This is a genomic window from Motiliproteus sediminis (assembly GCF_017912535.1).
Taxonomy (GTDB): Bacteria; Pseudomonadota; Gammaproteobacteria; order Pseudomonadales; family Balneatricaceae; genus Motiliproteus; species Motiliproteus sediminis.
This window is the reverse complement of sequence record NZ_JAERQK010000011.1, coordinates 1-115343: the sequence shown is the minus strand read 5'-3', so window position 1 is coordinate 115343 and position 115343 is coordinate 1. Positions and strand designations below refer to the sequence as shown.

The 115343-nt window shown below is 59.7% G+C and carries 106 protein-coding genes and 3 tRNA genes (1 of these 109 running past the window's edge); 64 read left to right on the top strand and 45 right to left on the bottom strand.

Annotated features, from left to right (window positions below):
* Positions 1 to 1247: the 3' portion of a DNA repair protein RadA gene (radA, locus tag JJQ76_RS16255; RefSeq protein WP_210398013.1), read on the top strand. The gene continues 121 nt to the left of window position 1, outside the view; the window shows 1247 of its 1368 coding nt (coding positions 122–1368); its start codon lies off the left edge, out of view; it ends in the stop codon at positions 1245 to 1247.
* Between the two features lie 4 nt (positions 1248 to 1251).
* Here the strand turns inward: radA and JJQ76_RS16250 are convergent, their stop codons facing one another.
* From JJQ76_RS16250 to JJQ76_RS16175, 16 genes are all read right to left on the bottom strand, one after another.
* Positions 1252 to 1632 carry a PilZ domain-containing protein gene (locus JJQ76_RS16250; RefSeq protein WP_210398012.1) on the bottom strand — a complete coding sequence of 127 codons (381 nt, stop codon included), beginning with the start codon at positions 1630 to 1632 and terminating at the stop codon, positions 1252 to 1254.
* Positions 1633 to 1745: 113 nt separating this feature from the next.
* A complete protein-coding gene (locus tag JJQ76_RS16245) occupies positions 1746 to 2195 on the bottom strand; it encodes a pilus assembly PilX family protein (RefSeq protein ID WP_210398011.1) in 450 nt (149 codons plus the stop codon).
* A complete protein-coding gene (locus JJQ76_RS16240) occupies positions 2185 to 3030 on the bottom strand; it encodes a prepilin-type N-terminal cleavage/methylation domain-containing protein (RefSeq protein WP_210398010.1) in 846 nt (281 codons plus the stop codon). The genes JJQ76_RS16245 and JJQ76_RS16240 overlap by 11 nt, the downstream gene beginning before the upstream one ends.
* Positions 3030 to 3569 (bottom strand): type IV pilus modification PilV family protein, encoded by a 540-nt coding sequence (locus tag JJQ76_RS16235; RefSeq protein ID WP_210398009.1) that lies wholly within the window; start codon positions 3567 to 3569, stop codon positions 3030 to 3032. The genes JJQ76_RS16240 and JJQ76_RS16235 overlap by 1 nt, the downstream gene beginning before the upstream one ends.
* Entirely contained in the window at positions 3559 to 4095 is a 537-nt protein-coding gene (locus JJQ76_RS16230; protein WP_210398008.1) for a type II secretion system protein, read from the bottom strand. Before JJQ76_RS16230 ends, JJQ76_RS16235 begins: the two co-directional genes overlap by 11 nt.
* Before the next feature lie 3 nt (positions 4096 to 4098).
* Positions 4099 to 4584, bottom strand: coding sequence for a type II secretion system protein (locus tag JJQ76_RS16225; RefSeq protein WP_210398007.1), 486 nt, complete (start codon positions 4582 to 4584; stop codon positions 4099 to 4101).
* Positions 4585 to 4678: 94 nt separating this feature from the next.
* Positions 4679 to 5224: a hypothetical protein gene (locus JJQ76_RS16220; protein WP_210398006.1), complete on the bottom strand. Its 546-nt coding sequence runs from the start codon at positions 5222 to 5224 to the stop codon at positions 4679 to 4681.
* Between the two features lie 2 nt (positions 5225 to 5226).
* Positions 5227 to 6459 (bottom strand): type II secretion system F family protein, encoded by a 1233-nt coding sequence (locus tag JJQ76_RS16215; protein ID WP_210398005.1) that lies wholly within the window; start codon positions 6457 to 6459, stop codon positions 5227 to 5229.
* Between the two features lie 6 nt (positions 6460 to 6465).
* Positions 6466 to 8346 carry a GspE/PulE family protein gene (locus JJQ76_RS16210; protein WP_210398004.1) on the bottom strand — a complete coding sequence of 627 codons (1881 nt, stop codon included), beginning with the start codon at positions 8344 to 8346 and terminating at the stop codon, positions 6466 to 6468.
* 12 nt (positions 8347 to 8358) lie between these two features.
* On the bottom strand, positions 8359 to 9732 hold the full coding sequence (locus JJQ76_RS16205) for a tetratricopeptide repeat protein (protein WP_210398003.1): 1374 nt from the start codon (positions 9730 to 9732) through the stop codon (positions 8359 to 8361).
* Positions 9729 to 10577, bottom strand: a complete 849-nt coding sequence (locus JJQ76_RS16200; RefSeq protein ID WP_210398002.1) for an ExeA family protein — start codon at positions 10575 to 10577, stop codon at positions 9729 to 9731. Before JJQ76_RS16200 ends, JJQ76_RS16205 begins: the two co-directional genes overlap by 4 nt.
* A gap of 3 nt (positions 10578 to 10580) precedes the next feature.
* Entirely contained in the window at positions 10581 to 12170 is a 1590-nt protein-coding gene (mshL, locus tag JJQ76_RS16195; RefSeq protein ID WP_210398001.1) for a pilus (MSHA type) biogenesis protein MshL, read from the bottom strand.
* A gap of 3 nt (positions 12171 to 12173) precedes the next feature.
* The gene (locus JJQ76_RS16190) at positions 12174 to 12515 is read right to left on the bottom strand and encodes a hypothetical protein (protein ID WP_210398000.1); all 342 of its coding nucleotides are present in this window, start codon (positions 12513 to 12515) and stop codon (positions 12174 to 12176) included.
* Entirely contained in the window at positions 12508 to 13185 is a 678-nt protein-coding gene (locus JJQ76_RS16185; RefSeq protein WP_210397999.1) for a hypothetical protein, read from the bottom strand. The genes JJQ76_RS16190 and JJQ76_RS16185 overlap by 8 nt, the downstream gene beginning before the upstream one ends.
* Positions 13182 to 13784, bottom strand: coding sequence for a PilN domain-containing protein (locus JJQ76_RS18285; protein WP_210397998.1), 603 nt, complete (start codon positions 13782 to 13784; stop codon positions 13182 to 13184). The genes JJQ76_RS16185 and JJQ76_RS18285 overlap by 4 nt, the downstream gene beginning before the upstream one ends.
* Positions 13781 to 14662, bottom strand: coding sequence for a hypothetical protein (locus JJQ76_RS16175; RefSeq protein WP_210397997.1), 882 nt, complete (start codon positions 14660 to 14662; stop codon positions 13781 to 13783). The genes JJQ76_RS18285 and JJQ76_RS16175 overlap by 4 nt, the downstream gene beginning before the upstream one ends.
* Positions 14663 to 14848: 186 nt before the next feature.
* On the opposite strand from JJQ76_RS16175, the gene JJQ76_RS16170 reads away from it, so the two are divergent.
* Positions 14849 to 14924, top strand: a tRNA-Phe gene (locus tag JJQ76_RS16170).
* 57 nt (positions 14925 to 14981) lie between these two features.
* On the opposite strand, the gene JJQ76_RS16165 is transcribed toward JJQ76_RS16170, so the two are convergent.
* On the bottom strand, positions 14982 to 15218 hold the full coding sequence (locus tag JJQ76_RS16165; RefSeq protein ID WP_210397996.1) for a hypothetical protein: 237 nt from the start codon (positions 15216 to 15218) through the stop codon (positions 14982 to 14984).
* Between the two features lie 264 nt (positions 15219 to 15482).
* Between JJQ76_RS16165 and JJQ76_RS16160 the strand changes: the two genes are divergently transcribed.
* The 5 genes from JJQ76_RS16160 to znuB all read left to right on the top strand — a co-directional run bounded on the left by JJQ76_RS16160 (position 15483) and on the right by znuB (position 17870).
* Positions 15483 to 15569, top strand: a tRNA-Leu gene (locus JJQ76_RS16160).
* A gap of 86 nt (positions 15570 to 15655) precedes the next feature.
* Positions 15656 to 15742: transfer RNA gene (locus JJQ76_RS16155), tRNA-Leu, on the top strand.
* Positions 15743 to 15818: 76 nt separating this feature from the next.
* Entirely contained in the window at positions 15819 to 16316 is a 498-nt protein-coding gene (locus JJQ76_RS16150) for a Fur family transcriptional regulator (RefSeq protein WP_210397995.1), read from the top strand.
* Positions 16313 to 17092: a zinc ABC transporter ATP-binding protein ZnuC gene (gene znuC / locus JJQ76_RS16145; RefSeq protein WP_210397994.1), complete on the top strand. Its 780-nt coding sequence runs from the start codon at positions 16313 to 16315 to the stop codon at positions 17090 to 17092. The genes JJQ76_RS16150 and znuC overlap by 4 nt, the downstream gene beginning before the upstream one ends.
* Positions 17085 to 17870 (top strand): zinc ABC transporter permease subunit ZnuB, encoded by a 786-nt coding sequence (gene znuB, locus JJQ76_RS16140; protein ID WP_210397987.1) that lies wholly within the window; start codon positions 17085 to 17087, stop codon positions 17868 to 17870. The genes znuC and znuB overlap by 8 nt, the downstream gene beginning before the upstream one ends.
* A gap of 24 nt (positions 17871 to 17894) precedes the next feature.
* On the opposite strand, the gene JJQ76_RS16135 is transcribed toward znuB, so the two are convergent.
* The 5 genes from JJQ76_RS16135 to prlC form a co-directional block, all read right to left on the bottom strand.
* A complete protein-coding gene (locus tag JJQ76_RS16135; protein WP_246481039.1) occupies positions 17895 to 18752 on the bottom strand; it encodes a DMT family transporter in 858 nt (285 codons plus the stop codon).
* 95 nt (positions 18753 to 18847) lie between these two features.
* Entirely contained in the window at positions 18848 to 19426 is a 579-nt protein-coding gene (locus JJQ76_RS16130) for a DNA-3-methyladenine glycosylase I (protein ID WP_210397986.1), read from the bottom strand.
* Positions 19423 to 20016: a TetR/AcrR family transcriptional regulator gene (locus JJQ76_RS16125; RefSeq protein ID WP_210397984.1), complete on the bottom strand. Its 594-nt coding sequence runs from the start codon at positions 20014 to 20016 to the stop codon at positions 19423 to 19425. Before JJQ76_RS16125 ends, JJQ76_RS16130 begins: the two co-directional genes overlap by 4 nt.
* 28 nt (positions 20017 to 20044) lie before the next feature.
* Positions 20045 to 20293, bottom strand: a complete 249-nt coding sequence (locus tag JJQ76_RS16120; protein ID WP_210397982.1) for a YheV family putative zinc ribbon protein — start codon at positions 20291 to 20293, stop codon at positions 20045 to 20047.
* Positions 20290 to 22341, bottom strand: a complete 2052-nt coding sequence (gene prlC, locus JJQ76_RS16115) for an oligopeptidase A (RefSeq protein ID WP_210397980.1) — start codon at positions 22339 to 22341, stop codon at positions 20290 to 20292. Before prlC ends, JJQ76_RS16120 begins: the two co-directional genes overlap by 4 nt.
* Positions 22342 to 22444: 103 nt before the next feature.
* Here prlC and JJQ76_RS16110 point away from each other — a divergent pair, with 103 nt between their 5' ends.
* On the top strand, positions 22445 to 22999 hold the full coding sequence (locus JJQ76_RS16110) for a gamma carbonic anhydrase family protein (protein WP_210397978.1): 555 nt from the start codon (positions 22445 to 22447) through the stop codon (positions 22997 to 22999).
* Positions 22996 to 23484 carry a xanthine phosphoribosyltransferase gene (gene gpt / locus JJQ76_RS16105; protein ID WP_210397976.1) on the top strand — a complete coding sequence of 163 codons (489 nt, stop codon included), beginning with the start codon at positions 22996 to 22998 and terminating at the stop codon, positions 23482 to 23484. Before JJQ76_RS16110 ends, gpt begins: the two co-directional genes overlap by 4 nt.
* A gap of 39 nt (positions 23485 to 23523) precedes the next feature.
* Here gpt and JJQ76_RS16100 read toward each other — a convergent pair whose 3' ends face one another.
* The 6 genes from JJQ76_RS16100 to JJQ76_RS16075 form a co-directional block, all read right to left on the bottom strand.
* The gene (locus tag JJQ76_RS16100; RefSeq protein ID WP_210397974.1) at positions 23524 to 25896 is read right to left on the bottom strand and encodes a Lon protease family protein; all 2373 of its coding nucleotides are present in this window, start codon (positions 25894 to 25896) and stop codon (positions 23524 to 23526) included.
* 125 nt (positions 25897 to 26021) lie between these two features.
* Positions 26022 to 26933: an oxygen-dependent coproporphyrinogen oxidase gene (hemF, locus tag JJQ76_RS16095; RefSeq protein WP_210397972.1), complete on the bottom strand. Its 912-nt coding sequence runs from the start codon at positions 26931 to 26933 to the stop codon at positions 26022 to 26024.
* A gap of 19 nt (positions 26934 to 26952) precedes the next feature.
* Positions 26953 to 27510 (bottom strand): L-threonylcarbamoyladenylate synthase type 1 TsaC, encoded by a 558-nt coding sequence (gene tsaC, locus JJQ76_RS16090; RefSeq protein ID WP_210397970.1) that lies wholly within the window; start codon positions 27508 to 27510, stop codon positions 26953 to 26955.
* 2 nt (positions 27511 to 27512) lie between these two features.
* Positions 27513 to 28019, bottom strand: coding sequence for a 5-(carboxyamino)imidazole ribonucleotide mutase (purE, locus tag JJQ76_RS16085; RefSeq protein ID WP_210397967.1), 507 nt, complete (start codon positions 28017 to 28019; stop codon positions 27513 to 27515).
* Between the two features lie 81 nt (positions 28020 to 28100).
* A complete protein-coding gene (dprA, locus tag JJQ76_RS16080; protein ID WP_210397965.1) occupies positions 28101 to 29231 on the bottom strand; it encodes a DNA-processing protein DprA in 1131 nt (376 codons plus the stop codon).
* A gap of 33 nt (positions 29232 to 29264) precedes the next feature.
* Positions 29265 to 30299 carry a LysM peptidoglycan-binding domain-containing protein gene (locus tag JJQ76_RS16075; RefSeq protein ID WP_210397963.1) on the bottom strand — a complete coding sequence of 345 codons (1035 nt, stop codon included), beginning with the start codon at positions 30297 to 30299 and terminating at the stop codon, positions 29265 to 29267.
* A gap of 148 nt (positions 30300 to 30447) precedes the next feature.
* Between JJQ76_RS16075 and def the strand changes: the two genes are divergently transcribed.
* The 12 genes from def to JJQ76_RS16015 all read left to right on the top strand — a co-directional run bounded on the left by def (position 30448) and on the right by JJQ76_RS16015 (position 42630).
* Positions 30448 to 30954 (top strand): peptide deformylase, encoded by a 507-nt coding sequence (gene def, locus JJQ76_RS16070; protein WP_210397961.1) that lies wholly within the window; start codon positions 30448 to 30450, stop codon positions 30952 to 30954.
* A gap of 73 nt (positions 30955 to 31027) precedes the next feature.
* Positions 31028 to 31990 carry a methionyl-tRNA formyltransferase gene (gene fmt / locus JJQ76_RS16065; protein ID WP_210397960.1) on the top strand — a complete coding sequence of 321 codons (963 nt, stop codon included), beginning with the start codon at positions 31028 to 31030 and terminating at the stop codon, positions 31988 to 31990.
* Complete coding sequence (rsmB, locus tag JJQ76_RS16060; RefSeq protein WP_210397958.1) at positions 31987 to 33279, top strand: 16S rRNA (cytosine(967)-C(5))-methyltransferase RsmB; 1293 nt, start codon at positions 31987 to 31989, stop codon at positions 33277 to 33279. The genes fmt and rsmB overlap by 4 nt, the downstream gene beginning before the upstream one ends.
* Positions 33280 to 33295: 16 nt before the next feature.
* Positions 33296 to 34672 carry a Trk system potassium transporter TrkA gene (gene trkA / locus JJQ76_RS16055; protein WP_210397957.1) on the top strand — a complete coding sequence of 459 codons (1377 nt, stop codon included), beginning with the start codon at positions 33296 to 33298 and terminating at the stop codon, positions 34670 to 34672.
* Between the two features lie 16 nt (positions 34673 to 34688).
* Positions 34689 to 36137, top strand: coding sequence for a TrkH family potassium uptake protein (locus JJQ76_RS16050; protein ID WP_210397956.1), 1449 nt, complete (start codon positions 34689 to 34691; stop codon positions 36135 to 36137).
* Between the two features lie 33 nt (positions 36138 to 36170).
* Positions 36171 to 36647 carry a Cys-tRNA(Pro) deacylase gene (ybaK, locus tag JJQ76_RS16045; protein WP_210397955.1) on the top strand — a complete coding sequence of 159 codons (477 nt, stop codon included), beginning with the start codon at positions 36171 to 36173 and terminating at the stop codon, positions 36645 to 36647.
* Positions 36647 to 37231, top strand: coding sequence for a class I SAM-dependent methyltransferase (locus JJQ76_RS16040; RefSeq protein ID WP_210397954.1), 585 nt, complete (start codon positions 36647 to 36649; stop codon positions 37229 to 37231). Before ybaK ends, JJQ76_RS16040 begins: the two co-directional genes overlap by 1 nt.
* Before the next feature lie 162 nt (positions 37232 to 37393).
* Complete coding sequence (gene glyQ / locus JJQ76_RS16035; protein WP_425515237.1) at positions 37394 to 38341, top strand: glycine--tRNA ligase subunit alpha; 948 nt, start codon at positions 37394 to 37396, stop codon at positions 38339 to 38341.
* The gene (glyS, locus tag JJQ76_RS16030) at positions 38341 to 40389 is read left to right on the top strand and encodes a glycine--tRNA ligase subunit beta (RefSeq protein WP_210397950.1); all 2049 of its coding nucleotides are present in this window, start codon (positions 38341 to 38343) and stop codon (positions 40387 to 40389) included. Before glyQ ends, glyS begins: the two co-directional genes overlap by 1 nt.
* 110 nt (positions 40390 to 40499) lie before the next feature.
* Positions 40500 to 41036 (top strand): D-glycero-beta-D-manno-heptose 1,7-bisphosphate 7-phosphatase, encoded by a 537-nt coding sequence (gmhB, locus tag JJQ76_RS16025; RefSeq protein WP_210397949.1) that lies wholly within the window; start codon positions 40500 to 40502, stop codon positions 41034 to 41036.
* A gap of 9 nt (positions 41037 to 41045) precedes the next feature.
* Positions 41046 to 41969, top strand: a complete 924-nt coding sequence (locus tag JJQ76_RS16020) for a histone deacetylase family protein (protein ID WP_343232548.1) — start codon at positions 41046 to 41048, stop codon at positions 41967 to 41969.
* A gap of 49 nt (positions 41970 to 42018) precedes the next feature.
* A complete protein-coding gene (locus JJQ76_RS16015; protein ID WP_210397947.1) occupies positions 42019 to 42630 on the top strand; it encodes a DNA-3-methyladenine glycosylase family protein in 612 nt (203 codons plus the stop codon).
* Positions 42631 to 42682: 52 nt separating this feature from the next.
* On the opposite strand, the gene JJQ76_RS16010 is transcribed toward JJQ76_RS16015, so the two are convergent.
* The 7 genes from JJQ76_RS16010 to dnaA all read right to left on the bottom strand — a co-directional run bounded on the left by JJQ76_RS16010 (position 42683) and on the right by dnaA (position 52798).
* On the bottom strand, positions 42683 to 43456 hold the full coding sequence (locus JJQ76_RS16010) for a fumarate reductase iron-sulfur subunit (RefSeq protein ID WP_210397945.1): 774 nt from the start codon (positions 43454 to 43456) through the stop codon (positions 42683 to 42685).
* Positions 43453 to 45423, bottom strand: a complete 1971-nt coding sequence (locus JJQ76_RS16005; protein WP_210397943.1) for a fumarate reductase flavoprotein subunit — start codon at positions 45421 to 45423, stop codon at positions 43453 to 43455. The genes JJQ76_RS16010 and JJQ76_RS16005 overlap by 4 nt, the downstream gene beginning before the upstream one ends.
* Positions 45420 to 46163, bottom strand: a complete 744-nt coding sequence (locus tag JJQ76_RS16000; protein WP_281412024.1) for a fumarate reductase cytochrome b subunit — start codon at positions 46161 to 46163, stop codon at positions 45420 to 45422. Before JJQ76_RS16000 ends, JJQ76_RS16005 begins: the two co-directional genes overlap by 4 nt.
* A 215-nt stretch (positions 46164 to 46378) precedes the next feature.
* Positions 46379 to 48802, bottom strand: a complete 2424-nt coding sequence (gene gyrB, locus JJQ76_RS15995; protein ID WP_210397939.1) for a DNA topoisomerase (ATP-hydrolyzing) subunit B — start codon at positions 48800 to 48802, stop codon at positions 46379 to 46381.
* A 2-nt stretch (positions 48803 to 48804) separates the two neighbouring features.
* Positions 48805 to 49905: a DNA replication/repair protein RecF gene (gene recF / locus JJQ76_RS15990; protein ID WP_210397937.1), complete on the bottom strand. Its 1101-nt coding sequence runs from the start codon at positions 49903 to 49905 to the stop codon at positions 48805 to 48807.
* Between the two features lie 272 nt (positions 49906 to 50177).
* Positions 50178 to 51281, bottom strand: a complete 1104-nt coding sequence (gene dnaN, locus JJQ76_RS15985; protein WP_210397935.1) for a DNA polymerase III subunit beta — start codon at positions 51279 to 51281, stop codon at positions 50178 to 50180.
* 26 nt (positions 51282 to 51307) lie between these two features.
* Positions 51308 to 52798 carry a chromosomal replication initiator protein DnaA gene (gene dnaA, locus JJQ76_RS15980; RefSeq protein WP_210397933.1) on the bottom strand — a complete coding sequence of 497 codons (1491 nt, stop codon included), beginning with the start codon at positions 52796 to 52798 and terminating at the stop codon, positions 51308 to 51310.
* Between the two features lie 439 nt (positions 52799 to 53237).
* Here dnaA and rpmH point away from each other — a divergent pair, with 439 nt between their 5' ends.
* The 28 genes from rpmH to JJQ76_RS15840 all read left to right on the top strand — a co-directional run bounded on the left by rpmH (position 53238) and on the right by JJQ76_RS15840 (position 83713).
* The gene (rpmH, locus tag JJQ76_RS15975) at positions 53238 to 53372 is read left to right on the top strand and encodes a 50S ribosomal protein L34 (protein WP_210397932.1); all 135 of its coding nucleotides are present in this window, start codon (positions 53238 to 53240) and stop codon (positions 53370 to 53372) included.
* Positions 53373 to 53402: 30 nt separating this feature from the next.
* Positions 53403 to 53780, top strand: coding sequence for a ribonuclease P protein component (gene rnpA, locus JJQ76_RS15970; protein ID WP_210397931.1), 378 nt, complete (start codon positions 53403 to 53405; stop codon positions 53778 to 53780).
* Positions 53781 to 53869: 89 nt separating this feature from the next.
* On the top strand, positions 53870 to 55567 hold the full coding sequence (gene yidC, locus JJQ76_RS15965) for a membrane protein insertase YidC (RefSeq protein ID WP_210397930.1): 1698 nt from the start codon (positions 53870 to 53872) through the stop codon (positions 55565 to 55567).
* Between the two features lie 71 nt (positions 55568 to 55638).
* The gene (gene mnmE, locus JJQ76_RS15960) at positions 55639 to 57003 is read left to right on the top strand and encodes a tRNA uridine-5-carboxymethylaminomethyl(34) synthesis GTPase MnmE (RefSeq protein WP_210397929.1); all 1365 of its coding nucleotides are present in this window, start codon (positions 55639 to 55641) and stop codon (positions 57001 to 57003) included.
* Positions 57004 to 57138: 135 nt separating this feature from the next.
* A complete protein-coding gene (locus JJQ76_RS15955) occupies positions 57139 to 57489 on the top strand; it encodes an antitoxin Xre-like helix-turn-helix domain-containing protein (protein ID WP_210397928.1) in 351 nt (116 codons plus the stop codon).
* The gene (locus tag JJQ76_RS15950) at positions 57476 to 58222 is read left to right on the top strand and encodes an RES family NAD+ phosphorylase (protein ID WP_210397927.1); all 747 of its coding nucleotides are present in this window, start codon (positions 57476 to 57478) and stop codon (positions 58220 to 58222) included. The genes JJQ76_RS15955 and JJQ76_RS15950 overlap by 14 nt, the downstream gene beginning before the upstream one ends.
* A 62-nt stretch (positions 58223 to 58284) precedes the next feature.
* A complete protein-coding gene (locus tag JJQ76_RS15945; protein WP_210397926.1) occupies positions 58285 to 58518 on the top strand; it encodes a hypothetical protein in 234 nt (77 codons plus the stop codon).
* A gap of 430 nt (positions 58519 to 58948) precedes the next feature.
* Positions 58949 to 60856, top strand: a complete 1908-nt coding sequence (mnmG, locus tag JJQ76_RS15940; protein WP_210397925.1) for a tRNA uridine-5-carboxymethylaminomethyl(34) synthesis enzyme MnmG — start codon at positions 58949 to 58951, stop codon at positions 60854 to 60856.
* Entirely contained in the window at positions 60853 to 61479 is a 627-nt protein-coding gene (gene rsmG, locus JJQ76_RS15935; RefSeq protein WP_210397924.1) for a 16S rRNA (guanine(527)-N(7))-methyltransferase RsmG, read from the top strand. Before mnmG ends, rsmG begins: the two co-directional genes overlap by 4 nt.
* A gap of 19 nt (positions 61480 to 61498) precedes the next feature.
* Positions 61499 to 62272 (top strand): ParA family protein, encoded by a 774-nt coding sequence (locus tag JJQ76_RS15930; protein WP_210397923.1) that lies wholly within the window; start codon positions 61499 to 61501, stop codon positions 62270 to 62272.
* 17 nt (positions 62273 to 62289) lie between these two features.
* On the top strand, positions 62290 to 63162 hold the full coding sequence (locus JJQ76_RS15925) for a ParB/RepB/Spo0J family partition protein (RefSeq protein ID WP_210397922.1): 873 nt from the start codon (positions 62290 to 62292) through the stop codon (positions 63160 to 63162).
* Between the two features lie 221 nt (positions 63163 to 63383).
* On the top strand, positions 63384 to 63737 hold the full coding sequence (locus tag JJQ76_RS15920; protein ID WP_210397921.1) for an ATP synthase subunit I: 354 nt from the start codon (positions 63384 to 63386) through the stop codon (positions 63735 to 63737).
* 14 nt (positions 63738 to 63751) lie between these two features.
* Entirely contained in the window at positions 63752 to 64612 is an 861-nt protein-coding gene (gene atpB / locus JJQ76_RS15915) for a F0F1 ATP synthase subunit A (protein ID WP_210397920.1), read from the top strand.
* Between the two features lie 52 nt (positions 64613 to 64664).
* Entirely contained in the window at positions 64665 to 64901 is a 237-nt protein-coding gene (atpE, locus tag JJQ76_RS15910; RefSeq protein ID WP_210397919.1) for a F0F1 ATP synthase subunit C, read from the top strand.
* Positions 64902 to 64952: 51 nt separating this feature from the next.
* Positions 64953 to 65423, top strand: a complete 471-nt coding sequence (locus JJQ76_RS15905) for a F0F1 ATP synthase subunit B (protein WP_210397918.1) — start codon at positions 64953 to 64955, stop codon at positions 65421 to 65423.
* A gap of 16 nt (positions 65424 to 65439) precedes the next feature.
* Positions 65440 to 65976: a F0F1 ATP synthase subunit delta gene (locus tag JJQ76_RS15900; RefSeq protein WP_210397917.1), complete on the top strand. Its 537-nt coding sequence runs from the start codon at positions 65440 to 65442 to the stop codon at positions 65974 to 65976.
* A gap of 16 nt (positions 65977 to 65992) precedes the next feature.
* The gene (gene atpA, locus JJQ76_RS15895; protein WP_210397916.1) at positions 65993 to 67537 is read left to right on the top strand and encodes a F0F1 ATP synthase subunit alpha; all 1545 of its coding nucleotides are present in this window, start codon (positions 65993 to 65995) and stop codon (positions 67535 to 67537) included.
* Positions 67538 to 67603: 66 nt separating this feature from the next.
* Positions 67604 to 68467 carry a F0F1 ATP synthase subunit gamma gene (atpG, locus tag JJQ76_RS15890; protein ID WP_210397915.1) on the top strand — a complete coding sequence of 288 codons (864 nt, stop codon included), beginning with the start codon at positions 67604 to 67606 and terminating at the stop codon, positions 68465 to 68467.
* A 37-nt stretch (positions 68468 to 68504) separates the two neighbouring features.
* Positions 68505 to 69884 carry a F0F1 ATP synthase subunit beta gene (gene atpD, locus JJQ76_RS15885; RefSeq protein WP_210397914.1) on the top strand — a complete coding sequence of 460 codons (1380 nt, stop codon included), beginning with the start codon at positions 68505 to 68507 and terminating at the stop codon, positions 69882 to 69884.
* Between the two features lie 34 nt (positions 69885 to 69918).
* Complete coding sequence (locus JJQ76_RS15880; protein ID WP_210397913.1) at positions 69919 to 70344, top strand: F0F1 ATP synthase subunit epsilon; 426 nt, start codon at positions 69919 to 69921, stop codon at positions 70342 to 70344.
* A 99-nt stretch (positions 70345 to 70443) separates the two neighbouring features.
* Positions 70444 to 71805 (top strand): bifunctional UDP-N-acetylglucosamine diphosphorylase/glucosamine-1-phosphate N-acetyltransferase GlmU, encoded by a 1362-nt coding sequence (glmU, locus tag JJQ76_RS15875; RefSeq protein WP_210397912.1) that lies wholly within the window; start codon positions 70444 to 70446, stop codon positions 71803 to 71805.
* A gap of 32 nt (positions 71806 to 71837) precedes the next feature.
* Positions 71838 to 73673, top strand: a complete 1836-nt coding sequence (glmS, locus tag JJQ76_RS15870; RefSeq protein WP_210397911.1) for a glutamine--fructose-6-phosphate transaminase (isomerizing) — start codon at positions 71838 to 71840, stop codon at positions 73671 to 73673.
* A gap of 95 nt (positions 73674 to 73768) precedes the next feature.
* Entirely contained in the window at positions 73769 to 75052 is a 1284-nt protein-coding gene (locus JJQ76_RS15865; RefSeq protein WP_246481037.1) for a Do family serine endopeptidase, read from the top strand.
* 72 nt (positions 75053 to 75124) lie between these two features.
* Positions 75125 to 75529: a hypothetical protein gene (locus tag JJQ76_RS15860; protein ID WP_210397910.1), complete on the top strand. Its 405-nt coding sequence runs from the start codon at positions 75125 to 75127 to the stop codon at positions 75527 to 75529.
* 172 nt (positions 75530 to 75701) lie between these two features.
* The gene (locus JJQ76_RS15855) at positions 75702 to 76301 is read left to right on the top strand and encodes a hypothetical protein (RefSeq protein ID WP_210397909.1); all 600 of its coding nucleotides are present in this window, start codon (positions 75702 to 75704) and stop codon (positions 76299 to 76301) included.
* Positions 76302 to 76580: 279 nt separating this feature from the next.
* On the top strand, positions 76581 to 78860 hold the full coding sequence (locus tag JJQ76_RS15850; protein ID WP_210397908.1) for a type I secretion system permease/ATPase: 2280 nt from the start codon (positions 76581 to 76583) through the stop codon (positions 78858 to 78860).
* On the top strand, positions 78857 to 80260 hold the full coding sequence (locus tag JJQ76_RS15845) for an HlyD family type I secretion periplasmic adaptor subunit (protein WP_210397907.1): 1404 nt from the start codon (positions 78857 to 78859) through the stop codon (positions 80258 to 80260). The genes JJQ76_RS15850 and JJQ76_RS15845 overlap by 4 nt, the downstream gene beginning before the upstream one ends.
* Before the next feature lie 378 nt (positions 80261 to 80638).
* Entirely contained in the window at positions 80639 to 83713 is a 3075-nt protein-coding gene (locus tag JJQ76_RS15840) for a calcium-binding protein (RefSeq protein ID WP_210397906.1), read from the top strand.
* A gap of 73 nt (positions 83714 to 83786) precedes the next feature.
* Here JJQ76_RS15840 and JJQ76_RS15835 read toward each other — a convergent pair whose 3' ends face one another.
* Genes JJQ76_RS15835 through JJQ76_RS15820 form a run of 4 tightly spaced genes read right to left on the bottom strand, consistent with a single transcriptional unit; the run spans position 83787 to position 89205 of the window.
* Entirely contained in the window at positions 83787 to 86561 is a 2775-nt protein-coding gene (locus tag JJQ76_RS15835) for a sensor histidine kinase (RefSeq protein ID WP_210397905.1), read from the bottom strand.
* Positions 86533 to 86769, bottom strand: a complete 237-nt coding sequence (locus tag JJQ76_RS15830; RefSeq protein WP_210397904.1) for a hypothetical protein — start codon at positions 86767 to 86769, stop codon at positions 86533 to 86535. The genes JJQ76_RS15835 and JJQ76_RS15830 overlap by 29 nt, the downstream gene beginning before the upstream one ends.
* Before the next feature lie 18 nt (positions 86770 to 86787).
* Entirely contained in the window at positions 86788 to 88824 is a 2037-nt protein-coding gene (locus JJQ76_RS15825; protein ID WP_210397903.1) for a 3'-5' exonuclease, read from the bottom strand.
* A 6-nt stretch (positions 88825 to 88830) separates the two neighbouring features.
* The gene (locus tag JJQ76_RS15820) at positions 88831 to 89205 is read right to left on the bottom strand and encodes a response regulator transcription factor (RefSeq protein ID WP_210397902.1); all 375 of its coding nucleotides are present in this window, start codon (positions 89203 to 89205) and stop codon (positions 88831 to 88833) included.
* A 173-nt stretch (positions 89206 to 89378) separates the two neighbouring features.
* On the opposite strand from JJQ76_RS15820, the gene JJQ76_RS15815 reads away from it, so the two are divergent.
* The 15 genes from JJQ76_RS15815 (at position 89379) to JJQ76_RS15745 (ending at position 109923) form a co-directional block, all read left to right on the top strand.
* Positions 89379 to 90959, top strand: coding sequence for an aminoglycoside phosphotransferase family protein (locus JJQ76_RS15815; protein WP_210397901.1), 1581 nt, complete (start codon positions 89379 to 89381; stop codon positions 90957 to 90959).
* A gap of 80 nt (positions 90960 to 91039) precedes the next feature.
* Complete coding sequence (locus JJQ76_RS15810; protein ID WP_210397900.1) at positions 91040 to 92299, top strand: MgtC/SapB family protein; 1260 nt, start codon at positions 91040 to 91042, stop codon at positions 92297 to 92299.
* 164 nt (positions 92300 to 92463) lie between these two features.
* Entirely contained in the window at positions 92464 to 93027 is a 564-nt protein-coding gene (locus JJQ76_RS15805; RefSeq protein ID WP_210397899.1) for a cytochrome b, read from the top strand.
* A 40-nt stretch (positions 93028 to 93067) separates the two neighbouring features.
* A complete protein-coding gene (locus JJQ76_RS15800) occupies positions 93068 to 94684 on the top strand; it encodes a methyl-accepting chemotaxis protein (protein WP_210397898.1) in 1617 nt (538 codons plus the stop codon).
* 34 nt (positions 94685 to 94718) lie between these two features.
* A complete protein-coding gene (locus tag JJQ76_RS15795) occupies positions 94719 to 95684 on the top strand; it encodes an ethylbenzene dehydrogenase-related protein (protein ID WP_210397897.1) in 966 nt (321 codons plus the stop codon).
* 141 nt (positions 95685 to 95825) lie between these two features.
* Positions 95826 to 96773, top strand: a complete 948-nt coding sequence (locus tag JJQ76_RS15790; RefSeq protein ID WP_210397896.1) for a DmsE family decaheme c-type cytochrome — start codon at positions 95826 to 95828, stop codon at positions 96771 to 96773.
* Positions 96774 to 96787: 14 nt separating this feature from the next.
* A complete protein-coding gene (locus JJQ76_RS15785; RefSeq protein WP_210397895.1) occupies positions 96788 to 98857 on the top strand; it encodes an MtrB/PioB family decaheme-associated outer membrane protein in 2070 nt (689 codons plus the stop codon).
* Positions 98858 to 99038: 181 nt separating this feature from the next.
* A complete protein-coding gene (locus JJQ76_RS15780) occupies positions 99039 to 99947 on the top strand; it encodes a DMT family transporter (protein ID WP_210397894.1) in 909 nt (302 codons plus the stop codon).
* A 422-nt stretch (positions 99948 to 100369) separates the two neighbouring features.
* On the top strand, positions 100370 to 101656 hold the full coding sequence (locus JJQ76_RS15775; RefSeq protein WP_210397893.1) for a glycosyltransferase family protein: 1287 nt from the start codon (positions 100370 to 100372) through the stop codon (positions 101654 to 101656).
* Complete coding sequence (locus JJQ76_RS15770) at positions 101640 to 102977, top strand: glycosyltransferase (protein ID WP_210397892.1); 1338 nt, start codon at positions 101640 to 101642, stop codon at positions 102975 to 102977. Before JJQ76_RS15775 ends, JJQ76_RS15770 begins: the two co-directional genes overlap by 17 nt.
* Positions 102952 to 104157 carry a glycosyltransferase family 4 protein gene (locus tag JJQ76_RS15765; protein WP_210397891.1) on the top strand — a complete coding sequence of 402 codons (1206 nt, stop codon included), beginning with the start codon at positions 102952 to 102954 and terminating at the stop codon, positions 104155 to 104157. Before JJQ76_RS15770 ends, JJQ76_RS15765 begins: the two co-directional genes overlap by 26 nt.
* Positions 104154 to 105920: an ABC transporter ATP-binding protein gene (locus JJQ76_RS15760; RefSeq protein WP_210397890.1), complete on the top strand. Its 1767-nt coding sequence runs from the start codon at positions 104154 to 104156 to the stop codon at positions 105918 to 105920. The genes JJQ76_RS15765 and JJQ76_RS15760 overlap by 4 nt, the downstream gene beginning before the upstream one ends.
* Positions 105917 to 107209 (top strand): phosphotransferase family protein, encoded by a 1293-nt coding sequence (locus tag JJQ76_RS15755; protein ID WP_210397889.1) that lies wholly within the window; start codon positions 105917 to 105919, stop codon positions 107207 to 107209. Before JJQ76_RS15760 ends, JJQ76_RS15755 begins: the two co-directional genes overlap by 4 nt.
* Positions 107199 to 108632, top strand: coding sequence for a phosphotransferase (locus JJQ76_RS15750; RefSeq protein ID WP_210397888.1), 1434 nt, complete (start codon positions 107199 to 107201; stop codon positions 108630 to 108632). The genes JJQ76_RS15755 and JJQ76_RS15750 overlap by 11 nt, the downstream gene beginning before the upstream one ends.
* On the top strand, positions 108625 to 109923 hold the full coding sequence (locus JJQ76_RS15745) for an alginate export family protein (protein ID WP_210397887.1): 1299 nt from the start codon (positions 108625 to 108627) through the stop codon (positions 109921 to 109923). The genes JJQ76_RS15750 and JJQ76_RS15745 overlap by 8 nt, the downstream gene beginning before the upstream one ends.
* 840 nt (positions 109924 to 110763) lie before the next feature.
* Here the strand turns inward: JJQ76_RS15745 and JJQ76_RS15740 are convergent.
* The 6 genes from JJQ76_RS15740 to JJQ76_RS15715 all read right to left on the bottom strand — a co-directional run bounded on the left by JJQ76_RS15740 (position 110764) and on the right by JJQ76_RS15715 (position 115184).
* Positions 110764 to 111729 carry a CsgG/HfaB family protein gene (locus JJQ76_RS15740; RefSeq protein WP_210397886.1) on the bottom strand — a complete coding sequence of 322 codons (966 nt, stop codon included), beginning with the start codon at positions 111727 to 111729 and terminating at the stop codon, positions 110764 to 110766.
* 141 nt (positions 111730 to 111870) lie between these two features.
* The gene (locus JJQ76_RS15735; protein WP_210397885.1) at positions 111871 to 112182 is read right to left on the bottom strand and encodes a hypothetical protein; all 312 of its coding nucleotides are present in this window, start codon (positions 112180 to 112182) and stop codon (positions 111871 to 111873) included.
* Complete coding sequence (locus JJQ76_RS15730) at positions 112179 to 112592, bottom strand: hypothetical protein (RefSeq protein ID WP_210397884.1); 414 nt, start codon at positions 112590 to 112592, stop codon at positions 112179 to 112181. Before JJQ76_RS15730 ends, JJQ76_RS15735 begins: the two co-directional genes overlap by 4 nt.
* A gap of 9 nt (positions 112593 to 112601) precedes the next feature.
* Complete coding sequence (locus JJQ76_RS15725; RefSeq protein WP_210397883.1) at positions 112602 to 113147, bottom strand: hypothetical protein; 546 nt, start codon at positions 113145 to 113147, stop codon at positions 112602 to 112604.
* A 615-nt stretch (positions 113148 to 113762) separates the two neighbouring features.
* Entirely contained in the window at positions 113763 to 114404 is a 642-nt protein-coding gene (locus JJQ76_RS15720) for a hypothetical protein (protein WP_210397882.1), read from the bottom strand.
* A 396-nt stretch (positions 114405 to 114800) separates the two neighbouring features.
* Entirely contained in the window at positions 114801 to 115184 is a 384-nt protein-coding gene (locus JJQ76_RS15715; protein ID WP_210397881.1) for a hypothetical protein, read from the bottom strand.
* Positions 115185 to 115343: the final 159 nt, after the last annotated feature.

Sequence of the window (115343 nt, the reverse complement as noted above, 5' to 3'; positions counted from 1 at the left end):
CTGCGCCGCACACGGCCAAGTTCTCCGGCTATGCCGGCGCTGCCTCCCAGCAGGCCGAGGTCAAGCGACTGGCCGAGGTGGACCTGGCTGACCTGCCCCGCTTCAGCAGCCACTGCGCCGAATTCGACCGGGTGCTGGGCGGCGGCCTGGTACCGGGTTCGGCGATCCTGATCGGCGGCTCCCCCGGTGCCGGTAAAAGCACCCTGTTGCTGCAGACCCTCTGTCAGTTGGCGGAACAGCATGAGGCGCTCTATGTGACCGGCGAGGAGTCGCTGCAGCAGGTGGCGATGCGCGCTCAACGGCTGGGGTTGCCTACCGACAAACTGAAGATGCTGTCGGAAACCAACGTCGAGACCCTGCTTCAGGTCGCCCAGCAGCTCCGCCCCAAGGTGATGGTGATCGACTCCATTCAGGTCATGCACATGGCCGATATCCAGTCGGCACCCGGCAGCGTGTCACAGGTGCGGGAATCCGCCGCCTACCTCACCCGGTTTGCCAAGCAGACCCACACCACCCTGTTTCTGGTCGGTCACGTGACCAAGGATGGCAGTCTGGCCGGACCCAAGGTGCTGGAGCATATGATCGATTGCTCGCTGCTGCTGGAGGGCGACAACGACAGCCGCTTCCGCACCCTGCGCGGGCACAAGAACCGCTTCGGTGCGGTCAACGAGCTGGGGGTGTTCGCGATGCTGGAAAATGGCCTCAAGGAGGTCAAGAATCCCAGCGCCATCTTTCTCAATCGCGCCGGCGATGCCAGCCCCGGTAGCCTGGTGATGGTGGTCTGGGAGGGCACCCGGCCGATGCTGGTGGAGATCCAGGCGCTGGTGGACGACAGCCATCTGAGCAATCCGCGCCGGATCGCCGTAGGGCTCGATCACAACCGGCTGGCGATGCTCTTGGCGGTACTGCACCGCCACGGCGGCCTGCACACCGGTGATCAGGATGTGTTCGTCAACGTAGTCGGCGGGGTACGGGTAGCAGAGACCGGTGCCGATCTGGCGCTACTGCTGGCGGTGGTCTCCAGCCTGCGCGATCGCGCCTTGCCACAGGACCTGGTGGTGTTTGGAGAGGTCGGACTATCCGGCGAAATCCGCCCTGTCCCCAGCGGCCAGGAGCGGATTCGGGAAGCGGCCAAGCATGGCTTTCGCCGCGCGATTGTGCCCAAAGGAAACTGCCCCCGGCAAGCACCCGAGGGGATGGAGGTTATCGGGGTGGAACGCCTGAGTCAGGCGTTGGAAGCGTTGTGATTCATCAGTCTGACGCCAGCATCTGCTCCAGCTCACGCTCCAGAAGTTCCTGATCGCCCAGATTGAGTTCTACCAGCCGACGCAGGTGAGTCACCGTATCCAGCTCCAGATGACCGCAGGTAAAGCCCAGATAGGGCGACTCGTCTCGCACCAGCACCGCCGGCAGGGTCAACACCACCTCGTCACCATCGAGGTGCACTTCAAGCACATAGGCCTTACCGGCGTCACCGGCAAAACCCTCCGGCTCCTGAATCAGAAATCCCTTGAGGGCAATATCGACCAGTTGCGCGGGATAGCGCTGTTCGCCGTCGATCAGAAAAGCGCGGGCATCAAAGGTAATACGGGTAAAACGGCGTCGATCATCACTCTGTTCTGCTTGGGTCACCCGGGTGCCTCCCACTGTTGTTGAAAATGGCGCAGCTGGCTGCAGCCATCAGGCTTGTCTCAACTATAACCACAAACGCACCAATCTGCCTACGCCTGGGTCCAGGTGCTTGCCTAACGGGATGTCTGCAACAGTAAGCTGACCTTACGCGTCACCCGATCCGCGCCGCTACCACACTGCCCCACGCTCTCGACTCTGTGCACCAGCACGCTCGCCGTGGCCACGGAGATCGTCTGGCAGGAGGTATTGGCAGAACAGCCCTGCAAGCCTCCACCGCTGAACGTATAGGGAGGAGGGGTGTGCGGGGTGTCACTCAGGCAACTGGCAGCCACCGCTGATACCTGAGGAAAATCGGCCGGCTGCATCAGGCGGTTGAGCTCCAGTTCGGCACCACTTTGCGCCGCCATAAAGGCACGACTCGATTGAATATCAACGCCATAAGACTGCTGTGCGGTGACACTGAGGTTGGTCATACCCACGGCGATCAGTGCCATCACGGTAATGGCGAAGAGCGCGGCAACCAGCCCAAGGCCGCGTTGCTGACGGGCAAATTTAGGGCACATTGCGCAGTTGTACCTCATGTGCGACCTGCAGATTACCACCCTGCGGGTTAAACAGACAAAGATCGATCAGCACGATGGCATTGCGCTGCAGAGTGGCCGGTGATACCCGGAAAATCGCGGTGTTGCCGGTGCCGCAGGCGCTGGGGTTAAACACCTCGTCCGCCACCAGCCAGCGCCCGGTTGCCGGTGACGAGGGCAGTACGGCCGGGTCGGGCTGCGGATTGGCGTAGGCATAATCCTGGTAGCGATAGAGCCGGCCATTCAGGGCGCAGAAACTGGCCGGCTGCCCGACCAGATACCAACGCCGCTGGGGGGAATCCTGACCAAAGCCAGGTGCCGAGGCAAAACTCAGCAGCGCGGCTGAAGCGTTGGTGGCCGGATTGGTGACCGAAATCGCCAGCTCCGCCATGCTGTTGGTGATCGCTGGCGGTCCTCCTGCGGCATAGGTTGATGCGGTGTTAATGGGATAGACCGAAACCCGCGCACCACTGCTTGGCAGCGCCGGTTCCTCAAACAGCGGAATCACCGGCATGCTGGTCTGCGCACCACGGGCCAGCTCCAGGTAGGTCCCGGCCGCCGCCACCGGTACCCACTCGATACAGCGACCGTCGCTGCTGGCCCGGACACTGTTGGGCAACGCCCCGCGCAGCTCACGGGAGACCTTGTCAATAATAATGCGCGCGCTGGAACCGAGGCGATCGCCCACTGCCACCTGCTGATAATTCTGGCTGCTGCTGGTGATAAAACTGACTGTGCCGAAGGCCAGAATGCCAAGCACCACAATCACCACCACCAGCTCCACCAAAGTAAAGCCTGCCTGGATCCGCCGGCGCATCAGTAATTCCCCCGGTAGGCGCTGAACCTCACCGCATTGTCCTGTCCGGGCGGAAAGATGTCGATCGTGATCCGTTTCAGGTCCTCGGTCGGGCGGCCGAAATCGCCGCCGGCATAACCCACCGCCACGCTGACGCCGTAACCGGCGTAGCGACGCAGTGACTCCAGATCATTGCCGAGCAGGTCCTCCAGAGTGTCACCGCCGTCCACCGTATTGAAGCCGTGGATGTCATCGCTGTCGTTGTAAACCGCGCGGGTTTCGGCACCGTCACGCCCCAGAGTGACACTGCAATCCGGCAGCGACGCACTGACAGCAAACGCCTTGCAGGGACTATCCAGTGCACTGTTTTCGTCATAGCGCTTGCTGTGGATCTCGTCCATCAGCGCGTTGGCCAGCTCGACCGCCTTGGCCTGCCACAGGGCGCTATTACCCTGTTCGCCACCCCGCTTGACCCCCATCACCACGAACAGCAGCGCGATGGAAACGATGGCGATCGCCAGCACCAGCTCCACCAGGGTAAAACCGCGTTCAGTTGGCAAGGCAGCTGCTCCTGTCATCCGCTGAATAGGCGTAGCCGGCGAGCGTCACGCAGACGTTGCGGCCGCTGGCGGTAAAATCCTGATTGGCTGCCAGCCCGACCAAGTTACCTAAGCTGTCGTAACGCAGGCTAACGGGGGTCGAACCCACCGGGCTGGAACCGTGCAGCAGGGTGCTGTTGGCGCGGGCTTGGGTCTGGCGTTTGAGGCGCGTGGTGGTTGCGCATTGCGTCGGCGGCAGGGTCGAGTCGTCGATGCCGCTCCAAACCTCGAACAGCCAGCTGTCGCCACTGAGGCTGACCTGCAGGCAGACCCGTTCACCATAGCGGCTGAGCGCGCTCTGCTGGGCAAAACGTGCCACCGAGATCAGCTGGTCTTTGAGCAGCAGGTCGCGGTAGGACTGGGGATTGACAAAGCGTGGCAGCACCACCGCCGCGAGAATGCCCACCAGACCAATAACGGTGACCAGCTCTACAACGGTAAAGCCCGCGGGAGTGCCGCGGGCTTTGGAATTGACCAATCCAAGCATGGATTAGTTGATGGTAACGCCTACATCACCGGTAGAGGGGTCATAGGTAATCTCGCGTGTTTTATCCGTGGCCACTTGATAGCTGAAGGTACAGGTTGCACCAGTCGCCGTACTGTAATCAGGATCGGCACCGGAAACGGTTGGAGCATTACCCTGCAAAACACCCGCCCAAACTTCCGCACAAATTACATTGCTGCCGGGGCTGCTGCCAGATGCAGCGATAGCAAAGCCCAAATCATTAATCATCATATCGGAACCGTCGAAGCTCACGGTCGCGCCGGACACCCCGATCACCCCATCGGCCACCGCCTGCGCTTTCAGCAGCGCAATACCGGTAGCAAATCCGGCGCCAGCGCCTTCAACCGAGGCATCGTGGGCTTCCGTGGTCACGTTGATAAAACGCGGCAGCGCCACCGCCGACAAAATACCTAGCAGGGCAATCACCACGATCAGTTCGATGATGGTAAAGCCGCTCTCTTTCCTGGTCATAATGACTCCTTGTTCCTTAAAGCCTCGGGCCGCAGTGCCCTAAGTTATAGCAAATGGGCAAACGGCGGAATAGCCGTCACCACCAAAACCTGATCTATCTCAACCCTTGCGAATCAGCCAACTGCCACTGATCCGGCCCTACCGCCTGCAGAACCAGTCCGGAGACCGCAGCTCTGCCTTGGTTAGCGGCCGGACGGTAATTAACCTTTAGCCGAAAACCCAAGCGCTCGTCGGCAGCGCGGGTAAACCCCTCGGCGGTCGACTGGTAGCGGAAGCGGTACACCAGCAGGCCACGATCACGATCAAAGTACCAGTTCCCCGGTCGCGCGCGCGCCGCAGCCTCGTCATCAAGCACTCCCAAGTAGTTGCTGGGCAGGCTCATCACCTCCGCGACCAGCGCCATGGGGTTGCTGCCCTCCAGCTGCTGCAGTTCACTGAGGTCGCCGTCACTGAGCGCCAGACTCATGCGCACGTTGACCCCGGCCTGCAACCACCCCATCACCCCACGAAACGCGGCGCGTTCGGCGTCTGCCACCAGCGCCATGTAGCGACTATAGAGCGCCGTCGCCACCACCACGATCACCAGAATGCAGATCACCAGCTCAAACTTAGTGAAGCCGCGATGTCGTCGGGTCCGCATCACTATCGATTGACCGTGGTATTGAGTTCCCACAACGGCAGGAATACGCCCAAAGCCAGGATCAGCACCATGATACCGATGGCAACGATCAGGATCGGCTCGATGGCACTGGCCAGCCCCTTGAGGTCATATTCCACCTCCTGCTCGTAGAAATCCGCCGCTTCCGCCAGCATCTCGTCGATATTACCGGTCTCCTCACCCACGCCGATCATCTGCATCACCAACGGACTGAACATCCCCGAGCCATGGGCCGACTGGGAGATCGCCTCACCACGCTCGATGTCGTGGCGCATCTCCGAGACCTTGCTGCCGATATAGGCGTTGCCCACCGCTCCGCTGACAATGGTCAGACTCTGCTCGATGGGGATGCCCGAACGCAGCACCAGCGCGAAGGTACGGCAGAAACGTCCCAGGGAGATACGGTAGAACAACCCGCCCACGACCGGGAATTTCAGCTTGTAGCGATCCCAGCGCAGCCGCCCGGGCTCGGTGGCGATATAGCGAAAAAAACTCACCAGCGCGACCACGATGACACCCACGATCAGGTACCAGTAGTTAACGGTGAAGTTGGACAACCCGACCAGCAGCTGCGTCTGCCACGGCAGCTCTGCCCCCAGCGTCGCGAATACCCCGGCAAACGCGGGGATCACAAAGACGTTGATGATCGCCACCGCGATACTGATGGCGATGATGACAAACATGGGGTAGCGGGTGGCGGACTTGATATTCTTGATGGTGGTCCGTTCCAGTTCCAGATACTTGGCGATCTGCTGGAACGCGGCATCGAGATTACCGGTGTTCTCACCCACGTGGATCAGGCTGACATAGAGGCGGGAAAACACCTTGGGGTGGCGATTAAGTGCTCCGGACAGGGTAAAGCCCTGCTCCAGATCGGTGGCCACCGCGTTCAGAGTCTCTGCCAGCAAGGGGTTGCGCACCGTCAGGCCCAGGCCGCGAATGGCGCGCGTGATCGGCACCCCGGCCTTGGTCAGGGAATACATCTGCCGGCTGAACATGATCAACTCGTCCAGCTTGACCTTTTCCAGCCAGCGGATCCGGCCCAATTTTATCTCGCCGCCAACACCCTCTTTCTTGGCGCTGGCCACCGTAATCGATACCGGCGTGATCTGGCGATCCGTCAGATAGGCGGCCACCTGCCCGGCACTGGCGGCCTCTTGCCGGCCGGAGACCAGCTCGCCCGAAGCATCCCGTCCCTTGAAGCTGAAAGTTGGCATCGGCGCTTAGTCCTCGCCATCCAGCGGTTCCAGGCTGAGGCCGGAAAAGCCATCATCCCGTTTGGATTCGGCCGACACCGCTGTCGCAGTTGATGCCGCATCAGCGGTCGCCTCCGGGCTAACCTCCGACGAGGAGGCACCGCTACCTGGCTCAATGCTGCTCTCAGCCGCATTGGCATCGGTCATCTCATCCATCTGCTCGGTCACCCGGAATACCTCCTCCAGCGTGGTCAGCCCCTGACGGGCGTAGCTGAGGGCACTTTCTGCCAGGGTAGTAAAGCCTTCCGATGCTTTGGCGGCACGGGTGAACGCCGCCGTATCGCCCAGTCGCAGGGCATCCCCCATCACCTCATCCAGCTCCAGCAGCTCGAAAATACCGATACGGCCGCTGTAGCCGGTGTTATTGCAGTAGGTGCAGCCCATTCCCTGCTTGAAGGTTGCCTGGGCCAACTGTTGCCCAATCCTGGCCGTCAGCCAGGCTTGCTCCGGCCGGCTGGGGGTATAGGGGTGAGCACAATGGACGCAGATCCGCCGCACCAGCCGCTGCGCCAGCACCCCACGCAGGGCGGAGGCGGCGACGAAGCCTTCGACGCCGATATCCACCAACCGCATGGCACTGCTGACCGCATCGTTGGTGTGCAGGGTCGACAGCACCAGGTGGCCGGTCATCGCCGCCCGCAGGGCGATGGTCGCGGTTTCGTGGTCGCGGATCTCACCCACCAGCAGAATATCCGGGTCCTGGCGCAAACAGGCGCGCAGGACAGTGGAGAACTCCAGCCCTATCTTGGGATTGACCCCCACCTGATTGATCCGCTCAAGCCGGTATTCCACCGGATCTTCAACGGTGATGATCTTCTTGCTCGACTGATTCAGCTCCATCAGGGCGCCATACAGGGTGGTGGTCTTACCACTACCGGTGGGGCCGGTCACCAGGATCAAACCATGGGGTTGATGGATCAGGCGACGAAAACGGCGCAACTGTTCTTCGGGCAGACCCGCCTTGTCGAGGCCGATGGCACCCGCGGACTGGTCCAGCAGACGCATCACCACCGATTCACCAAACTGGATCGGCATGGTGGAGATCCGCACATCAAGGCTGCGCCCGCTGACGGTGATGTTAAAGCGGCCGTCCTGGGGCAATCGTTTCTCGGAGATATTCAGTTCGGCCATCAGCTTCAAACGCAGCACCAGCGCCGAGGCGATCTGCTTCTCCTTGACCACCTGCTCCTGCAGCACCCCATCAACCCGCTGCCGAATTCGCAACACCCGCTCATCCGGCTCGATATGTATATCCGAGGCGCGTACCTGCACGGCATCCTCGAAGATCTTCTGCAACAGTTTGACCACCGGCACATCGCTGTCGTCCTGTGCGGTCAGCTCGGCCAGGTTGAAACCGTCGTCGGTGATCTCCTCTTTCAGCTGGCCCGCCAGCGAGGCGATCTCATCGGTGCGACGATAGAGCAGGTCCAGAGAGCTCAGCAGCTGGCCTTCAGCGACAATGGCCAGCTCCACCGGCTTGCCCAGCAGGCGCTGCAGTTCGTCAAAGGCGAACAGGTCCATGGGGTCGGACATGCCCACCAGAAAGTGATCCGGATGCTCCTTCAGCACCACCGCCCGGAAACGACGGGCGTGGGTTTCCGACAGCCGCAGCACCTCTTGCGGGTTGAACTCGTAGCGGCTGAGCTCCACCACCGGAATCTTCAGCTGTTGGGCCAGAAACTCGATAAAGCGACTTTCGGTGACCATCCCCAGCGCCACCAGCGTGCGCCCCAGCTTCTGCCCGGTCTGTTTCTGCTTGGACAGCGCCTCCATCAGCTGGGGCTCAGTGATAACCCCGTTCTGGACCAGCAGGTCACCAATACGAATCTTCTGCTTCGGAGCGGCCATCGTTATCCCCTGTTATCCGCCCAGTTGCTGCAAACGGGTACGCGCATAACCGCTGAGGCTGGCGGGTACCCGCGGAATCTGCAGCACATTGGCGTAGGCCTGGCGCGCCTGCGCTTTCTGCTGCAACGCTTCGAGCGAGATACCAAGCCCCACCCACCAGGCCGGATTGGTGGCGTCGTGCTGCAGCAGCCCGTGGTAGCTGCGGGAAGCCGCCTGATGCAGTCCCGCTGCCTGTTCCGCGGCCGCCTTGAGCTGGTGGTATTCGCTGTCTCGCGCTACCGCCGGTGCCGCATCACGCAGCAGCTCGGCTGCCTGCCCACTATCACCGGCGAGGATCAGCAGGCGCGCTTTCAATTTCCGCAACCCCGGGTCTTGCGGGGTCAGCGCCAGGCCGGTATCAATCACCTGCGCCGCTTCCACCGACTGTTGCTCCGCCAGCAGCAGCGTGGCGAGCAAGGTACGGCTTTGCAGTGCCGCGCTGTCGTCACTCACGAACGCCCGCAGATTGGCAATCGCCGCACGGGTGCGCCCCTTACGTACCAGCGCCAGCGCGTCAGAGCTGTGCTGCTGGTCACGCTGCTCAGCACTGACCCGCACACTCTTCTGCAGCGGGGCCACCGGCAGCGGAGCAGCGGGCTTGGCAGCTTCCACGGTTACTTGAGCGGTGCTGTCTGCCGCAGATTTCGCCGCAGGCGGTACAGCGCTTGGTCGAAGGCTGTTCGCCGCTGCAGTCGCGCTATGTTCCTGAATCGTTGTTGCTGATGCTGGCTGCGGTCGCGTTTCGACGCGCACCTGCAGTTGATAACCGCTGTCATTCTGCAGCGGATGAACCTGGAAATTAACCGGCTCGCGGCTGGTCAGATGCAGCTCCAACCCGCCATCACTGGATTCCAGGCTAAGCGACTGAATCAGGCGATCGGGCAGCGCCGGTAACGGCGCTGACAGCAGCACATCGGGCAAGCTCAATTGCAGTTCCCGACCGTCGATCTTGCGCAGGTTATAAGGCGTTTCGGCGCCAGCCACCAGCGTCAGCAACCAATCGTTGCCGGCACGCTGCCAGCGCACCGCCGACACCTCAACCGGCGCAACCACCGCCGGAAGCTGCACTGCGGGGAGTTGCAACGGTTGCGCGACGACCGGGGTCGACTCGCTGGATACAGGCGGGCGCTCTGGCGCCGCAGTCGCCGGAGACGAGGCGGGTTCGGGATTCAGTAACAGCCAGGTCACCACCGCGGCGGTGACCAGTGACGCTCCCCCTAGGCCGATCCAGCGTGTTTGGGTCGCGGGGCTGGCGCTGGCAGAAGCGGTCAGGGGTATCTCACGCCCGGGCGATGGTTTCTCCCGCCGCTGGTCAAGGTCGCGCAGCATGTCGTTAACCAGGCTCATGCGCGACCTCCCGCCAGACGCAGGTACCAGGGCAGCGCTACCCCTTCGGTGTCATCAACCGCGCGGCAAACGTGACCGGATGTGACCCGGTGCTCGCCCTTGCCATAGGCGCACAGCAACGCCTTATGACCGAGTATGTTGACCAGGCGAGGAGTACCCGCCGAGGCCCGAGTCAACAGCTTGACGGCACGCTGATCGAACAACGGCACGCCGTTGTAGCCGGCGCGGCTAAGGCGGTGATTGACGTACTGCCCGACCCCTTCCATATCAAGATGGCGCAACTGGTACGAGAAGGTGATCCGCTGCAACAATTGGCGCAGTGCGTGGCGGGCCAGTAGCTGGTCCAGTTCCGGCTGACCGAACAGAACCACTTGGAACAGCTTGGCAGATTCGGTTTCCAGATTGGTCAACAGGCGCAGTGCCTCGATGGTTTCCTCCGGCATCGCCTGCGCTTCATCCACCAGCAGCACCACCCGCTTACCCTGTCCGGCCAGCTCGATCAGACGCTGGTTCAGGCGCTCCAGCAGCGAGAAACCGTCGTCTATCGATTCCAGCTCGATCCCCAGTTCACGGGCAAAGCCGCGGCGAAAGTCATCCGGACTGAGGTAAGGATTGGGGATATAAGCACTGACATAATCACCGTCCAGTGCATTTAGCACTTTGCGGCACAGCAAGGTCTTGCCGGTGCCCACCTCGCCAACGATTTTGACGAAACCGTCACCATTTTCCAGCGCCACCAGAATCAGGTTCAGCGCCTCCTGGTGGGTCGGCAGGTTAAGAAAGAAGTGGGTGTTGGGCGTCAGCGAGAACGGCAGCTCGCTGAGACCGAAGTGCTGCTCATACATAGGTTATCGCGCCTGCCCATCGGAGCCCTCGTAGAGCTGTTCGAAATTGCCCAGGCTCTGCTCCAGCGTGCGCTGCCAGCTGGCAGCATCGGCGATGGTGGGGCGCAGCATGATCACCAGTTCGCTCTTGACGCTTTGACGGCGTTCCTGCCGGAACAGCCCGCCAACCACGCCTACATCCCCCAGACTCGGCACCTTGGCGGCACTATTGGCGCTGGTGGACTGCATCAACCCGCCGATCACGATCACCTGCCCGCTCGAGGCCCGCACCACGCTGTCGGATTCCCGAATGGTGCTGAGCGCCAACGGCAGCTGCAAGGTGTCGGTGCCGATGGTGATCATCTTCTGCTGGTCGGTAACCTCGCTGATGGAGGGATGAATATGCAGAATAATCTCGCCCCGGGCGCTGATCTGCGGCGTGACGTCCAACGCGATACCGGAGAAAAACGGCGTCAGTTCAATATCCGGGGTAGTGGTGGTAGCGGTACCCGTGGTGGTGGTGGTTTCAATATCGGTGACGAAGAACTCGTCGGTCCCCACCTTGATCACCGCCTTCTGGTTGTTCAGCGTTGCCACGCGCGGGCTCGACAGCACCTGTACGTCACCCTGGGTTTCCAGCAGCTCGATCAGCGCGGTGAAGTCCTTGAGATCGAACGCCGCGCTAAACACACCACCGGTGTTAAGCGGGTTGGCCAGCGCTTCCGAGCTTTGTCCCAGGGTGATCGACTTGTCGCCAGCGCTGTTGTTGATCACCCCCTGCCAGTTGATACCGGACTGATAGCCCTCGCTGAGGCGAACTTCGAGAATCTTGGCTTCCAGAATCACTTGCCGCTGCAAAGTCAGCTCCGCCTGCTGCAGATAATCGCGCACTGTGGCAATTTCCGAAGGCAGCGCCCTGACCACGATCACCCCGGCCTGGGGAGTAATCACCACGGTACGGCCGTTGTCAGCACCGATGATGGTTTGCAGGGTCGCTTGCAGCTGGCCCCAGAAGTCGGTGGAGCTGGTGGTATTGATCCGGGTACCAACCACCGAATTGCTGTCCTGGTCCGCCTGGGTCACGGTACCGGCGCTGACCTGAATATCGGAGCCGCCATCGCGCTTCACATTGAGGTAGTTGATCTGAAAAATGGCCGTCTCCATCTTCGCGGGCACAACCTGGTATAGGTTGCCGAAACGCTTGTATTCATAGCCATATACCTCGTGAACAGTCTGCATCACCTCGTCGACGGTCACATCCTTGAGGTCAAGGGAGATCGAGCCCCCAACCTGCTCACTTACCACCATGTTGTAGGGTGTATCACGCACCAGCCCCATAAAGAAGCTTCGTGCATCCATCTGCTCGACCGCCAGGTCGAAGCGGGGGTCCGTACCGGGCAACCCCTGAACCTGCAGCGGCGGCAGCAGAGCTGCCATGATCGCCGGGTTGCTCTCCGCGCCGGCAACGGTCGGCTGGTCGTTATTTTCCAAAGCCTCGCCCATCGCCTGCAGACCATCTTCTTGCGGCGTCGTACCCAAAGAAATCGGTTGGTACGGCTGACATCCTGCCAGTACCAGCAACGCCAAGCCTGCTATCCGCAACTTAAGCTCCATTGGTCATTTATCCTGCTTTTTCCACTGCTTGGTTAACGGAAGGCCGAGCTCCAGTCGCTCTGCTTTGCCATCTCGCGTCAACACCACCGCGCGCGATTCGATCCGGCTGATACGGGCGTTTCCCAGCCGCTCGCCGGTGCTGTAAAACTTGCCATCGATCAACGCCTGACGAGACTTGCCCTGCGTTCTGATTCCCTCCAGCTTTGGCCCCTGAACCGGCGCCGCCGTGGCGGGTGCAGACGCCGCCAGAGCCGCCGGCGGGCGGGTCGGATCAACCGCTGCCGAGAGCGCCAGCCCCGGCAGCGTCATCAGGGTGACGGCTAACGTCCAGGTCAACTTAAACACCTAGCCACCCCGCTGTGGTACTCAAGGTATGCACCTTCAACGTGACCCGCGCCCGCGGGTAGCTGTCCACCTGATAATCCAGTTCATCCCAGAAAAATCCCTGGGGAAGCTGTTCCAGCGCTTTCAGGTACGCCAGAGTGTCAAAGTAACCGCCCTCGACCACCAGCGTCAGGTCATGGCGGTAGATGCCGCTGCTCGTCGTACTTTCGGCGCCATCGGCACCTGCCGCCGCCTCCACCGGATTACGGAAGGGCACCGGCGCTCCCTTTTCCAGTGCGATCAGGTTCAGCTTGCGCTGAGCGTTGAGCACCTGTTCCAGCACCCCGAGCATATCCTGAGGCGATATCAACTGCGCCGCGCGCTGCTGCAGCTGTTGGTTCAAGCTGTCCAGTTGTGACTCCAGCGAAGCGATCTCTTGGGACAATGCCTTGCTGGGATCAGCCTTAAGCTTGGCCTTGAGCGTTGCCAGTTCGAGAATGCCACCCGCATTCTCCGCCTCCATCTTGGCCAGAGAGGTTTTCAGACGCACCTGCTGCTTCTGCGCCGGCTCGATCAGATACAGCAACGCCGGCAGCGCGATCGCTACCACCACCGTCACCAGAATCAACAACCGCTCCCGCAGTGACAGCGCCTCGAAGCGAGTGGCCGCTTGCTGCAGCTTGACCATCATGAGCGTCCCCCTGCCTTGAGCTCACCGGTGACTTCAAACCGCAGACGGCTCTGCTGCTGGCTGATCTGCACCCCGTCAAACTCGGCGGCACGGTAGCTCTCTTCATTACCAAGCCGGCGCAGGTAGCGCGGAATAAGCTCCGGCTGTTGCGTCTCACCCTGCAACTGCAGGGTTCGACCTCCAGCACGCGCGCTGATACGGGTCAGCCATAATCCGCTGACTGCCTGATCGGCCAACCCCTGCATCAATGCCGAAAAGGGGATCCGCTGTGCCGGTCGCAGTTGGTCGAGCATCCGCCCGAACTGATTCCGTGCACGCAACTCATGGGTGAGCTGCTGCTGACGCTGCTGCAGCACCGGATCAGCCCGGCGCTCGTTTAACTGCCGCTGCAACAGGGCAATCTCTACACTGCGCGCAGACTTGGCGGCCTTGGCCGCGGCGACATCATCGTTGATCTGCTGTAAAGCCCGCTGCTCCTTGATTGCCAGCCCACTCACCAACAACGTCGTGATCAGCACGATCAGCGCGCAGATGGTGGCGCCGAACGGCACGCGCACCTTTTCGTGGCGAACATAGAGGTTGATCTGCTGGCGAATCACGGCTGCACCTCCGGCAACGCACCGGCAATGGCCAGCATGCACTGCTGCTGCAGCATCGCTCCCAGCGGCGGATCACAGGCAAATAGCTCGCCCAGGTCAAGCTGTTGCACCTCCAGCGCAAGGTTGTAACGCAGCTGCCCCATCAGCGGGGTTTCGCCTTCCTGCAACGGGGCCACCAACAACTTGATGCAGGGCGGCTTGCCTAACTGGCTTTCGTAGTAATCGAGTGAACGCTGGATATCCAGAATCAAGGTGCCTGCGCGACTTTCGATGTCAGCCGCGTCACTGCCCAGCAACGACGCGGGGGTTTCCATCTGGCGAGTCAGGTAAAGATCGCCATCGGCCACCAGGTTGATCACGCTGACCGGCCCATGCAAGCCCAGCAAAGCGCAGCCGGCGCCTTCGATCCCGGCATGGCGATGGAGCCGCAACAAGGCGATCTCGGGAATTTCGATGGCGCGCAGGTCAAGGCCCGCCTCTTTGACCGCCCCGGCAAGGCGCTCACCCTGGGCGCCATCCATCACCGCCACATAGAGCATTCGGGTACGGCCATGAAACGCATCCTCGGCCAGGGGGAAGTAATCCAGTGCAGCGTCGGCCACGTCAAAGGAAACCATATCCTTCACTCGCCAGCGCAGCGCCTCGGCCATTTCGGCGGGTTCAACGTCAGGAGCTTCCACCAGCAGCAGCTGATAGTTTTTCGGCGCCAGCACCAGATGGGTCCAACAGCCGCTGGCGCCCCAGGATTCGAGCGTCGTACGAAGCGCCGCAGACTGGTCAAGAGTGGTATCGGCAAGAAACGCGCAGCGTAACGGTGGATCCGCATCTTCACGAAAATAGGCCACCGCCAACCCTTCTTCACACTGAAAAAGAGCCACCCGTCCCTGAGCGCCACCACGCTTTGTGAATCGACTGAACAGAGTCTTTCCCCTTCAAAAGGCTCGTGTCTTATAAATGCTGCATCATAAGTACCATAGGCATGATTTTTATGCCATATAAACCAATACTTATCCCACTCAGACATTGACTCAGGCCAAACCAGCGTGTTTAATACGCCCCCACTTGCCCGGATAGCTCAGTTGGTAGAGCAGAGGATTGAAAATCCTCGTGTCCGTGGTTCGATTCCGCGTCCGGGCACCACGATTCAAAAAGGCTTGCACTTGTTGCAGGCCTTTTTTGTTTTCGGCCGCGCTGCGCCTAATTTTCGCCAGCCATGGCATTGACCTGCGTTTGCTCGCTATTTAGCCGGTCAACGTGGATTCTCAACGATTCCAGATTCAACTGATCCTCAAGCGCCTGCAGCTGCAGTTTGCGGTTCTCGGCGGCCAGATCGGCATAAATCCTGTACTGGACGTAGTTCATGGCGAGCGCTGCAACAAACAGCAAAACAATCACCACCACCGCATCAAGATGGAGCTCAAACTTCTTTTTCACGGCCCAGGCCTCCCTGTCACGAACAAAACGGCCACGCGATTGCGCCGCGCGCCTGCCAAAGCCCGCAGATTACACGCAGAGTCGGTCGCACTGAAGGGGCGCAATCCACGGCTGAGGCCACTGCATCGCTGTCGCTGACCGTGTGGTGATGGCATCCCACACCGGCAGATTCCAAGGCGGTTATTTTTGACCGGCCGGCAGCACAAATCGCTTGCAATCGAAAAAAAGAGCAGGTTTAATACGCGCCACGTCAGAGATGGCGACGCAGATGTGGCGGAATTGGTAGACGCGCTAGCTTCAGGTGCTAGTGTCCGAAAGGACGTGGGAGTTCGAGTCTCCCCATCTGCACCACCGAAAGACCTCCCCGGAATCGATCCAACGCATTAACCAGCGGCGGCTTTCTCATCTCCTGACAACCTGACCGGCCTGGCCGGAACGCAGATGTGGCGGAATTGGTAGACGCGCTAGCTTCAGGTGCTAGTGTCCGAAAGGACGTGGGAGTTCGAGTCTCCCCATCTGCACCACTCCCTTGAATTTCTCCGTTGTTGGCCAAAACAATCCTGTTATAACATAACAGTTTTGCAGCTGCGGCCGTTTCCGATGCCTACACCTCAAGTCGCGTCCTGCGCATTCAGCGATGAACACAATCACCAACGCTGTATTCGCACAGCCCTCGCCACCGCAGAGCGTCTTTGCGCTGACCGGCGCTGCCGCCTCACCCCGGTGCGCAAGCGGGTGCTGGAACTGGTATGGCAAAGCCATACGCCGCTGGGTGCCTACCAGATTCTAGCGCAGCTGGGCGACGAAGGCTTCAACTCGGCCCCGCCGACGGTCTATCGCGCGCTGGAGTTCCTGCAGGAGCAGGGGCTGGTGCACCGGATCGCGTCGCTGAACGCCTTTACCGGCTGCTGCGCGCCGGATCGCCAACACCACGGCTATTTCCTGATCTGCCGTCAGTGTGGCCGGGCCCATGAGCTTGAAGGTCAGCCGTTGTCACAGGCGTTACGCGAGCAAGCAGCCCGACAGGGCTTTATGGTCGAAGCGGAAACGGTTGAACTCACCGGGCTTTGCCCCCACTGCCGGGAGCCGCTCGCATGAGCCATCAGCCTCTGATCCGGTTAAACGGCGTCAATCTCTCTCTGGGCGGGCGCTCAATTCTCCAGCAGGTGTCGCTCGCACTCGACGCGGGCCAGATCACCACCCTGATCGGTCCCAACGGTTCGGGAAAAACCACCCTGGTGCGCCTGCTGCTGGGGCTGCATCAACCCGATCAGGGCGAGGTTATTCGACAGCCGACCCTGCGATTGGGTTACATGCCCCAGAAACTGCATATCGAGGCCACCCTACCCCTTACGGTTAAGCGCTTCCTGCAACTCGGTACCCGCGCGGACGAGAACACCCTGCGCGACGCACTGGACCGGGTTAACGCCGACCACCTGCTGCAAAGCCCGTTGCAGCAGATTTCCGGCGGCGAAACCCAGCGGGTGCTGCTGGCCCGTGCGCTGCTGCGCAAACCGCAGCTACTGATCCTTGACGAACCGGTTCAGGGTGTGGATATCAACGGTCAGATCGAACTCTACCAACTGATCGCCCAGCTGCGTGATCAGCTCGGGTGCGGCGTGTTTATGGTCTCCCATGATCTGCATCTGGTGATGGCGAGCACTGATCATGTGATCTGCCTGAATCATCATGTCTGCTGCTCGGGCCACCCCGAGCAGGTCAGTAACGATCCTTCTTTCATCGAACTGTTTGGTCGCCGGGGGGCGGAAACGCTGGCGCTTTACAGCCACAACCACAACCATCAGCACGACGCCCACGGTAATGTGATTACCGACCAGCCACAACCGACCAGCGGAGGCTGCAGCCATGGCTGATTTTCTGCTGCGAGCCCTGCTGGGCGGCGTAGGTGTCGCGCTGGTCGCTGGTCCACTTGGGTCGTTCGTGGTCTGGCGGCGCATGGCCTACTTTGGCGACACCCTTGCCCACGCGGCATTGCTGGGGGTGGCGCTGGGAATTCTGGTAGATATCAACCTCAATCTGGCGGTGGTGGTGCTTTGCGTGCTGCTGTCACTGCTGCTGGTATCGTTGCAGCGCCGGCGCATCATCGCCACCGACACCCTGCTGGGCATTATGGCGCACAGCACGCTCTCGCTGGGACTGGTCGCACTGAGCTTCCTGCCCGAGGTGCGGGTTGACCTGATGGGTTATCTGTTTGGCGATCTGCTGGCGATCAGCCGCGCAGACCTGTGGTGGATCTACTGCGGTGGCGCGCTGGTGATTGCCCTGCTGGTGTGGCTCTGGCACCCGTTACTGGCGATCACCGTGGATGAGGAGCTGGCTCAGGTTGAAGGGATCAACGTCACCGCCGTGCGGCTGGCGCTGATGCTGCTGGTGGGAATCGTGATCGCGGTGGCAATGAAGATCATCGGCGTGCTGCTGATCACGTCGCTGATGATCATCCCTGCCGCCGCCGCCCGCCGCCATGCCGACACGCCGGAGCGGATGGCAGTCAGCGCCAGCCTGATTGGCTGTGTGGCCGTGTGCGCGGGGCTGGTGGCCTCGTACCAGTGGGACACCCCCGCCGGCCCCTCGGTGGTGGTGTCGGCCGCAGTGCTGTTCCTGCTGAGCCACGCGCTGCCGCAGCGGCGCTAGCCAACGCGCTATCACCACCGCCGGTTAACGCTTCCACAAGGCGTTGACCAGCGCTCCGGCCATGATCAGGGCACCGCCCAGCAGCGTCCACAGGGTCGGTACTTCAGCAAACCAAACCAGACCCAGCAGCGCCGAGAAGATCACCTGCACATAGGAGTACGCTGTCGCTTTGCCGGCCGCTTCGACCGCCATCGCCTTGGTCAGGCCCACCTGGCCCACCTGGGTAAAGATACCCACCAGCAACAGCAGCCCCAGCGCAACCGGATCGGGCATCACAAAGTCCTCGCCCAGCAACAGAACCGAGACCGGCAGCGCAATGAGCGGAAAATAGAAGATGATCACCGAGCTGTCTTCATGTGGCCCCAGCCGCCTTACCAGCACATAAGCCACCGCACTCCCGAATGCCCCCAATAGCGCAGCGATCACACTGATTGCCGGCAGCTGCGCCTGGCCCGGGAGGCTCAACCCCGGCGACACCATCAGCCCCAGACCCACCAGGCTGAGGGCGATACAGACCGCCGTTGCCAGCTGCACCCGTTCTTTAAGCCAGATCAGCGCCAGCAGCGCAGTAAACGCCGGATAGGTGAACTGCAACAGCGCGGCTTCGGCCAGCGGCAGGGTGCTGACGGCAAAGTAAACGCACATCAGCGCCAGCGCCCCGACCACGCCACGCGCAATCAGTAGCCGCTTGTGCTGCCCCCAGAGGTAGACGCCCCGTCGCTTAACATCGATGTAGCTGATCGCCAGCGACACCAGCGCCCGCGCGGCAACGATCTCCAGCACCGGTATACCACGCAGACTGACCGCTTTGACGCACGCCGCCATCAGCGCAAAGCCGAGGGCGGACAGCAGCATAAAGCGCGCCCCGGGGGAAATCTTCAAGAATATTGTCATGCCAAGGGTAACGTGGTGAAAGCGGCCCGCCATGCTAACGGATCCGGCCGGCCAATGGCAGTCCGCGGCGGGCCGATGCGGAGTCAGCCTGGGGCGAGGGCGGCTACCTCGGGGTGGCGGAAGCAGTCGTGTAGGTGATCGTTAACCATGCCGGTTGCCTGCATGAATGCATAGCAGATGGTTGGCCCGACAAAACGAAAACCGGCTTTCTTAAGCGCCTTGCTCATCGCCTGCGCGGTCGGGGTTTGCGCAGGCACATCGGCCAGCGAACGCCACCGATTCTGCTGCGGGGTACCGTCGACAAAGTCCCAGATATAGCGGTCGAAACTGCCGTAGCGCGCCTGCAGCTCCAGAAAGGCCCGCGCATTGGTCACCGATGCCTCGATCTTGAGACGGTGGCGCACAATCGCCGGATCCTGCAACAAACGTTCAATATCGGCGCGCTCGAACGCTGCCACCCGCTCGGGCTGGAACCCCTCGTAGAGACGGCGATAGCCCTCACGCTTATGCAGAATGGTGGACCAGCTCAACCCGGCCTGCGCCCCTTCAAGGGTCAGAAACTCAAACAGTTGGCGGTCGTCATGCAGGGGAACGCCCCATTCGCTGTCGTGGTAGGCACGATAGGCATCACTGCCCTCGCACCAGTCGCAGCGCCGAATCATGCCAGCAGGGCACGAACAGGCATCAGTGCCTGGTCGGCAAGGGACTCCAGAGTCGCCCGATCGGGGCGCGCACGACTCATCACCCGGATACCCCAAGTGGTCATCATGATGTACTTGGCCAACATCTCGGGATCCGCTTCAGGGCGCAGTTCACCCGCGGTCTTGGCCCGTTCCAGCGCGGCTCGTAACTCCTGCTCCAAGCGTTCGAACACACCCTGAACGTATTGGGTGATCACTTCGTCGTGGGCCGCCATCTCCAGCCAGATATTCAGCATCAGGCACCCCCTGGCATCGGGATCTCCCTGAGCCAGATCGATAAGCTGCGACACCATCTGCTCCAGTGCCGGCATCAAGCCGTCGCTGGACTGCAGGCAACGCTGAACCCGTTCGAAGCTCTGGCTGGAATAGTGGTCCAACGCTTCCAGCAGCAGCTTCTGCTTGCTGTCGAAGGAGTTATAGATGCTACCCGGCTTCAGCGACGTAGCCGCCACCACATCGGAAATCGACGTGCCCAGATATCCTTTCTTCCAGAACAGGTCGGTTACTTGATGAACCACCTGGTCACGATCAAATGCAGCAGGACGTCCCATACCACGATCCTTCTCAATACATCAGCGATCAATGTTTGCGTTTAGGGTTGGCCACGAACTGCAGAACCTGTTCATCGGCAGCCAAACCCGTTGAGGGTCGAGTGACCCGCGTTTCCACCTCTTGCGCTTCCGGCTCACCATCCAGACGCATGGCGTCCTCGTAGCCACAGCTAACGCACTCCCGGTACTCGCGTTGATCATCGCGGTAGGTGCGCAGTCGGTCCATGTCACCGCAACGGGGGCACACGGCACCGGCAATAAAACGTTTGACGCTCATACGCCGGCTCCCGCTGTGGTGGTTATGCCGCTATGCCGTAATAACGCTTCCGGTGTGGGTTTTCTTCCCCGAAAGGCGCAAAAAAGTTCCAACGCATCGCGGCTACCGCCGCGCGCCAAAATCTCGCGGCGAAATGACTGTCCGGTTTCCTGATTAAACACGCCCTCCTCCTCAAAACGGGAAAAGGCATCGGCCGACAACAGTTCAGCCCACTTGTAACTGTAATACCCCGCCGCATACCCGCCGGCAAAAATATGCGAAAAACTGCATTGAAACCGGTTGAACACTGGCACCTCAACCACCGCCACCTGCTGGCGCACATGATCGAGTATCCGCTGCACCGGTTGGGGGTTACTCGGGTCATAGTGCTGATGCAAGCGCATATCGAACAGGGCAAACTCCAGTTGGCGTACCATCATCATCCCGGACTGAAAATTCTTCGCCGCCAGCATCTGCTGGAGCAGGTCGTCCGGCAACGGCTCGCCACTGTCCACGTGACCGGAGATCCAGCCCAGCGCTTGTGATTCCCAACACCAGTTCTCCAGGAACTGGCTAGGCAGTTCAACCGCGTCCCAGGCCACCCCGGCAATACCGGATACGGGCGAGGTCTCCACTTCGGTTAGCAGGTGGTGCAAGCCGTGGCCGAACTCATGGAACAGGGTGGTGACTTCGTTGTGGGTCAACAGCGCCGGCTGATCGCCCACCGGCGGGTTAAAGTTACACACCAGATAAGCGACCGGCAGCTGCAGCTCGCCGCTTTGGCAGCGCCGGCGAGTGCGGCAGACATCCATCCACGCACCACCACGCTTGTGTGCACGGGCATAGAGATCAAGGTAGAAGTGACCGATGGTGTCACCATCCTGCTGGATTTCGAACAGCCGCGCGTCGGGGTGCCACAGACCGCTGGCCGGCTGCTCAACCACCTCAATGCCGAACAGTTGGCCAACGATACGAAACAGTCCATCCAGCACCCGACTGACCGGGAAGTACGCCCGCAGCACCTCTTGAGACAGCTGATAGCGGTGTTGCTTCAGCTGCTCTGCGTAGTAGGTAACATCCCAGGCCTGCAGCTGGTCAATGCCGTCACGCTCCTCGGCAAACGCGGCCAGCTCGGCAAACTCATGCCGCGCCATGGGCAAACTGCGTTCGGCCAGATCCTCGAGAAACGCAATCACCTCAGCCGGCGTCTCGGCCATTTTGGTCGCCAGCGAGTAATCAGCGTAGGAGCCAAAGCCCAGCAGGTTGGCCAGCTCGTGCCGTAACGCCAGGGTTTCATCGATCAGCGCCTGATTGTCCCACTGGCCGGCGTGTGGTCCCTGATCCGAGGCGCGGGTAGCAAAAGCGGTGTAGACCTCCTGACGCAGCGCACGGTCTTCGGCATGCGTCATTACTGCCACATAGGAGGGAAACTCGAGGGTAATTCGATAGCCTGATTCGCCCTGCTGCTCGGCCGACTGACGTGCCGCCGCGAGCGCGCTATGCGGCAGCCCCACTAACGCCTCCGCGCTATCAAGCGTTTTACTCCAGGCATTAGTGGCGTCGAGCACGTTCTCGGAAAAGCGGGTGCTGAGTTCTGACAAGCGCTGGCGAATTTCGCCATAGCGAGTTTTCGCCTCCCCTTCGAGGGCGACCCCGGAGAGACGGAAATCCCGCAACGCATTATCGACTACCTTGCGCCGGGTCGGGTCGAGCTGCTGATAGGCATCGCTGTCGGCCAGCGCCTGGTAGGCCTCAAACAGGCGTCGATTCTGGCCAAGCTCGGTATAATAGGCCGTCAGCTTGGGCAGTGCGGCGTTGTAGGCTTCGCGCAGCTCGTCACTGTTGACCACCGCATTCATATGGCCCACCGGCGACCACGCATTGCTGAGTCGTTCCTCCAGCCCCTCCAGCTGTGACACCAGCGTCCAGTCGACCGGGGGGCTTTGCAGCAAGCGGTTCAGGGCGTCGCGGTTTTCGGCCAGGATCGCGTCGATGGCCGCAACCACATGCTGGGGACGAATCTGATCAAAGGGCGGAAAGTCGTGCGGCTGGAGGAGCGGATTGGTCATAAAAGAGAACTGCCGATACACCGAGGTTATGGCTTTGCGATAAAATGCCAAAGTTTGCTTAAAGTCATCTTAAGAGTGCTCAGTTTAACCCGCTGGAGAAACAATGAACATCCGCGAATACCAAGGAAAACGCCCTCAATTGGGCCAACGTGCCTTTGTCGACCCGTCAGCGGTGGTACTCGGCGACGTCAATCTCGGCGACGACAGCTCCGTCTGGCCGCTGGTATCCATTCGGGGTGATATGCACCGCATCCGCATCGGGGCGCGCACCAGCGTTCAGGACAACTCTGTCCTGCATATTACCCATGCCGGCCCCTACAACCCGGACGGTTTCCCGCTGCTGATCGGTGATGATGTCACCATCGGCCACCTGGCAATGCTGCACGGCTGCACCATCGGTAACCGGGTGCTGATCGGCATGGGGTCCATGGTGATGGACGGAGCCGTAATCGAGGACGACGTAGTGCTGGGGGCGGGTTCACTGGTTCCGCCGGGTAAGACGCTGGAATCGGGCCACCTGTATGTGGGGCGCCCCGCCAAACAGGTGCGTAAACTGACCGACAAAGAGATGGCATTCTTCACCTACACCGCAGCCAATTACGTGCGCCTCAAGGATCAGCACCTGGCTCAACCCTTTGCACAGGACACCGCAGAATGAATACCCCGTACCGCAAAGACTTCCCGATCTCCTGGGAGGAGCTCCACCGTGACGCCCGCGCCCTCTCTTGGCGCCTGCTCGATCGGGGTCCCTGGAAGGGAATTATCGCCATCACCCGCGGCGGCTTGGTACCGGCCGCGATCATCGCCCGGGAACTGGATATACGCCTGATCGATACGGTCTGCGTGGTCAGCTATCAGGAGAGCGACAGCGGCGAGCAGGACAACCAGGGGCAGCTCAATTTCCTCAAGAAGGTGGACGGCGACGGCGAGGGCTTCTTACTGATAGACGACCTGGTCGATACCGGCAAAACCGCCCGTGCGGTGCGCGAAATGCTGCCGAAGGCGCACTTCGCCACTATCTATGCCAAGCCGGCGGGGCGGCCACTGGTGGACACCTTTATTACCGAAGTCAGTCAGGACACCTGGATCCGCTTTCCCTGGGATATGGAGTTCCAGTTCGCCAAGCCGCTGGTGTCGCGCTGACCGTGCCGGCCACCTGCGGGGTGGCCGTTAACGCCTGTTTCAGGCCTTGGCCTTGGCGATATCCCGCAAGCGCCGCACTACCTGGGCATTGAGGCTGCGCTGGGTAAAATTGCCGTCGTGCTTGCGGTCTCCAGCCTTCTTGCCGGTCAGCAATTCAAGGCATTCGTCCACGGTAGCGACACTATGGACATGGAATAACCCCTGCTCCACCGCATCCACCACCGAACGCTTGAGCATCAGGTTGCGCACGTTGGCCTTGGGAATAATCGCCCCCTGATCACCCGTCAGTCCCTTGGCCACACAGACATCGAAGAAGCCTTCGATCTTTTCATTGACCCCGCCGATCGCCTGCACCTCGCCGTACTGGTTGATGGAGCCGGTAATGGCAAAGTTCTGTTTGATCGGGGTGTGGGTCAGGGCGGAGATCAGGGTGCAGATTTCCGCCAGCGAGGCACTGTCGCCATCCACATAACCGTAGGACTGTTCCAGCGCGATGCTGGCAGAGATCGACAGCGGGAAGTCCTGGGCATACTTGTGCCCCAGATAACCGGACAGGATCATCACCCCCTTGGAGTGAATCGGCTGCCCCAGGGTGACCTCTTTTTCGATGTCGACGATACCGCGGTTACCGGGATGAACCGTGGCGGTGATCCGTGCCGGGGTGCCGAAGCTGACATCGCCGACCTGAAGCACGGTAAGCCCGTTGCACTTGCCCACCGCGGTACCCTGGGTATCGATCAGGATCACCTCGTTGATCACCTCTTCGCGCATGCGCGAGCTGATGCGATCGGTGCGGCGCTCTTTGGCCACCAGCGCCAGTTCGATATGTTCGGCCTGGATCAGATCTCCGCCATGCTTCTGGCGTTTGTAATCCGCTTCACAGATCAGATCCATCATCTCGCCGATATGGGCGGACAGACGTTGCTGATCTTCCGAAAGCCGCGAGCTGTGTTCCACCAGGCGCGCCACCGCCTTGCGGTCCAGATGGGCGCAGCCTTCCTGCAGCGACAGGGTTTTCATCAAGCGGGCATAGTTGCGCACCGCGGCGTCACTGCGCGGCACATCCTCGTCAAAGTCCACTACCACGCGGAACAGCTTGGAGAAATCAGGATCCATCTGCTGCAGCATGTAGTAGAGATCGCGGTCGCCGATTATTACCACCTTCAGGTCGAGAGGAATCGGCTCCGGAGTCAGGGTAATGGTGCTGACGCTGGCGTATTCGGCAAAGGGATTTTCGATCCGCAGTTCCTTCGATTTCAACGAACGCTTCAGCGCCGACCACACCATCGGATGTTCGAACAGGCGCTCGGCTTCCAACACCAGATAACCACCGTTGGCCTGATGCAGCGAGCCGCTCCGGATCAGTTGGTAATTGGTCACCAGGGCGCCCATTTCGCTGGTGTACTCCACCCGTCCAAACAGGTTTTCGTAGGTGGGATGGGACTCAAACACCACCGGTGAGCCCTTGGTCTTGTGATGGTTGACCATCAGGTTGGCGCCGTACTGCTCTTCCAGCTGCGCCAGACGTGCGGATTCGCTGCGACTTTCGCCCAGTTTGTCCTCGGCCACCAGCTCCGCCGCCCCCTTCACCAGCTCTTGCTCCAACTGGGTCAGATAGGTCACCACCCGCGGTTGCGAGGCATACTTCTCTTTCAACGGCAAAAAAAGCGGGTGCAACGCCGCACGAGCGGTTTCGTGTTCGAGTTTCTTCTGTTTCTCGTTGGACTCACGCCGCCATTGCGGCAAGCTGGTGAGCGAGTCGTTCAACAACTCTTCAAGATGGTTGATATCGCTGTTGATGCGGTTGCGCTCATCCTCGCTCAGCTGCGAGAACGCCGCTTCATCCATCGCCTGCCCCTCAGCCACCGGGGTAAAGCCGACACTGCCGGCATCTCTGTACAGCGCGATACTTTTGGCCCGGGCAGCGTTTTCCACCTCTTCCAGCGCCAGATCGTAGTAGCGGTTGAATTCGCGCTCCAGACGACTTTTCTGGCGCTGATAGGCGGGGTTTTCAAAGGCGGAGGGCAGTTCGGAGGAGACTGATTCCAGCAGATGACGGATGTCGTTCTTGAACACCAGCGCCTTACCGGGGGCAAAATAGAACGCCTGGGGGTAACGCTGATCGTTGTGGTTGTTGAGGTAGCACCAGTCGAGGGGTTTCTTTTCCCGCTTGGCCTCGCGCTTAAGGGTTTCCATCACGAAGGAGAAGCGCCCGCTCTGCGAATGCCCCATCACAAACATATTGTAATCCGGCCGCCGCATGCCGATGCCAAACTCCATCGCTTCCACGGCACGCTCCTGGCCGTAGATGCCGCTGAACTCTTCCAGCGTTTCGGTGGTTTTGAATGGCAGCAGTTCGGGGTCGCAGTGATGGTATAGCTCTGCCGCGGTGAGCTCGTTCCCTGATGCCATTCCTACCTCCGGTGAGTCAGCACTATCGTTACACCGAGTTATAACTGCCGGAATCTATTGGCGCAAGCAGCAACAGGAAAGGGGGCGAAAACGCCCCCTTTTTGATCAAAAAGCAATCGATTCGGTCAAGTCAGCCAGTCCCGCGCACCCAGAAACTGCTCGCTTAACGCGGCTTCCGCGCTGCCCGGCTTAGGCTGATAGTCATACAACCAGTGCGCCACTGGCGGCATCGACATCAGAATCGATTCGGTCCGCCCGCCGGACTGCAGGCCAAACAGGGTGCCGCGGTCCCAGACCAGATTGAACTCCACGTAGCGGCCGCGACGGTAGTTCTGAAACCGCTTCTCACGTTCGCCGTAGGGGGTATCCTGGCGCCGCTTGACGATCGGCAGGTAGGCCTCGAGGTAGCCGCGCCCGACGGCCTTGACGAACTCGAAGCAGGAGGCGAAATCCGGCTGGTTCAAATCGTCAAAGAACAGTCCGCCCACACCGCGGGTCTCGTCACGATGTTTGAGGTAGAAGTAGCGATCACACCAGGCTTTGTAATCGGCGTAGCGCTCGGGGCCAAAGCCATCGCAGATCGCCTTGGAGGCGCGGTGCCAATCAACACAGTCCTCGCGGAAACCGTAGCAAGGCGTCAGGTCAAAGCCGCCACCAAACCACCAGATCGGCGCTTCGCCCGCTTTTTCGGCGACAAAGAAACGCACATTGGCGTGGGACGTGGGCACGTAAGGGTTATCGGGGTGCATCACCAGCGAAACCCCCACTGCCTGATAACTGCGACCCGCCAGCTCCGGCCGGTGGGCTGTGGCCGAGCCCGGCATGTTGTCACCACGGACATGGGAAAAATTCACCCCACCCTTTTCGAACACCGCACCGTCCACCATCACTCGTGAGCGACCACCCCCGCCGGATGCTTTCTGCCAGCGGTCTTCAACAAAACTCGCCCGCCCATCCGCCAGCTCCAGTCCGGCACAGATTTCATCCTGCAACTGCTGCATGAAGGCAACAACGGCGCTGATATCGACGGTAGACATGGTAGTGCTCCTCAGCGGCTCAACTGCGCAACAGTGAACCGCTGCGCAGATCTCGAATGACGGTAGGTTTGTCCAGGCCGCCCAGCGGCCCCGGTAGCAGATAGTCCAGTTGACGCGGAAACATCTGCCGAACGTCGCCAGCGCTACGGGCCGGCTCCTGCCCTGCAGGATTTGCCGATGTCGACACCAACGGAGCGCCGAAAGCCCGGCAGAGAGAGCGCACCAGCGGGTGCGCGCTCACCCGCACAGCCACGCTGGCATGCTGGCCCTTGACCCATTCCGGAACCCAACCCTGCGGATCGGGCAGCAACCAAGTGTTGGGGCCCGGCCAGGTGGCAGCCAGTTGATCACGCTCAGCAGCGCTGAGACCGGCCAATAGCGGCGCCAGTTGCTCAATGTCGGAGGCAACCAGAATCAGGCCCTTGTGCTGCGGACGTGACTTGAGCAGCAGCAGACGTTCAACTGCCGCCCGCTGCCAGGGGTCGCAACCGAGCCCCCACACCGCTTCAGTCGGATAGGCAATCACACCGCCCGCGCCGAGGGCGCGAACGGCCTGTCTTAAACGCCAGCGATCCACCTTTAGGCGTTCGCCAGACGCTCCTGCAGCGCCGCGTCCTTGGCGATTACGGCTTCAGTCATCGCTTGGCGGTCGTCGATCAGGCGCTGCGCCAGCGCGGCATCTTTTGTTGCCAGAATCTGGCTGGCCAGGTAAGCGGCGTTCTTGGCACCGGCCTTGCCAATGGCAACCGTCGCCACCGGAATTCCGCCCGGCATCTGCACGGTGGACAGCAGCGCGTCGAGGCCGTCGAGGGAGGAGTTGATTGGAACCCCGATCACCGGCTTGGTGGTGTTGGCAGCAACGGCACCGGCGAGATGGGCAGCCATACCGGCGGCACAGATAAAGGCGACGCAGCCACGCTGATCAGCGTCCTTGACGTAGTCGTGAGTCGCCACGGGGGTACGGTGAGCAGAACTGACCTTCACTTCAAAGGGCACTTGCAGGCTCTTGAGGGTATCCATGCAGGCTTCCATGACCGGCAGGTCGGAATCTGAACCCATCAGGATCGCAACAAATGACTGAGACATGAGAAATACCTTTCTGTGCTAGAGAAAAGGCGGAAAACTACCCTAGTCGCGGAGCCCTTTCAAGGTAATTCGGCTCAAGTTCTATAGCCGCTGAAAGCCACCGGAAACCGCCATAACCCTCCCCTCCAGCTCCAGTGCCAGCAGCTCGCTCTGCACCACCGACGCCGGCAATCCGCAGCGCTCCACCAGCAGATCAAGGCTGGTGGGCTGATAATCTGTGGCGGCCAGAACCTTGGATCCATCGCCCTCCAGCGCACCAGCAGCCTGCTCAGGCCCGGTGTTCGCCGGCGGCTGTTGTACGACGGCGTTGGCAAAGCCGCTCAATAGCGGGGCAAGCTCCTGCAGAATGTGTTCCGGCCTGGTCACCAGCGCGGCACCCTGGCGGATCAACTGGTGAGTACCAGCGCTGCCCGGATTGTGAATCGACCCGGGCAAAGCGAACACTTCACGCCCTTGCTCGGCCGCCAACCGGGCGGTGATCAACGAGCCGCTGCGCAGCGCTGCTTCGACCACCAGTACACCCAGGCTCAGGCCACTGATGATGCGGTTACGACGGGGGAAATGGGCCGGTAATGGCGGAGTTCCAAGGCTGAATTCCGACAGGATCACGCCGCCACGACCGACTATCTGCTGCGCCAATGCCTGATGACAGCGGGGTGAAATCTGGTCAACCCCACTGCCCAGAACCGCCACCGTAAGCCCCCGCCCGGCTAGCGCGCCCTGGTGAGCACAGGCATCCACGCCCAGTGCAAGGCCGCTGGTGGGAACCAACCCAGCCTCCGACAGCGCCTGCGCCAACTGACGTGCATCAGCAGCGGCGCGCGGTGTCACGCGGCGACTGCCAACGATGGCCAGTTGGGGAAACAGCAGCAGTTCGGGGTCGCCGCGCAAGAACAGACAGACCGGCGGATCATCAATTTCATTCAAGATGGCGGGATATTCAGGATCATCCAGACAGAGCAGGTGGTGATCCCCGCTTTGCTGCAACCATTCGGCGGTGAGATCCAGCGCCCGTTTGGCGTCATCGGCGTGCTCGGCCCGCCGCAATCGCCGAATCAGCGCCGGGGATAGCTCCTGCACCGCCAGTTCAGCGTCAGACGCACAAAAAAGGCGCTCGGCAGAGCCGAACGCCTGATAGAGTTGCTTGACGATTCGAGGAGAAAACCCTCGGGTCCGGCTTAACACCAGACCCAATTGATGGCGCCGCTGCATTGATCATCCTTGATCCGGCGCTGCGAAGGCGAATCAGCGGGGGGAGCGAACCTCGTCCATCACCGCCAGCACGTTTTCCGCCTGCATGACCAGCGCATAACTGACTTTCTCGAACACTTTAAACACCATCACCAATCCACCGCGCTCGGACGGCAGGTTGATGAACTCCTGTGTGACCGGATCACGCACTCGCTCACCGGCTTTGTGGACCTGCAGCAGATTGCCCGGCTCCAGACCCTCGCGAGCACCGCGGTTGATGGTAACCACATCGAACTGACCGATCTGAGTCACCCCGTCCAGCACCGCCAGGATTCGCCCATCAATCTTTTGTGCCGGCGATGAGGGATAGAACACCGACTGCACTACCTCCTCCTGCGTCGGTAACACCCGATCCAAAACGCGAACCTCTTCACTGGTGCGTTTCAGCTGCAGTGTATGGATATCACCCTCACTGCCCAGCAGGTAACCACCGCCGACTGACTGGGTTTCAAACCCCAGAAACTCACCGCTGTCAGGGTCGGTATAAGTACGTGAGGGACGGTAGACCCCATAGAAGTTCTGGTTTTCTGCCAGCAGCGTACCACGGGCATAGATCTTGTCCCCGGCACCGGCGACGATTCGGTCGTTAACGCCACCGACAACATAGGGTGCCGATTCAAGGGTATTACGCTCCAACACCAGATTGTCAGACAGGAAGCTCTTGATGTCCTGCAAAGGTATCGACGGAATCGCCTGCTCCAGCGGCGTACGACGAACGGTTGGCGAGAGTTTGCGCGGACCGCGATCAATCCGTAGCTGGGGTTTGCCATCCACGTAAACCAGATAGATCACATCGCCCGGATAGATCAGGTGGGGGTTGTCGATTTGCGGGTTGACGTACCAGACATCCGGCCAGCGCCAAGGCGTGGCAAGGAAACGATTAGCGATATCCCACAGGGTGTCACCCTTGACCACCACGTAACGCTCCGGGTGATCGGCCGCCAGTTTAACCACATCAGCCTGAACCGCAGCCGACATAAAGGGCCCGGTGAGCAGGGCCAGGGTAACGCTCAGCAAAAGCTTTCTCATTCGGTAAATCCCTTTGCAACGCCGGACAGAGCCGTCCTCGGGCCTATTCTTGCTATGGAATGTATAGATGTAAACAGTATAATAGGCATAACGTCCAAATAAGCAACGCTTCGCCCGCCAAATAACCCTCTTAACCTACTGTTTTGTTATGGCTTTATTAGATATTTTAGAGTTTCCTGATCCCCGCCTGCGCACCAAGGCAGAAACGGTCGAAGCGGTTGACGACAACCTGCGTCAGATCATCGACGACATGTTCGAAACCATGTACGACGCTCCCGGTATCGGTCTTGCCGCGACACAGGTAAACGTGCACAAGCGTTTGGTAGTGATCGATGTCAGCGAAGACAAAAGCGAACCGCTGGTGCTGATCAACCCGGAATACGAGGTTCTGGATCAAGAACTTGAGAGCTGCCAGGAAGGCTGTTTGTCGGTTCCCGGTTTTTACGAAGAGGTGGTGCGCCCCCGTCACATCCGCCTCAAGGCGCTGGATCGCGACGGCAAGCCCTACGAGCTCGAAGCCGAGGATCTGCTGGCCGTCTGTATCCAGCATGAGATTGATCACCTGAACGGCAAACTGTTCGTCGATTACCTCTCGCCACTGAAGCGAAACCGCATTCGCAAGAAACTCGAGAAGCAACACCGGGCGTCGGCTTGAGCTCGGACCCGCTCCAGATCACCGCGGCAGGCTTGTTTACAAGCCTGTTTTTTTTCCAGCAGGAACCGCAGCCATGAGCCATTCGCCCCTTCGCATCATTTTCGCCGGTACGCCGGAATTTGCGGCCGTCAGTCTCGACGCCCTGATTCAATCGGACCACCAGATCGTCGCGGTGTATACCCAGCCTGACCGCCCTGCCGGTCGCGGACGCAAGCTCACTCCCTCACCGGTCAAGGTTGCGGCGCTGGAGGCCGGAATCACCGTGTGCCAACCACTGAATTTCAAGGATGAAGAGGATCGTCGCCTGCTGGCCAGCTTTGACGCCGACTTGATGATCGTGGCGGCTTACGGCCTGCTATTGCCCAAGGCGGTGCTGCAAACCCCTCGCCTCGGCTGCATTAACATCCATGCATCACTGCTGCCCCGCTGGCGTGGTGCTGCGCCTATTCATCGTGCCCTGCTAGCCGATGACAGCGAAACCGGAATCACCATCATGCAGATGGATGAAGGGCTGGATACCGGCGCCATGCGACTGAAACTCCGCTGCCCGATCGCCGCTGACGATACCAGCGGCACCCTTCACGACCGCTTGGCCGAACTGGGCGCCGAGGCTCTGCTCGATGCGCTGGAACAGCTGCAACGCGGCACGCTTCCCAGCGAAGTGCAGGACAGCAGCCAGGCCACCTATGCCCACAAGCTGACCAAGGAGGAGGGGCTGATCGACTGGCAGCGCCCTGCCAGCGAACTGGCCCGCCAGGTGCGCGGCCTCAACCCCTGGCCGGTGGCCTATAGCTCGCTCCAAGGCGAGCGTGTTCGAGTATGGGAGGCCCAAGCGCTGGAGCATGGCAGCGATCAGCAACCCGGTACGTTAATCAACGCCGACCGCGATGGCCTGCAGGTGGCAACTGGCCAAGGTATTCTCAGCATCACCCGGCTGCAGCTGCCCAATGCCCGCCAACTTGCTGTCGCCGACCTGTTGAACGCCCGACAGGACCTGTTCCGGGCCGGCAACCGTTTCGATATCGAACCGGCATGAGCGTTCGCGTACAGGCCGCACGCTGCCTGATGGCGGTCCTCAAGCAGGAGGGGTCGCTGGCACAAGCCCTGCCGCCAGCCCTTGCACGAACTCCGGAGCGCGACCGGCCGCTGCTGCAGGAGCTGTGCTACGGTAGTTGCCGCCAGCTGCCGGCACTGCAGCTACTGCTCAGCGAGCGACTGGCAAAACCACTCAAGCCCAAGGACCGCGATATCGAAGCGCTGATCCTGGTAGGCCTCTACCAACTCCTGCATACCCGCATCCCCGCCCACGCCGCCATCGGCGAAACCGTGGCCGCCTGCCAGAAGTTAAAGAAAGGCTGGGCCAAGGGGCTGATTAACGGTGTGCTTCGCGGTGTTCAGCGAGATCCGCAGTTAAGCCCCCGGGGCCAGGCCAGCAATGAAGCCCGTCACGCCCACCCCGACTGGCTGGTACAACAGCTAAAGCAGGCCTGGCCGGAGCACGCTGAATCGATCCTCGCGCAGAACAATCTTCCTGCGCCGTTAACCCTGCGGGTCAACCTGACACGCACCAACCGCGAAGGTTACTTGGCCCAGCTGTTCGAGGCGGGCATCAGCGCCCGGCCGGGGCGCTTTTCGCCCGCGGCCATCACCCTCGATCGACCGGCTGATGTCCCCACCCTGCCCGGTTACGCTGAGGGTTTATTCAGCGTTCAGGACGAAGCCGCCCAACTGGCTGCAGGACTGCTGCAGCTCAAGGCGGGTCAACGCGTCCTCGACGCCTGTGCAGCACCCGGTGGGAAAACCGGCCATATTCTTGAAACCGAGGCCGCGCTTGATCACTGCCTGGCGCTGGAACTCAGCGAACAACGCCTGCCGCGAATCGAAGAGAACCTGGCCCGACTCGGGCTCCGCTGCGAGATACGCGCAGCCGACGCAGCCCGCAGCGACTGGTGGGACGGGCTGCCCTTCGATTGTATCCTTGCCGATGTACCCTGCTCGGCTACCGGCGTCATTCGCCGCAATCCCGACATCAAAGTCCTGCGTCAAGCCGCCGATATTCAACAGCTAAGCAAGTTGCAGCGAGCGATTCTCGACAACCTATGGTCAATGCTCCGTCCGGGGGGGCGATTGCTGTACGCCACCTGCTCAGTGTTACCGGCAGAGAACGAACGGGTTGTCGGCGACTTTTTAAGCAGGCATCCTGAGGCACAGGAACTGCCGCTGAAGGTGGACTGGGGTATTGCCCGCCCCTACGGGCGGCAGCTTTTCCCTCAGGAAAACGGCCACGACGGCTTTTACTATGCCGTGTTGGATAAATCTCAATGAGTAGCGTGCTAGCCGCATGAAGATCATTATTCTTGGCGCCGGACAGGTCGGTGCGACGCTGGCCGAGAACCTCGCCAACGAAGCCAACGACATCACCATCGTCGATACCGATATGGCCCGCCTGCGCGAACTGCAGGATCGGCTCGATATCCGCACCGTCGAAGGACAGGGTTCTACCCCACGGGTGCTGGAACAGGCCGGTGCCGAAGACGCCGACATGCTGATCGCGGTCACCAACAGTGACGCCGTCAATATGGTTGCCTGCCAGGTGGCGTTCAGTCTGTTCCACACCCCCACCCGCATCGGCCGGGTGCGCGGCCACGAATACCTGGCGGAGAAAGACAAACTGTTCACCGACAAGGCGATCCCGATCAACGTATTGATCAGCCCAGAGCAGCTGGTGACCCGCCACGTCAAGCGCCTGATCGAGCATCCGGGTGCGCTGCAAGTGCTCGATTTTGCCGAGGGCAAGGCGCAGCTGGTAGCCGTAAAAGCATTTTACGGCGGTCCGCTGGTGGGTCACGAAATCGCTTATCTGCGTGCCCATATGCCGGCAGTGGATACACGGGTAGCGGCAATTTTTCGTCGTGGCAGCCCGATCATTCCGCAAGGCGACACCGTCATTGAAGCGGACGATGAAGTGTTCTTCATCGCCGCGCGCAAGGATATCCGCTCGGTCATGAGCGAGCTGCGCCGGCTCGACCGTCCCTACAAGCGCATCATGATCGCCGGCGGCGGCAACATCGGCGCCAACCTGGCTCGCCAGCTTGAAGAGGAGTTTCAGGTCAAGATCATTGAGCGCAACATCGGCCGCTGTAACCTGCTGGCCAATCAGCTTAATCGCTCAATAGTGCTGCAGGGCAGCGCCTCCGACCAGGATCTGCTGCTGGAGGAGAATATCGAAAGTACCGACGTGTTCTGCGCCCTCACCAACGACGACGAAGCCAACATCATGGCCTCGATGCTGGCCAAACGTCTGGGAGCACGAACGGTGATGACGCTGATCAACAACCCCGCCTACGTCGATCTGGTTCAAGGTGGCGTGATCGACATCGCCATCTCGCCTCAACAAGCGACAATAGGCAGCCTGCTGACTCATGTGAGGCGCGGGGACGTAGTGAACGTTCACTCACTACGCCGGGGTGCGGCCGAAGCAATGGAGGCGATCGCTCACGGCGACCGCCGCAGCTCTAAGGTAGTGGGACGCGCCATCGAAGACATCGACCTGCCCCCGGGAACCACTATCGGTGCTATTGTTCGCAACGACGAAGTTCTGATCGCTCACGATGATGTGGTAGTGGAAAACGGCGACCACGTGATTCTGTTCCTGATCGACAAGCGCTATATCCCCGACGTGGAACATCTGTTCCAGGTTGGCCTGACCTTCTTCTGACAGGGAATTCGGCAGCATGCACTTCAGAGTCATCCTGCGCATACTCGGCATCCTGTTGATGCTGTTCAGCTTCACCATGCTGCCTCCGGTGGGGATTTCGCTGCTCTATGATGACGGCGCCTCGCTACCCTTTTTGATTGCGTTCGCCATCACCCTGATCACCGGTTGTCTGATCTGGGCACCGGTCTATCGGGTACGTCAGGACCTTCGTACCCGCGACGGCTTCCTGATCACCGTGCTGTTCTGGGCGGTACTGGGCATCTTCGGTGCTATCCCGCTGATGCTGTCCCACACTCCGCATCTCTCAGTGGTTGATGCGCTGTTCGAATCGCTCTCGGGCCTGACCACCACCGGCGCCACCGTGATTACCGGCATTGACCTGCTACCGGAATCTATTCTGTGGTACCGGCAACAGTTGCAGTGGTTTGGCGGTATGGGGATCATCGTATTGGCAGTGGCGATCTTACCGATGCTCGGTATCGGGGGGATGCAGCTCTACCGCGCCGAAACTCCGGGCCCGGTAAAAGACTCCAAGCTCACGCCGCGGATCACCGAAACCGCCAAAGCGCTGTGGTACATCTACCTCTCCCTTACCATCCTCTGCGCCATCGGTTACTGGCTGGCGGGTATGAGTCTGTTCGACGCGGTTACCCATAGTTTCTCCACCGTTGCCATCGGCGGATTCTCCACCCATGATGCCAGTATTGGCTACTTTCAGAGCCCGGCGATCGAGTCGGTAGCGATCTTCTTTATGGTGGTTTCCGGTATTAACTTCGCCCTGCACTTTACCGCCTGGCGCCAAAAAACCCTACGCCATTACTGGCAGGATCCGGAGGTGCGGTTCTATTTCGTGATTCTGATCGGCATCATTCTGTTCACTACCGTCGTCCTTGAACTGTTCGGTACCTATCAGGGACTGGAAGCCCTGCGTTACGCCAGCTTCGAGGTGGTTTCCATCGCCACTACCACCGGTTTTGCCACCGCGGACTTCTCCATCTGGCCCACCATGCTGCCGTTTTTACTGTTCATCGCCGCCTTTGCCGGCGGGTGTGCCGGCTCCACCGCCGGGGGCATGAAGGTAATTCGCATCCTGATCATTCTCAAACAGGGTGCGCGCGAGGTAAAACGGTTGCTTCACCCCAATGCGGTCATCCCGATCAAAGTGGGTAAACGACCGATTTCAGACCGGGTCGCCGAAGCGGTATGGGGCTTCTTTTCTGTCTATCTGATCGTGTTTGTCATTATGCTGATCGCCTTGCTGGGCACCGGCCTCGATCAGGTCACCGCCTGGACCGCCGTTGGTGCCACCCTCAACAATCTCGGCCCGGGGTTGGGTGATGTAGCCGCCCACTATGGCGACCTCAACAACACCGCCAAGTGGATACTCTGCTTCTCCATGCTACTGGGTCGCCTGGAGGTATTTACCCTGCTGGTGCTGTTCACTCCCACGTTCTGGCGCCGCTAAACGCCCGCCAATCTGGAAGGAAGCCGTCCGTCCATGACTCCCGCCGTCAACGCAGCCAAGAAGGCCAAAATTCCGTTTAACGTCAAGGAGTACACCCACGACCCCAGCAATGCCAACTATGGCGAAGAGGCGGCTACGGCGTTGGGGATCAGCCCCGATCAGGTGTTCAAGACCCTCCTGGTCAGCATCGACGGCGACCCGAAAAAACTCGCCGTCGGCGTGGTCCCGGTAAGCGGCACGCTCAATCTGAAAGCGATTGCCAGCGCGCTCAAATGCAAAAAGGTAACCATGGCCGATCCGCAGCAAGCCCAGCGCGCTACCGGCTACATTGTTGGCGGGATTAGCCCGTTGGGCCAGAAAAAACGCCTGCCGATGGTAATCGACGACAGCGCCGAACGGCTTGCGACCATCTGCGTTAGCGGTGGACGCCGCGGGCTGGAGATCGAACTGGCCGCAGCGGACCTGGCCCTGCTCACCGGGGCACAGTTCGCGCCGATCGGGCGCAGCTGATGAGCGACGCCGATCGCCAGCGCTGGAATGCGCGCTACAGCAACGCAGCAGCGACCGAACCTAGCCCCTGTCAAACCTTGGTGGACTATGCCCACCTGCTGCCGGCCGGTGGCCACGCACTCGACCTGGCCTGCGGTCGTGGTGGCAACGCGCTGTTTGTAGCCCGCCGCGGCCTCTGCGTTGAAGCTTGGGATATTGCTGCAAACGCCCTCGCTCACTTGCAGCACCAGGCCGACAACGAAGCCTTGTCATTGAGTACCGTCGTCGCCGATCTCGATCAAACCCCTCTGCCCGAAGCCGGGTTCGATCTGATCACCGTTTCGGGATTCCTCAACCGCGCACTGTGTCCGGCTATCTCAGCCGCCCTCCGTCCTGGCGGCGTACTGCTCTACCAGACCTTTACCCAACAACGCCCGGATGCCGGTAGCGGTCCCAGCAACCCCGCATATACTCTCGAGCCCGGTGAACTGCTGCACCTGTTTGCAGAGCTTGAGCTGCTCCTATACCGGGAGGAGCGTGATGCTGGTGAGCTGACCCGGGGACTCCGCAACCAGGCCGCTCTGATCGCTCGACGCACCCGCTGACACTACCAGCGTAAGCCCTGATTTATCCACAGCCTGCCGCTTCTTTTGCACAAGGTTATCCACGCCCGCGAAAACCGCCGCCAAGGCCCATAGGTTGCGAGATTTATGTATAATGTGCGGTCTTTGAATTCGTCGATGTCAACAATCTCTAAGGTGACCTACGTGAGTGACACCACAACTGCAGATGTCAGCACCTTTCAGGGTCTGATTCTGGCCCTGCAACAGTTCTGGGCCGAACAGGGCTGTGTACTGGTTCAGCCACTGGATATGGAAGTTGGTGCCGGTACCTTCCACCCCGCCACTACCCTGCGCGCGGTCGGACCGGAAAGCTGGAATGCGGCCTATGTGCAGCCCTGCCGCCGCCCGACTGACGGCCGTTACGGTGAAAACCCCAACCGCCTGCAACACTACTACCAGTTTCAGGTGGTGATGAAGCCGTCACCAGACAACATCCAGCAGCTCTATCTGGACTCCCTTAAACGCCTCGGCATCGACCCGCTGGTTCATGACATCCGCTTTGTTGAAGACAACTGGGAATCCCCGACCCTCGGGGCCTGGGGCCTCGGCTGGGAAGTGTGGCTCAACGGCATGGAAGTGACCCAGTTCACCTACTTCCAACAGGTCGGTGGGCTGGAGTGCTACCCGGTTACCGGCGAGATCACCTACGGTCTCGAGCGCATCGCCATGTACCTGCAGGGCGTCGACAGCATCTACGACCTGGTGTGGACCGATGGCCCGCAGGGCAAGGTCACCTACGGCGACGTGTTCCACCAGAACGAAGTGGAGATGTCGACCTACAACTTTGAAGAGGCGGACGTCGACTTCCTGTTCCAGTGCTTCGATAACTACGAAAAAGAGAGCCAGCGCCTGATCGAAAAGAACCTGCCGCTGCCCGCTTATGAAATGGTGATGAAGGCCTCGCACACCTTCAATCTGCTGGACGCCCGACACGCTATTTCGGTCACTGAACGGCAGCGCTACATCCTGCGCGTTCGCACCCTGGCACGCGCCGTTTGCGAAACCTACTACGACGCACGCAAGGCCAAGGGCTTCCCGCTGGCTGCCGAAGAATTGCGCGCCGAACTGCTGACCGCCACGGAGGAAAACTGATGTCCCAGCATGATTTTCTGGTGGAGATCGGCACTGAGGAGTTGCCACCCAAAGCACTGAAGAAGCTGTCGGAAGCCTTTGGTGCCGGCATTGAGCAGGGACTGCGTGATGCGGACCTGAACTTCGGCAAGGTGCGCCTGTACGCCGCCCCTCGTCGTCTGGCAGTTTTGGTGGAGTCACTGGACGAGCGTCAGCCGGATCGCGAAATCGAAAAGCGCGGCCCCTCGGTAAAGGCGCCGGAGAAAGCGGTGGCCGGATTTGCCCGCGGTTGCGGCGTCGATGCCGACGCGCTGGAAGTGATAGACACCGACAAAGGACAGTACTACCAGTATCGCTCCATCCAGCAAGGACAGCCGACCGCCGGCCTGCTGGCAGAGATCGTCAACCGTTCACTGGCGGCATTGCCGATTCCCAAGCGGATGCGCTGGGGAGCGAGCAAAGTTGAGTTCGTACGTCCGGCCCACTGGTGCCTGATGCTGTTGGGTGACGAAGTGATCGACGCCGAAGTCCTCGGCCACAAGGCGGGACGCAAGACCTACGGCCATCGCTTCCACTACAACCGCGCCATCGAAATCATGGCACCTGCCGACTATGACCGGGTGCTGCGCGACAACGCCTATGTAATGGCCGACTTCGCCAGCCGTCGCGACAATATCCACGAGCAGGTGACTCTGGCGGCCCAGAACCTAGGCGCCACGGCGGTGATCGACGACGACCTGTTGGATGAGGTTACCGCACTGGTCGAGTGGCCAGTAGCACTGGCTGGACGCTTCGAGGAGCGTTTCCTCAGCGTACCGGCTGAAGCGCTGATCTCCTCCATGAAAGAACACCAGAAATACTTCCACGTGGTCGATAATGCCGGTCAGATCCAGCCCTACTTCATTACCGTTTCCAACATCGAAAGCAGTGATCCGCAGCAGGTGATTGCCGGCAACGAAAAGGTGATCCGCCCACGCCTGTCAGACGCCGCGTTCTTCTTTGAGACCGACAAGAAGCAGACACTGGAATCGCGCATTGATCGCCTCAAGCCGATCGTCTTCCAGCAACAGTTAGGCACCCTGTTTGACAAGACCGAACGGATCGCCAAACTCGCCGGGGAGATCGCCAGCCGCATTGGCGGTGATCGCGCCCTGGCAGAACGTGCAGGGATGCTGTGCAAGACCGATCTGGTCACCGAAATGGTGCTGGAGTTCGACGACCTTCAGGGCCTGATGGGTAGCTACTACGCCAAGCATGATAGCGAGCACGACGAAGTTGCCGCGGCCATGCTGGAGCAATACCTGCCCAAGTTTGCCGGTGACCAACTGCCGCAAACCCTTACCGGTTGCGCCGTCGCCATGGCTGACCGCCTCGACACCCTGACCGGTCTGTTTGGTATCAATCAGCCCCCAACCGGCAGCAAGGACCCCTTTGCACTGCGTCGGGCGACGCTCGGTGTGTTGCGCATTCTGGTTGAGAAAGAACTCGATCTGGATCTGCGTGAGCTGTTGGATTTCAGCGCTGACCTGCACGCTAATCTGCCCGCTCGTGACGGCCTCGCGGATAAAGTGCTCGACTTTATGCTGGAGCGTTTCCGTGCCTGGTTTGAAGACGACGGCGTACCGGCGGAAGTATTTCAGGCGGTGGTTGCCACACGCCCTACCCGGCCGCTCGATTTTGCCAAGCGGGTCACCGCGGTTAATCGCTTCCGCGCGATGAACGAAGCCACCGCGCTGGCTGCTGCCAACAAGCGGGTTTCCAATATCCTCGCCAAGCAGGAACAGGCGAGCGCCCCCGCGAGCGTCCGTCGGGAACTGCTGAGCGAGGACGCTGAAGTGGCGTTGTTCGATGCACTGGAGACGATCCGCAACGAAGTTGAATCAAAATTCAACGTCTGTGACTACGCGGCGGCGTATGAACGTCTGGCCACCTTGCGCGAGCCGGTGGATCAGTTCTTTGATCAGGTGATGGTAATGGCCGACGACGAACAGGTGCGTAACAACCGTCTGGCGTTGCTAACTTCACTACGCGGCCTTTTCCTGCGCGGCGCCGATATCTCGCTGCTGTAGCCATAGCGAGCAGGCTAAAAAGCCGGTGCTATAATAGCGCCGGCTTTTTTGTTTCTAAACGCCGCCCGAGGAGGTGGCTTAGGCGCGACTTCCCCCTTCCGAGGCTTTTCATGACCCAGCTGGTAATTCTCGATCGTGACGGCGTCATCAATCAGGACTCCGACCACTACGTCAAAAGTGTCGACGAGTGGATCCCGATACCCGGCAGCACCGAAGCGATCGCACGTCTGTCCCAAGCCGGCTACAAGGTCGCCATTGCCACCAACCAGTCAGGCCTGGCGCGCGGCTATTTTGACCAGCAACAACTCGACGCCATGCACGCCAAAATGACCGCTCTGGTCGAGGCTGCCGGCGGCCGGATTGATGGTATCTTTTTCTGCCCTCACGGACCTGACGACCGGTGCGACTGTCGCAAGCCCCTGCCCGGGATGATCCATCAGATTGAGCAGGCGTTCGATCTGTCAGCAGAACGGGCCTACATTGTTGGCGATAGTCTTCGCGATCTTCAGGCGGGGCAAGCCTGTGGCTGCATCCCCATTCTGGTTCGCACCGGCAAGGGCGAGCGCACACTCGCCAAGGGCGAAGGGCTTGACGGTGTCATCATTTGCAATGACCTGGCCGATGCTGTGGATCAGATCCTTGGTTAGGCGTTCCACGTGAAACACTCGTGCACACTGCCGCTGATCTACAGCCCTCACTACAGCATTCCGTGGGACAAGAAGCACCGCTTCCCGATGGCCAAGTATCGCTTGCTACACGAGCTGCTGCACGAACGAGGCCTCGCTCACCAGCGCAATACCCTGATCCCGTCGCCCTGCACACAGGACCAGCTATACCGCGCCCACGACCCCGGTTATGTGGACCGTTTCATGGCGGGAGAGCTATCCCCCACAGAGCTACGCGATATCGGCTTCGCCTGGTCACCGGCGCTGGTGCTACGCTCAACGACCGCGGTCGGCGGCAGCATCGCCACCGCTCGGGTCGCACTTAAACGGAAACTCGCCTGCCATCTGGCGGGCGGCACCCACCACGCCTTTCACGACGGTGGTCGAGGCTTTTGCGTGTTTAACGATCTGGCAGTCACTGCACTGGCACTGTTGGAGGAGGATAAGCTCAACCAGGTTCTGATTCTTGACCTCGATGTGCATCAGGGCGACGGCACCGCTTCCATTCTCCAACACGAACCTCGCGCTTTCACTTGTTCCCTCCACGGTGCAGATAACTACCCGTTCGAGAAGCAGCAAAGCGACCTGGACGTGGCACTGCCCAACCAAATGCAGGATGATGATTACCTCAGCGAACTCCAGCGGGTATTGCAACTGCTGGAGCGCAAACTGAAACCGGACATCCTGCTATACGACGGTGGCTCCGATGTCCATGCCGATGATCGCCTCGGACGACTGTCCCTGAGCGATGTGGGCATTCGCCGCCGCGACCGTATGGTATTCCACTGGGCGAGGCGCCTTAATATACCGGTCGCGGCCTACATCGGCGGCGGTTACGATCACGACCACCAACGCCTGGCCAAGCGCCATGCGTTACTGATTGAGACTGCGGCGCAGACGATCCAAGCAGACTGAATCACGACCATGAGCGCCGGCACAGAACGGCGCTGCCAGGAGACGAGGAATGAACCAGCAGCAGATACAGACTCGTCTCGATCAGCTGGCGATTCAGGACCCGGACGTGCAGAGCGCTCTGTCGCAGGTCGGTTATCCACCCCCTCGCATTCGACCCGCTGGCTTTGACACCCTGGTGTCCACCATCGTCAGTCAGCAGATCGGCGCCAATGTTGCGCGGGTCATTATGGACCGAGTGCGTGAGGCCCTGCCACAGCTCACCCCAGACGCCATCCGCGCGTTACCCCCGGAGCGTCTGCGCGCACTGGGGCTATCGCAACGCAAGTGTGAGTACGTCATCGGGCTGGCAAACGCCATTATCGAGGGGCATTTCCCGATGGATGAGCTGGCGGCAATGGACGATCAGGATGCCATCGACGCGATCGTCCGGCTGCGGGGGTTTGGGCGCTGGAGCGCCGAGATCTATCTGATGTTTTCGCTCGGCCGTAGTGACATATTCCCTGCCGACGACCTGGCGCTTCAGGTTGCCCTGCAGCGGCTGAAACGGCTGGAACAACGACCAACGCCAAAACAGTGCCGCGAACTCACAGCCGCATGGGCGCCTCACCGTTCCGCCGGCGCACTATTTCTGTGGCATTACTACCACGGTGCACCGGCGTAAGCGGACCGTCAGACAGCGCAACGTTTCACGTGAAACATGAACCGGGGGCGAGCTAAATGGCGCCGGCCATTTTCCGCCTCAGGAAGGCGATCTGGGTTTGGTGCGGCAGATCCTTAGGGCACAAGTCTTCACAACCGAGCAAACTCATACAGCCAAATACACCCTGGTCGTTGCCGATAATCTGATACCACTCCTCATCTGAGCGTTGATCACGGGGGTCGAGGCGAAAGCGTGCGACCTGAATGAACGCCACCGCACCGACAAAATCTTCTCGCATCAGTCGGGTACCACAGGCAGCGATACAACAGCTACACTGGATGCAGCGGTCAAGTTCGTAGATCTGCTCGGCCAGCTCGGGCTCCATCGGCGCTTCGAGCTGATCGATGGTTTCAGCCGCCGGGGCAGCCTCGATCCAGCTGCCAATCCGCTCACTCAACTCCCGCATGAATCTGCCGGTATTAACCGAGAGATCCCCGATCAACTCAAAACCCGGTAGCGGCAGCAAGGTGATAACAGGTTCGCTGAATCCCGCGGTTAAGGTACGGCAAGCCAACCCCGGACGACCGTTGATCACCATGGAGCAGGAACCACAGATACCCGCACGGCAGACAAAATCGAACTTGAGTGACGGATCCTGCTGTTCCCGGATCTCGTTCAGGGCAATAAAAAGCGTCATCCCGGGCGCTTCGCGCAACTGATAACTCACCATGCGGGGCGAGTCCCCTTTCACCTGAGGGTCATAGCGCATGATATTCAAGGTTAACAAACGTCCCTGAGCACAATCATCGGCGCTGATCGACCGGGTGGGGATGGCGTTTTCGTTCATTGATAGTCAACTCCGATGCGTTGATTCTTGCCCCGGTACTTCTCCGGCAACTCAAAGGGCATAACCGCTTGTTGCAGCTCAAACCGGTCTGCCTCCGGTGACGCGTGGCGAATCTGCTCGATCTCGGCCCGCCGTCGTTCCGTATCCGCATGCGCGATGGCATTGTCTTCGCCGTAACCACGATAGCCCGGTGGTAACTCCATCGTCATCACATCAATCGCTTCATAGCTCAGTTCGGGCAGCAGTGAATCCTGATCGGGCCAGCGACTGAGAGTCCGCTTCAGCCATTGTGCGTCGTTGCGCTCCGGAAAGTCTTCACGGGCATGGGCACCACGACTTTCGGTGCGGGCGAAAGCGCCACAGGCAACCGTCAAGGCCATCTTCAACATCAGCGGCAACCGAATCGCCGCCTCAAGCTCAGGGTTGGCAGAAGACACCGGATGACTGACTCGCAGATTGCGGCTACGGCGAAGCAGTTGCTGCAGCTCCTCAATCGCCCGCTCCAGATCAGGACCGTTTCTGAAGATGCCGACCGCGTCCATCATCACCTGCTGCATGCGCTGCCTGAGTTCATACACCTTTTCACCCTCCCCGCCCTGTAGCAGCTGATCAATCCGTCGCTGCTCCCGGGTGACAAAGGCATTCACGGTGGCGGTATCGATATTGATGTCGGCGCGGTAACAGTGGTCGGCCACATACTCGCCAACGATCATTCCGGACACCACCGTCTCGGCCACCGAGTTCCCCCCCAGCCGGTTGAAGCCGTGCAGATCCCAACAAGCCGCTTCGCCCACTGCGAACAACCCTTTGAGCGTCGGCGTTTCACCGTTGTGCCCGGTCCTCACCCCTCCCATGGAGTAATGCTGCGTCGGCCGGATCGGTATCCACTCTTTAACCGGGTCAATGCCAAGAAAATACTGGCAGATCTCTTTCACCTCACGGAGGTTCTTATCGATATGCGCCTTGCCCAACAAGGTAATATCCAGCCACAAGTGATCGCCATAACGCGAGGCGGCTCCCTTACCCTTGCGCATATGCTCCGTCATGCGGCGGGAAACCACATCGCGGCTGGCCAGCTCCGCTTTATCGGGCTCGTAGTCCGGCATGAATCGATGACCATCACAGTCGCGCAGCAGTCCACCGTCACCCCGGCACCCTTCGGTAGTCAGAATTCCTGAGGGCACAATAGCGGTGGGATGAAACTGCACGGCCTCCATATTGCCCAAGGTTACTTTTCCGGTTGCCAGGGCAATGCCAGTACCGATCCCTTCACTGATCACCGCGTTGGTGGTGGCAGCATACAAACGACCATAGCCGCCGGTCGCGATGGTGGTCGCCTTGGCAAGGTAGGCGATCAATTCGCCGGTAATCAGATCCCTGACCACCGCACCATAACAGCGATCACCCTCGTGGATTAGGGCAATTGCTTCTTTGCGCTCATGCACCGCGATACCCAGATGAATCGCCTTGTTATCGACCGCATACAGCATCGCATGGCCGGTACCGTCGGAGGTGTAACAAGTCCGCCATTTGTTGGTTCCGCCAAACGCACGGGCAGTGATCAAACCGTGGGCGTCATCGGCCTCGTTCAGCGTGACCGACTGACCGTTGATCACCGCCTGACGATCCCCACGTTTGACCCGGTTCCAGGGAACACCCCATTGGGCGAGTTCTCGCACGGCTTTGGGAGCGACGTGGGTGAACATTCGCACCACTCGCTGATCCGCACCCCAGTCCGAGCCACGCACCGTATCGGCAAAGTGCACATCTTCATTGTCACCCGCTCCCTTCAACGCGCTGGCCAGACTGGCTTGCATCCCTCCTTGCGCCGCCGCGGAGTGGGATCGCTTCGCTGGAATCAGGGACAGTACAATCGCCTCCAGCCCTCTTTGTCGTGCGGCGATGGCGACCCGTAAACCCGCCAGACCGCCGCCGATAACCAGCGCGTCGGTATAGATTATTTTCATCCGTGTTTTCCCTCTGGGGAGTGCACTCCCGGAGCAAGACTCTGATCCAATCCTGGCTGATAGCGTTGACCCGCCTGGGGCGCATGCTCCAACCCGATTTTGACGTAAGCGGCAAAGGTCGCCAGGCCCAGTGCCAGAAAGAATAGCGTCAAAGCGATCTTGAGCCGCTTCAGTCGTGTCCGGGTACGTCGGGGATCATCACCGTCAAACAGTCCCCACTTAACCGCTAGCCGGTACATCCCGGTGACACCGTGAATCTCGACACTCAACAACAGTATCAGGTACATCGGCCATAAACCCTCGCTGATAAAACGGTCCGCCGACAGGTGAGGACCGATCTTATCCGCGTCCATCGCCATGATAATGAGGTGGGCTGAGCCGAGAAAAAACATGATAAAACCGGTGACTGCCTGCCAACGCCACAAGGTCGTGTCACCGTGCTGCATCCGTCGGATGTGACTGTCGAGCGCCTGCCACTGGCGCCAGTTGGCGGGGAACTTACGCATCGCCAACAAACCGTGAACCATAAAGACCACCAGAATAAGCAGCGCAAACAGTGCCACCAGCCAGGGATAACCATGACCATCTGCGGATAGAAAACGCGCCTCCATCACCCCTGCTACCCAATACATGGCATCCTTGCTGATCAGAATGCTGGCCACCAGCAGCAAGTGGACCCACATAAACAGGGCCAATATTAATCCCGAAACACTCTGGATCATGTCCAGTCGGGCCGGCATAGCGCGGGCAAAGTGAGACCTCGATTGCAGTGGATCCATAGGAGCAGTCCAAAGGGTTAAAGGGTCAGGCAGCGCTTTTCACGCCCGGTTCATGCTTAAAGACTAGCGTAAATTGACATCGATGCAGGTTGCATTGAGCAATAATTTCAGGCAAAAAAAAGCCCCTTTTTACAGGGGCTTGTCTATACCTAACCGCTACATCTGCTGGGCCGGGACTAGATATCGAGGTTGGTCACCGCCAGTGCGTTGGATTCGATAAAGGCGCGCCGTGGTTCCACCTCATCACCCATCAGCGTGGTGAACATCTGGTCGGCAGCAATAGCATCTTCAATGGTCACTTGCAGCATACGCCGGGTTTCCGGATCCATGGTGGTTTCCCACAACTGCTCGGGGTTCATTTCACCCAGTCCTTTGTAGCGCTGGATGTTGTAACCGCGCTTGGCCTGCTGCATCAGCCAGTCCAGCCCTTCCTCAAATTTGCGGATCGGCTTGTTACGCTCGCCCCGACGGACATAAGCGCCCTCTTCAATCAGGCCGGTAAGGGTTTCACCCAGTTTCACCAGCGCGCGATACTCAGCTGACTGGAAAAAGTCGAGCCCGAAGGTATAGGTCTGCGGCACGCCGTGGGCGATCACCGTTACCTGCGGCAGGAACAAGCCGCGCTCGTTATCTTCACACACTCCGGACTCAAACGAGGTCGAACGGCTGCGCTCAACATCAATGGTGGAAACCAGATCGCGCACCCAAGCGGTTACCGCAGAGCGATCTTTCAACACCTCTTCCTCCAGGCGCGGAGCGTAGATGATGCGCTGCAGCGCATCTTCCGGATAGATACGCGAGATGCGATCGATCAATGCCATAGCGCTGCGGTACTCACTGATCAGGCTTTCCAGTGCGGTACCACTGATGGCCGGGGCGGTGGGATTTACGTACAGGTGCGCATCCTCCAGCGCAGCCTGAATCATAAAGCTGTCCATCGCCTCATCATCCTTGAGATACTGTTCCTGTTTGCCCTTCTTGATCTTGTATAGCGGCGGCTGGGCGATAAAAACATGGCCACGCTCGATCAGCTCCAGCATCTGCCGGAAGAAGAACGTCAGCAGCAGGGTGCGGATGTGCGAACCATCCACATCAGCATCAGTCATGATGATGATGCTGTGATAACGCAGCTTGTCCGGGTTGAACTCTTCACGACCGATGCCACAGCCCAAGGCGGTAATCAGGGTGCCGACCTCCGCCGAACTCAGCATCTTGTCAAAGCGCGCCTTCTCCACATTAAGAATCTTGCCCTTAAGCGGCAGAATGGCCTGGGTCTTGCGGTTACGCCCCTGCTTGGCCGATCCCCCCGCAGAGTCACCCTCCACCAGATAAAGTTCAGACAGTGCCGGGTCTTTTTCCTGGCAGTCGGCCAGCTTGCCCGGCAGGCCGGCGATATCCAGCGCGCCTTTGCGGCGGGTCATCTCACGTGCTTTGCGCGCAGCCTCGCGGGCACGGGCGGCATCAATCATTTTGCCGACAATATTCTTGGCTTCGGCAGGATGCTCAAGCAGGTAGTCGCTCAGGTGTTTGTACATCGCCTGCTCTACCGCGGTTTTTACCTCGGAAGAAACCAGCTTGTCCTTGGTCTGAGAAGAGAACTTGGGGTCCGGCACCTTGACCGAGATGATCGCCGTCAGACCTTCACGAGCGTCATCGCCAGAGGTGGCTACCTTATTCTTTTTGGCGGCACTCTCCTGCTCGATGTACATGTTCAACGAGCGCGTCAGCGCAGCACGGAAACCCGACAGGTGAGTACCGCCATCACGCTGGGGAATGTTATTGGTGAAGCAGTGGATGCTTTCCTGATAACCATCGTTCCACTGCAGCGACACCTCAACGCCGATCCCCTCTTCGTTGACTTCGGTAAAGTGGAACACCTCGTTGATGGTGCTCTTGTTCTGGTTCAGGTACTTAACAAAGGCACTGACGCCCCCTTCATACATGAAGGTTTCGCTCTTGCCACTGCGCTCGTCGGTGAGCTTGATGCAAACACCTGAGTTCAGGAATGACAGTTCACGCAGGCGCTTGGCCAGAATGTCGTACTGAAAATGGATGTTGGAGAAGGTCGCCGGAGAGGGCTTGAAATGGCAGCGGGTGCCGGTGGTGGTGGTATCACCGACGATAGCCAGCGGCGCGGTCGGTACCCCGTCCACATATGTTTGTTCATGGACCTTGCCGCTGCGTCGGATAGTAAGCTTGAGTTCACTCGACAGCGCGTTGACCACCGACACACCCACACCGTGCAGACCGCCCGAGACCTTGTAGGTGTTGTCGTCGAACTTACCGCCGGCATGCAGGACGGTCATGATCACCTCTGCGGCGGAAACGCCCTCCTCCGGGTGAATATCGGTGGGAATACCGCGACCGTTGTCGGCGACGCTGACAGTTTCGTCAGGGTGGATGATAACGTCGATTTGCGAGCAGTAACCCGCCAGCGCTTCGTCGATGGAGTTATCGACTACCTCGAAGACCATGTGGTGCAAACCCGTACCATCATCGGTGTCACCGATGTACATACCAGGCCGCTTGCGTACCGCATCGAGGCCCTTGAGGACCTTGATACTGGATGAATCGTAAGCGTTGCTATTTCCGTCACTCATTCTCAACTCCCGTTGACATGGTTCTTGGCCAGAGCTCCCTGACGTATCTCAAAGCTCCGGACTTCGGTATCGGTGTGCCAACACCCCTCAAAAGCGTCGGCATCGGTGCTGGTAATCAACACCTGAGTATTCATCTGTTCCAACAGCCGGCATAGTCGCTGCCGGTGATTCCGGTCCAGTTCCGCCGGCAGGTCATCAATCAGATACACGCACCGCCGGCCTTTTTGTTCCTGCAGCAAAAAGCCCTGCGCCAGTTTTAGCGCGCTGACCACCAGCTTCTGCTGACCCCGGGACAACCGCTCTGATGCGACAGCGCCATCGATCTTGAAACGCAGATCGGCGCGCTGCGGGCCGGCATGAGTAAAACCTTGCTGACAATCCCGCTCCAGCCCTGCCGCCAACACCTCGTCCAATGGGCTCTTGCGATCCCAGCCGCGGTAATACTGCAGCTCCAGCGAATCGAGCGGAAGCAGCTCGGCCAGCAGGTTTTCGAAGCGGGGAATCAGGGCCTGCAGATAGGCGGCGCGGTAGCTATCCAGTGCTTCTGCCTGGCGCACCAGCTCCTGGTCCCAGGCGGCGCGCACAGAGGGGTCCATTCTACCATGTTTCAGTAGGCTGTTGCGCTGTTTCAGGCAGCGTCTGACCGCCTTCCAGGTCGCTAAAAAACGCGGTTCGGCGTGAAAACCACCCCAGTCGATATACTGCCGACGAATGGCCGGGCTGCCTTCAAGCAACAGAAAGGTATCCGCGTTAATCAACTGTATCGGCAGTTGCTCCGCCAATGACGTTACGGTATCCACCCGCTCGCCGTCGACACGGATGCTCAGCTCACCATCGCTGCAGCGCTGGAATCCCAGCGGCACCCGAGTGCCATCAACATCGATCTGCGCAAACAGTGTGGATTGCGGTTGCTGGTTGGTAATGTAATGCCGGTGTTGAGTGGTGCGGAACGAGCGCGCCAGACTGAGCAGATGAACGGCCTCTAGCACACTGGTTTTACCGCTGCCATTGGGGCCGTGAAACAGGTTGGTCTGGGCTGACAAGTCGAGCCGCAGCGAGGCGATATTACGCAGATGATGAATATCTAACCGTGTGACGCTCACCACTGCCACCCCATGCGGTTGGCCGCAGCGCGCGCTCTGCGTTGAGAGCCGCGCTGACGATCAGGGATGGAGTTATCTCCCGCAGAGAAACTGAATAACACGAACCGCTCTCGTAGCCATCAAAACAGGGACACCGCGCCGCCTGAAGCGGCTGCGCACAGGCTATCATGCTGTCTGAGCAAAGTCGTCAGTGACGTTGGCAAAACGCTCCGTACTTAGGCTGCGCGCATAAAAAAGCCCCGTCAGGCGGGGCTTTGGTATCGGTGTTGCTATCACATCCGCATCGGCATGATCACATAGAGTGAATCGCCACTATCGACCGCCTCTACCAGCGCACTGGAGTTTGGATCCAGCATCGACAGCCGGACCATCTCTTCATTGAGGATCGACAGTGCATCCAACAGGTAGTTAACGTTGAAGCCGATCTCCATCGCCGGGCCCTGATAATCCACTTGCAGAGTTTCCTCGGCCTCTTCCTGCTCCGGATTGTTGGCCGTAACCTGAAGATAACCCTCGGTGAGTGACAAACGCACACCACGGTACTTCTCATTGGAGAGGATAGCGATACGGGTCAGCACCTGCCGCAGTTCCTGCCGATCAGCGATCACCAGCTTGTCGCCGCCACGGGGTATCACGCGCTCATAATCCGGGAACTTGCCATCGACCAGCTTGGAGGTGAAAACGAAGGTCCCGGTATTGACGCGGATATGGTTACTGCCTACCACCAATCGCGCTGCAGCGTCGCTGTCTTCCAGCAAACGGCCCAGCTCGATAATCCCCTTGCGCGGCACAATCACCTGCAGGCGATCGCTGATATCGGCCTCGACCTCACACACCGAGGTGGCCAAGCGGTGCCCATCGGTCGCCACGGTGCGCAGTTCGTTGTCTTTCAGTTCCAGCAGCATACCGTTGAGGTAGTAGCGCACATCCTGCTGCGCCATGGCAAAGCTGGTGCGCTCGATCAGGTGGCGGAGGCGCTGCTGCGGAATCAAGATCTCGAGAGTTTCAGGGCTGTCCTCCACATTGGGGAAGTCAGAAGCCGGCAGGCTGGACAAGGTGAAGCGGCTGCGTCCGCCCTTGATCGTCACCTTTTGCCCGGTGACCGCCAGATCGATATCCACGTTGTCGGGCAGAGACTTGCAGATATCCATCAATTTCTTCGCAGGCACCGTAATCGAGCCCGGCTCGCAGGGACCGTCGAGCTGCACCCGGCCAATCATTTCCACTTCCAGATCGGTGCCGGTCATCGACAGTTGGTCACCGTCCACCACCAGCAGGATATTGGAGAGTACCGGTAACGTCTGACGACGCTCCACCACTCCTCCTACCAGCTGCAGGGGCTTCAACAGTGCTTCACGTGAGATCGTAAATTTCATCATCCTACCCTTAAAATAGGTTCCCTTTAGGAGGACAGCAGCCTCAACAGGTTTTTATAGTCTTCGCGAATATCCGTATCGGTTTCACGCAATTCTGCCACCTTACGACAAGCATGCAACACCGTTGTGTGATCCCGTCCGCCAAAGGCGTTACCGATCTCCGGCAAGCTGTGGTTGGTCAACTCTTTAGAAAGCGCCATCGCCACCTGACGCGGTCGCGCCACGGAGCGGCTGCGACGTTTGGAGAGCAGGTCCGCCACCTTGATCTTGTAGTATTCAGCCACCACGCGCTGGATGTTATCGATGCTGACCAGTTTATCCTGCAGCGCCAACAGATCTTTCAGCGACTCGCGGATAAAGTCGGTGGTAATCCGACTACCGGTGAAGTGAGCATTCGCTATCACGCGTTTCAGTGCCCCTTCGAGCTCGCGTACGTTGGAGCGGATCTTCTGCGCAATGAAAAAAGCCGCGTCGTGGGGCAGACGGATACGTGCCTCCTCCGCTTTCTTCATCAGAATCGCCACCCGGGTTTCCAGCTCCGGCGGTTCTACCGCCACGGTCAAGCCCCATCCAAAGCGCGATTTCAGGCGATCCTCCAGACCGTTGATCTCTTTCGGGTAGCGGTCACAGGTCAGAATCATCTGCTGCCCACCTTCAAGCAACGCGTTAAAGGTATGGAAAAACTCCTCCTGGGAGCGATCCTTATTGGCAAAAAACTGGATATCATCGATCAACAAGGCGTCGACGTTGCGGTAGTAGCGCTTGAAGTCGTTGATCGCGTTAAGCTGCAACGCCTTGACCATGTCGGCCACAAAACGCTCGGAATGCAGGTAAACGATCTTGGCGTTGGGATTGCGCTTAAGCATCGCGGCGCCCACGGCATGCATCAGGTGGGTTTTACCCAAGCCCACCCCGCCGTATATAAAGAGCGGGTTATACGCACCACCAGGGTTTTCGGCCACCTGCTGTGCTGCAGCCAGTGCCAACTGATTGGATTTGCCCTGAACGAAGGTTTCGAAAGTAAACAGGTTGTTCAGGTGGGTCTGGTGGCGGATGCCGCCTTCAACCTCAATCTGTCGCTCTTTCTTTTTCCCGTCCTTCTTTTTTATGGCCGGTGTCGTGCGTGACTCTCGCCGCAGCAGATCCGGCTGTACCGGGGGCTCGGGTTCAACTACCGCCGGAATCGCCGGTACCCGGGTAGTCAGCGGTGTGGAAGACCCCATTCGGCTGCTGTTGAGGGTGTGAACCGCGCGGGAAGACTGACGCAAGGTTTTGCCGCCCACCTCCAGCACGACTTCGCTCACCACGCCGTCGCCATGCTCTGACAACAGCTCTTTGATTCGATTGAGATACTTGTCCGACACCCAGTCCATCACGAAGCGATTAGGCGCAAGCAGGCGCAGCCGATCACCCTCGGAGGCTTCAGCCTTGAGGGGGCGGATCCAGGTATTGAACTGCTGGGAAGAAAACTCTTCCTGAAGATACCCGAGGCACTGCTGCCAAAGTTCGACGGCCATCGTCTGGGGGGAACTCCTGTAACAAATTCAGAGCATTCTAGCGATTAGGCGTGCGGTTATCCACAGGTATAACGACCGCATTCCCAATTTTTTCTCTGTCAACGCCCTTGAGATTTGCCCAAATAACGCGTTATTGCTGCGCGCAGACCGCTCTGGCAGGCGTAGCTTATCACCAACCTGAACACAGCCTTTTATACAACTTTAATCACAGACTTAGTTATTGATATTTAGCTATAAAAATCACTTATCCACGAATTTAATCGCCCCTAATAATTACTAACGCGCACTCTTCAGGCTGAAAAAGCACCATCGCGGACAGCTAACCCGAGTTGGCGAAAGTCTCACAATTGTTTGCAGTCAGGGAATGAAATCTCTACAATTCCGCTCTTGTTTTAACGAGGTGGGGAGTCTGCCTCCCTAAATAACGTAGGACTGAGTGATGAAAAGAACTTTCCAACCCAGCGTTCTCAAGCGCAAGCGCACTCATGGTTTCCGTGCTCGCATGGCTACCAAGAACGGCCGTCAGGTACTGGCTGCTCGTCGCGCGAAAGGCCGTAAGTCACTGGCCGCCTGATTGGCGCAGTGATTTGGCAACTTGTCATAGATGACCGATTTCGCGTTTCCCCGGTGTTCACGACTACTGAACGCCGGGGATTACCGAACGGTCTTCAATGGCGCCAAAGTTAAAGTATCGGATAAGCACCTGCTTATCCTTGCATGCCCAAACCAGCTTTCCCGTCCCCGAGTCGGCCTGGTCATCGCCAAAAAGCATGTTCGGCTCGCAACTCAGCGAAATAGGGTCAAACGCCTGATTCGCGAATCCTTTCGCCTGCTGCAACATGAACTGCCTGACCTGGATATTGTGGTACTGGCCCGCCCCGGCCTGGGTAAACTGGATAATCCGGCCTTAGACCAGCTGCTGCAACAGAGTTGGAAGCGGTTGCGCAAGTACCACGCAAGGTATCGGACGAACGCCTCTTAACCGGCATCTAGTTTTGCCGTTTGCCGGCAAAGAAGGCAGACTACGCATGCTTTAACACCAACCCATTAATGGCATCGGCAGATTGACGCATGGATATCCAACGTATTGTCCTGATCGGCGCGCTGGCAGTGATCTCTTACTTGCTGGTTCTCCAATGGAATCAGGATTACGGTAACACCAACGCTCCGGTAGCAACGACCCCCGTCTCCTCATACTCGGCCGCCCCCGATATCAGCGCTAACGATCAGGCGGCACCGGCAGCAGAGGATATCCCCAGTGCAGCACCTGTAGCTGCGCCTGGCGACAGCGCCCTGCCGGTAGCCGGATCAACCGCTGGCCACAGCAACAACGGTCTGATCGCGGTTACCACCGACACTCTGGAATTGCTGATCGACCCTTACGGCGGCGACATCATCCAGGCTGCGCTGCCGCAGCATCTGGCTCTGCTCAGCACCGGCCAGAGCTTCGTCCTGCTGGAGCAGAACGACAGCCGCGTCTACACTGCTCAAAGCGGACTCACCGGAGCCAACGGTCCGGACAACAGTGCTACCCGCCCGCGCTACCAGAGTGCTGCAGCCAGCTATAGCCTGGCTGAGGGTCAGGATAACCTGACGGTTGACCTCACGCTGCAGCAAGACAGCGGCGTGGTGATCACCAAACGGTTCGAATTCAGTCGTGGCGATTATCTGGTCAAGGTGTCCTACCTGATTGATAACCAGAGCGATCAGCCATGGCAGGGCAACCTGTTTGGTCAACTCAAGCGGGACCGCACCGCAGATCCGTCGACGCAAACCAGCATGGGCATGCAGTCCTATCTAGGTCCGGCATTCTCCACCGAAAGCGAAAAGTACCTCAAGTACAGCTTTGACGACGTTGACGATGCCAAGTTCGGCGCCAAATCCGCCGGCGGTTGGGTGGCAATGCTGCAGCATTACTTTGTCAGCGCCTGGGTGCCCAATCCCGAGCAGAGCCATAACTACTTTGCCCGCGAGCGTGGCGGCAACTACCTGGCCGGTTTTGTTTCTCCCACCCTTAACGTCGCCCCAGGGCAGCAAGGTGTGACCAGCGCCAACCTTTATGTAGGTCCCAAGGTGCAGGAGCGTCTGGAACAGGTGGGCCCCAATCTGGAACTCACCGTCGACTTCGGCTGGCTATGGTGGATCGCTCAGCCCCTGTTCTGGTTGCTGAAGCTGTTCCACGATTTCGTCAACAACTGGGGCGTGGCCATCATTCTGGTTACCCTGGTGGTCAAGGCGATCTTCTTCCCACTGTCTGCCAAAGCCTACAACTCCATGGCCAAGATGCGCGCCGTTGCACCCGAACTGCAGCGCATGAAGGAGATGTATGGCGACGATCGCCAGAAGATGTCCCAGGCGATGATGAAGCTGTACCAGAAAGAGAAGATCAACCCGCTCGGCGGCTGCCTGCCGATCCTGATCCAGATGCCGGTGTTTATTGCGCTCTACTGGGTACTGCTGGAAAGTGTCGAACTGCGTCACGCACCGTTCATGCTGTGGATTCAGGACCTGTCGGTGATGGACCCCTACTTTGTACTGCCGATCCTGATGGGTGCCACCATGTTTGTGCAGCAGATGCTGAACCCGACGCCTCCGGACCCCATGCAGGCCAAGATCATGAAGATGCTACCGTTTGTGTTCACCTTCTTCTTCCTCTGGTTCCCGGCCGGTCTGGTGCTCTACTGGGTGGTCAACAACGTGCTTTCCATCGCCCAACAGTGGGTGATCACCCGCCGTATCGAAGCCGAGGCCAGCGCCAAGCGGAGCTAGGCGGAAGCACTACACTGAAAAGGCTCCTGCGGGGGCCTTTTTTAATCCGAACGGGGCAGGATTAAGCCGCCATGCAACAACACAACGACACCATCGCTGCACTGGCGACCGCGCCCGGTCGAGGCGGGGTCGGCATTATTCGAGTATCCGGCCCCAAGGCCACCGCCATCGCCCTAGCCCTGCTGGGTCTGGTACCCCGCCCACGCTATGCCCACTACGGGCCCTTCCTGGGTGATCAGGGGGACCAACTCGATCAGGGCATTGCGCTCTATTTCCCCGGCCCTCACTCGTTTACCGGCGAAGATGTGCTGGAGCTTCAAGGCCACGGGGGGCCGGTGCTGCAGGACCTCTTGCTCAGACGAGTTGTCGCTCTGGGGGCGCGTATGGCCCGCCCCGGGGAGTTCTCCGAGCGCGCCTTCCTTAACGATAAGCTCGACCTGGCGCAGGCAGAAGCGATCGCCGACCTGATCGACAGCGTCTCCGAGCAGGCCGCACGCTCCGCCTTACGTTCGCTGCAAGGTGAGTTCTCCCGTCGAATCCATGCTCTGGTCGAACGACTGATCCAGTTGCGTATCTACGTCGAGGCAGCGATCGATTTTCCGGAAGAGGAGATCGACTTTCTTGCCGACGGCAAAGTTGCCGCCGACCTCGGTGCCATTCTGGCTGATCTGGATCAGGTGCTGGCCGAAGCGTGCCAGGGCGCACTGCTGCGAGAAGGGATGAACGTGGTCATCGCCGGCCGTCCCAACGCCGGTAAGTCGAGTCTGCTCAATGCGCTGGCGGGCAAAGAGTCGGCGATCGTCACCGATATCGCCGGCACCACCCGCGACGTGCTGCGCGAGCATATCCATATTGACGGTATGCCACTGCATATCATCGATACCGCCGGCCTGCGCGAGGGGGCCGACGAAGTGGAGCGGATCGGTATTGAGCGCGCCTGGGAGGAGATCCGCCAGGCGGATCGGGTATTGCTGGTGGTCGATGCCACTACCAACGCTGAAACCCGTCCGCAACAGTTGTGGCCCGATTTCATGAGCCACCTGCCCGGTAACGACAAGGTCACGGTGATTCGCAACAAAGTGGATCAATCCGGCGAAGCGGTCGGCGTCGACAGTCAGGACGACTGCCACCTGATCCGCCTCAGCGCCCGCGAACAGCAGGGGATCGACCTGCTGCGCGAACACCTGAAACAATGCATGGGCTACCGCAACACCGGTGAAGGCGGCTTTATGGCCCGCCGACGCCATATCGACGCCATCGAGCGCAGCCGCGAGTTCCTCCGTCAGGGCGAACATCAGCTCCAGCATCTGGGCGCCGGTGAACTACTGGCTGAAGATCTCCGCCACGCCCAGCAGGCACTGGACGAGATCACCGGCGCCTTCACCACCGACGACCTGCTGGGGCGTATCTTCAGCTCTTTCTGTATCGGCAAGTAAAGCCCGAATATTCCAGTGGTGGATCGACCCGTCCGCGAGGTCGATCCACCTCAGATCAACGGTGTAAAACGCAACATTTAAATATAAAATGATGCACACGCATCACCAAAACCACCACCAGGGGATAGAAACCGCATGGCATTACCTCCACGTGACGACAGCGCACAGGTGCTCGCCAAAACGGTCAGCCGTGCGGCCAAATCGTTAGGTCTCACCCAGGAAGAGCTCGGTAAGGTGATAGGACGTGATCGCACCAGCCTTCATCGCGGCATTGACCCGGCGAGCAAAGCGGCTGAACTCAGCCTGCTGCTGATTCGCGCTTATCAGGCGCTGTACCAACTCTGCCATGGTGATCCAGCGCAGATCCGCCACTGGTTCACCAGCCCCAATCAAGACACCGGCGGCACACCGGCACAACAGATAGCCGACCCGCTGATGCTCGGGCGCCTGGTCGATTATCTGGAAGGTAACTGTGGCCAGCAGTGAAAGCTGGCAATCACTGCTGGCCGATATCCGCCCGGTCACCCTCAGTGGCGTGGCCTGGCGTGTAGCCTGCGCCGGTGCCGAGCGTGCTCGTGCCGAATTGACCACCAACCTGACCGAGCTGCAAACGTTGGAACGGCTGTTATCGGGCTCAACCACATCGCCAGACCGCCGCCTCGACCCCTTACTGCGTAGCCCCTGGCAGCAAGTCAGCTGGCCGCATCCGCGACGTTTTCACCCGCCCCGCCAAGGCGCTGCGCTCTATGCATCGCTGGAACTGGAAACCGCGCTGGCAGAAGTTGCCGCAGCCCGCTCCCGATTCTGGCAGGCGCTGCCAGCTAACTCCCGACCAGCGGCCTTGCGTAGTCTTCATACTGCATTCAGTTTGAGCTATCACTGTCCATCCGGAGCACAGCTGCAGAACCCGCCATTCCGGCGACTACGTGATCTGTTGACCGGCAGCGACCCGCAACCGACAAGGCAACTGGCCGTAGTCCTCCGTGACCACGGCATCAGCGGGTGGGAATACCCCTCCGGCTGCTGCCCTCATTTCGGACTAAACCTGCTACTGCTTGATCCCGAACAGATCGGTGCCTCGCGTCCGGGCGAGCAGCAGTTATGGCTGTGCGAAGTCAGCAAGCAGGGCGTGTGGATGGCACACCAGGGACGTCTGTTGCAGTTTGACCACTGGTCCAATCCTAGCAGCGCAGATCCTCCGGCACTGTCATCATTCTGACAACTACAGGCTCTACTCTGCCCGAGACGCTCAAATTTCGAGCAGCACACAGGAGCAATGATATGTTGGAAATTAATCCTCAAACCCGTCTGGTACGCCATCACAGTGGTGCCAGCGCGCGCTGGCAACTGCAGCACCGTAGCAGCAGTTCGACCTACACCCGTCGTGAAATCTGGTGTCCCGCAGAACGCCTGATGAGCGATGAACAAACCCTCGCCTGGCTGAGTCGCCAGCCTGATTCCACCACCCTGCTCGAACGATTTCGCCAGGCCACCAACCCCACCTGCACCAACTGAGCACCAGTTATCCCCAATACAGACCCACAAGTTCTGTCACTCGAAAAAAACATATCCACAGCACCATGTGCATAGACTGTATAACTCCAGCGGGATAACTGCAGGAGTGGGTTGTGGATGATTATCACCTGTGTATAAGGTGGCTAGTTGAGCCCAGCTTATCTACAGCCTTCACGCCCCCTGCATACACCCCTCAGCCACAGTTTTAAATCACACAAAATACTGTTAAAAAAAGGTTTTTGGTTGTTATACACAGAAAATGGTCGGGCTAAACATAATCACCATAACCATCTTTCTTTCTTCATACCCTTTCATCTTTCTTAAACATTAAGGTTCAACAGAACGAGTGAATTTCTAAAGATTCGACAAACCGATATACTGGCGCCTGTTTGAATTGAGCGGCCACAATCGGTCGATAGAGGTTAGCAAGGTGGATTTTCCCGAACGTTTTGATGTCATCGTGATCGGCGGAGGACATGCCGGTACCGAAGCTGCTCTGGCGGCTGCGCGGATGGGAAGCCGCACCTTGTTGTTGACCCAGAATATCGAGACTCTGGGGCAGATGTCCTGTAACCCCGCCATCGGCGGCATCGGTAAGAGTCACCTGGTCAAAGAGATTGATGCGCTGGATGGTGCCATGGCGCGGATCACCGACCGTGCCGGGATTCAGTTCCGGGTGCTGAACTCACGTAAGGGACCCGCAGTAAGGGCCACGCGAGCGCAGGCCGATCGACAGCTCTACAAAGCGGTTGCCCGTGAGATACTGGAGAACCAGCCCAACCTGCAGATCTTTCAGCAGATGGCGGATGATTTGATTCTCGAGGGTGATCAAGTACGCGGTGTGGTCACCCAGATGGGGTTGCGGTTCATGGCCCCGACCGTGGTGCTGACCGCAGGAACCTTTTTGGGCGGTCTGATTCATATCGGTTTGCAGAACCATACCGGTGGTCGTGCTGGCGATCCGGCTTCAAGCACGCTGGCACAACGGTTACGGGAGACGGAACTGCGGATTGATCGCCTGAAAACCGGAACCCCACCACGCATCGACGCCCGCAGTGTCGATTTTTCGGTAATGCAGGAGCAACCGGGTGATACCCCGTTGCCGGTGATGTCTTACCTTGGCTCGGTTGCAGATCACCCGCGCCAGATCAGTTGTTACATCACCCATACCAACGAACGCACCCACGAGATCATTCGCGGCGGTATGGACCGCTCCCCCATGTACACCGGGGTGATCGAAGGCGTAGGCCCTCGCTACTGTCCTTCGATCGAAGATAAAATCGTGCGTTTCGCGGACAAGAATTCGCACCAGATCTTTGTCGAACCGGAAGGATTGAGCACCCACGAGCTTTACCCCAACGGTATTTCGACCAGCCTGCCTTTTGATGTTCAGCTGCAGCTTGTGCGTTCGATGAAGGGGTTCGAGAACGCCCATATCACCCGCCCCGGCTACGCTATCGAATACGATTATTTCAACCCGCAGGATCTGCGCCATTCGCTGGAAAGCCGCCTGATTCAGGGGCTCTATTTTGCCGGCCAGATTAACGGTACCACCGGCTACGAAGAAGCCGGTGCGCAGGGGCTTCTTGCCGGGGCTAACGCGGCGTTGCGAGCTCAGGGCAAAGATCCCTGGTATCCGCGTCGCGATGAGGCCTACATCGGCGTGATGGTGGATGACCTGATCACCCTCGGTACCTCAGAGCCTTATCGCATGTTTACCAGCCGGGCCGAGTACCGCCTGATCCTGCGTGAAGATAATGCCGATCTGCGTCTCACCGAAAAGGGGCGGGAGATCGGCCTGGTAGGCGAAGCGCGCTGGCGAGCCTTCTGTGAAAAGCGTGAAGGGATTGCCCGTGAAACCGAGCGTTTGCGCAGCAGCTGGGTACAACCCACATCTGCAGCTGCCGAGGTGCTGGCCCCCAAACTCAACAGTCCGTTGGCACGGGAGTACAACCTGCTGGACCTGCTCAAGCGTCCCGAGCTGGAGTATGCCGACCTGGGGCATTTGGCAGGCCCTGTCGAGATCGATGAGCGGGTCGCCGAGCAGGTGGAGATCGAGGTCAAGTACGCCGGCTACATCAGTCGCCAACAGGATGAGATCGAACGGCTCAAGCGTCAGGAGCACACCCGCTTACCGGTTGAACTCGATTACGCCGCTATCGACGGGCTGTCTAACGAGCTGCGCAGTAAGCTGGCCCAGGCTCGTCCCGAAACTCTTGGTGCTGCTGCCCGCCTGCAGGGGATGACTCCGGCGGCGGTGTCGTTGTTGCTGGTGCATCTGAAAAAACTGGAGCGCAAGCAACAGGCGCTGCGCGCAGCCGGGGATTCAGGCGCATGACCGAGTTACGAACCACCTTGGAGCGGGGCCTGAACGCAATGGGGCTGGCGTTGGATAACGCCAGGATCGAGCAACTGCTTGGCTACTTGGCGCTCTTGCATAAATGGAATCGCGCCTATAATCTGACCGCAATTCGGGATCCTCGGCAGATGGTCAGTCGCCATCTGCTCGATAGCCTCAGTATCGCCGGTTACCTGCAGGGAGCACGTGTTATCGACGTCGGTTCGGGCCCCGGATTGCCGGGCATTCCGCTGGCAATCATCCAACCGCAACGCTCCTTCACCCTGCTGGACAGCAACGGCAAAAAGACCCGCTTTCAGCAGCAGGCCAAACTTGAGCTGGGACTGACCAACCTCGATATTGTCGGCGGACGGGCCGAAAGCTGCGTCGCGGAGCCTTTCGACGAGGTGGTGTCGCGTGCCTTTGCCTCGCTTGAGGATATGCTGCGCTGGACCGACCACCTGTGTGCTGAACAGGGGCGTTTTCTGGCGATGAAAGGGCAGTATCCCGAAGAGGAACTGAATGCATTGCCGCCAGGGGTTCGGTTGCAGGCGGCGCATCGCTTGCTTGTACCGGATACCGACGGTGAACGGCATCTGTTAATTCTGGAACGAGCGGCTTGATCGACAAGGAGATCCGGGCGTGACCAAGATTCTGGCGGTAGCCAATCAGAAAGGCGGTGTCGGCAAGACGACGTCCTGCGTCAACCTGGCCGCGTCGTTGGCAGCGACCAAGCGCAAGGTCCTGATGGTAGATCTCGACCCGCAGGGCAACGCCACCATGGGGGCCGGGGTCGATAAATCGGCGCTGGAGTTGTCGGTTTATGACGTGCTGACCGGTCGTATCCCGATTCAGGAGGCGATCACCGCGGAAACCAGTGGTGGCTTTGATCTGCTCCCGGCCAACGGTGACCTGACCGCGGCTGAAGTGGAGCTGATCGCCGCCAAGCGCAAGGAGTTCCGGCTCAAATCGTCGCTTAGTGCGGTCGCCGAGCAGTACGATTACATTCTGATCGATTGCCCGCCATCGCTGAACATGCTGACGGTCAACGCCCTGGTGGCGGCAACCGGCGTGGTGATTCCGATGCAGTGCGAATATTACGCGCTGGAGGGAATATCGGCGCTGATGAGTACGATCGAAAAGATCCGCCACTCGCTCAATCCGGAACTGCGTATCGAAGGGATTCTGCGTACCATGTTTGACCCCCGTAACGGGCTGACCCGCGAGGTTTCCGGTCAGCTGGTCGAATACTTTGGCGAACGTGTTTATCGCACCGTGATTCCACGCAATGTACGGCTTGCAGAAGCACCCAGCCATGGCCAGGCGGCCATGCATTATGATCGGTACTCCCGCGGCGCGGTGGCTTATCTGGCCCTTGCCGGAGAGATGAATCGCCGTGCAGATCTGCCGGCCTGAAGAACAGGAACACGCACATGGCTAAGAAACGGGGTCTGGGACGGGGATTGGATGCGCTGCTGGGTGGTGCGTCGCTGGACGAGCGTCCGGTTGTAGTGACTCCCGCCGCCGAGTCTGACAGCTTGATGGAGCTGGCGATCGACAAGATCCAGCGCGGGGTTTACCAACCCCGGCGTGATATGGATCCCGAAGCGCTCGAAGATCTGGCCAACTCTATCCGGGTACAGGGGGTGATTCAGCCCATTGTGGTGCGTCCGGTGGATATGGGCCGGTATGAGATCATCGCCGGTGAGCGCCGCTGGCGGGCGTCGCAGATGGCGGGGCTGAAGAAGATTCCGGTGGTGATTCGCGAAGTCGCCGACGAAGCCGCCATCGCCATGGCCCTGATCGAAAACATACAGCGTGAAGACCTCAATCCGATCGAAGAAGCAACGGCGCTGCAGCGGTTGATGGACGAGTTCGAACTGACCCAGGCCAAGGTTGCTGAAGCGGTGGGTAAGTCGCGCACCACGGTCACCAACCTGCTGCGGTTAATGAAGCTGATACCTGAAGTGAAGCGCATGCTGGAGTATGGTGATCTGGAGATGGGGCATGCGCGTGCGTTGCTAAGTCTCGACAACGAGCGCCAGCTGCAGGCTGCCAAAGAGGTGGTAGCGCGCGGCTTGTCGGTACGCCAGACCGAGGAGCTGGTGAAACGATTCCAGCAGCCGGCCAAGAGCGAGCCCAAGCCGGAGCCGGACACCGGGGTCAAGACGCTGGAGGAGCGCTGGGCTTCTACCCTGGGCCTCAAGGTACGAATAAATCATGGCGAGCGCGGTGACGGCAAGCTCACCATCAGCTACGGATCACTCAATGATCTGGAGTCAATCCTGTCGCGGATCGAGGGCTGAATTGCCCGGAAAACGGTCGTTTCAGCCCCCCTACTACCTTAGTGCTAATCCCCTAAATTCAGTTGATGTACCTAGGCAATCTCCCTATAATCCCGGTTCGGTTGAAGGGGGGTGAGGTAGCTTGCCCGGGGAATTGGACCCAGATCGCAGTGTCAGCAGGTGTGCCAGAAATGACTAACAGGGGCACAACCAGCCGTCGCCAGCGGAGCATTATCCAGCGGATGTTAGCCGCTCAGATACTGCTTACGGTCGTCGTCAGTCTGCTCGCGGGCGGGTTGAAAGGGATGGCCTGGGGCTACTCGGCACTACTCGGAGGCCTGGTGTATCTACTGCCCGCCCTTTACCAGGCAAAACAGGTTCTGTCGCATAACCATTCCAATAACATACGCGCGATCCTGCGGGAGCTCTATAAAAGCGAAATATGGAAAATGGCTCTGACCATGGTGCTGTTTGGCCTGGTCTTCACCTTGGTGAAACCGATTGAGCCCTTTCCCCTATTTGGCGTTTTTATTGTGTTGCAGCTGTCCGCGTGGCTGGCGCCGATCGTACAGAATCAAAAACTTTATCGAAATTAGACTGAGAGGAAATCATGGCTGCAGAAGGTGCACTCACGACCTCCGGGTATATCATCCACCACCTGACCAACTTGACGTTTGGCAAGCTGCCGGAAGGCTTTGTGCGCTATGACGGTTCAGTGGTCGGTGAGGGCGGTACCTGGACCATCGCTCACGGTAACGAAGCCGCTACCATGGGCTTCTGGGCGATCAACCTGGACTCTATGCTGTTCTCTGTGGGCCTGGGCCTGTTCTTTATCTGGCTGTTCCGCAAGGCGGCTACCAAGGCTACCGCGGGCGTTCCCGGTGGACTGCAGAACTTTGTCGAGTCGATCGTCGAGTTCGTTGATGACAACGTCAAATCCAGTTTCCATGCCCGCAACCAGTTCGTTGCCCCGCTGGCGCTGACCATCTTCGTCTGGGTTTTCCTGATGAACCTGATGGACCTGATTCCGGTCGACTGGATTCCCTACCTGGCCACACAGCTGGGTGTACCCTACCTCAAGATCGTGCCTTCTACCGACGTTAACGTCACCATGGGCATGTCTCTGAGCGTATTCGCACTGATCCTTTACTACAGCCTGACTGTAAAAGGGGTGGGCGAATTTATCGGTGAACTGACCCTGCAACCGCTGGGCAAGTACATGATTCCCGCCAACCTGTTCCTGGAAGGGGTTAACCTGCTGGCCAAGCCGGTTTCTCTCGGCCTGCGACTGTTCGGCAACATGTACGCCGGTGAAATGATCTTCATTCTGATTGCGCTGCTGCCGTTCTGGGCCCAGTGGATCTTGTCCGTACCTTGGGCGATCTTCCACATCCTGGTAATTACGCTGCAGGCATTCATCTTTATGGTGCTGACCGTCGTGTACCTGAGCATGGCGCACGAGTCACACTAAGGTTTTACTTTAACTTCAAACTTGCAACTTAAACTCTTAATAGGAGAAAACAATGGAAGCTGCTCTGTTATACCTGGCTGGTGCTCTGGTTATGGGTCTGGGCGCAACTGGTGCTGCGATCGGTATCGGTATCCTCGGTGGTAAATTCCTGGAAGGCGGTGCTCGTCAGCCGGAACTGATCCCGATGCTGCGTACTCAGTTCTTCATCGTAATGGGTCTGGTCGACGCGATCCCGATGATCGGCGTTGGTATCGGTATGTACATCATGTTCGTGGTTGCTGCAGCGTAAGCCATCACCCTTTCAACTCATACCTGAACAAGAGTAACGAGAGGTGTTGGCGTGAATATCAATGCAACAATCATTGGTCAAGCCATAGCGTTTTTCTTCTTCGCCTGGTTCTGCATGAAGTTCGTGTGGCCTCCGGTCACTGCGGCTCTGCGTGAGCGTCAGAAGAAGATTGCCGATGGCTTGGACGCTGCTGAGCGTGCCTCACGTGACCTAGAGCTGGCAAAAGAAAAAGCCACTCAGGCGCTGCGTGAAGGCAAAGAGCAAGCGGCAACCATTATCGAGCAGGCTAACAAGCGTGCCAGCCAGATTGTCGACGAAGCGAAAGATGCTGCACTGGCCGAAGGCGATCGCCTGAAAGCTGCGGCTAAAGCTGAGATCGAGCAGGAAGTAAACCGCGCCCGTGAAGCGCTGCGTGCCCAAGTGGCTGCGCTGGCGGTTGCCGGAGCGGAGAAGATTCTGCAGAAATCCGTTGATAAAGAGGCCCAGGCTGAACTTGTTGAGAAGCTGGCAGCGGAGCTTTAACGAAGCGAGGTGAACGATGGCTGAACTAAGTACAGTCGCTCGACCCTATACCAAAGCTGCGTTTCAAGCTGCCGTTGAGCAGCAGGCTTTAGACAAGTGGTCTGACATGCTGGCTCTGGCTGCCCAGGCAGTGCAGGACGAGCAGGTCTCTAAACTGCTGAACAACCCGGCGCTCGGCTCCGACGCAAAAGCGGAGCTGGTGCTGGAGATCTGTTCAGACAAGCTGGACGAACAAGCGCAAAACTTCATCCGCATTCTGGCGGAGAACAAGCGCCTGCCCGTACTACCGGAAATTTCTGCGTTGTTCGACGTGATGAAGGCCCAGATGCAGCAAAGCATCGACGTGGCAGTGACCACCGCCTTCGAATTGAACGAAGAGCAACAGACCAAGCTAGCTCAGGCGCTCGGCAAAAAGCTGGCCTGTGAAGTGAGCGTAACCAGCGATGTAGACGAAAGCCTCATCGGTGGTGCGGTAATCCGCGCCGGTGACCTGGTCATCGACGGCTCTATTCGCGGCAAGCTGGCCAAGCTGTCAGAAACACTGAGATCCTGAGCGAGAGGGATAAAGCATGCAGCAACTGAATCCATCTGAGATCAGCGAAATTATCAAGAAGCGTATCGAGAAACTCGATATCTCTTCTCAGGCCCAGAACGAAGGTACCGTTGTCAGCGTTTCTGACGGTATCGTACGTATCCACGGCCTCGCTGAAGTAATGTACGGGGAGATGATCGAATTCCCCGGCGGCGTCTACGGTATGGCTCTGAACCTGGAGCGAGATTCTGTAGGTGCGGTTGTTCTGGGTGATTACCTGGGACTGAAAGAAGGTATGACTGCCCGTTGTACCGGTCGCATCCTGGAAGTACCCGTTGGCCCCGAACTGCTGGGCCGCGTCGTTGACGCACTGGGTAACCCGATCGACGGTAAGGGCCCGATCGACGCGAAAGAAACTGACGCGATCGAAAAGGTTGCACCGGGCGTAATCTGGCGTAAGTCCGTTGACCAGCCGGTACAGACTGGTTACAAGGCGATCGACGCCATGGTTCCGGTTGGTCGTGGCCAGCGAGAGCTGATCATCGGTGACCGTCAGACGGGTAAGACCGCAGTAGCGATCGATGCCATTATCAACCAGAAAGGCACCGGCGTTAAGTGTGTCTACGTAGCGATCGGTCAGAAGCAGTCCACCATCGCCAACGTAGTACGCAAGCTGGAAGAGCACGGCGCGATGGATCACACCATCATCGTTAACGCCGGCGCCGCCGATCCGGCTTCCATGCAGTACATGTCTGCTTACGCAGGCTGCACCATGGGCGAATACTTCCGCGACCGCGGTGAAGACGCACTGATCATCTACGATGACCTGACCAAGCAGGCTTGGGCTTATCGTCAGACTTCTCTGTTGCTGCGTCGTCCGCCGGGTCGTGAAGCTTACCCCGGTGACGTTTTCTACCTCCACTCCCGTCTGCTCGAGCGTGCCGCCCGTGTATCCGAAGAGTACGTAGAGAAGTTCACCAACGGTGAAGTGAAAGGCAAGACCGGTTCTCTGACCGCGCTGCCGATCATCGAAACCCAGGGTGGCGACGTATCCGCGTTCGTACCGACCAACGTAATCTCCATCACCGATGGTCAGATCTTCCTTGAGTCCGACCTGTTCAACGCCGGTATCCGTCCTGCGATGAACGCTGGTATCTCTGTATCCCGTGTAGGTGGTGCAGCGCAGACCAAGATCATCAAGAAGCTCGGTGGTGGTATCCGTCTGGCTCTGGCTCAGTACCGTGAACTGGCGGCATTTGCCCAGTTTGCTTCTGACCTGGACGAAGCGACCCGTAACCAGCTCGAGCACGGCCAGGCCGTAACCGAGCTGATGAAGCAGAAGCAGTACTCGCCCATGAGCATCGCTGAGATGGGTCTGGTGCTGTTCTGTGCCAACGAGGGTTACCTGAAAGGTATTGAACTGAACAAGATCGGCTCTTTCGAAGCTGCTCTGCTGGCGTACTTCAACGCCGAGCACGCAGATCTGATGGGCAAGATCAACGAAAGCGGCGACTACAACGATGACATCGCTGCGCAGTTCAAGGCAGGCGTAGAGAAGTTCAAGTCTACCCAGACTTGGTAATTTCGACGGCCGGGAGCAACGCTTTCGGCCCACGCCTCTAGGTAGAACTCTACAAGGCAGAAAGATATGGCAGCCGGAAAAGAGATCAAAACCCAGATAGCGAGTATCGGCAGTACGCGTAAAATCACCAGTGCCATGGAAATGGTTGCTGCGTCGAAGATGCGTAAAGCCCAAGACCGCATGCAAGCGAGCCGCCCTTACGCGGATCGCATGCGCGGTGTGATCGCTCATCTGGCTAAATCGAATCCTGAATACAAGCACCTGTATCTGCAGGAGCGGGATGTAAAGCGGGTTGGCTATATCGTTGTATCAACTGATCGTGGTCTGTGTGGCGGCTTGAACGTCAACTGCTTCAAGACCATGGTGCGCTCCATGAGCGAACTCAACCAGCAGCATGTCGATATCGACATCTGCGCACTGGGTTCCAAAGCGGGTGCATTCTTCCGTAACTACGGCGGTAACGTGGTTGCGGCGGCTTCTGGCATGGGCGACCAGCCGGAAGTCGGCGATCTGATCGGTAGCGTCAAGGTCATGCTGGACGCGTACGCCGAGCACAAGATCGATCAGTTGTTCATCGTTTATAACCAGTTCGTGAACACGATGACGCAAGAACCCGTTGTCGAGCAGCTCCTGCCCCTGAAAGCAGAGGATGACGACAATACTCTCAGCCACCACTGGGATTACATCTATGAGCCCGATGCAAAAGAGCTCCTGGATGGACTTCTCACCCGCTACATCGAATCGTTGGTGTATCAGGCAGTGGTAGAGAACAACGCCTGTGAACAAGCTGCGCGTATGCTCGCGATGAAGAACGCTACCGACAATGCCGGTAATCTCATCGACGAACTGCAGATGGTTTACAACAAGGCGCGTCAGGCCGCGATCACGCAGGAAATCTCCGAGATCGTGAGTGGTGCCGCGGCCGTTTAACGGCTTACAGGTGAACAAGGTTTAAGAGGAAACAAACATGAGTAGCGGACGTATCGTACAAATCATCGGTGCCGTTATCGACGTTGAGTTTCCGCGCGACGTAGTACCGAATGTCTATGACGCGCTGAAGGTAAACTCCAACGATCTGACTCTCGAAGTCCAGCAACAGCTGGGTGACGGCGTCGTTCGCGCTATCGCCATGGGCCAGACCGAAGGTCTGAACCGTGGTCTGGAAGTCACTAATACCGGCGCGCCGGTCATGGTACCGGTGGGTATCAAGACTCTGGGCCGGATCATGGACGTACTGGGTACGCCCATCGATGAAGCTGGCCCGATCGGTGAAGAAGAGCGTATGCCCATTCACCGTAAGGCCCCCACCTACGAAGAGCAGGCAGCCTCTAACGAGCTGCTGGAAACCGGCATCAAGGTTATCGACCTGGTATGCCCGTTCGCCAAGGGTGGTAAGGTTGGTCTGTTCGGTGGTGCCGGTGTAGGCAAGACCGTAAACATGATGGAGCTGATCCGTAACATCGCCATCGAGCACAGCGGTTTCTCCGTGTTCGCGGGTGTTGGTGAGCGGACTCGTGAAGGTAACGACTTCTACCACGAGATGAAAGAGTCCAACGTACTGGACAAAGTAGCTCTGGTTTACGGTCAGATGAACGAGCCCCCCGGAAACCGTCTGCGTGTGGCCCTGACCGGCCTGACCATGGCAGAGAAGTTCCGTGACGAAGGTCGTGACGTACTGTTGTTCGTCGACAACATCTACCGTTACACCCTGGCGGGTACCGAAGTATCAGCACTGCTGGGTCGTATGCCTTCTGCGGTAGGTTACCAGCCGACGCTGGCGGAAGAGATGGGCGTTCTGCAGGAGCGTATCACTTCGACCAAGACCGGTTCTATCACTTCTATCCAGGCGGTATACGTACCGGCGGATGACTTGACCGACCCGTCTCCGGCCACCACCTTCTCGCACCTGGATGCGACCGTGGTACTGTCTCGTGACATCGCATCTCTGGGTATCTACCCGGCTGTAGACCCGCTGGATTCCACCTCTCGTCAGCTGGATCCACTGGTTATCGGTCAGGAGCACTACGATGTGGCCCGTAACGTTCAGGGTACCCTGCAGCGTTATAAGGAACTGAAGGATATCATTGCGATTCTGGGTATGGACGAGCTGTCTGAAGAAGACAAGCTGGTGGTATCCCGCGCGCGTAAGATCCAGCGCTTCCTGTCTCAGCCGTTCTTCGTAGCAGAAGTCTTTACCGGTTCTCCCGGTAAGTACGTCCCGCTGAAGGACACCATCTCCAGCTTCAAGGGCATCCTTGAAGGTGAGTATGATGACATGCCTGAGCAGGCGTTCTACATGGTCGGTGGTATCGAAGAAGCAGTGGAGAAAGCTAAGGGCATGAAGTAATGCTCTTAGCCCCTACTAACTAAGGGGTACTAAGATGGCTATGACTGTTCATTGCGACATCGTAAGTGCGGAGGAGCAGATCTTCTCCGGCCTGATCGAGTTCGTCTCACTGACAGGTAGCCTGGGTGACCTGGGGATTACCCCGGGTCATGCTCCGCTGCTGACGGAGATCAAACCGGGTCCTGTAGAACTCAAGAAGCAGGGCGGTGAAGAAGAAATCTTCTACGTTTCCGGTGGTTTCCTTGAGGTGCAAGCCAGCAAGGTCACCATTATGGCGGATACCGCGCTACGTGCGGCGGATATGAACGAAGCAGCTGCTGAAGAAGCCCAACGTCATGCGCAACAAGCGCTTAACGATCAAAACGCGGAGTTTGAATTCTCCCGTGCGGCTTCCCAGCTGGCAGAGGCGGCAGCTCAGCTGCGGACTCTTCGTCAGATCCGTAAAAAACTGGGTAAATAGTTCGGGATTCGTTCCGAGTTTATTTACAATAAAAGGCGACCTGCAGGTCGCCTTTTTTTTGCCTGAAAGATTTTAACGAGCCCATCAGAGGAGCGCTAAATGTCGATGGAAGTTATCGTACTGGCCGCCGGCCAGGGGACACGGATGAAGTCTCGTCTACCCAAGGTGCTGCACCCGATCGCGGGTAAGCCGATGGTAGGCCACGTACTGGATACCGCCTCACGACTAAAACCGAGCGCTCTGCACGTCGTAGTGGGTCATGGCGGTGATCAGCTGCGTGACTACCTGGCGGGGCGTGAGCTGTCAGTGGTGGAACAGGCAGAACAGTTGGGTACCGGCCACGCGGTTGATCAGGCGATGCCTGCGGTTGATGCCGATAGCACGGTGCTGATCCTCTATGGGGATGTGCCGCTGATCGCCGAGCCGACTTTGCGCCAGCTGTTGAAGAGCGCCAGTCAGGGCAAGCTGGCACTGCTGACTGTCGAGTTGGCGGATCCCACGGGCTATGGCCGCATCGTGCGTGACCACGACCACCGCGTAACCGCCATTGTCGAGCACAAAGACGCCTCCGAAGCCGAGCTGAGTATCCGTGAAATCAATACCGGCATTCTTGCCTTGCCGGCGCGCTGGCTGAAGCAGTGGCTGCCGCAGCTGTCCTCTGACAATGCACAGGGCGAATACTATCTCACCGACATTATTGCCATGGCCGCCAAATCCGGTGAAACCATCGACGCTATCCAACCCTCCTGCGAGCAGGAGGTTCAGGGCGTTAATAATCGTCTGCAGCTGGCTGAGCTGGAGCGCTGGTACCAGCGCCGACAGGCGGAACACTGGATGACCGAGGGGGTCACACTGGCAGATCCGGAGCGGGTGGACTTTCGTGGCGATATCGAGATCGGCCGCGACGTCAGCATCGACATCAACGTCATTCTGGAAGGCCGGGTACGGATCGCCGACAACGTGGTGATCGGTGCCAACTGCGTGATCAAGGATAGCGAGGTGGGCGCGGGTACGGTGATCAAGCCCCACTCGATGCTAGATGAAAGTCAGGTGGCTGAAGGCTGTGATATCGGCCCCTTTGCGCGTCTGCGTCCCGGCACGCGGCTGGCCAACAACGCCAAGATTGGCAACTTTGTCGAAACCAAGAAAGCGTTGGTGGGCGAAGGCTCCAAGATCAATCACCTCAGCTATGTCGGCGACGCTACCCTGGGCAAGGGGGTCAACGTCGGTGCGGGTACCATCACCTGCAACTACGATGGGGTCAACAAGTTCCAGACCGAGATCGGCGATGGTGCCTTTATCGGTTCCAACACCTCGCTGGTGGCGCCGGTACGGGTTGGAGCGGGAGCCACTACCGGTGCCGGTTCGACGATTACCAAAGCTATCGAAGACGGAGAGCTGGGGGTGGCTCGAGGCCGACAAGCTAACCTCAAGAACTGGAAGCGACCGAGCAAGCAGTAACCGCAAGCAGGAACAGAAACGGAGAACGACCTATGTGTGGAATCGTCGGCGCTATCGCGCAACGGAATGTCACCGGCATCCTGCTGGAAGGGCTTAAACGGCTGGAATATCGCGGCTATGACTCCGCCGGTATCGCGGTACTTGATCGTGCCAGTGGCGCAATCGCCTGTACCCGCCGCTCCGGTAAAGTTGCTGAGCTGGAGAATGCGCTGGCTGCGGAGCCTCTCGATGGTACCATCGGCATCGCCCACACTCGCTGGGCAACCCACGGCAAGCCGGAGGAGCGCAACGCTCACCCCCATGTAGCCTCTTCCCGGATCGCCGTCGTGCATAACGGCATAATTGAAAACTTTGAGCAGCTGAAGGCCGATTTGCAGGCCAAAGGGCATCAGTTCGCCTCCGATACCGACACCGAAGTAATCGCTCACCTCGTCTATGACCAGCTGCAACAGGGGGTGGCCTTTCCCGCAGCGGTCAAAGCTACCATCGCCCAGCTGCACGGCGCCTACGCGCTGGCGATCATGGATCGCGAGCAGCCGGGCCTATTGATGGCCGCCCGCATGGGCAGTCCGCTGGTGTTGGGGGTGGGCATCGGCGAGCACTTTATCGCTTCTGATCCGCTGGCTTTGCTACAGGTCACCGACCAGTTTATCTACCTCGATGAAGGTGATCTGGCCGAGGTCACCCTTGATGGCGTCGTCGTTCGCGACCGCGCTGGTGAAACCGCCAGTCACCCGGTACAACGGTTTGAACACGGTCAGGATGCCGCCGACAAAGGCGAGTACCGCCACTACATGCTCAAAGAGATCTACGAGCAACCGGCCGTCGTCGAGGCGGTACTGGAAGGACGTCTGGGTAGTGACAAGGTCTATGAAGAGGCGTTCGGTGCCGAAGCGCGGGCGGTGTTTGACCGGGTCAAGGCGGTACAGATTATCGCCTGCGGTACCAGCTATCATGCCGGTCTCATCGCCAAGTACTGGATCGAAGAGCTGGTGGGCATCCCCTGTCAGGTGGAGGTGGCCAGTGAGTACCGCTACCGCAAGACCGTTGCCCTGCCCGACAGTCTGTTCGTCACCATCTCCCAGTCCGGTGAAACCGCCGACACCCTGGCAGCGCTGCGCGAAGCCAAGGAATCGGGGTTTCTTGCTTGTCTGACCATCTGCAACGTGCCCGGCAGTTCGCTGGTGCGTGAGTCCGACCTGGCGTTGATGACCAACGCCGGCCCCGAGATCGGTGTCGCCTCTACCAAGGCCTTTACCAGCCAGCTGGTGGCCCTGTTGTTGACCACGCTGGTATTGGGGCGCCGCCATGGTCTCGATCCGGCGGTGGAATCGGAGCTGGTTGGTTGTCTCCGGGGGTTACCGGCGTTGTTCACCCAAGTGCTGGCGCTGGATGAGCCGATCAAAGCGCTATCGGAGCAGTTTGCCGACAAGAACCACAGCCTGTTTCTTGGCCGCGGTGCCATGTACCCCGTGGCTATGGAGGGCGCGCTGAAGCTGAAGGAGATCTCCTACATTCACGCCGAAGCCTATCCCGCGGGCGAGCTCAAGCACGGCCCACTGGCGCTGGTGGACAAAGAGATGCCGGTGATCGTGGTGGCGCCCAACAACAGCCTGCTGGAAAAGCTCAAAGCCAACATGCAGGAGGTCAGTGCCCGCGGTGGAGAGCTGTTCGTGTTCGCCGACAAGGATGCGGGCATGGTCGCTGAAGAGGGACTGCAACTACTGCCGGTGCCTGAATCACATACCCTGCTTGATCCGCTGGTCTATACCCTGCCGCTGCAGCTGCTGAGCTATCATGTGGCGGTGTTGAAAGGCACCGATGTGGACCAGCCACGCAACCTCGCTAAATCGGTTACGGTCGAGTAACCCTGAACAGGCCTGCCACATCTGTGTGGCGGGCCGAAATTGCTGCACTGACTGCTTTGCTGTCGTGCCATGATCTTCATCTACGGATAGCCGCCATGACTCGTCTCTTCTCCTGCCTGTTTTGCCTGTTACTGGGGATGACATCTGCCTCGGCGGCGCTGCCGGAGACTGACTCTGCCGGCCATCCCTTGCCGAGCCTAGCGCCGCTAGTGGAGCGGGTCTCTACTGCGGTCGTGAATATCGTCACCTTTGGTGGCTCAAAGTCGCCGGCTACCAGCAATCGTCCAAGCTCCACCGGTTCCGGCGTGATTATTGACGCCGCGGAGGGGCTGATCCTGAGCAACCACCATGTGGTGGGTGATGCGGAGCGGATCCGCATCACGCTGGTGGACGAGCGCCAGTTCGACGCCGAACTGGTTGGCAGCGATCCGGCGGTGGATCTGGCGTTGCTGCGGATTGACGCCGATAAACTGCAGGCGCTGCCGCTCGCTGATTCGGACCGGTTGCGGGTGGGGGACTTTGTGATTGCGGTGGGCAATCCGTTCGGGCTGGGGCAGACGGTGACCAGCGGTATCGTCAGCGCGCTGGGACGCACCGGGCTTGGGATCGAGAACTATGAAGACTTCATCCAGACCGACGCGTCCATCAATCCCGGTAATTCCGGTGGCGCATTGATTAACCTGCAAGGCCAGTTGGTGGGGATCAACACCGCGATTCTGGCCCCCAACGGCGGTAACAGCGGTATCGGTTTTGCCATTCCGGCCAACATGGCCAAGGCGATCAGCGATCATCTGGCGGCCAAGGGTGATGCCAGCCGCGGCACGCTCGGGGTCTCGGTCCAGGATATGACGCCGTCGCTGGCGCGTGCATTCGGGTTACCGGCAGAGGCAAACGGGGTACTGGTGAGTCAGGTCAAACCGGGGTCGGCAGCAGCCCGAGCGGGTGTGCAGGTGGCTGATATTATCGTTGCCATCAACGGCCAAAGTATTCGCAACGCCGCCGATTTGAAGGCGCAACTGGGTGTGTTGACCCTGGAAGAGACCCTGCAGCTAACCCTGTTGCGACAGCAACAGCGGCTGACGGTGAGCGCGACGCTTGACCAGCCCAAACGGCTGACCGTCGAAGGCGTTCAGCTGAATCCCTTGTTTGCCGGTGTGGTTTTTAACGGCGATCAGGAGTTGCCGGGTATCCCGGTGCTGTCAGTGCGAGGCGATTCCAATGCGGCCGCCAAGGGGCTTAGTCCGGGTGATCTGATCGTGTCGGTCAATCAGCAGCGGGTGCGCAGTGTTGATGAGCTGGCGACAGCGGTCAAGGAGCAGCGCGGACTGCTGTTGGTAGTCAATCGTCGTGGTGGCCCCTATTTTGTCGCGCTGGACTAGATCTGCGGGGAATTAATCGCGCCTTTACCGGTCAATCGATGCTGAGCCCTCTAGTAGCAGGATGACCGGCTTATGTTGAAACGTATCTCTCTTACCCTGATGGCGCTGGTCGTCATCGTCGCCGGTGGCCTGTTCGCCACGCAGAAATTCCTTACGCCCATGAGCAGTGATCTGTCAGTGGTTGGCCAGGGGACGCCCACCTTGGTACTGGCCTATGAAAACTATTCGCCTGACAGTGGCGCGGCGCTGAATCAACTTAATAGCCTGCGCCATGATTACGCCGATCAGCTGCGGTTTGTGGTTGCCGATCTGGGTACCCCCGACGGCCAGGCCTTTGCGCGTCGGCATCGTTTGGCGAATGGTCTGGCGCTGCTGCTGGATGGCGATGGCAAGCCACTCAAGGTCGCGCGCCTGAGTAGCGACGAGGCATCACTCCGGACACAGCTGGAAGACAAACTGGCATTGCTGAACCTATAGAACAGCAGTGCGCAAAGCTTAAGCCTTGGTGCTTTGACCGTAGTAGCCATTCCGCTGCATTAATGTACGTGGAGCGCTTTATCGCGTGTTTCCAATAGGGCCTATGGCCCCTTTAAATCGTTTGAAATTGATACCTTAACCCGTATGGAAATTGGTAGGAGCATCAACATCCGTGAACGTTGATAGGGAAAGTTACAGCCATGAGCTGGTGGAGTTGGGTAACCAGGCATGGATTCTCAACTGCGCGCTGGCGGAACTGTATCGGTTTCAGAAGCTGATGGATGACGATGAAGCGATGTCGCCGGCGCTAGCTGAAGGGCGGCGACAACTGCTGGATCCCGCCTACACTCGTCTCTACACGCGGTTACAGGCGTTGATGGCCAAGTGGACGCGGCGGATAGCCGAGCAGGCTGGTGAGACCATGGGTGTCGAGGAGCGTCCTTGGGGAATTGAGGTGCAGCTGCCAGACGCGGTGCGCCAGCGGTTGAAGGCTCAGCTGATGGAGCCGTTGACGCGGGATGAGATGATCGCGCGCGCTGACGCCTCACCGGACCGGTTGTTTCTTTGTTACCCGGTGGTAGATGCTGACCAACGTTATAGCGTATGGCGTTTTGACGGGGCGGATATCAGCTACAGCAAAATGTGGTGGAGCTGGTGGTTGGCTAGCGACCGGCCATTATGCCGGCGGCAGGCCCTGAGCGATAACTTGTGGCTGATCGATGGTTGCGGCACGGACTGGCGGGATCAGCTCGCTGGCCCTATCTCCGTCTGAGCGGCTGGCAGTCGAATATAAAACCGGCTGCCCTGCCCCGGCGCGTTTTCCAGCCAGATCTTGCCGCCCCCTGCAGCGTTATCTATACGTCGCCGCATGTGGCAACCCCTAAAAAGGCTCCTAAATAAGAATTACTTATATCAAAATATGCTGATTTTATTGAATTATTAATCAGCAGTGGATTGACCATTCCTGTCAAAATCTTGGCTTGAATCAAAGATCAAAATTGATTATTTTGCAGGGTCTCTCGACGCGTACTAACAAGGACTGTGACTCGCGATGGATCCGCACGACCGTCAAAAGGCCGAAGGCCACGCTGTATTTGACTCCGGCCTCCACTGTCTGGTTGCCATCGCCCGTTTTCACCGTTTACCTGCTGAAGCAGCCCAGCTCAAGCACCAGTTTGGTCGCGACGAAGCGACGCTGAATTCCCAGGATCTGCTTCGTGCCGCCAAAGCTCTGGGCTTTCGCGGCCAGTCGAGCACGATCTCTGCGGATCGTCTGAATAACCGCACCCTGCCGGCCATCGGTCGCAGCCAGGATGGCCACTACTTTATTATCGCCAAAGTGTCTGAACCTGGAGAATCGACCGGGCCCGGTGACGAGCGCCGCGTTCTGGTGCAGCGGATGGATCGCCAGGCACCGGAAACCCTGACCGCAGAGGAATTCAGCGATCTCTGGTCCGGTGAACTGATCCGCCTCACCCTGCGTGGCGGTCAGGGACAGGGCCATCAGCTATTCAATCTAAGCTGGTTTATTCCGGCGCTGGTGAAATACCGCAAGCACTTTGCCGAGGTGATCACCGCTTCCTTTTTCCTCCAGATGTTTGCCCTGGCCACGCCGCTGTTCTTTCAGGTGGTGATGGACAAGGTACTGGTCCACCAGGGTTTTACCACCCTGGACGTACTGGCGTTCGGCTTCTTTGTTCTGGCGTTCTTTGAGGCCACCATCGGCGGCTTGCGGCATTATCTCTTCGCCCACACCGCCAACCGCGTCGATGTCGCCCTCGGGGCCAAACTGTTCAACCACCTCACCGCGCTACCGCTGGCCTACTTCGAGGCCCGCCAGGTGGGACAGAGTGTCGCCCGGGTGCGCGAGCTGGAGACCATCCGCAACTTCATTACCGGCACCGCCCTGACCTTGGTGATCGACCTCTCCTTCACCTTGGTGTTCTTCGCGGTGATGTGGTACTACAGTCCCACCCTGACCCTGATCGTACTGGCAACCCTGCCCTGCTACGTGATTCTGTCGCTGTTCATCACCCCGATTTTGCGTCACCGCCTTGATCAGAAGTTCAAGCACGGTGCCGAAAACCAGGCCTTTCTGGTGGAATCCGTCACCGGCATCGAAACCCTCAAGGCGATGGCAGTGGAACCACAGATGCAGCGCCGTTGGGAAGACCAACTCAGTAAGTACGTCACCGCCTCATTCCGTAGCCAGAACCTCAACAATATCGCCAATCAGGTGGCCGGTTTTATCAGCAAGCTGACGACGCTGGGCATTATTTGGTGGGGCGCGCACCTGGTGATCGGCGGCGATCTGTCGGTAGGCCAGTTGATCGCCTTCAACATGATCGCCGGGCGGGTGACCGGACCGATCCTCAAGCTGGTGCAGCTGTGGCAGGATTTTCAGCAGGCGGGCATCTCGCTGCAGCGCTTGGGCGACATTCTCAACACCCCGCGTGAACCAGGCTACAACCCTAATCGCAGCACCCTGCCCAGCCTCAAAGGAGCGGTTAGCTTTGAACACGTGGGCTTCCGCTACCGCCCCGATGGCCCGCAGATCCTCAACAACGTCGATCTGCAGGTCAAACCGGGTGAGGTGGTCGGCATCGTTGGTCGCTCCGGGTCTGGCAAGAGCACCCTGACCAAACTGGTACAGCGCCTCTACGTACCGGAGTCCGGGCGGGTGCTGGTGGATGGCGTCGATCTGGCCATGGTCGATACCGCTTGGCTGCGGCGCAATATCGGCGTGGTGTTGCAGGAAAATTTCCTTTTCAACCGCTCCATCCGTGAAAACATCGCCCTGGCCAATCCCGGCTTGCCGATGGAAGCGGTGGTTCGTGCCGCCCAACTGGCCGGCGCCCACGAATTTATCCTCGAACTGCCCGAAGGTTACGACAACCCGGTGGGCGAGCATGGCTGTAACCTCTCCGGCGGCCAGCGCCAGCGCATCGCCATCGCCCGCGCCCTGATATCCGATCCCAAGATCCTGATCTTTGATGAAGCCACCAGTGCCCTCGATTATGAATCGGAGCGCATCATCCAGAACAACATGGCCGCCATCAGCCGCGGGCGCACCCTGTTTATCATCGCCCACCGCCTCAGCACCGTGCGCCAGTGCGACCGCATTATTGTTATGGACAAGGGGCGGATCGTCGAAGCAGGCAGCCACGATCAGCTGATAGCACGTGGTGGTGAGTATGCTCGCCTGCACAGCTTCCAGAGTGACCTGCCCGATGCTGCCGCGCGCAGGGAGCAGATCAAACAGCAGCTCAAGCAGCAAGATATCCGGCGCGCTCCGCCTTCCGCCCAACCGCAGGGAGGGCAGCCGCGATGAGTCTGTTGAGCAATCTGTTGGACGTTTGGCGCAATCGCGCAAGCATCGGCGACGGTAACCTCGCCCGTGAGGAACTGGAATTTCTTCCCGCTGCGCTGGAGATCCAGGCTCGCCCTCCTTCCCCTTTGGGTCGACTGCTGATGTGGACCCTGATGGCCCTGTTTATCATCGCGGTACTCTGGGCCTGCGTCGGCAAGGTGGATATCGTCGCCGTGGCCGAGGGCAAGATCGTTCCCAGCGGCAAGGTCAAGCCGATACAGCCGCTGGAAAAGGGCGTGGTCAGCCGCATACTGGTGAGCGACGGTCAACGGGTCAGCGCCGGCGATCCACTGGTGGAGCTGGATGCCACCCAGACCCAGGCCGACCAGCAACGGCTGCAGCATGAACTGCTCACCACCCGGCTTAATCTGGCCCGCCAGCAGGCGCTGGCCACCCGGTTGATCGATTCAGACCGGGCGCTGAGCCCGGCGGAACAGCCCATCAGCTGGCCCACACAGGCCACGCCGGCCCAGCAACTGCTGCAGCAGAGCCTGTTTGACCAGCAGTGGGCCCAGTATCAGGCCCAGCTTAAGGCGCTGGACAAGGCCCGTTCGTCACGCGAGGCGGAGCAGGACGCCAGCCGCGCCCGCATCGCCCGCCTCGGTGCCACCCTGCCGCTGATCGCCGAACGCGCCGACGCCCTCAAGCAGCTCAGCGAACGTAAGATGGCGGCACGGCTGCAGTTCCTCGAGCTGGAGGAGGAGCGGGTCGAAAACGCACAGGAACTGGTGGAGGAGCGCGCCCGCCTGCGTCAGCTGGACGCCGCCTTAGCCGAGATCACCGCCCAGCGCGAGGTGCTCAACGCCGAATCCCGCAGCCGCGCCTTTGAAGCGCTGGCGGAAAGCCAGCGTCAGGCCAGCGCGCTGGAAGAGGAGCTGGCCAAGGCCGAGGACCGTAACCAGCGCCAGATCCTTTACGCCCCCGTGGACGGTATCGTCAAGGAACTGGTGCTGGCCGCCGAGGGAGAGGTGGTCACCCCCGCCCAGCCGCTGCTGCAGATCGTCCCCCGCGAAGAGACGTTGGTAGTGGAGGCCTATCTCGCCAACAAGGATATCGGCTTTGTCCGAGCCGAGATGCCGGCGGCGGTCAAGGTCCACACGTTCCCCTTCACCAAGTATGGCCTGATCGAGGCCGAGGTGATTCAGGTCAGCGCCGACGCCCTCGCCGACGAAGAGCGCGGGCTGATCTACAAGGTGAAACTGCTGCTGAACCGAGACTGGCTCGATGTGGAAGGCAATCGGGTCGGACTGATTCCGGGCATGGCGGTCACCGCCGAGGTGAAAACCGGCACCCGGCAGCTAATTGAATATTTTCTGGCGCCCCTGCTGCGGTATCGGCAGGAGAGTGTGAGGGAGAGGTAATCATTGGTTTTAGTAAACCGCTTATTTTGCAGTTATGAGAATTCAAACTGCTATCTAATTATAAAATAGGTAATTTACATAGTTTTAATACAACTGTTTTGATTGTCTTGATGTTGTAGTAAATCTCAATTAATGTGAAAAATTATCAATGGATGATTTTAAAGCGACGCAAGGATGTGTTGTGTTTCTGCTCTTCTGATTGCGCTGAAACTAGCCACGCCTTAATGAAACTGTTCAACGCGCTCTCCGGCAAGTGTCGTTTGCGTGCGTTGCTTCATCTCTCTATCCATTTTTGAATCATGCCTCTGCGCAACCTGTGCGCGGGAGGAGACCTATGTCGATCAAACGCCACTGGCCTAATAACGAAGGGAGTTCGTAATGAGCAAGATTACTGGAACGGAGAGTTCGGAAAACCTGCAAGGAACCGCAGCAGCAGATGAAATAACGGGACTTGGTGGTAATGACTCCCTTTACGGTAACGATGGCGCTGATCTTTTAGACGGTGGTGAGGGCAACGACTACCTGCAGGGCGGTAACGGTGATGACGTGCTGCTCGGTGGTGCCGGTGACGACAGCCTCTACGGCCAGAACGGTGACGACGTCATCGACGGCGGTGCCGGTAACGACTACCTGCGCGGTGACGGCGGTAACGACAGCTATCGCTTCGGTCGTGGCGCGGGCCAGGACCGCATCTACGACTACGACTGGACCGCGGGTAACAGCGACCGCATCGTCCTCGACGCCGATGTAGCTCCGGGCGATGTCAGCCTGTTGCGTGAGAACAGTGACCTGATCCTGAGCATCAACGGCACCACCGACACCCTGCGGATGCAGAACTGGTTCAGTGGCACCAGCTACCGGATCGAGGAAGTGGTTTTTGCTGATGGCACCGTCTGGGATGCAACGCTGCTGAACGATACCGCGTCAGTCCCGGTAGGTACTGAAGGGAACGACAACCTGTACGGTGACAGCGGCGACAACACGATGCAGGGCCTGGGTGGCAACGACAGCCTGTATGGATTTGATGGCAACGACACCCTGGAAGGTGGCGCTGGCAATGACAACCTGCGCGGTGACGAGGGTAACGACAGCCTCGACGGTGGTGAGGGCAACGACTACCTGCAGGGCGGTAACGGTGATGACGTGCTGCTCGGTGGTGCCGGTGACGACAGCCTCTACGGCCAGAACGGTGACGACGTCATCGACGGCGGTGCCGGTAACGACTACCTGCGCGGTGACGGCGGTAACGACAGCTATCGCTTCGGTCGTGGCGCGGGCCAGGACCGCATCTACGACTACGACTGGACCGCGGGTAACAGCGACCGCATCGTCCTCGACGCCGATGTAGCTCCGGGCGATGTCAGCCTGTTGCGTGAGAACAGTGACCTGATCCTGAGCATCAACGGCACCACCGACACCCTGCGGATGCAGAACTGGTTCAGTGGCACCAACTACCGGATCGAGGAACTGAGCTTCGGCGATGGATTAACGATCAAGCTTTCCGATATTCACCTGGGTACCGCCGGCGATGACCAGCTGACAGGGTCTGACGCTGACAGCGTGTTATTTGGTAATGCCGGCAACGACCTAATCACAGGCAATGCCGGCAACGACTTCATTAGCGGTGGTGAAGGCAGCGATGAAATGGTCGGTGGCAGCGGCGATGACACCTATGTGGTAGACAATGCCTCTGACCAGGTAATTGAGTTACCGAATGAAGGTAACGATACGGTTTACAGCAGTATCAGTTACACCCTGACCGACAATGTTGAAAACCTGGTACTGACAGGGGCGAACGTGCTCGACGGTACCGGCAATCAACTAAGTAACAAGCTCACCGGTAACAGTGCGGCCAACGTGCTGCGCGGCGCTGCTGGGGACGATGTTATTGACGGTGGCGCCGGCGATGACACCCTGGAGGGCGGCCTGGGTAACGATACGTACCTGTTTGGTCCGGGCTCGGGTCAAGACACAGTGATCGAGTCCGATGTTTCGGCGGGCAATATCGATATTGTTCGAGTTGCCGAAGGGCTCGAGGCGTCTGATCTGCTGATTTATCGAGTCGGTGACGACCTGACCCTGAATATCAAGGGCACCGATGACACCATGACCATCTCCGGCTGGTTTACGGACAGCGCCCATCAGATTGAGCGGATCGAATTCGCTAACGGTGACTTTATCGATGCGGCCGAAATGGCCACTGCTAAAGCCGCCATCATCGGTACCGCTAACGGTGATGTTCTTTACGGCACCAGCGGTGACGACATTATCCGCGGTCTTTCAGGGAATGATTCCATCTATGGCCAGAATGGCGCGGATCTTTTAGACGGTGGCGACGGCAACGATAACCTGCAGGGTGGCAACGGCGACGACGTGCTGCTCGGCGGTGCCGGTGACGACAGCCTCTACGGTCAGAACGGTGCCGACATCATCGACGGCGGGGCCGGCAACGACTACCTGCGCGGTGATGGCGGAAACGACATCTACCACTTCGGGCGTGGTGCCGGTCAGGACCGCATCTACGATAACGACTGGGCTGCCGGCAACACCGACCGGATCGTGCTCGACGCCGATGTGGCCCCGGCCGATGTCAGCCTGCTGCGCGATAACAACGACCTGATCCTCAGCATCAACGGCACCACCGACACCCTGCGGATGCAGAACTGGTTCAGTGGCACCAACTACCGGATCGAGGAAGTGAGCTTTGCCGACGGTACGGTCTGGGATGCGGCACTGCTGAACGATACCGCCTCGGTACCGGTGGGCACCGAGAACGGTGACAACCTCTATGGGGACAGCGGCGACAACACCATCCAGGGTCTGGGCGGTAACGACAACCTGTACGGTTTTGCCGGCAACGACACCCTGGAAGGCGGTGCGGGCAACGACTACCTGCGCGGTGATGACGGTAACGACAGCCTCGACGGTGGCGACGGCAACGATAACCTGCAGGGTGGCAACGGCGACGACGTGCTGCTCGGCGGTGCCGGTGACGACAGCCTCTACGGTCAGAACGGTGCCGACATCATCGACGGCGGGGCCGGCAACGACTACCTGCGCGGTGATGGCGGTAACGACATCTACCACTTCGGGCGTGGTGCCGGTCAGGACCGCATCTACGATAACGACTGGGCCGCTGGCAATTCGGATCAAGCCGTGTTCGGAGCGGATATCTCGACCGAACAGCTTTGGTTTAGCCGCGAAGGCAATGATCTTGAGGTCAGTGTGATCGGGTCAGGTGACTCGCTGAGAATCCAGAATTGGTACTCAGGCTCGTCGTACCGCGTTGAGCAGTTCGAAACAGCCGATGGATACACGCTGGTTGAATCGCAAGTAGAGAACCTGGTCTCGGCAATGGCAGCCTTTGAACCGCCAGTCTTGGGCGAAATGAGCCTGAGTCAGGAGCAGTCAGAGGCTCTAACTCCGGTCATCGCGGCAAGCTGGCAAGCGTAACAGCAAGAGTTTTGAATTAACGACGTTCACCTCAACGCCTCCATACCTCAACCGGGTATGGAGGCGTTCTTGTTTATCTACCGCGTGGATTGGTTGGAAGACGAATATAAAACCGACTGCCCTGACCCGGCGCGCTTTCCAGCCAGATCTTGCCGCCGTGGTGTTCGATGATCCCTTTGCAGATCGCCAGCCCCAGACCTGATCCTTTGGGTTTACCCTGCTGCTCGTCCTCGACCTGCTGAAACTTGTCGAACAGGCTCCGGTGGAAGGCCGGTGCAATGCCGGGTCCGTTATCCTCAACGCAGAGAACCAGACCGCCCTGCTCTGGGTTCAGCCTGACCTGAACCTGACCTTCATGCTCGGCGCAGAACTTGGCCGCGTTCGAAAGCAGATTGATGATCACCTGCTGAATCCGGTCACGGTCGAACGCGGCGCTTACCGGCGCTTCCGGCAGTGACAGGCTGAGGCCGATATCGCGTTCCTGGTAGAGCTGGTAGACCGCCTTGGTGGCATCGTTGATCACCTGCTTGAGGTCGTTGTCCTCGATCTTCCATTGAATCTTGCCTGCGTCGATCTTCGCCAGATCAAGCACATTGTTAATTAGCCGGGTGAGCCGCTGCGCTTCATCGACGATGATCTGGAGAAACTCCGCCCGCTGCTCAACGGCCAGGTCCGGTTCGCTCAGCAGAATCTCCGAAAAGGCGCGGATCGAGGTTAACGGTGTCCGCAGTTCGTGGCTGACGGTGCTGACAAAGTCGTCTTTCATTCGGTCCAGCTCTTTCAGCCGGTCGTTGGCGGCTTTGAGCTTGGCGGTTGCGACTTCGTACTGGCGGGTTTTCTGCTCCAGCTGGTGGCTGTACTCGACCACCTGCGAGGTCTCGTCAAGGATATCCATGACGTCGTCGATATTGAGCGTCTGTCCTTTATAGAGGGTGGAGATCATCACCCGTGCACTGGCGGCGCCGATCACACCGGCGATCAGGCGTTCGCCATAGCTGACCAGATGAGTATGGGGCTCGGCGATGCTCTGCTGATCAAAGTCAAAGCCTCGCTCCCGGGCGAAGCGGCGAAAGGCCTGTTCGGCGGCTTCGTTGCCGGTGAAGCGCCCGACCAGTGATTGCAGCGCGGCAACGGTGACCGTACCGCGCCAGACATCGATGCGTCCCCGCCCCGGTTCGGCGTCCATAAAGGCGTCCACGAACGCCTTGGCCTGCACTTTTTCGATCACGCTGGCGCTGGAACGCAGCGAGACCGTCACCAGCAGGAAAATATTGACCGGCAGGCTCCAGAACACCGCGTGGGTGATCGGGTCCAGTTCGGTGAGCCCGAACAGTGCATAGGGCTTGAGGAACTCAATGCCGAACAGCCCTTGTTCAACGAAACTGAGGGGGAGCCAGCCCGATTTGGCAAACGAGGGCAGCATCAGGGTGTACGCCCAGATGGCGAAACCACTACTCAGACCGGCCAGCGCGCCGGCGCGGGTGGCGCCCTTCCAGTAGATGCCGATCAGAATAGCCGGCGCGAACTGGGCAGCGGCAACAAAAGAGACCAGGCCGATGGTGACCAGCGCGTACGATTCGCCGATCAGGCGGAAATAGAGGAACGCCAGCATCAGGATAATCAGAATGGAGCCGCGGCGTATCTGCAGCACCAGTCGGGTCATGTCGCCCGAGTGCAGGGGCTGCTCCTGTAACCGGTTGCGCAGCAGCAGTGGCAGAATCAGCTCGTTAGAGATCATGGTTGCCAGGGCGATGGTGGCGACGATCACCATCCCGGTGGCGGCCGATACCCCGCCGATAAACACCAGCAAGGTCAGCCACTGGGCCCCTTGTGCCATGGGAATGGTAAGTACGTAGGTATCCGGATCCACGCCGCTGTTGCCAAACAGCAGCAGTCCTCCGAGGGCCAGCGGCATCACGAACAGGTTGATCAGCAGCAGGTAGAGCGGGAACAGCCAGCTGGCCTTGCGCAGGTGCTCGTCGTTGACGTTTTCTACCACCGCCACCTGGAACTGGCGCGGCAGGAACAGCACGGCGCACATGGCGATCAGGGTGGTGGAAAACCAGCGCGCATAGCCGCCGGGCAGCGAGTCCATGGTCCATAGTGCGGCCAGCTCAGCTTGTTGCGCAGCGCGGTTGAAGATATCCACCGGCCCCTCGAACACCACGAAGGTAACGAAGACCCCTACCGCCAGAAAGGCCAGCAACTTGACCACCGACTCAAACGCAATGGCGGCCACCATCCCTTCGTGGCGTTCGGTGACGTCAATATGGCGGGTGCCGAACAGGATGGTAAAGGCGGCCAGCAACAGCGCCACGTAGAAGGCGGTATCCTCCCATAGGGGCACTTCGTGGGCACCCGCTGGCAGCATCAGCTGCGGATACTGCTGCACGATCAGAACGCTGTTGGAGATCGCCTTCAGTTGCAGTGAGATATAGGGCAGGATGCCGATCACCGCGATGATGGTAACCAGCCCGGTAAGGCGGGCGCTTTTGCCGTAGCGTGAGCCAATAAAGTCGGCGATGGAGGTGATCCGCTGCTTGCGTGAAATACGGATGATCTTGCGCAGCACGAACCACCACAAGGCGGCCATCAGCGTTGGACCCAGATAGATGGGCAGAAACCCCACCCCGTTCTGGGCGGCATAGCCGACACTGCCAAAGAATGTCCAGGCGGTGCAGTAGACCGCGATGGAGAGGCTGTAGATGTAGGGGTTGCTGATGATACTGCGCTGCTGTTCCGCCCGGCGGTCGCCGAAAAACGCAATGGCGAACAACAGCCCCAGGTAGGCGACGATGGTCAGTCCGATCAGACCGGCATTAAGCACGCGGGTCGTCCTCGGTTTCATCGTCAGTGTCACCGGTTGGCTGCGGTGAGTCGACGATCAAGCGCACCACCACAATGAAGCCTAGCCAGAGACCGAACAGGTACAGCACCAGTGGCGGCAATCCGAACACCATATGGTGCGAGGAAAACAGCGACAGCCAGGGGTAGTTGAGCAGCAGCAACGTGGTGGCGGCAGCAAAAAATACCAGTTGGGTGCGGCCGGATCGCATCGTTACCGGTCCCCTCGGTCAACGGTAGGCATCGATCGCCTCTCGCAGGGTAACAATGCCACGCGCTTCCAGCAGCTCGATCTGGGCCAGTAGCAGTTTGGCGGTGGCCAGGCTGTCGCCGAGAGCCGAGTGGCGACCATGAATTTCGATCCCCATGCGGGCGGTGATGGCGTCAAGGGACTGCTCCACCTCCGAGCCGTGGAGGCAGACTGACAGCATCAGGGTATCGAGGATCGGGTTGGTGAAGTAGGCGCCGGACTGGGCTTCGCGGCGGCGAATAAAGGCCATATCGAACCAGGCGTTGTGGGCCACCAACACGCTGTCCTTGGCGAACGACTTGAACCGTGGCAGCACCTCGACAATGGAGGGCGCGTGGGTGACGTCGGCGTCGGTGATGCCGTGGTAGCGGATCGATTCGGCGGGAATGCTGCGGCCCGGATTGACCAGCTGGTTGAACTGTTCGTCCGGCAGAATACGCTGGTTGACGATACGGACCGCAGCAATGGACACCACTTCGTCACCCTGCCCCGGTTCAAGGCCGGTGGTTTCGCAATCGAACACTACATAATCCAGGTTTCGCAGCGGGGTATTGAGCAGCGAGTCGTGCTGTGGTCGCGGTTCGAACAGGTCGAAGTCATAGATCATCGGCCGGGTGGGCAGCTCCGGCGCGGCGGGTTGCGCATCCTTGGGAGCCGGCAGTGGCAGCCGCAGCAGCGCCATGCCGTCGATCCGCTCGTGGGGCTGACTCCAGAGTTCGGCGCCCAATTGGCGCGCCAGCTCTCCGGCTTCCGGGTGGCCGACTACATCGCGCAGAACCTCATGCTGGCAGCTTTCCAGTTCACTGTTGCTCAGGGGCTGCCCCTGCCACACCAGGTCGAGATAGACGGTGTGATCACCTCGCTGTGCTTCCATATCGAAACGGCTAACCTGGCGCAGGCGTGCCACGCTGGTGGCAAGATGCTCGAACAGCGCGACCACCGCGTGGCTGTCTGTGCACAGCCACTCCGGCACACCGGTCATGGTCAGTTGCAGTTGTTGCTGCTGCTCCAGGTGACGGCGTAACAGGTGGATCAGGTCGGAGGAATAGATATTGGCCAACTGCCACTCCTGCCCCACCAGCGCGCTCTCGCTGGCAGCCAGGGTGTTGACCTGATCGCTGAGGCGGCAACTCTCCTGATTGATAACATCGATGAACCCGAGCCGCTCGGCGGCGGACATGTCATCGTAGTCGCGCAGGTTTTCGCCGGCAGCGCGCAGGTTAGCCAACGGGCCGCGCAGACCCTGAACCGTGCTGGTGAACAGGCGGTCGCGCTGCTGCAGATCTTTCTGGCGGCTGGTGACGTCGTCGAACGCCACCAGAAACCCCCCCTGACAGGCCGTGCTGGTAAATTCGTCGTCGCGCAGCAGGCCAACGCGGCAACTGAGTAAGCGGTCGGTTTCACGCACCGCGCAGATCAGGCGCCCGGAGGCGTCCGCCTGCTGGCTCAAGCGGTCAAGGGTATGCTGCAACGGCGTTTGCGGCAGCAGGTCGTAAAGCGAGCGTCCAAGCCCCAGTGCGGGATGATGATGCAAGATGCGGTGTGCCGCCGGGTTGTACAGCAGAACGCGAGCGCTTGCATCACAGACCAGTACCCCCTCGTCGAGTCCCTGAATCACCCGCTCCAGATAGCCTTTTTGCAACTGTACCCGCTCGGCTCCGCTGCGCATGGCACTGGCAACTTCACTGCGCGCGCGCAGGAGCTGGTCACCAATCTGGCGCAGGTTGCCGGGGAGATCACCCAGCAAGTGGCCGTCCGCCAGTTCCAGTTCATGGGCCGCATGGGTGTTGAGCATGATCTCACTGCCTCGTTCCAGCGCTGCCAGCGGCTTGAGCAGCCGCTGCCGGACCCGATGCCAGAGCAGAATCTGCAGCAGGGCGATACCACTCAGCAGCGCCGACAACAGCCGCAGTGAGCGTGAGGTTTCGCCATCGGCGCTCCAGTGCAGCAAGACGGCGATCAGCAGCAGCAATAGCGGTAACAGTATTAACCAGCGTGCCTGACGTAGCAGTTTCATCGGCTGTTACTCCAAGGTCGCCATCAGCGCCGCGACCTTGTCGATCAGCTCCTGATTGGAGAAGGGCTTGGTGATGTAGTCGTCTGCACCCAGCGCCAACCCTTTCTCTTTTTCCACCTCCCGCCCTTTGGCGGTCAGCAGAATGATGCGGGTCGAGTGCCAGGCGGGGTTATTGCGGATCTGTTCGCAGACATCGTAGCCGTTGAGGCGTGGCATGTTGATATCCAGCAGCACCAGATCGGGCGGTACCGCAGCCACCCGCTGCAGTGCCATTTCGCCGTCGCTGGCGGTGTCGACCTCATAACCGGCTCGCTTCATCAGAAATTGCAGCGACAGCAGAATATTGGGCTCGTCGTCTACCAACAGAATCCGTTTGGCCATGGACAGTGCTCTCCTGGCTGGGCGGTGATCCGCGCAGCTGCGGTAATCCCTTACAGGATAGGAGAGAGTGGCGCGCTTTACCCGCTGTTGCCGGCGGATCTTTTGCCCGGTTGAGGTGTTGTTTCTCTACCGCCGTTTTACCGGTTCGCTTGCCGCTCCAGGGAGATCTCGCCATGGCACACCGCCGACCCTACACCGTCGCCTTCTTTCCCGGTGCCTTTCGTCCGCCTCACGGAGCCCATGATGACGCGGTGGGCTACCTTTGCTCACGCGGCGATATCGATGAGGTGGTTGTGGTCGTCAGTGGTCGCTACCGGCAGCTGGCGGGCAGTGGTGACAGCTTGGGGCCTGAACTGGCACAGAAGGTATGGGCGCTGTATCTGGCCGACCAACCCAAGGCCAGTGTCGTTGTGGCGGCCGCCAGTGCGGTGGAGCATGCGGTGCGGCTGGGCCAGCAGCGGGATGCCGATCAGCGCCTGCTGTTTGCCGTCGGCGCGGAAGACGTAGCGGCCGGCGATCGGCGTATCGAGGGTCTGCGGGCGCGTTTTGATAGCGGGGTTGAGGTGGCGCCGCTGATCCTGCCGGTTAGTCCTCATCCGGTGCGGGCAACGGCGCTGCGCAACGCACTGGTCAAGGGTGACCGGGAGGCGTTTATTGCCGGCCTGCCGGAGCGTTTGAGTGCTGCGGATCGCGCGGCAGTCTGGCGTTGGAGTCGTGCTGGCCGTCGCGATCAGGTGACGCTGTTGGCGCATCGGCTGCCACCACTGCTGGCTGACTGCGGAGTCGTGACAACGGCGTTGGCTCCGGTCTGGCACCATCCCTTTGACCCGGTTTTCAGAGCCACATCAGCCGACGGCAGTGAGCTGGTGGTCAAGTACGCCGGTGATACGGTACGGGATGTTCGGGTGTCGGACGCAGGGCCCAAGCCGCGCCGGCGGTTGCGGGTCGAGCGTCGGGTGTTGCGCTGGTTGAGTCGCCAGCCGCATCTGGCTCTCCGTGTGCCTCGTGTGCTGGAGTATGAGGGCCGGCGCAAGCTGCTGGTGTGCGAATGGCTGGCGGCTGCGCCAACGCTGGAATCCGCGCTGATCGGCGGCCAGTTTGATGTGCGAACAGCCAGGGTACTGGGGGCGTTCCTGGCCCGCTGCCATTGGTCACCGGCGCCGCCGGCAACACTCTGGGGTGCACCTGAGCAGGAACGCGAGCACTGGTCTGCGATGCTGGAACGTAATGTGGCACCACTGCTGGCACTGCCGCAATCCAGCGCCGTGAGGCAAGGGTTGGAGGACCTCCGTCGGCTGGGCAGCCGGCACGGCCAAGCGGGTCTGTTTCACCTTAATCTCTGGGTTCGCCACCTGCGCTTGCAACCGGCCGGCTGCGGCGTGGTTGACTGGGAGCTAGCCGGCAACTGGGCCGACCCCGCCTTTGATCTTGGGGTGCTGCTTGGTCAGATCCGCTTCTGGGGGCTGATCGGTGGTCGTGAGGACGCGGCCGCAGCCTGGGCTGACGCGTTGATACACAGCTACACCGGAGTGGTTCAGGCGCGCTGTGAAGCGATTATTCAACGGCTGTGGTGCTATGCGGGACTGGCGCTGTTGATCTGCGCGCAGCGGCATCCGGCTGATGCCGGCAAGGTTGGGGGGGCGCTACTGCAACAACAGGCGCAGGCCCTGCTCTGTTCGGCGCCGCAGTCAACGGTGCCTGCATCCGCCGCCATCTGCCTGCCCGGCCCGGGCGGCAGTCCTTGTTTGACCTGAGTTAAGCCACCGGGGGTTCGCTGTGGCGGTGGCCGCGGTGAAAGTGCTATACCCTCCTTGAGACAACAAGGAAGGGCGTAATGGAACAGAGTTTGGTGCAGCTGTTGTGGCTGGGGTCGGCGTTGGCGATCGGCTTGCTGGTGGGGGTCGAACGGGGTTGGCGCAATCGCACCCTCGCGGATGGTCGCCGGGTCGCTGGGTTACGCACCTTCGGCCTGACCGGTCTGCTCGGCGGTATCAGCGGATTGTTGGCCAACCAGCTGGGCGGAGTATTGTTAGGGCTGTTGTTTTTGGGGGTTGCCGCGCTGGCGACGGCCACCTATCTCAGTCATCAGCGCAACAGCAGTGATGTCAGCGCCACCAGTCTGGTGGCGATGCTGGTGACCTTTCTATTGGGCGCCCTGGCGGGAATGGGTCAGGTCGAGGTCGCGGCCGCTTGTGGGGTCGTTACCACCCTGCTGTTGCGCTCAAAGCGCTATCTGCATCGACTGCTGGAACAGCTGTCACAGCGTGAACTCAACGCGGCGCTGCAACTTCTGGTTATCTCGCTGGTACTGTTGCCGGTGCTGCCCAATCAGGGCTACGGGCCCTGGCAAGCCCTCAACCCCTATGAAATCTGGTGGATGGTGGTGCTGATCGCGGCGATCTCCTTTGTCGGCTACTTTCTTATCCGGATCGTCGGTGCCCAGCGCGGCATCCTGCTCACCGGCGTTGCCGGCGGCTTGTTGTCATCCACCGCCCTGACCCTGCAACTGGCGAGACTGTCAAAGCAGCAACCGGATCTGACCCGGCATGCGGCAGTGGGCATCCTGATCGCGTGTGCGGTCATGTTTCCGCGGGTGCTGCTGGTGGCCGGGCTGATCAATCTGCAGTTGGTTCAACCCCTGCTGTGGCCGCTGGTTGCGATGCTGCTGGTGCTGTTGGGCTGGGCGGCGCTCATTATGCTGCGTGGCGATCCCGCCTCCGTGGTTGACGACATGCCGCAGAAAAACCCACTGGAGCTGGGCTCGGCACTGCTGTTCGGGCTGCTGCTGGGAGTCGTGGCGCTGCTGGGTCGAGCCGCGGTGGAGTGGATGGGCGAGTCGGGGGTGCTGCTACTGGCGGTAGCTTCCGGCATCGCCGACGTGGACGCCATCAACCTAACGCTGGCGCGCATGGCCGGTGAGGATATCGTTATGGCGACAGCGGTGTTAGGTATCACCCTGGCCAGTGTCTCCAATACCCTGCTCAAAGGTGTGCTGGCACTATCGACCGGTGACGGGGGGCTGGCCCGTTGGGTGTTGCTGCCGCTGGCCACGGCAGCCGCTGTGGGTGTTGGGGTGCAGTGGATGCTGACCTGAGCGGCACCATATTAACGGCTGCTGAAATTTGACTTAAATCAGGTGCGGGTATTTTCTAACATCCGTTGGGAAATGATTTCTGTTACCATATCAAACTTAAAATTTCCCAATGATTCATAATCGTTCGTAGATTATTAACTCAGCCATGTTGTAGGAAGCACTGCGTGAGCGAAAAGCTGGTTACATCGGAAAGAGGCTACAAAATTGCCCGTTTCCTGCATTGGTTTACCGCAGCCATATTCATCGTAATGTTGATCGCCACTTACTTTGCTGCGCAGTGGGCCAGCAACAGCAGCGAGCGCGCGCTGGTGTACTACTGGCACATGTCCTTCGGGGTGCTGTTTCTCTACCTGCTTACTTTCCGCTATTTCGGCGCCTTTGTTCTGCCCACCACGCGAACCCATTTTGACAGCCGTGTCCAGGCGATCATGGCGCGTACCAATCACTGGTTTCTGTACACCCTGATGATCATTGTGCCCACCTCGGGGCTGTTCTTTACCCTGGCGGATGGCGATCCGGTCCCCTTCTTCAAGCTGTTCACTCTCGAACCTGGCGAATGGTTGATTCACGAAGACGCGGGCTATTACCTTGGCGAGCTGCACATCTGGCTAAAATGGCCCTGCCTGGTGCTGCTGGTACTTCACAGTTTGGGGGCAATGACCCATTGGCTGATGGGTGTACTGAAGGCGAAACGGCATTCAGGGATCGGATCCCACGCCGATAGTTAAAGGTCGCAGCGGACCGCAGGTCCAAACTTCTGGAGCGAAGATGAAAGCATTATCGATCCAAACCAAGATTATCTGCTCACTGGTTGCGGTGGCCTTGGTGGTGGTATTGGCATCGCTGGCATACACCTATCACAGTGAACGCAAGCTGGCGTTCGATATGATCCTCGATCGGACCCAGAGCACGGCGGAGTTCTATCTCGACAACCTCAACATGTGGATGGTGCTGGACGAGATGGCTGATCGCGAGATTTTGCAGGACAAGATGCTGGCCCAGCCCGGCATTCTGGAAGCGCGGATACTGCGTGCCCCGATTCTTGACGAGGAGTGGGGTGAAGGTTTCGAAGACCAGTACCCCCAGGACCAATACGATGAACGCGGGCTTGCCGGTGAAGAGATCACCTTGGTACAAGACACACCGGAAGGTCGCACTCTGACCCGTATCCTGCCGATTCCGGCGCTGGAAGTGTTCCGCGGAACCGAGTGTCTGGGGTGCCATGAAGAGGTGACCGAAGAGGGCACCATTCTGGGCGCTATCCGGGTGACCTACAGTCTGGCCGATTTTGACAACCGCATCCTGGGCAACATTCGCAACTCCACCCTGATGCTGGTCGGCGTATTCAGCGCCGGCGTGCTGCTGCTGGTGTTTTTGCTCAACCGAATGATGACGCGGCCGCTACGTAAACTGAGCGCTACCATTGCAGATATTGAGAACAACTCGGACCTGAGTCGTCGCGTCGAGCTTAAAAGCGAAGACGAAGTCGGCACTGTAGCTCGTGCCTGCAACAGCATGCTGGACAAGTTTCAGGGCAGCTTGGTGGAAGTGCGCGCCATGGTTGATGAGGTCAACGCCGACGCCGACCGTATCACGGTCATGTCCGACGAAACGCGTTTGGCGGTCGACCAGCAGAACAGTGGTACCCAGGTGGTCGCCAGCGCGATGGAGCAAATGCACGCCTCTTCCAATGAGGTGATGCAGAGTGCCAACACCACGCGGGAGGCCTCAGAGGAAGCCGACGCGCTGGCGCACAAGAGCGTGCAGGTGATGGAAACTGCCATCGATACCATCAACAACCTGGCCGGTGAAATTGAACGCATCGCCGGGGTGATTATGCGGGTGGGTGACCAGAGCGAAAAGGTTGGCAGCGTGCTTGATGTGATCAATGGTGTTGCCGAGCAGACCAACCTGTTGGCCTTGAACGCGGCGATTGAAGCGGCGCGGGCCGGGGAGATGGGGCGCGGTTTTGCGGTTGTGGCCGACGAAGTGCGCAGTCTGGCCAACAAGACCCATGACTCCACCCGCGAGATCAAGGCGATGATCGACGCATTGCAGGGCGAGAGTCACGAAGCGATCAAGATGGTCGATCCCTCCAAGGCGATGGCCCAGGAAGGCGTCGACGAGGCGCAGCATGCGGTACAGGCACTGCGCGATATCGTTGACAAGATCGCCTCGATTCGACGGATGAACGACGCGGTTGCCAGCGCGGCGGATGAGCAGGCCAGCGTAGCGGAAGAGATCAACCGCAATGTGGTAGAGATCAGCGAAATATCCGAAGGTACGTCGGCGCGTGCGACCGAGGTGCTGGATGTCAGCCGCCAGCTGGCGCAGCGCGCGGCTCAGCTCGAAGCGCTGATCAAACAATTTAAACTGGAACGCTAATCGGCGTTTTGACTTCAGGATCGAGGAGGCCAGCGTGCTTTTTCAGCAACAGCGTAAATCAGTAGTTCAGGGAATTGTCCTCTCCGGTAGTGCGATCTTGACCGCTCTGGCCATGCCGGCGCAGGCCGTGGACTGGGGCAGCGTGCCGGCGACCGAAGTGGGGTTGTTCTTTCCCGGTCAGACCTCATTGGAGTGGATCTACGGCAAGCGTGATCACGACGGAGCAGCGCGTTACCAAAAGCGTAAGAAGACCTGTCAGGGCTGCCACGACGGTGACCAGCCGGAGTACGGCAAAAATATCGTAACCGGTGGCGATACCGAAGCGGATCCGCTGGGCGGTCGTCGCGGCTACGTGCCGATGCAGGTCCAATTGGCCCAGGAGGGCGGCAATCTGTTGGCGCGCTTGTCCTGGCCCAAGACCGGCCCGGCCGCATCCAAGCAGGATGGCGACTTTGATACCAAGGTCACGCTGATGCTCGACGACCAGAGCGTGGAGGAGTTCACCGCCGGTGGCTGTTGGGCGGTGTGTCACATCGACAGCAAGCGGATGCCGGAAGCGGAAGGCGACGGCAAGACCAAGTACCTGGCCGAGTCCCGCAGCAAGATGTCGAAGAAGAAGGGGGGGGGCGATAACCTCCTGAGTGATGCCGAACTGCAGGCGCTGCTCGGCAAGGGCGTGTTCCTGGAGTTCTGGCAGGCGCAGTTGAATCCGGGTCAACCGGCCAAAGCGGTTGATGGTTACATTCTCAGCGAACGCACCAACAATCCGGCACCGACGGTTAGCGCCACCGCCACCGAAACCGGCGACAGCTGGGTGGTTGAGTTCAGTCGCCCGCTGGCGGCTGGCGCCAACCAGAAAGCGCTGACGGCGGGCAAGAACTACACCCTCGGCTTTGCGTTGCATGACCAGAACACCGAAGGGCGCTATCACCTCACGTCGCTGCAGTACAACCTGAGTCTGGATGGCGGGGCTGCGACATTAAGCATTGTGGGTGAATAAATAATTTTCAGGTGATAAATAAATTAAGCCCTGTAAAATAGATGGCTAAATAACCGGCAGCAAGACCGGTAATCGAGCAAAAAAAACCAAGAAAAAAGGGCGCGACAAAAGACGCCCGGCACCGACTTGAAGGAGTTAAGGATGTACTTCCGTGGCCTACTGAAGGGGGCGGCCTTGGCGGTTAGTCTGATAGCGTTACCGGCGCTGGCGGATCAATCGACCACCATGGTCCAGCAAGAATTTACCGATCGCGGCCTCGATGGCTGTCTCAAGTGTCACAGTGAAGAGGGCGACGCACCCGTAGTATCGGTGCTGCATACCGCTCACTTTGTCACTGGTGACCCCAACACACCAGCGGAGCAGAAAGCCTGTGAGTCCTGCCATGGACCCAGCAGCGAGCACGCCGCCAAGTATGACGACGACAGTCAGCGCCCAGCGCCCAGCGTCAACTACGGCCCCAACATGCCGAAATCCTCTCCCGAGTCGCGCAACCAAGCCTGCCTGAGCTGTCACGAGCAGGGCATCGTGATGAACTGGGCCGGTAGCGCTCACGACGTTGACGACGTGGTCTGCTCCGATTGCCACAGCTCGCACACTAACCGTGATCCGGCGTTGGCCAAGAAAGATGAAGCGGACGTGTGCTACAGCTGTCACAAGAACACCCGCATCGAGGCCAACAAGCCGCACCGCCATCCGATCCGTGAAGGCAAGGTGACCTGTTCCGACTGTCACAACCCCCACGGCAGCCCGACCGAGCTGTCGCTGAAGAAAGCGACCCTCAACGATACCTGCTACGAGTGTCACGCCGAGAAGCGCGGTCCGTTCCTGTGGGAGCACCAGCCGGTTCAGGAAAACTGCGTGGAATGTCACTATGCCCATGGGGGTAATAACGAACGGCTGCTGAAAGTGGCTCGCCCCTTCCTGTGCCAACAGTGCCATACCGAGAACAGCCACCAAGGAACATTCCGTGATGGAGGTGATCTTGGCAGTACGGGAACCAGCTCGATTATTGCCGGCAAGGCCTGTTCTCAGTGTCACTCCCAAGTGCATGGTAGTAACCATGCGCGTGGGTCGAAGCTGTTGCGCTAAGGGAGGATTGGACGATGAAATCAAGCAAGCCAGTAGAAACTGCTACTCCCCATCGCAAGCGTTGGGCAGGCTCCCCGTCAATGTTGGTTGCCTCACTACTGCTATCTGCTCCGGGTACCATCTGGGCCGCGCCGTTTGATGATGCGGATGAGGACCCCTACGAGTTCACTCCCTTGGTCACTCAACGAGTAAACCAGTTCACCAGTGAAGTTGAACTGGGGATGCGTTACATCACTGATGATGCGTTCAAGTTCGGTGAGTACAACAGCCAGAATCACCAAGGTTGGCAGGTTGATGGCAATTTCGATATCGAGCAGCGCGACTTTGAAGATGGTACTGCCAAGTATCTGCGCGCCGAAGGAAACTCAATCGGCACCAAATCTCGCGATGTGACCTTGGAGGGCGGGCAGCAGGGAGATCATAAGTTTCGTCTTTACTTTGACGGGATTGAAAAGCAGACCCATGGCCAGTTCCTGCAACCCTACGATAACTCCAACCCCTATGAGCAGGTTTCGACCGGGGTAACGCCGCCGTTTTCCACGGAAGAGGTAAAGGTCAATCGCGAAAAGATTGGGTTACTGTTCTCAAAGAAAACCCCCAGTCGCTGGACCTTCACCGCAGAAGCGAATCAGGAGGAGAAAGAGGGTACCCGGGACTATGCCAACTTCCGCACGCTCTATCTCTATCCAATCGAATACACCACCAGCACGGTCAATCTAGCGGCCGATTACGCCGCCAAGGATTACCAGCTGCAGCTCGGCTACGAATTTTCTAAGTTTGAGAATGCCAGCGCCGATGTGAAACTTAACGGCTCTTCGCTGATTGCGCAGGAACCGGAAAACCGTTTCCAGCAGGTGCACGTGAATGGTAACTACCGTCTCACGGATCGTACCCGTGCGACCGGCTTCGTTGCTTATAGCGTGGGTGATCAGGACGAAACCATTCTCACCGATGCCAGCAATACCAGCACCGATGCCAAGGTCAAGAGCGTTATTGCGCGTGTAGGGGTGAGCTCGCGGGTTACCAATAAACTGACGTTGAATGCCAAGTACAGCTATCAGGACAAGGACAACCAGACTCCGGAATACGTCAATACCTCTAGCCGAACCAGTCAGGCCTTTGATACCACGTGGAAAACACTGGCCGTGAACGGTTACTACCGCTTGCCCAAGGGGTCGAAGATAGGGTTGGGATACGAGCGTGAGGATATTGATCGACCGGATCAGAATCGCGAAGAGACCAACGAAGATACCATCTGGGCAAGCTACAAACTGCCAATGATGGACCGCCTGTCGGGCTCTATCAAATTGAGCCGCTCGGAGCGAGACGGCTCTGCCTACGATCCCGACGGTATTAGCCTTGCTGTGGGCGTTGGCGGCGGCGGCACACGAATTTCTGCAGCCGGCACGCAAAACTATCATGATGCTGATCGTGACCGCACCAAAGCCCAGGTCAACCTGCAGTACCAGCTTGGTACAACCGGGCACATCGGGGTGATGCTGCAGAAATGGAACGACGAGTTCCCAGAGGCTGTGTACGGTCTGCAGGAAGTTGACGGTGAGATGTTCACCATTGATTTCGGGGCAAGTCCGATGCGTACGCTGAGCTACTCGCTTTACGCCGGGGTGCAGAATTTCAACTACGACCAGAAAGGTGGGGCCGGTGCATCGTTCCCCACAGGCTCCGTCGTGGCTGCTAGCGAATGGACTACCGACACTCAGAGTGATGCGTTTCTCGCCGGTATCAACGTTAACTGGGAGGTGATTCCCAACACACTGGCTTTGAAGTTCGGCTACCGTTATACCGACACCGAAGATATCTACGAGCAGACTAATGGTGGGGTCGCCTCTACCGGTACCGATGCGTTGCCAGATACGGATACCACTATCCATACCGTCGAGCTGCAGGGAGAGTACTTCTACAGTAAGCAGACTACGCTGATCGCCCGTGCGGTCTATGAAGATTACGAGAATAATAACTGGTCATACGGTGATACTGCGACGCCTGCTGTTAACAACGCCGAGATCGAAAATCCGTATCATAATGCCGGATTGATTGAATTCGGGATTCGCTACCAGTTCTGATTGCTCCTGCGTTAGAGAAAAAGGCTCCCTCGGGAGCCTTTTTGGTATCTGGGTCGGCCTTCGCCCAATCTCCACTGGATTTTGCATTGATGTGCGGCGGTTTTAATTTACGCGCCAGGTGATATTTTTAACACTCGGCCGCTGTGCCATACTCCCCCGCCTTGCATCCGGGAGTGCCCCCATGAGCCGTTCACCCTACCTGCCAACCTTTTGCCTGATTACGGCCATGCTGCTGTGGGCCAGCTCCTTCGTGGCGCTGAAGCTGGCATTCCAGGTCTACGATCCGATGGTGGTGATCTTTGGCCGGATGGCGGTGGCCAGTCTCTGCTTTCTGCTGGTGTTTCGCTGGATCTGGCGTTTCGAGTACCGCCGCGGCGATTACAAGTATCTGCTGCTGATGGCGGTGGCCGAACCCTGCCTCTATTTCCTGTTCGAAACCGCGGCGCTGCAGAACACCACCGCGGGGCAGGCGGGTATGATCACCGCACTCGCGCCCCTGATGGTGGCGGTGGGGGCGTATCTGTGGTTTGGCGAACGGGTGACGCGCACTACCTTGCTGGGGTTCGCGTTGGCGATAGTGGGCGCCTGCTGGCTGAGCCTGGCTGGCGACAGCGACCACTCCGCGCCTAACCCGCTGCTGGGCAACTTTCTCGAGTTTCTGGCGATGGTGTGCGCCACGGTTTATACCCTCAGCCTCAAGCATCTGGCTGATCGCTACTCCACCTGGCTGCTGACTGCGGTGCAGGCCTGGCTGGGGGGGCTGTTTTTCTTCCCTTTTCTGCTGCTGCCGCAGACTGAGCTGCCGACCACGGTGGATGCTCAGGGGCTGGGGGCCATTCTGTACCTCGGCACCTTGATCAATATCGGCGCTTACGGGCTATACAACTTTGCCCTGTCGCGGGTTCCGGCGGGGCAGGCCTCCGGCTTTATCAACTTGATTCCGGTGTTCACCCTGGCGCTGGCCTATCTGGTGCTGGGCGAAACCCTGAACTCCGCCCAGATACTGGCCTCGGTGCTGGTATTTACCGGCGTCTATATCAGCCAGTCGCGGCGGCGGTTGCCGCCGGTGGCGGGCAATGCCGGTGCCTGATGGCCGGCCTGGTTGCCCATCCCCCCCCCCCCGTTGAGCTGGCGCCACTGTCCGAAGTAACAGGCTCTGCGGCGGTTCGCATTGCGCTGGTGGCCAATGCTGACCTACCCCCGGGTCAAACGAATTACCCACCCGATTAATATTTCCTCTGAATCAGCAAATAGTGGAAATGTGAACACATCTTTTCAATTTGGTTACAAATAAATCTTTTCCAAGCGTCTCAGTCGGTTAGCGCACACCGATGGGGAGCCGGGCGTTTTACTCCAACGACCGTTCGGGCTCGCTGCGGATTAAAGCAGGGGGCCGGTTGTTATCGGCATGGTTGACCGAGTTACTGCGAATTGATCGCTGTCGTCAATCCGGCCCCATAACAACTGCTGTTCCAGCGTCATCGGAACGGCCCACAAAGCAGGTCGATGCGCATGAAAAAGATTTTGATCTACTCCCACGATACTTATGGTCTGGGAAACATCCGGCGAATGCTGGCAATCGCCACCTTCCTGTCCCGCAGCCGGCCCGACTACTCTATTCTGATTCTTTCCGGCTCGCCGATGCTGCACTCCTTTCGAATTCCCGAGCGTATCGATTACGTCAAATTGCCCTGTTTGGGGCGCACTCAGGGGGGGCAGTATGTGGTGCGCAGCTTGGATATGGAGTACGACGCCATCGTGCGCTTGCGCGCCAATATCATTCAGGCGGCGCTGCTGGACTTTCAACCGGATCTGCTGCTGGTAGACAAGAAGCCGCTGGGGTTGAGTAACGAGCTGCAACCGGCGCTGGAAGCGATGCAGACTCTGGCCCGTCCGCCGCGCTGCGTGATGGTGTTGCGCGACATTCTCGACGCGCCGGCCACCACCCAGGCTGAATGGGCTCAGGGGGGCTATCACCAGGCGATCGAACGCTACTACGACCAGCTGCTGGTGGTGGGCTCGGCGGAGGTGTTCAACCTGGGTGCCGAGTACCGCTTTCCCGCCGCCACCCGCGCCAAGCTGCGCTACTGCGGTTATGTTCACCGTGAACTCAATGCCGACAACGGTGCGGACGTACGCCAGCGCTATGCCATCGGCGATGCGCCGCTGGTGGTGCTGACCGCTGGTGGGGGCGCTGACGGCTTTGCCCTGTTGTCTGCCTACATGCAGGGGCCGGCGCGCCATCCGCCGGTGGCGGGGCAGCGCACGCTGGTGCTGTGTGGTCCGGAGATGATGGCGGCTCACCGTCAGCAGATCGAGCGCTGGGCGGCTGAATGCCGCGGCGTACAGGTACTGGAGTTCAGTAATGATGTCATGAGTCTGCTGGACGCCGCCGATCTGGTGGTGTCGATGGGGGGCTATAACACCGTCTGTGAGATTCTCAGTCTGGGTAAGCGGGCACTGATCGTACCGCGGGTAGCGCCGGTGGAGGAGCAGTGGATTCGCTGCCAGCGCATGGAAGCGCTGGGACTGCTGCGGGCGTTGCATCCGCAGCAGTTGCAGCCAGAGCGTCTGTGCCGGGTGGTGGGCGAGGAGCTGGCCAGTTCCCATCGGCAAAGCGTGCCGGTGCATCGGCTGGAGTTCGATGGTCTGGGGCGAATGGGCTGGTGGCTGGAGCGGCTGCTGGCTCAAGCCGAACCGCCAGTGGCAGCGGCCGAGAGCCCGCGCGACACGGTTCCGTTCCTGTTTCCGGAAGGGGTATTGAGCATCGGAGGGTGGCAGTATGGCTCCGCATCCTGAAACGCGCCCGCTACGGATTGCATACGTGCTCAAGCGCTTCCCGCGGTTGTCCGAAACCTTCATCCTCAACGAGCTGTTGGCGCTGGAGCGCCAGGGTGTGGCGGTAGAGGTCTATTCGCTGATGCGCCCCCCGCAGGAGGCGCGTCATGACCTTCTGGCACAACTGCGGGCGCCGGTGTTCTACCTGCCGCGCAGTCGGGCACTGGAGGGGTTCAAGCTCCAGGCGGCGCTGTCCGGCCGCCTCAACGACGCGGACCAGCCTCTGGAGTGCGCATCACTGGCGGGGTTGGCGCGGCAGTGGGATGACACCAGCGCGTCGCTGCTGGCCGGCAAGAGTGATACCGATGCAGCGCTGCTGTGGCTGCAAGCCGCGACCGTAGCGTTTATGGCCGCCAGTCGCGGGATTCAGCATCTGCACGCGCACTTCGGCTCCAACGCGGCGTTGGTGGCGCTGTTGGCCGGCCGTCAGAGTCGGCTGCCGTTCTCATTTACGGCCCACGCCCGCGACATCTATCACACCTACGTCGACCGTCAGACCGATGACCAGCGCCGACGTGATCTAATCCACGAAGCCGCATTTGTCGCAACGGTCTCCGACTACAACCGTCAGCACCTGCGTCAGCTGGCCGATCCCGCCGATCGGGAACGGATCATGAGGCTCTACAACGGTATCGATCTGGCCCGCTTCCAGCCCCTCGCGGAGCGCCAGCCGAGCAACCATTTTGTCGCCGTCGGTCGATTGGTAGAGAAAAAAGGCTACCCCGACCTGATTCGGGCCTGTGCCCTGTTGGCCGAGCGACAACCGCTGTTCCGGCTCAGCATCGTCGGTGATGGCCCCGAGCGCGAGGTACTGCAGCAGCAGGTGGCGGAGGCGGGGTTGCAGCGGCAGGTGCTGTTTCACGGCGCGCTGACGCAGCAGCAGGTGATCGCGCTGATCGCTGATGCCGCTGCACTGGTGCTGCCCTGTGTCGTCTGTGACAGCGGCGACCGTGATGGCTTGCCAACGGCATTGCTGGAAGCGATGGCGCTGGGGCTGGCGACTATCTCGACCCGGGTCGCCGGGGTGCCGGAGATTATCGACGACGGTAAAACCGGCATCTTGGTGGAGCAGCGCCAGCCGCGCTCACTGGCGAGCGCGATGGAGCACCTGCTGTTGCACCCCGAGCGCCAGCTGAGTCTGGGGCAGGCCGGACGTGCCAAGGCGCAGCGGTTGTTCGATCTGGAGCGCAACGTGGCTGAACTCGGGGCGCAGTTCCAGCGCAGTGCGGGTACCAGCCAGGCGGGAGGGCAAGCAGATGCGTATCGCTTACATTGCGGCTGATCGCGGTACCCCGGTATTCGGCTCCAAGGGGGCGTCGGTGCATATCCGTGCCATGAGCACGGCGCTGGCCCGACAGGGGCATGAGCTGGTGCTCTACGTGGCCCAGCGTGGTAGTGGCGAGGCAGAATTGCCGGCCGAGGTGATCGAAGTCGCCCCCGGCCTCGATGACGCCGACATCCCCGCAGGCGGAGAGGCCCGCCGCCGGTTCAAGGAGCGCCGGGCGCGCACCACCGCCGCCGCAATTGCGGCCCGTTTGCTGCAGGACCACAGCCGCCAGCCCTTTGCTCTGATCTACGAGCGCTATGCCCTGTTCAGTCGGGCCGGTGTGGATGCGGGTGCGGCATTGGGAATTCCCTGCGTGGTCGAGGTTAACGCGCCGTTGATCGAGGAGCAGCTCACCCACCGTCAGTTACTGGATCGAGCGCTGGCGGAATCGATCCGCACCGCGGTGTTCAGCCACGCCGACCACCTGCTGCCGGTGAGCGACGCGGTGTTGGATTACTGTTTGCAGCACGGCGCCGACCCCGATCGGGTGAGCGTGGTTGAAAACGGCATCGACGCGGCGCTGTTCAATCCGCAGGTGCCACCGATAACGCTGGAGGCCCTCAGCGGCAAGCAGGTGATCGGGTTTAGCGGCAGTCTGAAGCCCTGGCATGGCCTCGAGCACCTGCTCAACAGTTTTCGCACCATCGCCAGTGGTCACCCGGAACGCCACCTGCTGATCGTTGGCGACGGCCCCTTGCGCGGCTGGATCGAGGGTTATGCAGCGGGCGCTGGCCTGGCAGACCAGATCAGCGTCACCGGCTGGGTGCCGCTGGAGCAGGTGCCCGCCTATCTGCGGCGCATGGATATCGCGGTGGCGCCCTATCCGCCCAGTGACGATTTCTATTTTTCACCGCTGAAGTTGTACGAATATCTTGGCTGTGGCATCGCCGTGGTGGCCAGTCGCATTGGCCAGATTGCGACCTCGTTGCGAGATGGGCAGGATGCCTTGCTGGTTCGTCCCGGTGATGAACAGCAGTTGGCCGAGGCGCTGATGCGGCTGTGCAATCGCCCTGAACTGCGCCAGCGGCTGGCCAACGCCGCCGCCGTCACCGGTGCCCAGCGCACCTGGGATAACAATGCGCGTCGGCTGTTGTCGATCACCCATGCGCTGACCGCTGTAAGGGGGGCGATATGAGCACCCCAACCCCCTCGGCGGCTGGTATCCGGCGGCTGTTTCAGCGCTTTGGTGGTCACCTGCGACCTCACTACGGCACCCTGCTGCTGGTACTGCTGTTCACGCTGGGGGTGGCGCTGGCTCAGCTGCTGCGTCCCTGGCCGTTGAAGCTGGTGTTTGATGCCTTGTTGTTGCCGGACGCTGCCGCCTATCGGGCCGGCTGGCCGCAGTGGAGTCAGAACCCGGAGCTGCTGCTGGCGGCGTTGATCGGCGCCATTGTGGTGATCGCGGTGGCGGGAGGGATGTTCGCTTACGCCCAGTCCTATCTGGCGGCGACCGTTGGTCAGCGGGTGGTGGCGGCAATCCGCCAACGACTTTACAGCCATCTGCAACGGCTGTCGCACTCCTTCCACGACAGTAGCAGCAGTGGCGACCTGATCGCCCGCCTGACCGGTGACATCCAGTTGCTGCGGGAGCTGATGATTAATCTGACCCTGACGGCGCTGGATCGCGGTCTGGTGATGATCGGTGTGCTGCTGGTGATGCTGTGGATGGACTGGCAGTTGGCGTTGATGGCGCTGGCGGTGGTGCCGCTGCTGGTGTTTGCCAACCGGCGCTACCACGAGCGGATCAAGGGGGCCACCCGCACCCAGCGCCGGCAGGAGGGTAAGCTGGCTAATGTGGTGACCGAGAAACTGACCGCCATTCACGTGGTGCAGGCATTTGCCCGTGAAGCCCACGAAGATCAGCAGTTTTCGTCCCGTAACGCCAACTCCCTCAAGGCCGGGGTGCGCGCTACGCGGCTGATTGCCAGCTTCGATCGTCTGGTGCAGGTGCTGCTGGCCGTGGGTACCGCGATGGTGCTCTGGTTCGGCGTCAACCGGGTGCAGGCCGGAACCCTGACACCGGGCGATCTGCTGGTGTTTCTGGCCTACCTCAAAGTGGTGTACAAGAGCGCGGGTAAGATCGCCAGCCTCAGCGGGCGGGTAGCCAAGGCCACGGTCTGCGGCGAGCGGGTACTGAAGATCATCGATACCAGGGCCGAGATTCGCGATGCCGAGGATGCCGTGGAGGCGCCGCGGTTTCGGGGCCGGGTCCGTTTCGATCGGGTCTACTTTGGTTACGGCGCGGGCCGGCCGGTGCTCAACGGGGTGGATCTGGAGCTGCGTCCCGGAGAGACTCTGGCACTGATTGGCGACAGCGGCAGCGGTAAGTCCACCATCGCCAGCCTGCTGCTGCGTTTTTACGACCCGGAAGCCGGCACGGTGCTGATCGATGACGTGCCCGCGAATCACTACACCCTGACCTCCCTGCGTGACCAGATTGCGGTGGTGATGCAGGACGCGGTGCTGTTCAACACCAGCATTCGCGCCAACATCGGTTACGGCAAACTCGACGCCAGCGATGAGGAGATCGTCGCCGCCGCCAAAGCGGCCAATGCCCATCACTTTATTGAAGCACTGCCGCAAGGCTACGACACTGCGGTGGGCGAGCGCGGCGCGCTGCTCTCCGGCGGTCAGCGTCAGCGCATCGCTATCGCCCGGGCGGTGATTCGCCAGGCGCCGATTCTGATTCTGGACGAACCGGTTGCCGGGCTGGACCCGCGCGCCCGCGCCGAGGTGCAAACCACGCTGGAGCAGCTTGCCGTTGATCGCACCTGTCTGATGATTACCCATGATATGGCGGCGGCCGCCAGCGCCGACCGGGTGGTGCAACTGCGCGACGGCGTTATCCGCGAGTTGCCGGCACTGGATCCACGCTGGGCACCGGGGGTGGCACCATGAACATGCTGTCCCGGTCGGCGCCCAAGCAACCGTTCCGCGAGGAGTTGCTCGATCCGCTCCGGCGGGCGATGGAGGTCGCTACCCTGCACCAACCGCTGCTTGCTGCCTGGCCGGAGCTGGTGGACTGTATCGACGGGCTGGAGCTGGAGCGTATCTATCCGCGCGGCGAGCGCGGCTTTGCGCTGGAGTATCGCTGTGGCCAGCGCCAGATCCTGGCGGAGCTGGTGGGCGATCGCCTGACAGCCTATTGCGATGAGGCCGCTCACAAGTTGCGTCATCTGCCGGTCTCCCAGAGCGACCAGCGTCAGCCTCTGCATCCGCTGGCGGATCTGGGACTGGTGCTGCGCGAACCCGGCATCGATCATCGCCTGCCGCTGCTGGGCGTGATCAACCGTCCGGATCAGGCGGAGCCGTTGTTGGCATCGCTGCTGGGCACCCCGGTGCGGGTGCTGACCGCCCGCCTGCTGGCCCATCGGCTGGGTCGGCGTGCGGTGGTGCGGCTGCGGTACCTCAGCGGCGGCTCAACGCAGCCGCAGAGCATGATCATCAAGTGCTACAAGGGACGCAGTCAGCGTCAGCTGGAGGTTCAGCGCTGGTTGCAGGCGCTGGCACCCACGCCGACCGGAGGCGATCCGCGTTTGCGGATGGTGCGCCCGCTGGCCTGTGACGGCGAGCATAGTGTGCTGCTGATGGAAGATGTTGACGGCCAGCCGCTGGATCGCTTGCGCGGGCCTGCGTTGGCCGCCGGGGTGCGTGATGCCGGGGCACTGCTACGGCGGTTGCAGCAGAGCACGCTGGCGCTGCCGCAGCTGCATCGGGCAGAGGATGAACTGGCGCTGTTGCAGCGTTGGGTGCCCCTTACCCGCGCGCTTTTCCCCGCGCTCGCTGCGCCGTTGGAGCGGGTATGGGGGCGGGTCGAACGCGGACTGCTGCGCTTGCCTGCGGCGCAGCCGGTGCTCTGTCACCGTGATTACTACGACAAGCAGTTTATTGTCAGTGAGTCGCATACGGTGCTGCTCGATCTGGATACCCTTTGTCGGGCCGATCCGGCCTTGGATATAGGCAACTTTCTTGCCCACATGCAGTTGCTGGAGTTACAGCGGCGCGGTAACGCGGCCCCGCTGTGGCGCGCGTTTCACGCCGGCTACGGGCTCGAACGGCGGGCCGATCCGGCGGCGGTGACCCTTTACCGCATGGCCAGCCTGCTCCGTCTGGCCTGTATTCACGCTTTCTGGAGCCGCTGGAAACATCTGGCGCTGCCACTACTGGAGGCTGCCGATGCCGCCTGATCAGGGTTTTTTTGATCCCTCTTTGCCGGGGTTGGATCGGGCGCTCGACCACGACTGGATGGCGGCTAAGATCGAACGCTGGCTGCAACAGAGCGAGTCACCCTTCCGTATGCAGCATTGTCGCTTGCAGCGCTTCCGCTACCGCCCCGGCGAGCGGCTGGTGTGCCTGTATGAGATCGAGCTGTTGGATCCGCTCAGCGGCGGTCGCTGGCGCCACTGGATCAGTGGTCTGATCAGCGCCGACAACACGGCAGAGAAACGCTACCGACGGGGCTGTCGCGAAGCGGACGGGCAACCCTTCCGTGGCTTTCCCAGCCTGCAGCCTTGCTGGTTGGAGGCGTCGCGGATGGTGCTGCAGCATTTTCCTCTGGATCACCGTCTACCGCATCTGGCGGAGCTGTTCCGGCGTCTGCCGGAGCCGCTGGAACAGCTGTACCAGCGCGACAGCGGTGTCGCGGAGCTGGTGGTGGAACATCCCCAGCCGGTGCGCTACCGGCCGCTGATCAGCGCCGTCCTCAGCCAGCGGGTGCGCCCGCTGGACGCCAACAGGGGGGCTCCCTGGCAGGTGTTTCTCAAGTTGCGCGCCGACGACAGTGGTGAGCTGCGGTACCGCCGTCAGTTGCAGTTGGCGGGCATGGACGAGCGGCTGGGGCTGAGTCCGGTACGACCGCTGGGATTCATTCCCGAACTGCGGTTGCAGGTCGATGCGGCAGTTCCCGGTCGCTCCCTCGAACAGCGCGTTTGCGACGGTGATCTGGAGATTACCGAGTGGCAGCATCTGGGGAGCAGTCTGGCCGCGTTCCATACGGCACCGCTGGCGCTCAGCGCCCGGGTTGGTTGTGATTCCTGGTTGAGTCGTGCCGCGGCCGCCTGCGAGCTGATCCGCTGGGCGCTGCCGGCCTTGGGCGAGCAGCTCGACGCGCTGCAGCAGGCGCAGCGGCAAGGTTGCCTGCAACCGCTGTGGCAACCCTGTCACGGTGATCTCAAGCCGGAGCATCTATATCTCAATCCCGGGCAGGAGCCACGACTATGGCTGATCGACCTGGAGGAGCTTTGCAGCAGCGACCCCGGTCTGGACCTGGCGTTGCTACTGGCGCGGCTGGAGTGGTTGCAGCTGACCCGGAGTGCGCCGGCTACGGATCAGGCAGGGGTTGGGGCCATGGTGGCAAGTTATTTCGAACGGGTGCCTTCGGGCTGGTGGTCAAGGCTGGGGGCCTGTTACAGCTTCGCGGCGCTGGATATGGCGCGTTATGCGGTGCAGCACCAGGTGCCGCAATGGCAGCGCTGCTGTGAGCATTTCTGCCGCCGCAGTGAAGCCGCGTTGCAACCCGGCTGGTGCATCACCGAAGGGGGGACGGGGGGCGGCACGATGACCACTACGCTACTTTCGCCGTCACCACAGGGGGGAGCGATCGATGGCTGATAGATCCGGTTACCAACGGGGGGGAGAGCGGGCGCTGCTTCTGGCAGGCTGGTTTTGGGCGAGCATGGCGATAGCGGACGGGGTGGCGTTCGATATTGACGACCCGCCTTCGCCAGACCACCGCCTGGCGGACAACCTCAACGGCGGCGCCAAGCTGGTGGTGGAGTCGGAGTACCGCGACGACCACGATCTGGATCGCCATCGTGACGACCGCCGGATCTCGCTCGAACCGCAGTTGGAAGCGGTGCTGGCCTGGGCGCCGGCGGCCGACGCGGGTGTGGTTGCCGAGCTGGAGCTGCGGCAAAAATACTGGCCGGACCATCCCGATGGCCGCCGCTCCGACGATGCCGTGCTGGAGCTGAAGGAGCTCTACCTGTGGCTACGGGAGTTTGCGCCCGGCTGGTCAGTGCAGCTGGGCCGGCAGCGCTACCGTGACCGGCGCGAGTGGCTGTATGACGAGGAGCTGGATGGGATTCGCCTGCTCTACCGCCGCGACTCCTGGGGGCTGGAACTGTCGGCCACGCGGGAGGAGGCGTTCGATCGTGACCTGTTCAACAGTGATGACGAAACCCCGATCGACAACTATGAACTACGCCTGCGTCAACGGCTGGCCGAGGACCGTGATCTGGACCTCTACTGGCTGCGGCGTGACGAACGTGAAGCGGACGGTGAAGATCTCGATTTTGTCGGCATTCACAGCAGTGGCCGCGCCTCCTCTCACCACTACTACTGGTTGGAAGCCGCGGTGGTCAGTGGTGAGCGGCGCGGGCGGGATATTCTCGGCTATGGCGTCGATCTGGGCTGGAGCTACCGTTTCTCCGGTGCGCAGCGTCATAACCTGACCCTGGGAGTTGCCTACGGCAGCGGCGATAACGATGGCAGTGGCACCGACAATAACTTTCGCCAGACCGGTCTGCAGGACAACAACGCCAAGTTGCAGGGGGTCACCAAGGTGAAGATCTACGGCGAGCTGCTGGAGCCGGAGCTCAGTAATCTGGTGATCGCCACTCTGGGTTGGGGCATGCGCACCAGCGAGGACAGCTCCATCGACCTGCTGTATCACCGTTACCGGCAGGTGGAAGCGGACGATGACCTGCGCGACAGTAACCTGCTTGACGATCCTAATGGTGACTCGCGCGATATTGGCGAGGCGGTCGATCTGGTCTGGGCCGGCCGGCTGGCCAAGGACCTTAAGCTCAGCTGGGCGCTGGGCACTTTCAAGCCGGGGCGCGCCTACGACCGCCGGGACCGGGCCTGGTTCTCGGAGCTGTCGCTCAACCTGCGCTTTTAATCCGTCTGTTGTGCTTTTTGCGGAAACGGCTGATGACGGCGCGGAGCGGTCATTAGTTCGGGGCCGGCTGTTTAAGATTTAAGGCTCATTATCGGCGAGGTATGAGAGCCTCTGTTCCGCCCATCCGGGCGGCGTCATTCTTTGTCAAACGCGACAAAGAACGAAGCAAGAAAACGCTAACAGTGCTTTATGCTCCCCTGGTTCCGCCGCCCTACGGGTCCACTGCGCGCGGCAGCGGTGATTCGGGCGGATCGGACGGCACATACCTGTGCCGCAATCCGGCTCGGCATCCTTGCCTCGCCCCCTTCGGGGCCTATTTCGAATCCCCGCCACCGTGCTCGTCGGCTCCAAAAGGGGCTAAGTCGCAGTCGAGCGACTGAGTTCTCCTCAAATTCTGTCTATTCGATCCTTTCACCCTGGTGTATCGGCTTGCACCCCATCCCCCCTTTTACGCAGCCGGAGCAGGGTGCGAAGAATCCGATTAAGGCCCGCAGGGGCGAGCGCTGGATGCGCGAAGCGGCGGCAGTATGGCCAGGGACGGCCATTCTGACGATCCCCCGGATTGTTCGTGCCCTGCGCAGGGAATCGGCGTAGCCGACAAGTAAGTGGGGCGGCTTTCTTTTGATTCGTTTGCTTTGAGCGCTCAAAGAAAATGAATGCGCCCGGGTGGGCGCAACAGAGGGTTAATGCCGGCGTGGTAACGAGATAACCCCCCAAAAGCTGAGGCCAACGCTATTAGCAAAATCGTCCGCTCCGCGCCGGCTTAAGTCATCCACCCTAGCCCGCTAAGAACTAGAAAACCGGGCCTTGGCCCGGTTTGTTCTGGATTGAGCTATGCGCTCAGTAGCGGATCACGTCGCCGCGCTGGACGTCGAAGGCACCCATGGCCGAGGCTACCGCAAACTTCTCCTGCACCGCGGTGATCTTGATCCGACCCAGCGGGTTCTCGATCTTGCCCAGGGTCAGGCCGCTCTCCGGGTCCACCAGCGCTTCAGCCACCGCGGACACCTGCATCACGTCACCTACTTTCACACCGGCATCCTGGCCCGCGTTGATAAAGATGTGAGCGCCGCGGGTACTGACGATCTGGCCCTGCCAAGGTACCTGACGGGTACCCTTAATGACGTAGAACACCGCGTCGTTGAGCGCCACCCGAGTGGCCTGACCCAGCGGAGTCTTGTAGAACTTGTCGCCACCGACAGTGATCTTCTCAAAGTCCAGACCCAGCGCCAGACCGCGCGACTCGCTGTCCGCTTCCACCCGTTGGGTGAACAGCACTTCACCGGTGCTGGCGTCGAGCAGGCGCAGGTCGATGGCCACGTGGCTGCTACCGCCGCTGCCACCCAGACGCAAACCAAAAGGCAGGCTGGAGGAGGCAAAGCCAAAGTTCAGCCCGCCGCTCTCTTTTTGCGGCTCAAACTCGGTGATATCCGCTTTGACCAGCACCTGGGCACCGGCGATGCGGCCCGCCTGGGGCGCGGTCTCGGCACTGGTGACACCAGCCAGGCCGAGCTCCTGCTCACGCAGGATATGGGACAGCGCGGTACGCTCGGTGACCACAAAGCAGCCGGTCTGCTGCAGCGCGGTGGTCAGTTGCGACGACATCGCTTCACCGACGTCGTAGCCTTCAAAGGCGCCCAGCTTGCCGGTGGCACCAACCGGCATCACCGCGACCCGCATTTTGGGGCCGGTGCACTCGACGGCTGCACGTTGTTCGGCGCTGACTGAGGACTTCACGGTCTGCTGCTTACAGCCCACCAGGCTCAGGGCGATCAGGGGGATGGCGATCAGGTTATTGAATTTCATGACGGTATCTCCAGAGTTCGTTGGCGTTGCGGGAAGCGCGATACAACCGGTAGGTAACAGCCACAAAAAAAAGGGTTCAGATTTTTCTGAACCCTTTTATGCCATAGCGCGCTGATTGCGCGCCGATCACCGACACAGCCGTCACTCGCGCCGGCTGGCCCGGCTCAGCAGCTGCTCCAGATAACGGATCTGCGCCTCGGTGAGGTAGCCGTCATCACGGTAGGGGATCACCAGAAAGCGCGGCTGCTCGATCACCGGATGACCGCTAAGCTGCTGTTTGACCAGCAGCTGCTGCACCATGGGGTCGAAGCGATCCGCCGAGGTCACCACCAGATCGACACCGCCGCAACTGCGTTCGGCGATACGCAGTCCCTGCGCCGGTTCAGCACGGGCGCCCAGAGCGAGCAGGGCCGCCGTAAAGGTCACGCCGAGGGGTGAGGTCCAGGGTCTCATGGGGTACCTCCGCTAACGTTGAGATCGGCGCCCAGCGCCTGTTGGTTGTTGCTGTCGACGCGGCCATTGTTGTCGCCGCAGATCAGCACCACGTTGCCGTTGTTGCCGTTAAGATCGACGTCGAGGCAGCGAAAGCGGTCCTCCAGCCGTTCCAGGTTGTGGGTCACCTGCTGACGCATCTGCGCCACCTCCGGAGTCGCTCCGACGGCCACCGGCTGCGCACTGGCGTTGTTACGCGCCGCCTGCAGATAGCCGGCCCAGTCCTGTTCCAGCCGCAGGCGCATGTTCTGCAGCGCTTGCAGGCGTTGCAGCTCAGGCGGCGGCGCGGCGTTGGTGGCCGCGTTATCCGCGTAGGCCGGCACCATGCTCAGACCGAGCAGCAGTGCCAGGGCGGTGATTAAAGGGTTCATAGCTGCCTCCTAGCCGTTGCGGTTGTGGTCTTGGCTGGCGGCCTGGCTGTCAGACTGCTGCCGCTGCTGGTTGCTCTGGGCACTGGTGCTGTCGCCACTCTGGACGCCCTGCTGGCTGTTACCGATCTGGCTGTTGTACAGGTTGCCCTGATTGACATCGCCGATATGCACGCTGCCGTTGCTGGCGTTGATATTGGTGAGCTGGATCACGCCGTCGTTGTCGCCCTCGATATGAGCGACGTTACTCTGCGGCACGAACTGCCAGTTGAAGCCGCCACCGCCCGCCTGGGGTTGGTAGCCACCGCTGACCAGCGCGCCCACCTCGACGCCACCCTGTTGCTGCGACAACTGGTGGCCTTGGGTCTGGGCCTGATTGCCCGCGCCCTGATCGACGCCGCTCTGCAGTGCGTGCTCGCTTTCACGCTGCTGGTGGCTCTGGTACTGCCGGTCAAGCAGGTACTGGCGCGTCATCTCGCTGCGCGCTTCATCGGCCTGCGCTGGCCCGACCAGCCACAGCGCCAGCGCTGTGGCGAGTGCCTTGTTTTGAGTATCCATAACCGTTCTCCTCTATGGGGATGGAGCGATGAGCAGGCCCGCGCCAGCGCGCGGAGACGGCTCTTCTAACGGTGGGTAACGGGGTCGCGGAAATGGGTTCAAAGTATTGCGTCGGCGAGGTGGTTAGCGCTGCTGGTTAACCAGCACTCTGAAAGTTTCTGTTGCGCCCACACGGGCGGCGCAGAGAAATGCGGTATTGCAGTTGCGACGCAGCCCCTTTGGAGCCAACGAGCATGGGGTAAAGAATCCGATTAAGGCCCGCAAGGGGAGAGCGCTGGATGCGCGAAGCGGCGGCCGTATGGCCAGGGAGGGCCATTCTGACGCTCCCCGGATTGTTCGCACCACGCGCAGTGAACCCGCAGGGCGGCGGAACCAGGGGGTATATGGCACCGTTAGCGTTTTCTTGCTTCGTTCTTTGTCGCGTCTGGCAAAGAATGACGCCGCCCGGGAGGGCGGAACAGGGACTTTCTCGCAACGCCTAAAATGAGCTTTAGCACCGAGCCGAGTAGCAGATAGTCCATATCCGCTCCGCGCCGGTTTGAGTCATTCACCCTAACCCGTGAAGAACCACAAAAAAAGCCTCCCGAAGGAGGCTCTGAACACACAGGATCCGGCTTACTTGCTGGCACTGTTACCAACCCAATCAATGGAGCCGGTATAAGAGCTGGCAGTCTGCTGCTGATCGTTGCTCTGCACGTTGGTGACATCACCCACCTGCACACCGGACTGGCCGGCGCCGATCTGGCTGCCGCTCATGTTACCGGTATGGGTGCTGCCGCTATGACTGCTGAAGCTCGGTGACAACAGGCTGTGACCGCGGTTGGAACTGTAGCTGCGCTCCTTCACCAGCGCGCCAACGTTGGTGTCGCCCTGACTCTGGCTCATGCTGTGGCCGCTGGCACCACCGACGTTGCCAGCGTTCTGGCCGACGTCGCTGCTGTAGTTGCGGTACTGGTTGATGGCCTGGTCGGCACCGATGTTGTCCTGGCGATAGTCGTAGCGCAGGTCGTAGTCGAACTTGTTGCTCAGCTTGTAACGCACGCTGTTGTCCAGGTCGTAGTTCAGGCGGGTATCAGTATCAACGCGCTTGCTGTTGTCGATCCGGGTGCGGACGTCGTTGTTGGTGTTAAAGCTGCCGTTGTAGTCGATCTTGATCGGCTTGTAGCCAAACACCGGCGAACCGGCATGGGCAGCGCCGACGTTCAGCGCAGCAACGGTAGACAGGGCAATGATCAGGGTTTTGGCGGTGGGGTTCATAATGATCTCCTTCGGGGCTAAGTATGCCAATGGGGTGTTGCAGCCCGTGGGTAACGGGTAGCCGCAGAAGGGGTTCAAATTTTTTCGTTTGATATCTATCGTCCCAGGCGGTGTGGTGCAGAGCTACGAAGATGACTGCTTTGCGCAGAAGATGACATTGCAGCTCCCCGGAGAACGGCTACATGAGCTCCTGGGTAATCACTGGCTTTGAGGAGGCTTTAGTAGCCGCAGCCACCTTGCATGCCCTGCCTAGATAAGAGATGACGACACCACTGTATAACTAAAAAAGAATAATACTTATACGATTTATAATAGCATCACGGCATGTTTATTTTCCGACTGCGAAATAACCATCTACCTATGATACGACCAATATAAACTAAGACAATAAATAAACTAAATAAGATTCTTGTCTTTTACATCGCGATTTATTTCAACAGGAGCCAGACTTCGATACTTAGATTTAAGCTTCTTAATCTGCACCTCCAGTGACCTTAAAACCTCCTTTGCATCCTCCACATTGTTTATATTGTTGTTTTTTAAAACCAGCTCATCATTAGCATTTATTGCATTATCATCATTTTTTCTATGAGCCATCTGATCACTGGACTCTATGTAATCCAGGATCTGTTCTCTTTGATTCTGTTTTTCCGCAATTTCCTGTCTGATCAGGTCCATTTCCAAGTGTGGCTGAATATACTCATCTTGAATAGAACAGGCAGCCTGGGTGATAGATAGGATTATTATCGTTGTAGATAATATGAATCGTTCAAGGCTCATGACTAGAAACCCTCCATGACGGACAGTTTACCTGACCTGCCCCCAGATTTAGTACCAGTTTGCGTCTAGTAAAGCCCTGTTCATTTATCTCGTAATTTCCGTTCTGTACCGTCCTTCGGCTGCTGCCGTGTTCTGGCTGCAAACTCAGCAGGCGTTGCA

Excerpts from the sequence above, each read along its gene's own strand:
- JJQ76_RS16245 (WP_210398011.1), bottom strand. The coding sequence starts at position 2,195 with ATGTGCCCTAAATTTGCCCGTCAGCAACGCGGCCTTGGGCTGGTTGCC.
- JJQ76_RS16240 (WP_210398010.1), bottom strand. The coding sequence starts at position 3,030 with ATGCGCCGGCGGATCCAGGCAGGCTTTACTTTGGTGGAGCTGGTGGTG.
- JJQ76_RS16230 (WP_210398008.1), bottom strand. The coding sequence starts at position 4,095 with ATGCTTGGATTGGTCAATTCCAAAGCCCGCGGCACTCCCGCGGGCTTT.
- JJQ76_RS16225 (WP_210398007.1), bottom strand. The coding sequence starts at position 4,584 with ATGACCAGGAAAGAGAGCGGCTTTACCATCATCGAACTGATCGTGGTG.
- JJQ76_RS16220 (WP_210398006.1), bottom strand. The coding sequence starts at position 5,224 with ATGCGGACCCGACGACATCGCGGCTTCACTAAGTTTGAGCTGGTGATC.
- JJQ76_RS16215 (WP_210398005.1), bottom strand. The coding sequence starts at position 6,459 with ATGCCAACTTTCAGCTTCAAGGGACGGGATGCTTCGGGCGAGCTGGTC.
- JJQ76_RS16210 (WP_210398004.1), bottom strand. The coding sequence starts at position 8,346 with ATGGCCGCTCCGAAGCAGAAGATTCGTATTGGTGACCTGCTGGTCCAG.
- JJQ76_RS16205 (WP_210398003.1), bottom strand. The coding sequence starts at position 9,732 with ATGAGCCTGGTTAACGACATGCTGCGCGACCTTGACCAGCGGCGGGAG.
- JJQ76_RS16200 (WP_210398002.1), bottom strand. The coding sequence starts at position 10,577 with ATGTATGAGCAGCACTTCGGTCTCAGCGAGCTGCCGTTCTCGCTGACG.
- mshL (WP_210398001.1), bottom strand. The coding sequence starts at position 12,170 with ATGGAGCTTAAGTTGCGGATAGCAGGCTTGGCGTTGCTGGTACTGGCA.
- JJQ76_RS16185 (WP_210397999.1), bottom strand. The coding sequence starts at position 13,185 with ATGATGGTCAAGCTGCAGCAAGCGGCCACTCGCTTCGAGGCGCTGTCA.
- JJQ76_RS16150 (WP_210397995.1), top strand. The coding sequence starts at position 15,819 with ATGCCTACACCTCAAGTCGCGTCCTGCGCATTCAGCGATGAACACAAT.
- znuC (WP_210397994.1), top strand. The coding sequence starts at position 16,313 with ATGAGCCATCAGCCTCTGATCCGGTTAAACGGCGTCAATCTCTCTCTG.
- znuB (WP_210397987.1), top strand. The coding sequence starts at position 17,085 with ATGGCTGATTTTCTGCTGCGAGCCCTGCTGGGCGGCGTAGGTGTCGCG.
- JJQ76_RS16130 (WP_210397986.1), bottom strand. The coding sequence starts at position 19,426 with ATGATTCGGCGCTGCGACTGGTGCGAGGGCAGTGATGCCTATCGTGCC.
- JJQ76_RS16125 (WP_210397984.1), bottom strand. The coding sequence starts at position 20,016 with ATGGGACGTCCTGCTGCATTTGATCGTGACCAGGTGGTTCATCAAGTA.
- JJQ76_RS16120 (WP_210397982.1), bottom strand. The coding sequence starts at position 20,293 with ATGAGCGTCAAACGTTTTATTGCCGGTGCCGTGTGCCCCCGTTGCGGT.
- prlC (WP_210397980.1), bottom strand. The coding sequence starts at position 22,341 with ATGACCAATCCGCTCCTCCAGCCGCACGACTTTCCGCCCTTTGATCAG.
- JJQ76_RS16110 (WP_210397978.1), top strand. The coding sequence starts at position 22,445 with ATGAACATCCGCGAATACCAAGGAAAACGCCCTCAATTGGGCCAACGT.
- gpt (WP_210397976.1), top strand. The coding sequence starts at position 22,996 with ATGAATACCCCGTACCGCAAAGACTTCCCGATCTCCTGGGAGGAGCTC.
- JJQ76_RS16100 (WP_210397974.1), bottom strand. The coding sequence starts at position 25,896 with ATGGCATCAGGGAACGAGCTCACCGCGGCAGAGCTATACCATCACTGC.
- hemF (WP_210397972.1), bottom strand. The coding sequence starts at position 26,933 with ATGTCTACCGTCGATATCAGCGCCGTTGTTGCCTTCATGCAGCAGTTG.
- purE (WP_210397967.1), bottom strand. The coding sequence starts at position 28,019 with ATGTCTCAGTCATTTGTTGCGATCCTGATGGGTTCAGATTCCGACCTG.
- dprA (WP_210397965.1), bottom strand. The coding sequence starts at position 29,231 with ATGCAGCGGCGCCATCAATTGGGTCTGGTGTTAAGCCGGACCCGAGGG.
- JJQ76_RS16075 (WP_210397963.1), bottom strand. The coding sequence starts at position 30,299 with ATGAGAAAGCTTTTGCTGAGCGTTACCCTGGCCCTGCTCACCGGGCCC.
- def (WP_210397961.1), top strand. The coding sequence starts at position 30,448 with ATGGCTTTATTAGATATTTTAGAGTTTCCTGATCCCCGCCTGCGCACC.
- fmt (WP_210397960.1), top strand. The coding sequence starts at position 31,028 with ATGAGCCATTCGCCCCTTCGCATCATTTTCGCCGGTACGCCGGAATTT.
- rsmB (WP_210397958.1), top strand. The coding sequence starts at position 31,987 with ATGAGCGTTCGCGTACAGGCCGCACGCTGCCTGATGGCGGTCCTCAAG.
- trkA (WP_210397957.1), top strand. The coding sequence starts at position 33,296 with ATGAAGATCATTATTCTTGGCGCCGGACAGGTCGGTGCGACGCTGGCC.
- JJQ76_RS16050 (WP_210397956.1), top strand. The coding sequence starts at position 34,689 with ATGCACTTCAGAGTCATCCTGCGCATACTCGGCATCCTGTTGATGCTG.
- ybaK (WP_210397955.1), top strand. The coding sequence starts at position 36,171 with ATGACTCCCGCCGTCAACGCAGCCAAGAAGGCCAAAATTCCGTTTAAC.
- JJQ76_RS16040 (WP_210397954.1), top strand. The coding sequence starts at position 36,647 with ATGAGCGACGCCGATCGCCAGCGCTGGAATGCGCGCTACAGCAACGCA.
- glyS (WP_210397950.1), top strand. The coding sequence starts at position 38,341 with ATGTCCCAGCATGATTTTCTGGTGGAGATCGGCACTGAGGAGTTGCCA.
- gmhB (WP_210397949.1), top strand. The coding sequence starts at position 40,500 with ATGACCCAGCTGGTAATTCTCGATCGTGACGGCGTCATCAATCAGGAC.
- JJQ76_RS16015 (WP_210397947.1), top strand. The coding sequence starts at position 42,019 with ATGAACCAGCAGCAGATACAGACTCGTCTCGATCAGCTGGCGATTCAG.
- JJQ76_RS16010 (WP_210397945.1), bottom strand. The coding sequence starts at position 43,456 with ATGAACGAAAACGCCATCCCCACCCGGTCGATCAGCGCCGATGATTGT.
- JJQ76_RS16005 (WP_210397943.1), bottom strand. The coding sequence starts at position 45,423 with ATGAAAATAATCTATACCGACGCGCTGGTTATCGGCGGCGGTCTGGCG.
- JJQ76_RS16000 (WP_281412024.1), bottom strand. The coding sequence starts at position 46,163 with ATGCCGGCCCGACTGGACATGATCCAGAGTGTTTCGGGATTAATATTG.
- gyrB (WP_210397939.1), bottom strand. The coding sequence starts at position 48,802 with ATGAGTGACGGAAATAGCAACGCTTACGATTCATCCAGTATCAAGGTC.
- dnaN (WP_210397935.1), bottom strand. The coding sequence starts at position 51,281 with ATGAAATTTACGATCTCACGTGAAGCACTGTTGAAGCCCCTGCAGCTG.
- dnaA (WP_210397933.1), bottom strand. The coding sequence starts at position 52,798 with ATGGCCGTCGAACTTTGGCAGCAGTGCCTCGGGTATCTTCAGGAAGAG.
- rpmH (WP_210397932.1), top strand. The coding sequence starts at position 53,238 with ATGAAAAGAACTTTCCAACCCAGCGTTCTCAAGCGCAAGCGCACTCAT.
- rnpA (WP_210397931.1), top strand. The coding sequence starts at position 53,403 with ATGACCGATTTCGCGTTTCCCCGGTGTTCACGACTACTGAACGCCGGG.
- yidC (WP_210397930.1), top strand. The coding sequence starts at position 53,870 with ATGGATATCCAACGTATTGTCCTGATCGGCGCGCTGGCAGTGATCTCT.
- mnmE (WP_210397929.1), top strand. The coding sequence starts at position 55,639 with ATGCAACAACACAACGACACCATCGCTGCACTGGCGACCGCGCCCGGT.
- JJQ76_RS15955 (WP_210397928.1), top strand. The coding sequence starts at position 57,139 with ATGGCATTACCTCCACGTGACGACAGCGCACAGGTGCTCGCCAAAACG.
- JJQ76_RS15945 (WP_210397926.1), top strand. The coding sequence starts at position 58,285 with ATGTTGGAAATTAATCCTCAAACCCGTCTGGTACGCCATCACAGTGGT.
- rsmG (WP_210397924.1), top strand. The coding sequence starts at position 60,853 with ATGACCGAGTTACGAACCACCTTGGAGCGGGGCCTGAACGCAATGGGG.
- JJQ76_RS15925 (WP_210397922.1), top strand. The coding sequence starts at position 62,290 with ATGGCTAAGAAACGGGGTCTGGGACGGGGATTGGATGCGCTGCTGGGT.
- JJQ76_RS15920 (WP_210397921.1), top strand. The coding sequence starts at position 63,384 with ATGTTAGCCGCTCAGATACTGCTTACGGTCGTCGTCAGTCTGCTCGCG.
- atpB (WP_210397920.1), top strand. The coding sequence starts at position 63,752 with ATGGCTGCAGAAGGTGCACTCACGACCTCCGGGTATATCATCCACCAC.
- atpE (WP_210397919.1), top strand. The coding sequence starts at position 64,665 with ATGGAAGCTGCTCTGTTATACCTGGCTGGTGCTCTGGTTATGGGTCTG.
- JJQ76_RS15900 (WP_210397917.1), top strand. The coding sequence starts at position 65,440 with ATGGCTGAACTAAGTACAGTCGCTCGACCCTATACCAAAGCTGCGTTT.
- atpA (WP_210397916.1), top strand. The coding sequence starts at position 65,993 with ATGCAGCAACTGAATCCATCTGAGATCAGCGAAATTATCAAGAAGCGT.
- atpG (WP_210397915.1), top strand. The coding sequence starts at position 67,604 with ATGGCAGCCGGAAAAGAGATCAAAACCCAGATAGCGAGTATCGGCAGT.
- atpD (WP_210397914.1), top strand. The coding sequence starts at position 68,505 with ATGAGTAGCGGACGTATCGTACAAATCATCGGTGCCGTTATCGACGTT.
- JJQ76_RS15880 (WP_210397913.1), top strand. The coding sequence starts at position 69,919 with ATGGCTATGACTGTTCATTGCGACATCGTAAGTGCGGAGGAGCAGATC.
- glmU (WP_210397912.1), top strand. The coding sequence starts at position 70,444 with ATGTCGATGGAAGTTATCGTACTGGCCGCCGGCCAGGGGACACGGATG.
- glmS (WP_210397911.1), top strand. The coding sequence starts at position 71,838 with ATGTGTGGAATCGTCGGCGCTATCGCGCAACGGAATGTCACCGGCATC.
- JJQ76_RS15865 (WP_246481037.1), top strand. The coding sequence starts at position 73,769 with ATGACTCGTCTCTTCTCCTGCCTGTTTTGCCTGTTACTGGGGATGACA.
- JJQ76_RS15860 (WP_210397910.1), top strand. The coding sequence starts at position 75,125 with ATGTTGAAACGTATCTCTCTTACCCTGATGGCGCTGGTCGTCATCGTC.
- JJQ76_RS15850 (WP_210397908.1), top strand. The coding sequence starts at position 76,581 with ATGGATCCGCACGACCGTCAAAAGGCCGAAGGCCACGCTGTATTTGAC.
- JJQ76_RS15845 (WP_210397907.1), top strand. The coding sequence starts at position 78,857 with ATGAGTCTGTTGAGCAATCTGTTGGACGTTTGGCGCAATCGCGCAAGC.
- JJQ76_RS15840 (WP_210397906.1), top strand. The coding sequence starts at position 80,639 with ATGAGCAAGATTACTGGAACGGAGAGTTCGGAAAACCTGCAAGGAACC.
- JJQ76_RS15835 (WP_210397905.1), bottom strand. The coding sequence starts at position 86,561 with ATGAAACCGAGGACGACCCGCGTGCTTAATGCCGGTCTGATCGGACTG.
- JJQ76_RS15830 (WP_210397904.1), bottom strand. The coding sequence starts at position 86,769 with ATGCGATCCGGCCGCACCCAACTGGTATTTTTTGCTGCCGCCACCACG.
- JJQ76_RS15825 (WP_210397903.1), bottom strand. The coding sequence starts at position 88,824 with ATGAAACTGCTACGTCAGGCACGCTGGTTAATACTGTTACCGCTATTG.
- JJQ76_RS15820 (WP_210397902.1), bottom strand. The coding sequence starts at position 89,205 with ATGGCCAAACGGATTCTGTTGGTAGACGACGAGCCCAATATTCTGCTG.
- JJQ76_RS15815 (WP_210397901.1), top strand. The coding sequence starts at position 89,379 with ATGGCACACCGCCGACCCTACACCGTCGCCTTCTTTCCCGGTGCCTTT.
- JJQ76_RS15810 (WP_210397900.1), top strand. The coding sequence starts at position 91,040 with ATGGAACAGAGTTTGGTGCAGCTGTTGTGGCTGGGGTCGGCGTTGGCG.
- JJQ76_RS15800 (WP_210397898.1), top strand. The coding sequence starts at position 93,068 with ATGAAAGCATTATCGATCCAAACCAAGATTATCTGCTCACTGGTTGCG.
- JJQ76_RS15790 (WP_210397896.1), top strand. The coding sequence starts at position 95,826 with ATGTACTTCCGTGGCCTACTGAAGGGGGCGGCCTTGGCGGTTAGTCTG.
- JJQ76_RS15785 (WP_210397895.1), top strand. The coding sequence starts at position 96,788 with ATGAAATCAAGCAAGCCAGTAGAAACTGCTACTCCCCATCGCAAGCGT.
- JJQ76_RS15780 (WP_210397894.1), top strand. The coding sequence starts at position 99,039 with ATGAGCCGTTCACCCTACCTGCCAACCTTTTGCCTGATTACGGCCATG.
- JJQ76_RS15775 (WP_210397893.1), top strand. The coding sequence starts at position 100,370 with ATGAAAAAGATTTTGATCTACTCCCACGATACTTATGGTCTGGGAAAC.
- JJQ76_RS15770 (WP_210397892.1), top strand. The coding sequence starts at position 101,640 with ATGGCTCCGCATCCTGAAACGCGCCCGCTACGGATTGCATACGTGCTC.
- JJQ76_RS15765 (WP_210397891.1), top strand. The coding sequence starts at position 102,952 with ATGCGTATCGCTTACATTGCGGCTGATCGCGGTACCCCGGTATTCGGC.
- JJQ76_RS15760 (WP_210397890.1), top strand. The coding sequence starts at position 104,154 with ATGAGCACCCCAACCCCCTCGGCGGCTGGTATCCGGCGGCTGTTTCAG.
- JJQ76_RS15755 (WP_210397889.1), top strand. The coding sequence starts at position 105,917 with ATGAACATGCTGTCCCGGTCGGCGCCCAAGCAACCGTTCCGCGAGGAG.
- JJQ76_RS15750 (WP_210397888.1), top strand. The coding sequence starts at position 107,199 with ATGCCGCCTGATCAGGGTTTTTTTGATCCCTCTTTGCCGGGGTTGGAT.
- JJQ76_RS15745 (WP_210397887.1), top strand. The coding sequence starts at position 108,625 with ATGGCTGATAGATCCGGTTACCAACGGGGGGGAGAGCGGGCGCTGCTT.
- JJQ76_RS15740 (WP_210397886.1), bottom strand. The coding sequence starts at position 111,729 with ATGAAATTCAATAACCTGATCGCCATCCCCCTGATCGCCCTGAGCCTG.
- JJQ76_RS15735 (WP_210397885.1), bottom strand. The coding sequence starts at position 112,182 with ATGAGACCCTGGACCTCACCCCTCGGCGTGACCTTTACGGCGGCCCTG.
- JJQ76_RS15730 (WP_210397884.1), bottom strand. The coding sequence starts at position 112,592 with ATGAACCCTTTAATCACCGCCCTGGCACTGCTGCTCGGTCTGAGCATG.
- JJQ76_RS15725 (WP_210397883.1), bottom strand. The coding sequence starts at position 113,147 with ATGGATACTCAAAACAAGGCACTCGCCACAGCGCTGGCGCTGTGGCTG.
- JJQ76_RS15720 (WP_210397882.1), bottom strand. The coding sequence starts at position 114,404 with ATGAACCCCACCGCCAAAACCCTGATCATTGCCCTGTCTACCGTTGCT.
- JJQ76_RS15715 (WP_210397881.1), bottom strand. The coding sequence starts at position 115,184 with ATGAGCCTTGAACGATTCATATTATCTACAACGATAATAATCCTATCT.